Origin of the sequence: Collinsella aerofaciens (assembly GCF_015546965.1) — a bacterium.
In the GTDB taxonomy this organism is placed as follows: domain Bacteria; phylum Actinomycetota; class Coriobacteriia; order Coriobacteriales; family Coriobacteriaceae; genus Collinsella; species Collinsella aerofaciens_X.
In genome coordinates this window covers 57,358-163,928 of record NZ_JADMUF010000003.1, presented here as the reverse complement: position 1 = coordinate 163,928, position 106,571 = coordinate 57,358, and the positions used below count along the sequence as shown (strand labels likewise).

The following is a 106,571-nucleotide window of genomic DNA, read 5'->3' as shown; positions in this document are numbered from 1 at the left end:
CCGGGCCCGCGCCTTTAGACGCGAGCCCGGGGCCCGTGGGTTATACCCTAAGAGCAAACCACCCTTTTTAAGGGTGGTTCTGATTTACATATGCGGACATGGCTCAGTTGGTAGAGCACAACCTTGCCAAGGTTGGGGTCGCGGGTTCGAGCCCCGTTGTCCGCTCCAAACGTAACAGCCCGGCTACTAAAGTAGTCGGGCTTTTTCGTACCCATTGCTTGGGCTCGAACCCGAGAGGGAGCGAGCGTTAAGCAAACGCGGAGCGTTTGTAGCGAGCTGGCGAGGACGCCGGCAGGCGGCCGAAGCCGGCGCGTATCCGCGAAGCGGATACGCGGACGCCCCGTTGTCCGCTCCAAGCGTAACAGCCCGGCTACCACGGTAGCCGGGCTTTTTCGTATCCATCGACTGGGCTCGAACCCGAGAGGGAACGAGCGTTTTGGGTCGTGGCTGTGGCGCTGTTTGCCGCGAATGTTCGCTTTGGGCGTATCATCGTGGGCATCTCGTATAACCTCGTTGTAAGGGAGATACGCCCCATGGCTACAGAAAAGTCTTCTTCGCGCTCATGGATGTCCGACGCCGCGATCTATCAGATCTACCCGCGCTCGTTTAAGGATTCGACTGGTTCGGGTCTGGGCGATATCGCGGGCATTACCCAGCAGATGGACTATCTTGAGCGGCTGGGTATCGAGGCCATCTGGCTGAGCCCGTTTTACCCATCGCCTCTTGTCGATGGTGGCTATGATGTGGCGGACTACTGCGATGTCGACCCACGTCTCGGCTCGCTTGACGACTTCGATGACATGATCGCTGCGGCTCACGCGCGCGGCATCAAGGTCATCATCGACATCGTGCCCAACCATTCATCCAACCAGCACCCCTGGTTCAAAGCCGCTCTTGCCGCCGGCCCCGGATCGCCCGAGCGCGCCCGTTATATCTTCCGCGATGGTCGCGGCGAGCACGGCGAGCTGCCTCCCACCAATTGGAATGCCAACTTTGGCGGCCCTGCCTGGACGCGTGTTGCTGACGGTCAGTGGTATCTGCACATGTTTACGCCCGAGCAGCCGGACTTTGACTGGACATGCCCCGAGGTTCACGTGTTCTTTTGCGACGTCCTGGCGTTTTGGAGCGATCGAGGCGTCGATGGCTTTCGCATTGATGTGGCGCACGGTCTCGCCAAGGATCTCGACCGCGATGACCTCGACCGGTGGCATCTCGCCGAGGGCGATGACATGGTTGACGACGGCACCCATCCGCTGTGGGACCGCAACGAGGTCCACGAGATCTATCGCGAGTGGCGCCGCGTGTTCGACCGCTATAATCCGCCGCGCAGCGCCGTTGCCGAGGCGTGGGTGCTGCCCGAGCGCCAGTATCTCTACGCGCGTCCCAGCGAGCTTGGCCAGACATTCAACTTTGAGTTCGCCAAGGCCACTTGGACCTATGATGACATGCACGCTGCAATCGAGGAGGGCATGAAGGCGGCCATCGAATCCGATTCCGCCTCGACCTGGGTACTCTCCAACCACGACGTGCCGCGCGTGGCGACACGCTATGCCCTGCCGCAAATCAAGGCAACGCGCTACCATCAGATCGCGCTCGACTGGCTCTTACGCGACGGGTCGTCTTATAACGAGGACCGTGAACTCGGCGAGCGCCGCGCGCGGGCGGCCCTTTTGCTTGAGCTGGCGCTTCCGGGCTCGGCATACGTGTATCAGGGTGAGGAACTCGGCCTTTTTGAGGTGGCTGACATTCCGTGGGCTGCACTCGAAGATCCCACTGCGACCAATACGCACGGACCGAAGCGCGAGAAGGGGCGCGACGGCTGTCGTGTGCCCCTGCCATGGGTAGCGGCGGACGATCCCACGCAGGGCGGATCGTTTGGGTTTTCGCCTGCGGACGCCGATGCGGCGCCCCATCTGCCGCAGCCTGCATGGTTTTCCGATTACGCTGCCGATAGAGAAGAAGCGGACCCGACATCGATGCTTGCGCTCTATCGTGACGCCCTCTGGCTGCGGCGCAGGCTGCACGGGTGCGCCAACGATCTTGCGTGGCTCGATCTTGACGGGCGCACCGGCCTTGCGGATGGTGCCGAGGGCGCTGAGGGTGGCGTCATCGCCTATCGCCGCGACAACGGATGGGCGTGTGTGACGAACTTCGGTGCAGCACCCGTGGAGCTGCCGGCGGGCAGGGTCCTGCTCACCTCATCACCGCTTGCAGACGGCAGGCTCGCGCAGGACAGCTCCGCCTGGATTATGCTCGGTGAGATATAGGAGCCTCTTGCGGCGAGTTTGCGTTTGCCTGCGCTTTCCGTGTTGGCTGATGTCTTCGCGAGGTTCGCGAGGGCGTCGCAAAACTTTTCAAAAAAAGTTCTTGCATAGGATGCGGGCATCACGTAAGATTAATCCTCGTAAGCGGACATGGCTCAGTTGGTAGAGCACAACCTTGCCAAGGTTGGGGTCGCGGGTTCGAGCCCCGTTGTCCGCTCCATTTGGGCGTTTAGCTCAGGGGGAGAGCGCTTCCCTGACACGGAAGAGGTCAGAAGTTCAAATCTTCTAACGCCCACCAAATGTTCGCAGCTCAGAGGCTATGTCCTCTGGGCTGTTTTGTTTTGCTACCAAGCACGCCGCCAAATAAGCCACCAAATATTGATCCAAGGTCCGTACGCGATGGCCTTCGCATCCCGTAGAGGTGCCGGCAGATTGCATACGTCCTGGCCGATCGTGACCGCAACATGTTGGTCAAGCATAATCTTTTGGATTCTTTTGGCGTGAGTGGCTTGGTTTTGGTAGGATTTGTCAGCGGCTTGACTAAGGGGGTTTTATAACTGCCATGCAGGTAGCCGTGTTGGTAACGTTTTACCGACTTGCCAAGAACCCCTCATAATTAATGCGTCTGCAAAATGACTAATTGCTTTGACCTGCTGAAACACTATATGTTGTGTTTGACCTAAAAAAAGAATACAGGATATAGATGCCTCTTTGTCGTATGATAGATGGCGGACAGAGAACGAGAACCTTATTCGCCCCATTTGGATAGATCTTTGAGCCCCTTGATTGGCTGCGAGGATTGTCCGCATGAGGGACTATGGTTATCGAGAACACAGATTGCGCGACGGCGCCGCAAGACAGGGGCACGCCCTGCCGGGCATCGTTTGGCTCTGAAGCGCAATGAGACTACGACGCGAAAGAGGCAAGAGGATGAAGATCATCAAGCGCAGCGGCACCGAGGTTGTCTTTGACATCGATAAGATCGTCAATGCCATCCGCGCCGCAAACTTGGAGGTCGAGGAGAGCTCTCGTCTTACCGACCGCCAGGTGGTTTACGCGGCACAAAACGTCGCCGAGGCATGCGAGAACGCGGGCCACACCGTGTCGGTCGAGGAGATTCAGGATCTGGTCGAGGACGAGATTATGCGTCTCGACTGCTACGAGGTCGCTCGCCATTACATCATCTATCGCTATGTTCAGAGCCTGAAGCGCCAGAAGAACACGACCGACGACAAGATTCTGTCGCTGATTGAGTGCAACAACGAAGAGGTCAAGCAGGAGAACTCCAACAAGAACCCGACCGTCAATTCCGTTCAGCGTGACTACATGGCCGGCGAGATCTCCAAGGACCTGACTCAGCGTGTGCTGCTGCCCCAAGAGATCGTGGATGCCCATAATGAGGGCCTGATCCATTTCCACGATTCGGATTACTTTGCCCAGCACATGCACAACTGCGATCTGGTGAACCTGGAGGATATGCTCCAGAATGGTACTGTTATCTCGGGTACGCTGATTGAGAAGCCGCACAGCTTCTCGACCGCCTGCAACATCGCGACGCAGATCATCGCCCAGGTTGCTTCCTCCCAGTACGGTGGCCAGTCGATTTCGCTGACCCATCTTGCCCCGTTCGTCGAGGTGAGCCGTCAGAAGATTCGCGGCGAGGTCGCCCGCGAGCTCGAGGAGCTCGGCGTTTCCGCATCTCCCGAAAAGGTCCGCGAGGTCGTTGAGGACCGTCTGCGTGACGAGATTCGTCGCGGCGTCCAGACGATCCAGTATCAGGTCGTGACGCTTATGACCACGAACGGCCAGGCGCCGTTCGTGACGGTCTTTATGTATCTTAACGAGGCCCGTACGCCTCAGGAGAAGCACGACCTTGCCATGATCGTGGAGGAGACGCTTCGCCAGCGCTACGAGGGCGTTAAGAACGAGGCCGGCGTGTGGATTACCCCGGCGTTCCCCAAGCTCATCTACGTGCTCGAGGACGATAACGTTCACGAGGATTCCCCGTACTTCTACCTGACTCAGCTGGCTGCGAAGTGCACCGCCAAGCGCATGGTGCCCGACTACATCTCCGAGAAGAAGATGCGCGAGCTCAAGCTGTCGAAGGGCGAGACCGCGGGCAACGGCGACTGCTATACCTGCATGGGTTGTCGCAGCTTCCTGACGCCCGACCGCTCCGGTAACGGATTTAACAACGTGGCCAACGCGCTGAACTATGACCCGAACAAGCCCAAGTACTACGGTCGCTTTAACCAGGGCGTTGTGACCATCAACCTGCCCGATGTCGCGCTGAGCTCGCATCAGGACATGGACAAGTTCTGGAAGATCTTCGACGAGCGCCTTGAGCTGTGCCACCGCGCCCTGCTGTGCCGTCATGAGCGTCTGATGGGTACGCTTTCGGATGCCGCACCGATTCTTTGGCAGTACGGTGCCCTGGCTCGCCTTAAGAAGGGCGAGACGATCGACAAGTTGCTCGTGGGCGGTTACTCCACCATTAGTCTGGGTTATGCCGGCCTGTATGAGTGCGTTAAGTACATGACGGGCCACAGCCACACCGAGAAGGAGGGTACGCCCTTTGCCATGGCCGTCATGCAGCGCATGAACGACAAGTGCGCGGAGTGGAAGGCCGAAAGCGATATTGACTTCTCGCTGTACGGTACCCCGCTTGAGTCGACGACCTACAAGTTCGCCAAGTGCCTGCAGCGTCGTTTTGGCATCATCCCGGGCGTGACGGACAAGGGCTACATCACCAACAGCTACCACGTCCACGTGTCCGAGGAGATCGATGCCTTCGACAAGCTCAAGTTTGAGGGCATGTTCCAGCAGCTTTCGCCGGGCGGTGCCATCTCCTACGTCGAGGTTCCCAACATGCAGGACAACCTCAAGGCTGTCATTCGCGTGATGCAGTACATCTACGACAACATCATGTACGCCGAGCTCAACACCAAGAGCGACTACTGCCAGGTGTGCGGCTACGACGGCGAGATCAAGATTGTCGAGGATGACGGCAAGCTGGTGTGGGAGTGCCCCAATTGCGGCAATCGTGACCAGGAGAAGATGAATGTCGCCCGTCGTACGTGCGGCTACATCGGTACCCAGTTCTGGAACCAGGGTCGAACCGAGGAGATCCGCGACCGCGTGCTGCACCTCTAATACCGCTTCGGGGCTGAACCGAGAGGGCCGCTTGGGCTTTTGCTCGCTATTTCGGACAGTCCTGCGCAAGACGAAGGCCACATTAAGTGGCCTTCTTTGCGTGCGGAACTCATATCGAGCAAAAGCCCAAGCGGCCCTCTCGGTTCAGCCAGGTCGACGTTTCTGAGGTGCAGCACGCGGTCTGCTCACTCCTCGAAGTTCTTAGCGGAAATGAGTTGACCGGCGGTAACGATTGACTTGCAATAACGGTTGAGCTGCAACTCATTTTTTATTGGACCTCGAACCCTATACTCGATGTTCGCTTCGTTCACCGAGTATCGCTCGCGAGGGGTCTGGAGTATATCGTCCCGCCCGCAGTTTCGCAGGCCAAAGGCCGAGAATGTTTGAGGACGGGATGATATACTCCAGACCCCCCAGGAAGGTTACCTATGAACTACGCGAACATTAAGTATTTCGACATTGCTGATGGAGAAGGCGTTCGTACTTCTCTGTTTGTGAGTGGGTGCCGTCGTGGGTGCAAGAACTGCTTTAACTCTGTCGCGTGGGACTTTGCTGCGGGCGAGCCGTTCGATCGCGCCGTCGAGGACAAGATCATCGAGAGCCTCGATCATCCCTTTATTGACGGCCTGACGATTCTGGGCGGCGAGCCTATGGAGCCCGAGAATCAGGCGGGGCTCGTTGAGTTTGTCGAGCGTGTTCGTGCCGCGTATCCTGCGGGGTCAGGAAAAACCATTTGGTGTTTTACCGGCGACGTGCTCGAGGAGCTTATGCCGGGTGGTCGTCACCATACCGAGGTCACGGACCGTATCCTTGCCTGCCTCGATATGTTGGTGGATGGCCCGTTTGTTCAGGATCTGTACGATATCTCATTGCGCTTTAGGGGCTCGAGTAACCAGCGTGTGATCGATATGAACGCTACGCGCGACCGTGCTGAGCGCGAGGGCGTTGTGCTTTGTGATGCGGTTGAACTTTGGCGTGATGATCCGGTCTATTCGACCCATACTATGTAGCTTGTGGCCGATGCCGAAGAGCGTGGTACCATAGCGCGAACACAAAATCGGAAAAGTGAGGCCCAGATGGTCGATCAGGAAAAAGTCGAGGCCGCCATTAAGCTGTTGCTTGAGGGCATAGGCGAGGACCCAACTCGTGAGGGCCTGCTGGAGACCCCGGCGCGCGTTGCCCGTATGTATGGTGAGATCGCCGGCGGTATGGACCAGAGTGCCGAAGAGCACCTGTCCAAAACCTTTGCCGTCGCCTCGAACGACTTGGTTATCGAGCGCGACATCACGTTTTACTCGCTGTGCGAGCATCATCTGCTGCCGTTTTATGGCAAGGCTGCGATCGGCTATATCCCTAACGGTCGCGTGGCGGGTCTGTCTAAGCTCGCTCGCACGGTTGAAGTCTATGCCCGTCGTCTGCAGCTGCAGGAGCAGCTGTGTGCGCAGGTTGCCGACGCTCTCATGGATTATCTCGCTCCCCAGGGAGCGATTGTGCTCATGGAGGCTGAGCATATGTGCATGACCATGCGCGGCGTGCAAAAGCCCGGCACCAAGACCGTGACGCTCGCTCGCCGCGGCGTCTTTGAGACCGATCCCGCGCTCGAGGAGCGGTTCTTTAGGATGCTGGGCCGATAGCATGAGGGTCGTCAACGACTTTACATCGAAGACCGATGAGGGGACGTCGCGTCGCGGCTTCATGGCTTCGGGCCTGGCCCCCTTTGGTGCCATGCCTCGCATTGATTACATTTGTGCCAACGGGCTGTTTCGGCGGCACCTGGGCAACATTGCGCAGTTGGAATCGGGGCGCATCTTCTGCCGCCACGGTATTGACCATCTGCTCGATGTCGCTCGCATTATGTGGATCAAGAATCTCGAGGAGCAGCTCGAATTTGACCGCGAGGTCATCTACGCCACGGCACTTCTTCACGATATCGGCAAAGATGAACAGTATGAATCGGGTATATCCCATGATGTTGCAAGCGAACGCGTCGCTGATGCGATTCTCGGCGGCATGCCCGATGATGTGGCGTTTGAGCCGGCCGATGCCGCAGCCATTAAGACGGCCATTCTGGGTCATCGAAAGCTGCGCGTGAACAGCCAACCGCTTGAGCGTCTGCTCTATGCAGCCGACAAAGCGTCGCGCGCCTGCTTTGCATGCCCCGCGCGCAATGCTTGCAACTGGAGCGATGATAAAAAGAACCTGTCGATTCGCGTATAGTTAGTTTGCGCGGTCGGGGCTCTAAACGAAGGAGACGATCGCGATGAGCAACAAGAAACTGCCCGAGAATGCAACCAAGACCGAAGGCGCCGAGCTCGCCCGCCGTGGAAGGGGCGAAATATCCACCGCAACGGCGGTGCCCCACGTGAGCTATGACGATCTGCGCCATGCCGATCGCATTACTATCGACGGTCTCGAGGTCTTTGCCAATCACGGCGTGTATCCCGAAGAGAACGCGCTGGGCCAGAAGTTCATCGTGTCCATGGTGCTCTATGCCGACCTGCGTGCAGCGGGGGAGCACGATAACCTGGACGCCTCGATTGACTACGGCTCGGTGTGCCACGATGTCGATGGCTATCTGCGTGAGCATACGTTTAAGCTTATCGAGGCTGCAGCCGAGGGTGTGGCCCAGATGTTGCTGCGCCGTTATCCCTCGCTGCTTGGTGTGCGCATCAAGCTCGATAAGCCTTGGGCGCCCGTCGGTCTTCCCCTGGCAAGCTGCGGTGTCGAGATCGAGCGCGTGCGCTAACCGGTTCTAATACGTCTCTATGGGTGGCTGCTTGAGCCGCTGGGACAGCGCTCTATTGTTGGGGCAGTACGCGTCGAGCAGGGCGTGAAACCGATGATTGTGGCTTGGCTCGAGCAAGTGGACGAGCTCGTGGGCGACAACCATGTCGAGGCATTCGACGGGGTAGGCGGCAAGTTCTCGTGCGATGCGAACGGCGCCGGATTTGGGAGTGCATGAGCCCCAACGCGTTTTCATGCTGCGTACGGAAACGCGAGAAACGGCGACACCCATTGCGATTTCGTATGCGTGCACCATATCGCGCAGCGCCGATGTGACTTCGGACGTATAGAGCTGGTCGATGTGGGCTTGGAGCTCATCGGACGTTAGGCCGTCGAGGATTGCGTGCCGCTTGGTCTGTGGGCCTTCGTCCGATTTATCGGTACCCATAAAACTTGCGAAGGTGGCCTGTTTGGGTCGCGGTGCGGGCGATGCAAAGTTGTGATCGAGCGCATCTTGTACCGTGATGGGCTTGCCCCAAAGTGCAATGATGGACGAGTGACTGAGCGGCTCTCGCGCCGTCGCCTGACGTTGCTCGCGCTGGGCAAGTCGGCTGATAATCCAGGCGCTGTTGCGTTTCACAAACGCTTCTATACGCTCGCGAGTGGCGCTGAGCGGTGCGCTTGCGTGGACCTCGCCGCTCGATGTGACGCGTAGGTTGAAGTTCTTGACGCGCTTTTTGGTAACGACGACGGGGATGGGCGTCCCATCCGGTCGGGATACGGAAATCGTAAACTGCTGCGTCAAAAGCGGTCCTTCAGATTGGGGACGGGCCGGCATGTCGACCGTTCGGCATGCCGGCCCGCTCAAGGGATGTGAAATTAATAACGCTCAAAGAAGGCAAGCGCGTTGTCGCTGCAGAGCTTCTGCATCACGGTCTTGCCAAAGTGCTTGGAGAGCATGTTCTGGAACTCGGGCATCTTGCTGGCGTCGGAGAGGAAAGCGGGCACAGTGGCGCCGTCCCAGTCGCCGCCGAGCGCGATGACGTCCTCGCCGTCCAGGTCGAGCCAGTGCTCGATATGTGCCGCCAGCTGGTCGAAGGTGACGTCTGCGGCGGTCTTGTCGGTTGCGTCGTTGGAAAGGAACTCGCTGCAGTAGTTGAGACCGACGATGCCACCCATGTCGCGAATGGTGCGGAACTGGTCGTCGGTGAGGTTGCGCTTGACGCCGCAAACCGCACGGGAGTTGGAGTGACTGGCGACGAAGGGGCGCGTGGCGTGGGCGACAACCTCGTCAAAGCACTCATCGTTGAGGTGGGAGACGTCAAGCACCATGCCGGCGTGCTCCATCTGCGTAAGTGCCTCGATGCCGGCGGCGGTGAGACCGGCGTGGGTATCGTGTCCGCTCGCGAGCGGCCCCTGCGCGTTCCAGCTGAGTGATGACATGAGCACGCCCAGGCTCTTGAGCACCTCGATCAGTGCGGGGTCCTCGGCAAAGAACGTGGCGTTTTCGATGGTGTGGATGCAAGCGACCTTGCCGTCCTTGAGCGCGGGACGAATGTCTGCGGCGCTGCGTACGTTGACCATGCGGTCGTGGTTGAGCATGGCCTGGCCGCTCATGTGCGCCATGATCTGCGCCTGGAAGCGCGCGGCGTGGGCGGTGGGAATCTCGTCGGGGACAAACGTGGCGAAGCACTGTGCCCACGGCGTGTTGCCGATCTTTGCGAGCGAGATGGCACAGGCGTTGCCTTCGATGAGGTCGAAATCTTGCGGATGCGTTTCGTCGCCGGGGAAATAACCGTCGGTGCCGGCGGTAAAGCGCAGGTCGAGATCGAGCGTGGCCCAGCCGATGCGGTCGGCGGTGTCGCAGTGTAGGTCAAATACGGGATATGCCATGGTTCCTCCGGTTGCAGCGTTTCTTTGCAAACTGTCTTTGAATTGTATGACTAGGGTATAGTTAGCGCCATATGTTCACGGCGGCCCGCGTTGTGCGCCGCCCTTATCACGGAGGTTACCATGTCCAACCAGGGCAAGAAGGTCAAGACCCATTATCGCGGCACGCTCGATGACGGCACGCAGTTCGATAGCTCCTACGATCGCGGCGAGCCGCTGGAGTTCACCTGCGGCGCCGGTCAGATGATCAAGGGCTTCGACGCCGCCGTTGTCGACATGCAGGTGGGCGAGAAGAAGACCGTGCACATCCCGGCTGCCGATGCCTATGGCGAGCACAATCCCGAGATGGTTTTGACCTTCCCGGCCGAACAGGTTCCCAACATCGAGCAGATCGAGAAGGGCATGAAGCTCTTCCTGTCCACGCCGAGCGGCATGCCCGTCCCCGCCGTGGTCATCGACGTAACGCCCGAGGCCGTGACGCTCGACGCCAACCACGAGCTGGCCGGCAAGGACCTCAACTTTGATATCGAGCTCGTCGAGGTCGAGGGTTAGAGTATGCCTGAACGCTTGGTTTCGACGACATGCTTGGGAAATCTCAACGATCCGTCCTATGAGCTTTTGCTTCGCCGGAAGTTGGGCGGCGTCTTTGAAGTTGACGAGCTGCTGCTCGATTGGGACCAGGCTGATGTATGCGCGCTTGTGGGCGTGACGGAGCTGGGGCGCACGGTCGATGTTCGGCTGGATACTGCCGACGGCGGTCGTCTTGCCGACGGTGACGTGCTCGCTATCGACCACACGGGTGCGGTGCCCGTGGTGGTTGTCGTACGTCTGCGCAGCGCCGAGGTTTATTTGGTCGAAGTTGACCGCATGGACCCGATTGCGCTCGCGCATGCGTGCTGGGAGATCGGCAATATGCATACGCCACTTTTCCGAGGCGATTCGGACGAGCATACCGTGCGCATGTATACGCCGGTGCAGCCTGTTTTGGGCCGCATGCTCCGGGGCGTCGAGGGCGTTCGGCTCTCGGTGGTTACCCGTGAACTCGATTCGGACCGGCGCTTTGCGTCGAGTGCGGCGGATGCCGTTGTGAGTATGGCTCCAGACTTTACGATCGTAAAGAAGGCGCGCGGTTAACGTGCGTATAAGTAAGACGGACTTTGAGAGGCAACTATTCAAAGTCCGTCTTTCTGTTGATGAGATGCTGTAGGGGAAAGCATATGGGTCTTGAAGGAATCAAGCTGATTGCATGCGATTTGGACGGTACGTTGCTGCATCCGGGGGAGCGCGAGCCGCGTTCCGAGGCCTTTGAGCTCATCGATGAGCTGCATCGTCGCGGTATCGTGTTTATGCCGGCGAGCGGCCGTCAATATGCAAGCTTGCGCTATCTGTTTGCCCCGGTGGCCGATGAGCTCGCCTATGTATGCGAAAACGGAGCTCTGGTGATGAGCGAGGGGCGTGCCGTTGTCAAGCGCTCCATGGAGCGTAGCCTTGCTATGGATATCGCGAATGCCGTGGTTGCGTATCCCCATGCCGACGTGACCCTTTCGTGTGAGGGGCACCTTTACACCATAAGCGGCAACGATGCGTTCGTCGACCATTTGCGTTACGAGGTCCATTGCGATGTGGCGGTGGTCGACCGCCCCGAGGACATCGACGAGGACGTCATTAAGATCGCCTTCCAGACGCCCGAGGTGGATCAGCCGGCGGCCCTGGAGTATTTCGAGCGCCTCTTTAGCGACCGTGTTGACGTGATGACGTCGGGAACCGAATGGACGGACTTTATCGGTTTCGGTTCGGGCAAGGGCTCCGCGCTTGCCGATTACGGTCGTGCCCTGGGTATTTCGCCCGATGAGATGATGGCGTTTGGCGATAACGAAAACGACCGCGACATGCTCAACGTAGTGGGCCATCCTTATCTCATGGAGAGCTGCAATCCCTCTATGCGCGGCATCAACGACCACGTCCGTTACGTGCGCACGGTCGAAGAAGAACTGCGCCGTCTGCTTGCCGAGTAGGTTTTCGCGACATGCCTAGAAATGTACTGTTTGCTGTAGCGGATGGGCAAGTAGATTTGCGGGCACGCCTCAAAGACTACCGGCAGTCGGGGCAGAGACCCTCGAAGATGGTGTAGTGCGACGTGACGTGCCAGCCGATTTGCTCGGACGCTTTGGCGTCGAGCTGGGCATCGAAGGGGAGCGGCACGTCGATGACGCGGCTGCACGAGGTACAGATGATATGTGCGTGCGGCTCGATCGTGCGATCGAAGCGGCTGCCGCCCGGCGTCTTGATGGAGAGGATCTCGCCGGCGTCGGCCAAGAGATTGAGATTGCGGTAGACCGTGCCGCGGCTGATCTTGTCATCCTGTTCGCGCACGGCGTTGTAGATTTCGTCGGCGGTGGGATGGTTATAGCTTTGGCGCACGGCGTCAAGAACCAGCTTTCGCTGCCTGGTATTCCTTCTTTGCACCGCCATGCGCCTCGCCTCTTTTCTATTAACGGTCGTAGGTAAATGATACCGTATTTAGCACACAATACTAATAACGAGGCGTGAAACCGTCTTCATTGGTAAGTGGGGTTCGGGCCTGGGCGTCTACGAGGCGAAAACGCGTTCCCATGCGCTCGTAGGAGGCATGAAGCGCCTCGAGATGAGATAGGATATTTGCCGGAGCTCCCTGTATCTCCATCTCGACTGAGCCGTCTTCCATGTTACGCACCCAGCCGGTGAGCGCGCGTGCCTGCGCGAGGTTGGTGTTGGTAAAGCGAAAGCCGACGCCCTGGACTTGGCCCTCCCACCGCAGAAAATAGCGCTGAGGAGCGTTTTGAGTGGCTGCGTCGCTTGCTAGCACGGTAAGCCTGCGTCGCAGCTCGAGCTCAATGCCAGACGGTTTTTGAGGCTCTCGATTGATGCCGGAGAAGAGCTTGTCAAAAAAGCCCATCGCTATGCCTGCTTGCCTGCGTCGGCCGGGAAGGTAATGCCGGCCTGCTGGCGCACGGCATCCATGATGCGCAGTGAGACGAGCGTGACATCGCGGTAGTGGCCAAGCTCGTGGCGTCCCGCCGGGGTCTCCCAAATCTCTTCCTTAACGTTATCGATGCCGCCGATGGCGGTGATAAAGTCTGTGAATTCGTATTCCATAGTGTTGCTCGATTTGGGCAGATCGAGCACGCGGCCGTTGTCGCCCTGTTCGCGCGGTGCCTCGGTCGCTGAGCCGCGTACGACATCGCCGCGATAGTCGATGCGGACGTTGCGGGGCGTGGACAGATGGTCGATCTGGATAGTGCCACGCTCGCCTTCGATCTGCGAGGGCAGCAGGTCATTCGTAATTTTGGAGTGCGCGAGCTCGACGGAGATGCGGCCTCCGCCATAGCTGGCGAGGATGGAACCGCAGCCGTCGATGGGGCCGTGCGTGAGCTGTCGCGTGGTGGGGTCGAGCAGAGTAGTCATGCTCGTAAGGCCGGAGGGCATGCCGAAAATCTCGACCATGGGCTCGACGGCGTAGACGCCAATGTCCATGAGGGAACCCGATGCCATATTGCAGTCGAAGATATTGGTGGCGCGTCCCGCGAGAATCTCGTTGTAGCGCGAGGAATATTTGCCAAAGCGCAATGAGGCGCGGCGGATGGGGGCGATCTCGCCCAGGGCGTCCTCGATGGCGTGGAAGGCGGGATCGTGGAGGGGACGCATGGCCTCGAGGGCCACGACACCTGCTGCCTCGGCAGCGCGGAAGACTTCCAGCGCCTGCGCTTCGGTGGCGCAGAAGGGTTTCTCGACGATGACGTGCTTGCCACCGGCGATGCAGGCAAGGGCCTGCTCGTAGTGAAGTGCGTTAGGGCTGCCGATATAGACGGCGTCGACGTCGACGGCTGCCGCAAGCTCATCGAGTGACGTAAAGTTTCGCTCGCCACCGCGCTCGGCGGTAAAGGCAGTACCGCGATTGGCGTCGCGTGAAAGCGTGCCCACAAACGCGGCTTGGTCGTTGGCGTTGACGACTTGGATAAAGTCGTCGGTGATCATGGATGTGCCGATGGTCGCTATACGCAGCATGTATCCCCCTCGTGCCGTTCGGTTTACAGGATGAGTGTAGCGCGAGGGGGCAGGAAATAGCGTGCGAAAACGCCGTTACAGGTCGCTCTCGTTAAAGCCGGTGTCGATATCGAGGTTGCTGCCGTCGGCCGCCGTGGTGGCGAGCTCATCGCAGCGCTCGTTGAGCTCGTGGCCGGCGTGACCCTTAACCCAGATGAACTCAACCTTGTGCTTGCTTTTGGCGGTGAGCAGGCGCTCCCACAGGTCGCGGTTCTTGACGGGCTGCTTGTTGGCGGTTTTCCATCCGCGCTTTTTCCAGCCGTCGATCCAGTGCTTGTTAAAGGCGTTGACGACGTACTGCGAATCGGAATGGACCTCGACCTCGCAGGGGCGGTTGAGCGCCTCGAGCGCCACGATGACCGCCATGAGCTCCATGCGGTTGTTGGTGGTCTTGGCGTAGCCGCGCGAAAGCTCGGAGGTGAAGGTCTTGCCGGCGGGGTTGGTGTATTTGAGCACGGCGCCGTAGCCGCCGCGTCCCGGATTTGATCGGGCCGAGCCGTCGGTATAGATGATGACCTTCACGGGCTTCCTTTCGTTGGGTACGTTTCGTGTGAGTGACCATTGTAGCGCCATGCCCGCCGGGGGCTAGCATTCTACGATTTCTACCCCGTCTTCCGACAGTTAGTTGGCATGGATAATGCGGTTGAGCTCGTCGAGGTATTGCTGCAGGAGGGGAGAGGGCTTGCGCTCGTCGTGCATGATATAGCCTACGTGCATCGTTGGGGCGTCTGCTAACGGGATCGATGCCATACCCCATTGCATTTCATTGGAGAGGACACCGGTCGACAGGGTGTAGCCGTTCGACGTGATAAGTAAGTTAGTAAGTGTTCCGCGGTCCGAGATTCGTATGTTGCGGTCGCAAGGGATATAGCTAAAAGGTTCCTCGGCGTAATAGAAGGAGTTTGAGGTTCCCTGCTCAAAGCTATAACGCGTATAGGGTGTGAGGTCGGCAAGGGACAGCTGCGGGCGGCGGGCAAGCGGGTGGCGCTCGCTAACGAAGACGTGGACCGTCGCGTCGAATAGGGGATGGAAGCTCGCGCGCGCATCGGCAAAAGCCTTCTGCAGAACGCGGGCGTTAAAGTCATCCAGATACAGAATGCCGATGTCGCTGCGAAACGCGCGGACGTCATCGATGATCTGCGATGTGGTGGTCTCGCGCATGACGAACTCGAACTTGCTGTCGCGGCAGCGCTCGACCACGTTGACAAAGGCCTCGACCGAAAAGGCGTAGTGCTGGGCGGAAATGGCGAGGCGGGCTTGCGGGGTGCCGCCGTCCTCGTAGCGCGCCTCGAGCATGTCGGCCTGCTCTACGACCTGGCGCGCATAGCCCAAAAGCTCGGTGCCGTCGTTAGTGAGCGTGACGCCGCGGCTGGAGCGCGTAAAGATCTCCAGGTGGAGCTCCTGTTCCAGGCTTTTGACGGCGTTTGAGATGTTGGACTGAGCGGTATAGAGGCGCTGAGCTGCGGCGTTGATTGAGCCGGACTCTGCCACGGCAATCAGAAAACGAAGCTGCTGAAGGGTCATCGACGCCATCCTTTCGATTGCTATCTACAAAACCGATAACAGGTTAGCGCTTTTAAGTGATTGACCGAGCGAAACAATGCTCGTACTATTCAAAACACACAAAGGCGGTAGGTAATTAAACCGACCACGGAACCGGGATGCGAAAGGAGGCCCGCATATGAATTGCTTACCAAGACGAATGCCGGGCTCCTGTTTGCGCCCGTCGGCGTGATCAGGAGACAGCGACTTACTTCTCTCTAATTTATTTACTTTTGTTCGATCAAGGAGATCATCATGAGCCAGTTCATCAACAACCCCGAGCACACCTTTGGTTTCGATACCCTGCAGCTTCACGTTGGCCAGGAGAGCGCCGATCCCGCATCCGACTCCCGCGCCGTGCCTATCTACCAGACCACGAGCTATGTGTTCCGTAATTCCCAGCACGCCGCCGACCGCTTTGGTCTTGCCGACGCCGGCAACATCTACGGCCGTCTGACCAACTCCACCCAGGGCGTCTTCGAGGACCGTATCGCCGCACTCGAGGGTGGCGTGGCAGGTCTTGCCGTCGCCTCCGGTGCCGCTGCCATCACCTATACCCTGCAGGCTCTCGCCCAGGCCGGTGACCACGTGGTCGCCCAGAAGACCATCTACGGCGGTTCCTACAACCTGCTGGAGCATACGCTCTCCCAGTTTGGCGTCGAGACCACGTTTGTCGATGCCCATAACCTGGAAGAGGTTGAGGGTGCCATCAGGGACAACACCACGGTCATCTATCTCGAGACGCTCGGCAACCCCAACTCCGACATCCCCAACATCGACGCCATCTCCGAGATCGCCAAGAAGCACGGTCTGCCGGTTGTCGTCGACAACACCTTCGGCACCCCGTATCTGTTCCGTCCGCTGGAGCATGGTGCCAACATCGTCGTTCACTCCGCAACCAAGTTCATCGGCGGCCACGGCACCTCGCTGGGCGGTGTGATCGTCGACGGCGGTAACTTCGATTGGAAGGCGAGCGGCAAGTATGCGCAGATCGCCGAGCCCAACCCCTCCTACCATGGCGTCTCGTTTGCCGAGGCTGCCGGTCCCGCCGCCTTCGCAACCTATGTCCGCGCTATCTTGCTGCGTGACGAGGGCGCCTGCATCAGCCCGTTCAACGCCTGGATCCTGCTCCAGGGCACCGAGACTCTGTCGCTGCGCGTTGACCGTCATGTCGAGAACACCAAGAAGGTCGTTGAGTTCCTGGCTGGTGACAGCCATGTCGCCAAGGTGAACCACCCGAGCCTGTCTGAGCACCCCGATCACGAGCTCTATCAGAAGTACTTCCCCAACGGCGGTGCCTCGATCTTTACCTTTGAGATTAAGGGTGGCCAGGAGGCCGCCTGGAAGTTCATCGATCATCTGCAGGTGTTCTCGCTGCTCGCCAACGTGGCCGACGTCAAGTCGCTCGTCGTGCACCCGGCTACCACCACGCACTCCCAGCTCTCTGCCGAGGAGCTCGCCGAGCAGAACATCACGCCCTCCACGATCCGTCTTTCCATCGGTACCGAGAACGCCGAGGATATCATTTGGGATCTGAAGCAGGCCTTCGCCGCGCTGGACGAGTAAGGCGACTTGTGCAAGGACCCCTTGCGACTCGATAGGTATAACTGCATAAAATGCCTGCTCAAGGCGCCTGTGCGAACAATGGTTGCACAGGCGCCTTTTTTGCATAGAGCGGGTGCAAAAACAGGGTTTTTGACACGCTTTATGCATTTGAGTTGTGGAAAACTCCTGTTGAGAGGATGTGAGTTTTACGCAATTGACGTGCGCCTTTTGAGTAAAACCGCAGGTCGCGATTTGCTCGGGGTACTATGCAGCGCGATCGAATCACACGCAGCTCAAACGCAGCAAAAACGCACTACGGAGGTTTCCAGCTACATGAGGATCGATTCACGAAAACCGAAAGCCGCCGCCCTTTCCGCCGCTCTGACCGTGGCACTTTTGGCGGGCGCCGGTGCAACTGATGCCCACGCCGCAACACTGTCCGATACGGTTGGATCTACGCCGTCCGAGACGACGCTGGTACAGCCCGTTGACTATCGCGGCGATGGTTATGGTTCCATGCAGGAGTGGAACGCCTCGATGGAGGCCAAGCGCGATTCCCTGGAGATGCGCGCTCAGATCATCATGAACATGTACGGTGACTATGCCACCGATGACGAGCGCGCTGTGCTGCAGGGTTGCATCGACGGCGCGGGTAGCCTGTTGACGATGGGGGAGGTCGACGCCAAGTCGACCGAGCTCGATGAGCTGCGCACTGCGCTTGAGGATGCCAAGCGCGAAGCGCTCGAGGCTGCCGCCGAGGCGGAGGCTGCCGAGGCCGTCCAAGCTTCGTACTACAACGCCGGTTACACTCCGTCCTACGCGTCTGCCGCGTCCTACGCGAACGGATCGGGCCTGACGCGCTCTGCGGGTGTCAATAACTACAACGGGCGCCGCGAGACCTATTACAGCAGCAATGTGCTTTATCACTATCGCACGGGCGAATGGACTCAGGATTCTGAGGGCTTCTGGCGCGATTCCGACGGTTATTACGTTGTTGCCGCGGGCGATAAGGCTCAGGGCTCCACGTTTACCGGTTCCAAGGGCGAGTGCAAGGTCTATGACTCCGGCTGCGCCGCCGGAACCACCGACTACTATACCGGTTGGTAATCTGCCTTAAGCCAATAGGACATGACGGGCGGGCGTCTTTACCGAGCCTTTGGGCAACGTAAAGGCGTCCGTTCTTTATGTGCGTTTGAGTTAACAGAGCCCTTACCGTGGCGGTACGCTGGGCGTATGGATGCGGGGCACACTAGTTCATGAGAAATAAGGTCTTTCTCTTGGAGGAAGTGGTCTTGTGAATGCTCGATATATCGCCGTTGCCGTCGTCGCGTTGATGCTTGGCTGCCTTGGTCCCACGGCCGCGCTCGTCGCGGGCATGCAGGGGACATGCGGGGCTGCTCCTATCGTGGTCGGCGCGCTGATCGCGGCCGCGCTGCTGGGAAGCGTGGGCGTGGTTCTTTGCCGCGATGACGAGGACGAGGTGCCGGAGTCGCAACGCTAACTGTTGCGAGATCGACCGCCGGTCATAGACGAAGATGAAGGCCGCCGCAGGGGAAAGGTTCCCTTGCGGCGGTTTTGCTGTTAAGGCTGTTGAATGCGGTGCGTTGGCGCTACCAGCTTTTCTCGATATCGCGGATGCGCCGATAGAGCCACTCGTTTTGTGGTGCCTGGATATCGTGTTTGGCTGCGAGGCGGCAGATGGTGCCCGCGAACTCATCAACCTCGGTTTTGCGCCTTGCGATGCGGTCTTGAGCCATCGAGGGCATACCGGCGGGGTCGATTCCCTCGATGAGGTGCACCATTTGCGTCAGGTCTGCCTCGGTCAGCTCAACGCCCTCGGCGTTGGCGACCGCAAGCGTTTCGCGCATGGCGGAAACAAAGCAGCGACGCTGCTCGGAGCCCGGCTCCGTGGCGCTTCCGTAGGTCCCGCCGTAGGCCATGCAGGTCTGGTTGATGCCGTCGTTGAGCATGAGTTTGGCCCACATGCGGTGCGCAATGTTGCTCTCGACGGTATGGGCGATGCCGCAGCGCGTGTAGAGCTCGTCGATAGCGGCGACGGTCGCGGGGTCGGTGCCGGCGGCTGCGCCAAAGCGGATTTCGCCCGCATTGGTAAAGGTGAGCGCGCCGTTGAGGAACACGGCGTCCATGCCCTGGCAGATACCAAGAACGGTATGCTCCCAGCCAAAGCGTTCGGCAATCTTTTGCTCGCTCGTAATGCCGTTGCACAGCGAGGCGATGAGCGTGTTGGGTTCCACGACACGCTCCATAGTCTTGAGTGCTTGGTCGAGACCGGTGGTCTTGACTGTCAGGATGACCAGATCGGCGGGCGTCGCCTCGCTGGCGCGGACGGACGTGAGACCGCAAGGCTTTCCGTTGACGGTGAGCGCATCGCCCGCGTGACGCTCAAAACGGGCGTCATCCATAACGTATTCGACGGCGTCATTGCCGAGGGCCTTGGCAATCATGCTGCCGTAGAGCAGGCCGACGCCGCCCTTGCCGATAAAGGCGACCTTGTTGATCTGCATGTGAATCATCTCCTCACAAAAAGGCGCCCGCGTGCGGGGCGCCTGGTGGATTGTATGCCGCTGGAGCATGTAGCGTGCACCGGAGGCGGAATTTAGAAGAACAAACGCATGGGAACTTATGCCGCGGGGCAGATGGCAAAAACGCGTGCAGGATATCCAACACCATCACGGACCTTAGGGAAGGTGCAGAAGATGACGGCGCCTGTGGCGGAAGCTCGTCCAGATGGTTCATGACCTCGATCTGATAGCGGTCGACCGAGAGGATGTATTGCTCGCCGGGATAGGGGTAGGCGTCCTCGCGTGTGGTGATGGTCGCCGGATCGGTATCTGCGGGCTCGTGTCCGATGGCGCCGATATTGCGTTCCTCTACAAGCCATTTGATAGCATCGAGGTCCCAGCCGGGGTAGTGGGGCTGGCCGTCCTCGTCCTTGTTTTCCAGATCGGCGAGCTTGGACCAGTCGGAGCGGAAGGCGACGAAAGCGTCCTCGGGAATGCGACCGTGCTCGTCCTCCCAGGCTTTGAGGTCCTCGACGGTCAGGATAAAGTCGGGGTTTGCGGCGCATTCCTCGTGCTTGTCGATCACGCAGAGCGGATGCATAAACTCGATGGGCTCGATCTCGCCAAGGGAGCGGCCGTCGACATGGAAGTGGCGCGGTGCATCGACATGCGTGCCGTACTGCGAAGCGACCGAATACTGGAAGCAGCGCATGGGCGCGAGCATGTCCTCGGGCGTGTTTGGCAGATAGTCGAAGAGCTTGGTGGACTCAAACGGCTTAAAGCCAAACCAGTGCGGGGTGTCGCACGAGAGCGTATGGGTGAGGTCGACCCAGCGATAATCGGTGCTTTTGAGCTGGAAAGCAAGGTTCCAAAGGTCGAGCGCGGGCATGGCGGGCTCCTTTCATCGGGCTTTTTGCTGATGTTAAAGCGGTGCCGTGACGGCTCGATTTCTGCTGCGTTACGATACGTTCTCAATTGCGATTCCGATGTGTTTCGATGACGTGACGGGTTTGTTTCGCCTTGTCAGGGCTTCGGTGGGAGGGGAGGGGCCGTGCAATATCGCGTTGACCCCAAAAGCGGCAACCGTATCTCGGCGTTGGGGCTGGGCTGCATGAGGTTTCCCGGTGCGCCGGGGCGCCCGGATGCGAAGGCAGCCGACGCCATCATTTCCCGTGCGGTGGAGCAGGGGATTAATTATCTGGACACCGCGTATCTCTATCCCGGCAACGAGGCTTGTGTGGGCACTTCGCTTGAGCGCCTAGGCCTACGCGACCAGGTTTTGCTCGCGACCAAGCTGCCACATGCTTCGTGCAAATGCGCGGAGGATTTCGATCGGTTCTTCGACGAGCAGCTGCGTCGCCTGCGGACCGACCATATCGACTATTACCTTACGCACAACATTACCTCGCCCGCCCAGTGGGGGCGCGTGGTGGCACTGGGCATCGAGGACTGGATTGCGCGCCAAAAGGCTTCGGGGCGCATTCGCCAGATCGGTTTTTCGTACCACGGCAGCGCGGCGGACTTTCTCACGATGCTCGATGCGTATGAGTGGGACTTTTGCCAGATCCAGTACAATTACGCTGGAGAGCGATATCAGGCGGGAACAGCGGGGCTCATGGCCGCCGCCGAGCGAGGCCTCGCGGTGTTTGTGATGGAGCCGCTTTTGGGCGGACGCTTGGCAGGCAAATTGCCTCCGCGGGCGCGCGCTGTTCTCGACGGTGCATGCGACCGGCATTTGCATACGCCTGCCGCTTGGGGGCTCTCGTGGGTGTGGAATCATCCCCAGGTGACCATGTTGCTTTCTGGTATGACCGATACCGCGCAGGTGGATGAGAATTCGTCACTGGCAGACCTCGCGTTGCCGAATTCGATGACTGCCAACCAGCTCGACACGATCGCGCACGTGCTGGATGAGTTTGAAAAATCGAATCGCGTGCCCTGCACGGGATGCGGCTACTGCATGCCATGTCCCAAGGGTATCAACATTCCCGGCTGCTTTGCCGCCTACAACGCGAGCTATGCGCACAGCTGGTTTACGGGGCTGTCGCAATACTTTACGGCGAGTGCGGTGCGCACGAGCGAGCCCAAGCTGGTGAGCAATTGCGTCAAGTGCGGCAAATGCGCGCGCCACTGCCCGCAGCATATCGATATCCCCGAGCGTCTCGATGACGTGCGCCGACGTTTCCAGCCGGGCCCCGTAACGGCAGTGCTTAAGGCCTTCGGCAAAACGCGCTCCTCGTGACCCTTTTATAACTTGCGGTGGAATAGTTCCTGTTTGCGGCAGAATAGGGCTTAAACAGGGACTATTCCACCGCAACTGAAAGGGGCTGTCGTGGGCCATTGGGATTCATGTGATGATTCGCGTGAGGTCCGTTGGGGCATTTTGGGCGCTGGGCACATTTCTCATCGATTTGCTTCGTCGCTCAAGAAGGTCGACGGGGCACGGCTGGTGGCTGCGGCCGGCCGCACTCCTGCACATGTCGAGGAATTTTGCCGAGCGTTTTCGATCGATGCTGCGCATGGCCATGCCTCGGTCGACGATAACGGCGATGCGGCTTATGACGCGCTGATTGCCGACTCCGATGTCGACGCAATCTACTTGGCTCTTCCGCATGGCATGCATACGCGTTGGGCCTGTTGCGCGCTGCGTGCCGGAAAGGCCGTGCTGTGCGAAAAGCCGGCCGTTTTGAGTGAGGAAGAGGCTCTCTCGATTGCCTCCACCTCTCGCGAGCGCGGCGTGCTGTTTATGGAGGCGATGAAGAATCGGTTTTGCCCGATGCGCACTCGCGTGAAGGACTTGTTTGCGTCGGGTGAGCTTGGCCGTATTGTCTCGATTGAAAGCGTGCAAAAGCTCGATTACGGCGAGTCTCCTTCGGGCTATCTGTTTGATCCGTTGCAGGGCGGCTGTCTATATGACATGGGCTGCTATGCGGTCGGTTGGTTTGAGGATTTGCTCGCGGGCGCTTGTGAGGTTTCGTCCCGTGAAGTTCGCTGGCGTGACGTATCGGGCGGTCGCGTCGATTGGGCCGACGAGATCCATATGAGCGTCGGCGGTATACCCATTCATATGGTGTGCGACGGCGAAGCAACATATGAAAGCCGCTTAACGATTGCCTGTGAGCGGGGCTCGTTGGAAATCGAGCGGCTCCATCGCCCCGAGCTCGCTCATGTGAAGTATTCCGACGGTCGAGTACTCGAAATCGATGCACCATTTGAAGTCGATGATTTTTACGGTGAGGCGTCGCATGCGACGCAGCTCATTCAGGCGGGGAAACTCGAAAGCCCCATCATGTGCCTAGCCGCCACGCAGCGCTGTGCACACATCATCGATGCGATTCGCTTGAAACTTTAGGGCGTGGGGGCATGGCGCCAGCGCTTGGAATGCCTGGAGGCCTTTGTCCCTGATGCCCCTTTTATAACTTGCGGTGGAATACGGTCTGTTTGCGCCAAAATAGGGCACCAATAGACCGTATTTCACCGCAACTGATGAGGAGGGAGCTGGAGATGCTGACGATCGGGTGCCATCTTTCGACGACGAAGGGCTATCGGGCAATGGGGGAGACAGCGTTGTCCATTGGCGCCAATACCTTTGCATTCTTTACGCGCAACCCGCGCGGCGGCAAGGCGAAAGACCTTGACATGGATGACGTGGCGGCCCTGCGCGAGCTTATGGAGCAAAACGACTTTGGCCCGCTCGTGGCTCATGCCCCGTATACCTATAACCCCTGCTCAGCCAAAGAGCGGGCGCGCGAGTTTGCCCTGGAGGCCATGGCAGAGGACCTGCGGCGCATGGAGGCGCTGCCCGGCAACTACTACAACTTCCATCCCGGTGCGCATGTGGGGCAGGGCTCCGACGCCGGCATTCAGATGATTGTCGACACCCTGTGCCAGGTGATGTTTGAGGGCCAGCAGACGACGGTGCTGCTCGAGACCATGGCCGGCAAGGGTACCGAGGTGGGCCGCAGCTTTGAGGAGCTGGCGTGCATTATCGAGGGCGTTGCCGCCAAGTGCCCAGAGCTGTCCGATAAGCTGGGCGTTTGTTTGGACACCTGCCATGTGAGCGATGCCGGCTACGACATCATCCATGATCTGGACGGCGTACTCGACGAGTTCGACCGCGTGGTGGGTATCGATCGCTTGCATGCCGTACACATCAACGATTCGAAGAACCCTTGTGGCGCCCATAAAGATCGTCACGAGTGCATCGGCAAGGGATACCTTGGCAGCGAGGAATTTGGTGGCGGTATGCAGGTTATGCAGAATATTGTATCGAATGGCCACTTGCGTTCGCTGCCGTTTATTTTGGAGACTCCGAACGAACTTGCAGGTTATGCAGCTGAAATTAGACTATTAAGGTCATTGCAGCAGTAATGACTGTCACAAAGTAGAGTATTCCATTCACGTTATGGGTTTGTTTCAATCAGTTTTCTCATTGCAGATTCGTAATTCCGGGTGCATAATAGCCAACAGTTTTTGCAGACCTCTGAATCAAACGAGGTCACCGGAAGGAGACTGATTATGAAGCTGAAGAAGCTTGGCGCATTTGCCGCCACGGGTGCTATGGCACTCGCCCTTGCTCTGACGGGCTGCGGTTCGTCCAACGCCACCTCTGGTTCTGATGCCGGTTCCAGCAGCTCTGACGACGCTAAGGTCGAGAAGGTCGACGGCTCCAAGGAGTACGCGCTCGTCAAGGACGGCACGCTGACCGTCGGCACCTCTGCCGAGTACGCGCCGTTTGAGTACAAGGATGACAACGGCGACTACCAGGGCTTTGACCTTGAGCTCATCAAGGCTATCGGTGACAAGCTGGGTCTGGATGTCGAGTACGTCAACAATGACTTTGACACGCTGGTTCCGGGCGTCGCTTCGGGCGCCAAGTATGACGTTTCCATCGCGGCTATCACCGACACGCCCGAGCGTGAGAAGGAAGTCACTTTCTCTGATTCCTACTACATGGACGATCAGGCTATCGTGACCAAGGTCGATAACACCGACATCACGGCCGACAACTACAGCGAGAAGCTCAACAACGCCGACGCTACCATCATCGTCCAGTCTGGCTCGACCGCCGAGGCCTTTGCCCAGGAGAACTTCCCCAAGGCCAAGATCGTCCCCTACAAGGACGCCACCGAGTGCTTCAGCGCCCTGCAGTCCGATAAGGGCGACGCCGTAGTCACCAACCGCTCCGTTGCCAGCCAGCTGACCGCCGAGCAGTTCAACACCTGCCAGACCATCAAGCAGATCAGCACCGGCGAGGAGTACGCCATCGCCATCAACCAGGGCAACACCAAGCTCAAGGACGACACCAACCAGGCTATCAAGGACCTGACCGACGACGGTACCGTCGACGCCCTCATGGCTAAGTACAATATCAAGTAAAATAACTACTTGATTGCGCGCGGGCCCTTTCCGTTTTGGCGGAAAGGGCCTTTGCGCTTCTCTTGACGGAGAGCGTTTCCGTCTCGTTTTGCCGGCAACTTCTACGATAGGAGCCACCTTGTCTCGACTGAACAAAGGGGCCGCGGAGCAGCGTTTTCCACTGCCCTCGATGCTCCAAAAGCTGGCCTGTGCCCTGGCTGTGGCGCTCGCCCTGGTATGCGCGGGGGCCTGCGTGCCCACGACCGCCCAGGCGCTTGAGACCGCAAAGATTACCGCCCGACCCAACACCGGTTCGGGCAGCGCCGTGGTCGGCGGTACCGAGACGCGCATCACTTGGGAAGTTCAGGCCGATGCCGACGAGGAGCTGAGCGGTCTTTCGCTGACGTTTGTCGACGGCACGACGTTTGGTACCGATGACACGCGATTGACGATGCTCTCGGGCGAGGACCTCATGGATCGTACGCCCATGAAGCCCACGTGCAAGGCTGACGGCCAGACGCTCAAGATTGACTTTGGCGAGACGGCGCCTGCCGGCGGCTATTTCCGCGTCGAGGTTTACGGTGTGACGTTTCCCGTCGAGGGCGGCGATGAGGCCTTTAGCGGCACCTATACGCTCGCCGACGGTTCGACCAAGAAGATCTCCAAGATTCCGTCGGTGGAGATCAAGGGCGTGACGGCCTTCGATAACTTCCTGGCCGACCTTAAGGAGCAGCCGTGGGTCGAGGCGTGGAACTCCAATATGTTTCTGCGCCTGTTCTTAAACCCGGTCATTTTGGTCCAAAGCCTGCCGATCGTCTTTAAGGGCTTCCTCATGTCGCTCTCGATCGTGCTCGTGGCGTTTCCGCTGGCAATCCCCTTTGGCTTTGCCTTGTCGCTCATGCGCATCTCCAAGTCGCGCATCCTGCGTTGCCTTGCCGGCATCTATGTGAATATCATTCGCGGTACGCCGGCGTTCCTGCAGATCTATATCGCGTTCTTCGGTCTGCCGTTGGCCGGCGTCAAGGTGGACGACTATGTCTTGGGCGTCATCGTCATGGCCATGAACTCGTCTGCGTACCTGTGCGAGATCTTTCGTGCCGGTATTCAATCGATCCCCAAGGGCCAAAACGAGGCTGCTCGCTCTCTGGGCATGAATGCCTTCCAGACGCTGCTCTACGTTATGATTCCGCAGACGTTCCGCAATGTTTTGCCTACGCTGACCAGCGAGTTTATCTTGCTTTACAAGGATACGTCGCTGCTTGCCGCCGTGGGTGTGGTCGAGATCGTCATGAACGCCCGTACCATCGTGGCCACGACGGGCTCCATTACACCGTACGTGGTTGCCGCCCTGTTCTATCTGGTCATCACCCTGCCGCTCGCTCGCTTGGTGAGCGGTCTTGAGGCAAGGCTTTTGGGCACGACCGAGACCAAGAAGAAGCGTCCCGCCAAGAGCGCCGGACAGGTTGTCGCGACGCCTGCCGATCACATCGCCGGTCTGTAAGGAGGTCCTATCATGAGCGAAACCAATAACTCGAACGAGGTCGTCGTCAGCATCAAGAACCTCCAGAAGGCCTTTGGCGATAACGTGGTCCTGCGCGATATCGATCTGGATGTGCACAAGGGCGAGGTCGTCGTTGTCCTGGGCCCCTCGGGCTCGGGCAAGTCGACGATGCTTCGCTGCATCAATCGTCTGGAGCATCCCACGAGCGGCTCGATTATCGTTGAGGGCGTGGATGTGTGCGCCAAGGGTGTCGACCTCAACAAAGTGCGCACGCATCTGGGTATGGTGTTCCAGCAGTTCAATTTGTTCCCGCACCTCTCAGTCAAAAAGAACGTCATGCTTGCGCAGCAAAAGGTGCTCAAGCGCAGCAAGGAAGAGGCCGAGAAGATCGCCGTCGAGGAACTCACCAAGGTCGGTCTGGCCGAGCGCATCGATTTTATGCCGAGCCAGCTCTCGGGCGGCCAGCAGCAGCGCGTGGCCATCGCCCGCGCCCTGTCGATGAACCCGCACGTCATGCTCTTTGACGAGGCGACCTCGGCGCTCGACCCTGAGCTTGTCCGTGACGTATTGGGCGTTATGCGCGACCTGGCACGTGACGGTATGACCATGATCGTCGTGACGCACGAAATGGGCTTTGCCCGCGACGTCGCCGACCGCGTTGTCTTTATGGACGGCGGCGTTATCGTGGAAGAGGGTACGCCGAGCGAGGTCTTCGACCACCCCAAGAGCGAGCGTACCAAGGCGTTCTTGGGCAATATCTCGTAGCGGCGCATCGAGGTTGTCGATATAACAAACGGGGACCGGATGGTATCCGGCCCCCGTTTTTGTTTGGGCATGAGCTACTGTTGTTGCGCGGTACTCGGCTGTCAGTTGCCTTGCGGCTTTCTGGCGGCTTCGTTAGGCCAGCTCTGCTCCCAGAGCCTTGCAGGCCGCCTCGCCCTCATCGTCGGGCGCATCGTAGCAAATGACGGAATCGACGACGTTGACGCCCGCCTCGTCGGCATCGGCCTTCCAATTGTCCATCCACTCGCCCTCGGCCCACGAGTAGGAGCCAAAGAGGACGACCTTCTTATCGCCGAGGGTCTCCTTGACCTCGTCCCACATAGGCTGGAACTCGTCATACTCAAGCTCCTCGGAACCCATGGCGGGGCAGCCGAAGGCAATGGCGTCATAGCCGGCGGCCTTGTCTGCGGAGAAGTCGGCGCAGGAGATGACCTCTGCCTCGGCGCCGGCACCGGTTGCGCCCTCGGCAACGAAGTTTGCCATGGCCTCGGTGTTGCCTGTACCACTCCAGTAGACGACTGCGATCTTGCTCATGTGTTTTCCTTTCGGTTGTGCGGCGTGCGGCCGCGTTTTGTATGCTCTATCGGGTTGCCTGGACAAGTTGTTTCAGGGTGCAGCCCTGTTGATAGATGTAGGTAAGGTATTGCGTGCATGCGCGATAGGAATCGAAGGTCGTGAGTGCCTGCTCAACGTTTGTGTATACCTTCCATGCGCCAAAGACCTTATAGTTTTCGCCGTGCTGGACGATAAACTGATGGACATCTTCGTAGGGATAGCCCAAAAAATAGCCAATTTCGTGGGGGAACTCGCACGTGCAGCCCGTATCGCAGTGCCTATTTCGCGCGAGTGCGCAGACGCTGCCGTCATAGGCGCTTTCTGCGGCATTGCTGCTTGCCAGCGTGATGCGCGCGGCGAGATGCACCAGGGATGCGGGCAGGTTGTGGACATCGTAACCTTCGGCGGCTAGCGCCGTCGTGGCACGGGGGTCGGAGAGGTATCGCATGAGGTCCGCAGGGCGATACACATAGATGAGCGCTCCGCAGGGGCGCCAGACCAAAACGCTCATATGGATTCCGAGTGGCTGGAGCTCGCGGTTGCATTGGGCTATGACGGCGAGCAGGCGAGAGCGTCGCTCTTCGATATGGGCGGCGCCGGGTTTTCCGTTTTGGTTAGCGTAAACGCCGGGATAGGTAAAGAGCGAAGCCGGCTTGATACCTGCGAGCGTAGGGGAGCAGTTGCGCACGACAGCCGTTTGGTATGTTGGGATGTCAATGGTTCGAGTCACGATGCTCCTTTCGGGTCCTCAGTTGTTAGCCTAGGAAAACTTATACACGAAAGTAAGCCATGGTCAACAAAAAAGTTTGAAGAGGGAAACTAATTGACCGAACGGACACGATTTTGGGTTAAGATGGGGACACCCCATGGGGGTATCTAGATAGTGCTACTTGAAAGGGGAACGCATGAGCGACTTGCTCAACCCTGCGAATCTCATCGTGTTGGCCGTCATTGCCGTCGGCATGTTTTTTGGACTGCGTCGCATTGTCGCTTCGACACACGGAAAGAGCTGCTGCAGCGATGGCGCGAGCGGTAAGAAGGCCAAAAAGGTTGTTGTGGTGGATACCGATGCATCGCACTATCCCTATAGCGATGAGCTGCTCATCGGCGGCATGAGCTGTGACGGCTGCGCTCAGAACGTAGCCAATGCTCTCAATGCGCTGGATGGCGTGTGGGCAACGGTGACGTATGCGGACCACACAGCGCGCGTGCGCTCCAAGCGGCCGATCGATCGCGGTGTCCTTGAGGCTGCCGTGAGAGATGCGGGTTACTACGTCATGACGCTGTAGGCCTTGCCTTGGATGCGCGTCCTTGCCTAGGCTCGTCCGCGTAGCTCGATGTCCTGGATGTCGTCGAAGTCGATGGCGATATCTTTGAGCTTGAGGAGTTTGAAAGCAGGGAGCGCCTCGTCGAGGATGCCGGTGCGGCTGCGATAGCCGTATGTATCGTAATAGGTGACACGAACCAAGTCGCCGCGCTTGAGGCCCTCGAGCTTTTTCGAAAGTTCGAGGGCTTTTTCTTCTGTGAGTTCGCATTTTGGCTCGGCGGTGATCTCTTGTTTACGCACGAGCTCGTAGTATCCCGTGAGGGCGGCAAAGGGCATAAACTGCGCGGCACGGCCGGCACGGACGGTGCCGTTGGCGGTGAGCTTTGGGTCGGCGGAGCGACGTCTTCCCTCGGGGTCCGCTAGGCGTTCAAAAGGTGTCGGTGGCCGCATCGGCTGTTGTTGGGACTTAGGCACGATGTCCTCCTACCTGATCGTTGCGTTCGCGCGCGGTGGCGCCGGCGGTAAAGCTCAGCCCCTTAACCAGCGCGTTCTTGCCGTATTTGCCTTTCACGGCCAGCACGGCGCGTGCCAGGTCGCGCTCGCGCTCATCGGCCTCGATATCGCTGAACAGATCGATGGTGGCAAATTCCTCGGGCATGAGGTTGCCAAATCCCAGATTGATGCGCTTGACCGGTCGTTTGGGATCGACAGTCTGCGCCCAGAGCTCATCGAAATAGCCCATGATCTTCTTGAACGAATTGGTACGCTCGGGCAGCTTTCGCGAGGCGTTAGAGTGCGCAAAGAGTGCGGCATAGCCACCGCGCGGTTTGCCGCCATGCTCTCCCACAAAGATGCCATCGATTGCCTGCGCTTCGCGCACCAGGCGACGCCGTTCGTCATCGCGCTGGACGGGCTTGGGCGCACGGGGCGCGAGCTCGGGGCCGGCGGTTGCGGTGGGTTCGATACTCGATGTGCTCGAGCGCAGGTGCCCGCATCCGTCCACATACTGCGCTGTACCGCTGGCGTCGAGGCGGCGTATGTCGGCGCGTTCGCTCGCGTAGCCCACAAAGAGCGAGATACTGTCGCAGACCACGTGCTTATCGACCAAATCTAAAACGGCGTTGTCGACCATCTCGCGCAAGACGGTATAGGCCTGTTCGTAGGCATAACCCTTCGAGAGCACCTGTCCTGTGGTGGTCGAAGTTGCCTGCGGGCGATAGGCTTGGATATCGGCGATGGTTGTCGGCTCGCGCCCGAAGGCGTGGTCGATAAGATATTCGGCATTGACGCCGAGTTCGTCGTAGAGCAGGTTCTCGTCGAGTGCGGCGACGCCCATCAGGTCGTAGACGCCATACTTTTCGAGTCGGGCTGCCACGCCGGGGCCGATGCCCCAGATGTCGGTGATGGGGCGATGGGGCCAGATCTCCTTGCGAAAGGTCTCGTCGTCGAGTTTGCCGATGCGACTGGGCACGTGCTTGGCGGTGATATCGAGCGCCACCTTGGCCTGGAATAGGTTGGGGCCGATGCCGACCGTCGCCGTGATGCCGGTGCGCGCGAGGACCTCGTCGCGCAGCGTGCAGGCGAACCCTTCCGCATCTGTGTGATAGAGGTCCAGATAGGGCGTCACGTCGATAAAGCACTCATCGATGGAGTAGACGTGCACGTCCTGGGGGCTGACGTATTCCAGATAGATACCGTAGATTTTCGCCGACACCTCCATGTAATGATGCATGCGCGGTACGGCCGTGATGTAGTCGATGCCATCGGGAATCTCAAATAGGCGGCAGCGGTTGTGAATCCCTAAGTCCTTCATAGCCTGTGTGATGGCGAGGCAGATGGTCGTGCGCCCGCGCGATTCGTCGGCAACGACCAGGTTGGTGGTGAGCGGATCGAGCCCACGATCGACGCACTCGACGCTGGCATAAAACGTCTTGAGGTCGATGCAGATATAGGTGTGCTGCTCGTGCGCCATCCGTGCCCTTTCATCAAACACATGTTCTTATCGAATACATGTTCGATAATACCCGCTCATCCGGACATCGTCAAAACTTGTCAAAAAGGGACTGGTTTGTTTTGGTAGGTATGGTCGTGCGGTTGGATCGGGTTTTAACGCAGCTCTAAAGAGTGCGAAACAGCTCGGAAAACCTCGCTTCGTAGCATGAGCCTAACGATTGATACCGCCTATACGCACGGAAGGGTTGTGGAAAAGATGGTCAATTATGGGTTTGGTATGCCGACGCGCCTTGTTGCGGATGGAGACGTGGCTCGCTGGTGCGGACGATTGGTCGCTCACTACGGTGGCACCAAGGCGCTGGTCGTGTTGGGCGGTGACAAACATACGCACGATGAGCTCGTCTCGGCGGCGCTCGCCTCGCTTGATCGAGCTCTGCTCGAACGCGTGCTTTTTCGCTGCGGCTTGGTCGGGGGCGATGGGGGAGACGAACTGATCGACGAAGCCGTGGCCCTGGCGACCGACGAAGGCGTGGACTTTGTCCTGGCGATCGGCGATGCCGATACGGCGGGCTTTGCGCGCGAGCTCGCGCGTCGCATGGCGGCGCTCGATGCCGGCGAAGACGGCTTTGTGCCTTATGGATGCATTGTCTCGGAGGGCAAGGTGCCTGCTGTCGTGGGCACCGGCGAGGTTCCCGTTTTTGCCATTATCGCGCCCGAACTGCTGGAGGGCATCGGGTCTCCTCTGCGTGAGTTACTCGGTAGCGTCTGCGCCGCGGCCTAATATTTGCCATAAAAGGACGGGTTATTTTTGGTTGGTAAAGCGTTTGACCTGCCAAAATAAGCCTGTCCCTTTTTGATCGGTTGCCGTTTAGGGGCCGATTGGCAACGCTCGCTGATTGCAGTCTTGACCTGCGCTAGAATAGTGGCATCTGAATGTCCGGGCGCATGGAGGCGTGCGCCCGTATGCTGAGGAGGACTCTATGGCAACTGTTGCCGCACCTATCGATGCTACGTCGACTGCCGCTTGGAAGGCACTCGAGGCTCATCAGGAGAAGCTCGAGGCCGATGGTATCGACCTCAAGGCCTGGTTCGCCGCCGATGCCGAGCGCGTGAACAAGCTGAGCTTTGACGCCGGTGACCTGCACTTTGATCTGTCGAAGAACCTGGTGACCGATGAGACCGTCAAGCTGCTGTGCGATCTTGCCCGCGAGGTGAAGCTCGAGGAGCGCCGCGACGCCATGTTCTCCGGCGAGCACATTAACACCACCGAGGACCGCGCCGTCCTGCACACCGCGCTTCGCCGCCCCGCAACCGAGAAGGGCCAGCTCATCGTCGACGGCCAGGACGTCGTCGCCGACGTGCACGAGGTCCTCGATCGCATGTATGCCTTCGCCGAGCGCGTGCGCTCCGGTGAGTGGAAGGGCGTTACCGGCAAGAAGATCGAGCACCTGGTGTCCATCGGCATCGGCGGCTCCGATCTGGGCCCGGTCATGGCTTACGAGGCTCTGCGTCCCTATGCCGACGCCGGTATCGACTGCCGCTACATCTCCAACATCGACCCCAACGACCAGGCCGAGAAGCTCAAGGGCCTGGATCCCGAGACCACGCTCGTGATCATCGTCTCCAAGACCTTCACCACGCTCGAGACCCTCACCAACGCCCGCGAGGTCAAGACCTGGATGCTCGAGCAGCTCAAGGCTCAGGGCGCCATCGACGGCTCCGATGAGCAGAACGCCGAGGCCGTGGCAAAGCACTTCGTCGCCGTTTCCACCGCACTCGAGAAGGTCGAGGCCTTCGGTATCGACCCCGCCAACGCCTTCGGCTTCTGGAACTGGGTCGGCGGCCGCTACTCCGTCGACTCCGCCGTGGGTCTGTCGCTGATCGTTGTGCTCGGTCCCGAGCGCTTCCAGCAGTTCCTCGAGGGCTTCCACGCTATCGACGAGTACTTCTGCAACACGCCGCTCGAGAACAATGCCGTCGCGCTGATGGGCCTGTTCAACGTCTGGTACGTCAACTTCTTCGGTTCCAAGAGCCACGCCGTGCTGCCGTACTGCCAGTACCTGCATCGTTTCCCGGCCTACCTGCAGCAGCTCACCATGGAGTCCAACGGCAAGCATGTCCGCTGGGATGGCAACGCCGTGACCTCCGATACCGGTGAGATCTTCTGGGGCGAGCCCGGCACCAACGGCCAGCATGCCTTCTACCAGCTGCTGCATCAGGGCACCGTGGTGGTTCCGGCCGACTTCATCGCCTTTGCCAATACCGCCAACCCTGCGACCGACAGCGGTCAGGACGTGCACGAGCTGTTCCTGGGCAACTTCCTTGCCCAGACCAAGGCGCTTGCCTTTGGGAAGACGGCCGACGAGGTTCGTGCCGAGGGCACGCCCGAGCAGATCGTCCCGGCTCGCTGCTTTGAGGGCAACCGCCCGACGACCTCGATCTTCGGCGACACGCTGACCCCGTTCGCGCTCGGCGAGCTCATCGCCCTGTACGAGCACATCACGTTTGTCGAGGGCACGGTCTGGGGTATCGACTCCTACGACCAGTGGGGCGTTGAGCTTGGCAAGCAGCTTGCCAAGCAGATCACCCCTGCCTTCCACGATGACGCCGCCAAGGCCGAGCAGGACGCTTCGACCCAGGCGCTCATCGAGTTCTACCGCGCGCATCGCAAGTAGTCGCTGCTGTTAACGCATCGCGTCTTATAGCCAGGGGCCCGTATCCCATCGGATGCGGGCCCCTTTGCTTTGCCGTGGCCCCGGGGCGCACGGCCTTTAAGGATCTTCGCCGGAGCGTCGCGTGCTGCGAGGGCCCTGCGTCTAGAGCTCGGCCTCCGCATGACCTCGCTGCGCCTCGGGCAGCTCCCCGTAGAGCGGATGGTCTTCGAGCCTAAAGCGCTCGACCTGTTCGGGAGTGCGACCGCGTACAAAGAGCCACGAGCGATCAATCGGCGTTGCCATGAGCGTGCTGGGCAGCGCGTCGGCGCGGTCGGAAAACACCCGGGCACTCTCGGGATCCTGGAACGCCAGTACCAGATGCGTGTCGCAGTTGCCCATGATGGAGCGTGCGCGTGCCTCGCCATAGAGCGCATCGAGCTGGTTGGTCGACTGCAGCAGCAGCGTTGCCCAGATGTTGCGGCTTCGGATAATCGAGAGCACGTTGTCGATCTGGGGGATCTGCAGATTTGCGAAGTCATCGAGCATAAAGCGCACGGGCACGGGCAGGCTGCCGTCGGGCTGCTTATCGGCTTCGCGAATGAGGCCCATAAACGCCTGCGTAATAAAGAGGCCGGTCAGCGGATCGAGATTGCGGTCAATATCGCTTACGGTTACAAACAGGGCGCAGGGGGTGTGTCCCATGGAAGCAAAGTCCACCTGATGGCACTCACGATAGAGCTGTGCCGCACCGTCGAATCCCAGACACATGACCTTTTCGGCAAGGATACCGACGATGCTCGCGTGCATGCGCTCGGCATTTTGCGTAATGGCGTAGCGCCGCCATAGCGAGAGGGCATAGCTTTGGGGGTCAGTCGTGATCAGGTCGTCAAACAATCGGCCCGTGGCACCGTCCTGCAGGTGCTCGATCAGCTTGATGACCGAGCTGATCGTCTGCTCGTCGTCGGGTAGCTGTTCGGTGACGTAGGCGATAAGACACGACAGCAGGTTTGCCGCCGCATGATCCCAAAAAGGCTGGTTGTTATCCTCGATGGGGCAGATGGCCTTTGCCACCGAGAGGATGTCCTGCTGGTTGGGCCTGCCGTCCGCCTTGCGGCGAATGTGCCTCAGGGGGTTGTAGCCGCAGCGCTCGATGCCGGGCGCAAGGGCCGGGACGGTGTTGAGGTCGGCGAAGTTGAGACATTGCACGCGGTAACCGTGGGCTGCCAGCACGGGTCCCACTTCGCGACAGAGCGTCCCTTTGGTGTCGAGCACGATATAGCTCGCATTCATCTGAAGCAGGTTGGGCTTAAGGACGTTTCGGGTCTTGCCGGCTCCCGAGGGGCCGATCACAAGTGCGTTGTTGTTGAGTCCCGTTTGGCGGGTGTCGCAGGAAAGCGTTCGATCCTTGGCGAGGATGGTGGACGATGCGGACTCAGATGCGGCGAGGCGGCTGGCGAGGTTAGACATGGGCGACCTCCTTGGTGGTCGAGAGGATTTCGTGGGCAAAGCCGAGCTCGACGGCGCGCTCGGCCGAAAGGTAGGTGTCTTTTGCAGTGAGGGACTGGATGCGCTTGGGCGTGAGGCCGCTGCGGTCCGAGAGGATTTGTGTGAGGGTCTTGCGGGTCTGCATGAGACGCCGGCTGGTTTCCTGCAGCGCAAGTGCCGAGCCGCCTGCCCCCTGGGGGATCAGTGGGTCGTGAATCATGAGCTCTGCATGGGGCGCCATACGGCGATCGTCGCCGCCCATAAAGATCACGGCGCCCATGGACGCGGCGAATTCCAGGCAGACGGTGCGGATGGGGCACGATGCGAGGCGCATGGCGTCATAGATCGCAAGACCCGATCGCACGCTTCCGCCGGCGCTGGCGACAAATATGGTGATGGGGCGGCTGGGGTCGGTGGCATCGAGCAGGCGGATCTGCTGGCATAGGTCATGGGCCATCGGGGTTTCGATGTTTCCCATGACGGAGAGCTCGCGACGGGCGAGCATCTCATCGTAAATGCTGGTGAGCGTGATACCTCGGGCGGATTCACGCATGGTGAGGGGGCTGATGATGGGGGAATGATTGGTGTCCATGAGGACTCCTTTCTGTTGGTTGTGTTGTGGAATAGGATTGTTGCCCGCGGAGGGGCTGGCGGGCTACAGGGTTCGTCCGAGCCTGAGATCGAGCTCGGTTGTGGGGCAGGCTGCCTGTTCGTGCGGCTCGCAAGCGCCAAGGGCTCCAAAGCGATGGAGCGTTGCGACGGGCGTGGTGTAGGCGAGCCGCAACTGATGCTCGACAGGGGCGCATCCGTCATTTTTGTAATGAGCCGCGTAGTACTGCGCGATGCTGGCGTTCATCTCGCTGCCATTGCGGTGGCGCTCAAACTGGCGTCTGCAGGTTTCGATGATCTTTGCTACCGACTTGGGTGCCGTCGCGGGAACAAGGGCGAGATAGCCCTCAAATAGCTCGTTGATGCTCAGGAGGCACAGCAGGTCGATCAGCGTCCTTATGGCTACTCCCTCGGCAGAAAAGTGCGCGGTCATGCGGTTATATCGGTTGCGGTCGACAATGGCCGCATGGGGTCTTGGAGTTTTCTGCCCCGTGGTCCCGGGCTTTTGCCGCGCCTGTGTATTGAGCTCGACGTTGCAGCGCTTGAGGCCGTCCAACGGAAGGAACAGTGCGGTGCGCAGGGTGTTCCGCTTGCTTTCGAGTTCATGACGCTCGTCGGGTTCCCATTCGAGCTTGAGTTTCGTGTCGAGCGCCGTAAGCATATGGGCTAGGCAGCCTACGGTAAGAACGTACGAATCGTTGTCGCGTTTTGGGGCATAGGGGTCTGTCAGCTTGCGAATGTCGGGGTCGCCCATGATCTTTGTGCAGCGCTTCAGCAGTTGAGGGTGGTCGGCCAAGATCGTCGCGAGCGGTAGCGACGCGTAGTTCTTGATGGTCGCGGCGGCAAAGGCGGCGTCATATTCGTTTGCATATGCTCGCTCAATGCGGGCATCCAGAATGCTTTTCTTATCGCCGTCTTCAGCGTGGTGGTTTGTCATAGCTTCTCCAATCGGTTGATGTTCGTGCTGTTTGTTGATGTGTTGGTTGTCGTGAGTGATGTGCTTGCCGTGGGTGATGTGCTGACGTTGGGGTGCTATGCGGTTTTCAATGAGCCCGTGAGGCAGTTGCTGCAGGGGCGGGATGGAACGGCCCATGCAAGGCGGAAGGCATCGTGCTCAAAATCGAGACAGCAATGCCCTGGGTGCCTCACATGTGGCAGTTACCTCATTAAGTTGTCATTGCGTTTGGGGTTGTACTTTGCCGATCTTCCTTCTCTTACACGCTAAAACTCAAACTTCATATGCTCGATCTACTTAAAACCGCAACGGCGGTCTTTTATCAACTTATATGTCGGAACGCGTCTTTGCAAGTACTTTTTTTCCTTTGTTTCAAATGGAGTGGTTTTGCAACCGTCACGCGCCACGCTATGCGAACGTGCCCCGGCTCGGATAAGATGGTGCGATCGAGTTCTACCGCGCTCACCGCAAGTAGCCTTTGTTGCTGAGATGGGTCATGGCCGAAAGGGGCCCGTATCCCAACAGATACGGGCCCCTTGCTATTTAAATGGGCATGAGGGTGTATTGAGGGGGGGGATGTCTTGCTGTCGGCATCCGCGTGCGGTGCCATTCGCTGTCCGTAAATAAACGTTTACGGCTAATTTCATACCACTTGTCGGAATGCGGACGCTGTCCTTGCATGTCGGGCGTACATTGAACGTGGTTTTTCGCGTGAAACCACGAATCGGTTGTCAGCCCCGAACAAGGAGGCCCAGTATGACGCTTGCCAAACCCATCAATAAATACATCGACTATATCGATGCCCCCGAGGACAAGTTTGAGCAGTATGTCGAGAAGGCGTTAAAGTACAACTTTCGCTGCGTATTTGCGAACCTTCAGGAGTACGAGACGGGCCGCGCCATGCTCGAGGGCTCTGACATCATCCTTGCCGGCGCCATCGACTTTCCCCAGGGCACTATGACGCTTGAGGAGAAGCTTGCGAGGTTTGAGGAATACGCTGCGTGTGGCTTTACCGAGATTGACTACGTTTTGAATCAGGAGTCGGTCGAGAACCGCGATTTTGATGCCATCGAGCGCGAGATGACTACCATTGCTGATTTTTGTCGCGCGCATGGCATCACTGACAAGGTGATCGTCGAGATGTGCAAACTGGACGGCGACGACGCCGCCAAGCGCCGTGTATGCGAGATCGCGCTGGAGGCTAAGCCGGGATTCCTTAAGACATCGACTGGCAGAAGCTTTGGCGGTGCTAAGCTCGAGGACGTGCGGCTGATGCACGAGGTGCTCGGCGATGCCGTGGCAATCAAGGCGGCGGGCGGTATCCATAATTACGAAGAGGCTTGCGCATTCATCGAGGCCGGCGCCAGCGCGTTGGGTGCCTCGGCGGGCATCGCGATCGTCGACGGCGCACCGACGGATGAGCGTCGCTAGCAGACGTATTTGACCTGAGCGATAAAGCTTCACGACCACATGCCGTTCATGTTCGGGACAATATGACTTTTTGCCCGTTGTAAACGGAGTCGCGATGGGTGTTCTGTATGATGGCTCAGACAAGGTTGTTCAATGACAGGGAGGCATATATGGCAATCAAAGCCATCGCGATGGATATCGACGGTACGCTCACCAACGACCAAAAGGTCATCAGCCCGCGCACGCGCGAAAAGCTGCTCGCGGCGCAGGAGTCGGGCATTAAGCTCATTTTGGCTTCGGGCCGTCCCGCATGGGGACTACATGCTCTGGCGCAGGAGCTCGACCTTCAAAACCATGACGGTCTGCTGGTTGCCTTTAATGGCGCGCATGTGGTCGACGCTCAGACCGATGAGGTTCTTTTTGACCAGGCCATGCCGGCTGACGAGCTGCACCGTCTGATTGATCACCTGCGTAATTTTGACGTGATCCCTATGATTTCGCTTGGTCGCGATCTGCACGTCGAGGATTCGTACCGCTGCATGATCACGCTGCTGGATGGCTCGCAGAAAAACATCGTCAAATACGAGCGCGATGCCTGCGACCTTAAGATCCGCGAGGTCGAGAGCCTGCATGAGGTCGCTGATGCTTATCCCGTGGACAAGCTGCTGACGGCGGGCGATCCGGCCTACCTGCAGGCGCATTACGAGGAGATGTATGCGCCCTTTAAGCAGACGCTTTCGGGCATGTTTACGGCCGACTGGTACTTTGAGTACACGGCGCCCGGTATCGACAAAGCCCGTGCGCTCGAGGGTGCCCTGCCCAAGCTCGGCATCGATGCCAGCGAGGTCGTATCGTTTGGCGACGGCCAGAACGACAAGTCCATGATTGAGTGGGCGGGTACCGGTGTTGCCATGGGTAACGCCGTCGATGAGGTTAAGGCGGTAGCCCAGATGGTGACCGCCAATAACAACGAAGACGGTATTGCGGTGGCGCTGGATAAGCTGCTGGGTTAGAATCGCCGATAATGCATGGTTCAGGCGCCTGCTTACAGGCGCCCTTTTGTTAGGGAGGGTGCCGTGTCCGCATTTCCGTTCGACGCCGTTATCTTTGACATGGACGGCGTCATTGTCGATACCGAGTATTACTACCTGGGCGAGACTGCCGCGTTTGCCAAGGAGCTTGGGCTTAACCTGACTCAAGAGGAGTTGAATGGGCAGGTCGGTACCTCGCATCAGTTCTTCCTGCATATGTTGGTCGATTGGTTTGAGCGCGCCGGTAAGGGGCATTTCACTGGCGAGGAAGCGTTGGCCCGTTGGGACGAGTGGGCGCATGAGCGTCCGCGCGACTATCAGGCTTTGATTAACCCAGGCGCCGTGGATACGATTCGAGAGCTGCCGCGCCGCGGCGTTCGCGTGGCGCTTGCCAGCTCGTCTCCCATGGATAGCATCGAGGAAGTGCTCAACGCATGCGGGCTGTCGGATGCCTTTGAGTATGTGGTGAGCGGCGAGCAGTTTAAGGAGAGCAAGCCCGAGCCCGACATCTACCTGCATGCGCTGGACCTGCTGGGGCTGCCCGCGAATCGCTGCTGCTGCGTTGAGGATTCGGTGCCTGGCATCACTGCCGGCAAGCGAGCCGGCCTGACAGTCATTGCCAAGCGCGAGGAGCGCTTTGGCTTTAGCCAGGATGCCGCGGACAAGATTATCGACCAGCTGCCGGAGCTACTGGAACTCGCGTAGATCCTGGGCGGTACTGCTGTCACAACAGTGGTTCCGTTGGCATAAGAGAGGGGCGCGCTATGGCATTTAACGTGAGCGCACTGGGGTTTGGCGACAACGTCGTCGACCGCTACGAGCATATTCGCACGATGTATCCGGGTGGCAATGCGGTGAACTTTGCCGTGTATGCCAAGAAATGCGGAGCCGCGCGCTCCGCGTATATGGGCATCTTTGGTAATGACGCTGCTGCCGAGCACGTGATTGCGAGTCTTGAAGATGAGGACGTTGAACTAGCCAAATGCAAGCAGCTCATCGGTGAGAATGGTGCTGCGCGCGTGACCGTCGTTAACGGCGACCGTGTTTTCCTTGGCTCCAATGAGGGTGGCATCCGTGGTGATGCTCGCTATGTGCTCGATCGCTTTGACCTTGCGTACATGAAGCAGTTCGACGTAGTCCACTCGGGCAACTATTGCTTTACCGAGCGCGAACTTCCCAAGTTGAAGGCCGCGGGCATCACGGTTTCGTTTGACTTCTCGGACGATTCGACCGACGAGTACTACGAGCAGATTGCTCCCTACGTTGACTTCGCATTCTTTAGCGCGGCAGACGCCGCGAGCGAGGATGAGATTCGCGAGCGTCTGGCATGGGTGAAGAGCCTAGGTCCGCGTTTTGTATCGGCAACGGCTGGCGCTGAGGGCTGCATTGCCTATGATGGCGATCGTTATTACCGCCAACTGGCTAAACCGGTAACGGAAATGAAGGACACCATGGGTGCGGGTGACTCGTTCCTGACTTCGTTCTTGATGTGCTATCTCGATTCTGTCAAGCGTGGCGAGGATGGCGCCGAGGCCATCGAGCGCGCACTCGACTTTGCGGCGGGGTTTGCTTCGACCGTATGCGGCATGGAAGGCTCTTGGGGCCATGGGGCGCCGATTTCCGAATAGGCGAGCAGCCCCGGGGAGTCGAATTGTCGCCTCCCCGGGACTCCGTGGACAAAAAATGCTAAATATGAGTACTGTCACTAATTTAGTAACAGCGAAATTTAGCTTTTGAGGGCCTAGTTGGGTGTCTGCGAGCGATTAAAACCTGCTAAAAATGACTTTAACCACCTTAAAGTGCCTTGATAATGGATAGCTGTACATTATCAAGGCACTATTTTGCCGTAAAATAATGTGACTGGATTTGCAACAGTACTCATATTTGGCATTTTTTGTCCACCGGGGCTAGCGAAGGTCAAAAACAGAGTGCGCATTTGTTAAAACTGCCGACTCGATGCGCTTTGCGTCACAATTTTTGAGCGAGGCGATGCGTTCTGAGGTCCTTGTGAGCGATTTGATGAGCGACTGCGCGCTTGTTTCTGTGTTTGCCTCCGCTGGTGCATCGGTCTCGAGCAGTAAACGACCGAGTGGAATCTGTCGTGCGTATTCGCGTCCTCGTTTAGACGCGAGCATGCGTTCGCTGACGGAAAAATAACAGCCCGCATCACGCGCGCGGACGAGTTCGTCCGAAGTGCCGCTAAACCAGTGGAAGATGATAACGGGGGAGTCGGGGTTTGGGATGAGTAGTCCATGCGATTCGAGGACGTCCAGTACGGCTCCTGCCGAACGAACGGCGTGAATTGATATCACGCGCCCGGTAAGAGGATGCTGCACGAGTGTATCGCAGAGCCGGTCAAATGCCTGTATTTGTAGCGGCTCACTTCCGGCAAAGCGTGCGGAAAAGTCGAGTCCCACCTCGCCGATGTAGCGCTCTTGGGCAGCAACTTCGCAAAGCAGATCGACTTCGGCAGGACCGCAGCGGCCGTCGGCGAGCCACCAGGGGTGGAGCCCAACGCCAGCGATGATGCCTGGTAGGCGACGGGCGCGCTCGTTTGCGGCCGAAAAGTCGCGTGGGTCGACCCCGCAGTCGAAGAGCCCCAGACCCAACGCCGCCGACTCACTGGCTGCAGCATCGGGGCCGAGCATCAAATCAAGATGACAATGCGTGTCAAAGAATTGCGGTTCCATCGCAGGACATCCTGCTAGTCCAGGCGTTGGCCGTCGGCGCGTACGCGCTCGGTGCCGCGCCCGCTGATCTGGCGGATAACCTCGCCGGCGATCATCTGACCCATGATGGGCGGCATAAAACTGGCGGTGCCCAACTCGGTGCGCTCGTGGATATTGGAAGGGTCGCGGGGCTGTGTCTTAACCGATTCCTCGCAGCTAAACAGTACATGTAGGCTCTTGATGCCGCGCTTCTTACATTCTTTGCGCATGATGCGGCTCATGGGGTCACGTACCGTATCGAAAATGTCGGCAAAGCGGAGGCACTCGGGATGGAGCTTGTTGGCCCCGCCCATGGAGCTAACCAAACGAATGCCGTGGTCCTGAGCATATTTGGCAATGGTAAGCTTGGCCGAGATGGTGTCGATGGCGTCGACGACGTAGTCGAGCTTGCCACCCGTCTGCTCCAAAACGCTCGCGAAGAACTCGTCGATGTTGTCGCTCAGCAGGTATTCGATGCGCTTGATAACGGTGGCGGCGGGATTGATATCGCGAATCATGGCATCCATCACGTCCACTTTGCGCTTGCCGATGGTGCTGTGAAAGGCGATGGCCTGGCGATTGATATTGCTGGGCGCGATGATGTCCTTGTCCAGAATGACGAAATGACCGATGCCGCCGCGGGCGAGTGCCTCGCAGCAGTTGGAGCCCACGCCTCCGCAGCCGAGCACCAGCACCGTAGCATCGGCGAGCTTATCGAGTGCCTCGCGGCCCATGATGATCTCGAGCTTGATGTCGCGTGTCTCGACGAGAGCGGCAGCGGTTTCGGTCATAGACATCCTCCGATGGGGAAGCGAATCGTGTTTTAGCTATTGCCATTATAGGTGTTATCGCGATTCCATTTGAGCCCTAGGTGATTGTTGAAATGGGGCAGGGATTCGCATAAGATGAAGCAGATGGCACCCGTTGCCGCGGGTTAGCCAACTCCGAAACACGTTTTTGGCGTGAGAAGTGGCCGTCTTCGCATTACGCGGGGGCGGCTATTTCATTCGACCTCCAATGTGGATGCCGAGCTCCACAGCCGCGATTACAAGCAATAACAACGTCAGGACATCGTCAATACTCATAGTCCATCTCCTTCTCGGATAGAGGGAGCTGGCCCATCTGCTTCAACTTCCATTGTAGCTCAATACGAACGAATGTTCTATAGATGTTCCTGTATTAGATAGTTAGACAAACATCTAAATATCGAGTATAGTGTGCGCGTCATGAGAGATGATGAGAGGAGGTCTTATGCCGGGAGAGGGTTTTAAGGCGCTTGCCGATCCAACGCGACGGCGCATTTTGGAGTTGCTGCGCGAGGGCAATTGCACGGCGGGGGAGCTTGCCGAGCATTTCGATATCAGTAAGCCGTCGCTGAGCCATCACTTGGCGACGCTCAAAAACGCCGGGTTGGTGACCGACGAGCGCCATGGCCAAAACATCGTATACAGCTTAAACACCACCGTCATGCAGGATTTGATTGGCTGGTTTATGGGTTTTACAAACACGGAAGGTGATAAGGATGAATAACGAAAACAAGGGCATTCACCCCACGGGGGTATCGTCGCGCGTGTGGATTGCGCTGGTCGCTCTGTGCGTCGCCAATGTCGTAGCGCACCTCATGGTGATGCCGAGCTTGCCTGCGCAGATTCCCACGCACTGGGGCGCGAACGGCGCCGTCGACGGTTGGGGTCCTAGCTGGATGGCCTCCGCGCTCGGCGTGCTGCCTCTGGCGCTTCTCGCAATGTTCTGCGTGGTGCCGCGCATCGACCCCAAAGGTGAGGCATATCGAACTTCGGGCAAGTTCTACCAGGGCTTCGTAATCGCCTTCACCTTGTTCATGTGCGCCATAAGCTGGCTGGGAGAGCTTACGGTCTGGGGCGTGGTGCCGGCGGTCGGTTCGGTTAACGTGCTGATTTCCGGTGTTGTCGGTTTGCTGTTCATCGGCGTAGGCAACTACTTGCCGCGTGTGAAGCAGAACTATACGCTCGGTATCAAGACACCCTGGGCGCTTGCCGATCCCGAGAACTGGCGCCGTACGCAGCGTTTTGGCGGCGCCTGCTTTATGGTGCTGGGTATTGGCCTGATTGTGATGGGCGTGGCAGGCAGCGTGCTTTCGAGTGAAGTCGTCGCCGCGGTGATTGCGGCTCTGGCGTTTGGTTCGGTTGGAGCCGTCTACGTCTACTCGTATCTGCTGTGGCGCAAATCGCAGCGAGCCGCTCGTTAAGGTTGCGGAAAACTAGCGTACGCAGTTCATAGTATGTTCCGGGGGACTTTTCCCAGGTAGTATTAGGGGGTGTGGGCAACCATGCCCCTTTTTCGTTAAGTTTCAGAGCTGGTTCCCTCATTTCGTTTCCACTAAAGCGAATCAAGAATAGGGAAACAGCAGGTAGAAAGGATAGAACAGACATATGGCGGAGTTTATCTACCAGATGTATCAGGCTCGCAAGGCCCATGGCGACAAGGTGATCCTTGACGACGTGACCCTGAGCTTCTACCCCGGTGCCAAGATCGGCGTCGTGGGTCCCAACGGCATGGGCAAGTCGACCCTGCTCAAGATCATGGCCGGCATCGAGGAAGTTTCCAACGGCGATGCCAGGCTCACCCCCGGCTACACCGTGGGTATCCTGCAGCAGGAGCCGCCGCTCGACGACGACAAGACCGTCATCGAGAACGTGCGCATGGCGTTTGGCGACATGATTGCCAAGGTCGATCGCTTCAACAAGATCGGCGAGGAGATGTGCGACCCGGACTGCGACATGGACGCCCTCATGGCCGAGATGGGCAAGCTCCAGGACGAGATCGACGCCGCTGATGGCTGGGATATCGATTCCAAGCTCGGCCAGGCCATGGACGCCCTGCAGCTGCCCGATTCCGACATGCCGGTCATCGTGCTTTCCGGCGGCGAGCGCCGTCGCGTGGCCCTGTGCAAGCTGCTGCTCGAGGCTCCCGACCTGCTGCTGCTTGACGAGCCCACAAACCACCTAGACGCTGAGTCGATCCTGTGGCTCGAGCACTTCCTTCACAACTACCAGGGCGCGGTGCTTGCCGTCACGCACGATCGCTACTTCCTGGATAACGTTGCCGAGTGGATCTGCGAGGTCGACCGCGGTCACCTTTATCCCTACAAGGGCAACTACTCCACGTATCTGGAGACCAAGGCCGCCCGTATCGAGGCGCAGGGCAACCGCGACGCCAAGCTCGCCAAGCGCATGGAGGCCGAGCTCGAGTGGGTACGCAGCTCGCCCAAGGCTCGCCAGGCAAAGAACAAGGCCCGTCTGGCTCGCTACGAGGAGATGGAGGCCGAGGCCCGCGCAAGCCAGAAGCTCGACTGGACCGATATCCGCATTCCCGTTGGACCGCGTTTGGGTAACAAGGTGCTCGAGGCCCATCACCTGCACAAGGAATTCGACGGTCGCGTGCTCATCGACGACCTTTCTTTCACCCTGCCGCGTAACGGCATCGTGGGCGTCATCGGCCCCAACGGTGTGGGCAAGACTACGCTCTTCAAGACCATCATGGGCCTGGAGCCGCTGACTTCGGGCGAGCTCGAGGTGGGCGAGACCGTCAAGATCTCCTACGTCGACCAGAACCGTTCTGGCATCGACCCCGACAAGAACCTGTGGGAGGTCGTCTCGGATGGCCTGGACCACATGATGGTGGGCGAGACCGAGGTCCCCAGCCGCGCGTACGTGGCGAGCTTTGGCTTTAAGGGCCAGGACCAGCAGAAGCGCGCTGGCGTGCTCTCCGGTGGCGAGCGCAACCGTCTGAACCTGGCGCTCACGCTCAAGCAGGGCGGCAACCTGCTGCTCCTTGACGAGCCCACGAACGACCTCGACGTCGAGACGCTGTCCTCGCTCGAAGCGGCGCTGCTCGAGTTCCCGGGCTGCTCGGTGGTCATTAGCCACGACCGTATGTTCCTGGACCGTGTCGCCACGCACATTCTGGCGTGGGAGGGCACCGATGAGAACCCGGGCAACTGGTATTGGTTCGAGGGCAACTTCGAGGCCTATCAGGCCAACCGCATCGAGCGCCTGGGCGAGGATGCAGCCCAGCCGCATCGTATTCACCGCAAGCTGACGCGCGACTAGATCGTTACGCGGTTTTCCAAACCGCGTAACTGCTCGACGCTGCGCGGGTCGCAAGCACCCCATCTTGCCGTTCAGGCCGTCGCTCGCGTACCGAAGTACGCGTCGCTCCTCTTTCACGGCAACCTGGGGCACTTGCGGCCCGCTCGCTGTTGGTTACGCAACATCAACAAATAAAAACGGCTCAAATCCTGATTTGGATTTGAGCCGTTTGTCGTTACTGCTCGGGTTCTTCGACTTTATCGATGGCCCAGGTGGATCCGAGGCCACCGGTGGTGTTGCGGCGGATGCGCACGGTAACCTCGCGGCGCTCGCCGGCCTGCGTGTAGCGCAGGGGGAAGTCTGCGCGGTTTCGCGCGGCCTCGATGGTACCGCGCTCGCGGGCGATCCAGTAGTACTCGCCGACGATGCCGAGGGTATCGGCGCCGTAGGGGAGATAGGTCGACAACTGGTGCAGAAGCGGGCCGGGGCAGAAGACCTCGGTTGCGAAATCGACGGGGAAGTCCTCGGGGATGGCGGGCGCTGCAGGTGCGGGGGTTGGGGCCGCTGCGGGTGCCGGAGCCGGTGCCGGTGCGGGAATTTGGTCGCAAGCAGAGGTGGGCACGGATTCGATGACGGGTGCGGGCTCCGGCGTCGCTTCCGGCTTGATTGTGGAATCTGCGGGCTTCACGGTGACGGGCGCGTCTGCAGCTGCAGTTTCAATCTCAACCTGCGTTGCGTTCTCGTTCTCGATGCTCGGCTTTGTCTCGACCGGCGTGGAAGCCATGGTGGTGATGCCGGCGTTGGCGTTCTCGGGGTCATAGACGACCGTGAGCGAGATGGCGGGCTGCGGCGTCTCGGGCTCCGGCGCCGACTCGGTAACGCCTTGATCGGCGGGCTCGTCGGACTGATCGTCCTCGGCCTCGTCGCCAAAGACATCGCTGTTTTGGAACGCAGGCGTCTCGGATTGGTTAGCGGCTTCTTCGGTTGTCGACTTGGGAGCCTCGTTGGGATCCGCAGTGGCTTCCTGCTCGGATATGACTTTGGGATCGGTCGTGACGGCGATTTCGGTTTCGGCTTCTGCTGTTACCTCAATAGCGACTTCGATCTCTGTCTCGGGCTCGGACTTCGGAGCGACTTCGGCCACGGGCTCGGGCTCGGCGCGCTTAACGCGCTTGGGGCGCACGGCCTTGAGGTCCTTCTCGCCGCGTTTTTTTCTTTTTGTAGGACTGCTTGGCTCCCTTGGCTGCCTTGGGCTTGTCCTCGCCCTTGGCAAGGGCGGCATCCCAGGCCTCGTTGGCGATGACGGTGGCATACAGGCGACCGCCCTTAAAGACGGTCAGCTTAATGCAGTCGTCGAGCTCCTCGAGCAGCTCGCGCGTGGACTCGAAGCCCAGGTCATAAGCGGCCATGTCGCCTGCGGCGAGCGCCTCCTCGACCTGCGTCATAAACGTTTGCTTGCCGCATCCGATTGCATCGCGCAGTAGGCGATACAGATAGATGTGGTTGCCCAGCGATAGCGTGGGCCTAACTATTGTCTTGCTCATGGCAAATCTCCTCTTTACACACCAAAGCATCTTACCATCGCACGGGGCTTGCCATCTCGGCGCCCAAGGCAAACGGGCGCGACCGTTTGCCGGTTCGCGCCCGTTATGCAGGTCGGTTATCTATGAGAGGCAAACGTGCTTAGTTGCCCGATGCCGTGCCTTGGCTCGAGCTGTCAGATGCCGCGCCGGACGCGGTTCCGCCCGAGCTGTTCGAGCTGTTCGAGCTGTTGGTGTTGCCGTTGTCGGTAGATTCCGTGCCCGATGTATTGCCACTCGTCTGGTCGCCCGTGCTCGGCTGAGAGCCGTCAGTCGTTTGGCTTGAGTCGGTCGTGCCGGATTGCGTGCCGCCGCTGTTCGCAGAAGAATCAGCGCTCTGCGACTGATCGGGGGCGTTCGAGGACGAGTCGGTGGATGCGGAGGTGCCCTGCGGGTCGTCCTGCCGGCTTTGCGATTGACCGGAGCTATCCGCGTCGTGCTCGGTCGTGCGCGATGAAAGGATTGGCTCGGGGCGCTCGCCCAGACCCTCACCGGCGGTGGTGATAAGGATGGCGCCGGTGCAGGCGATGACCGCGACGATGGCGATGGCGATCGAGAAGATGATGACCTGCTTTTGCGTCTGGCTGCGCTCTGCCGCCGCCTTGGCGCGCAAGCTGTTGGGGGCAACGCGCGCCGTGGTCGCGCGCCCCGCAATCTGGCGCATCTCTTGCGTAGTCGCGGCGCCGCCCAGGTGCTCCTCGGCATCAAACTCAACAGGCTCATAGGCGCCGGCGGGGTAGTCGACGTCGGCGTGCGTACCTTTGAGGGCTTTGGCGCTGGCAGAGATAAAGTGGCGGTAGACCTGCGAGGACACAACGGTGATGACCGAGCTCACGGCGGCGCCAATTACTGAACCTGCGATACCAATCTTGGAAGCAAGTGCGACGCTTGTGGCGGCGGCTGCGGCGCCGGCGATGATCTGGGGAATGGAAATGTCGTCGAACAGGCCCTTTTTGGGCGCGATGGCCATGGTCTGGCCGATGGAATGGTTCTCGTGAACGCCGTTGTTGAGTGCGGCGGGAGTCATGACGCGCGTGCGCGGCGCGTCGGTGTACTTGGTTGTCATACGGGGTCCTCCCGGTGTAAATCTGCTTCGTTTCGTGTAGCCATCAGGGTACCCACCAGATGTGAATCGTACGTGACATTTAACAGATACCATCAACTCATCAATAGCTCACCAAGTTGGTGGGATACGGTTGGACCCGGCGGTTGAACTACAATAGGGCTTGCTAATTGTTGTGAATGGTGTCTACGCACGGGAGCATTCTTATGAATCTTCACCTTTCTCAGTCTGATGGCTTTTTGCGTGTGGCGGCGGCGTCGCCGCGGATTCGCGTGGCCGATGTCGAGGGCAATGCCGAGGTTGCGCTGGCGGCTGTTCGCGAGGCTACCGAGCGCGGCGTTCGCGCACTGGTGCTGCCCGAGCTTAACCTGACCGGCTATACCGCGGCCGATCTGTTCCATAACCGCACGCTGCTGCATGCCTGCGAGGCTGCTCTGGTGCATATCCTCGATGAGACTCGTGAGCTGCCGATTGTCTTTACCATCGGTCTTCCTGTGGCGGTGGCCGAGAACATCTACAACTGTGCCGCCGTGTGCTGCGCGGGTGAGCTTTTGGGTCTTACGGCCAAGAAGTATCTGCCCAACTATGGCGAGTTCTATGAGCGCCGCTGGTTTGCTCCGGCGCCCGTCGATCCCATGTGGATTGAATTTGCCGGTCAGGGTCCGGTACCGCTTGGTTCGGGGCTTATCTATCGTTGCTGTGACGAGGGTGCCGAGGACATGGTGCTTGGCATCGAGATCTGCGAGGACCTGTGGGTGCCCGCGCCCCCTTCGACCGAGATGGCGCTTGCCGGCGCTACGGTGATCCTCAACCCCTCGGCTTCGGACGAGATCATCGGCAAGGCAGATTACCGCCGTAGCCTTATCTCCAACCAGAGCGCGCGTCTGTACTGCGCCTATGCCTATGCGGACGCGAGCGAGGGCGAATCCACGACCGACATGGTCTTTGCGGGGGAGAACCTCGTCTACGAAAATGGTTCTAAGTTGGCTGCGACGAAGCTCCTCACCTGCGACATGGCAGTGGCCGACGTTGACCTTGATCGTTTGGTGGCCGAACGTCGCCGCTCGACGACGTGGACGCGCCCGGACGATGCGCCGGAGGCCACGACCGTTGAGTTTTCGTTTGAGGGAACGCTCACCGAAGAGCCCGCCTTGCGCGATGCCTGTGATATTGACCGCGTCTTCCCGCGCGCGCCTTTTGTTCCGGCAGACCACGGCGACCTGGCCGAGCGCTGTGAGACCATTCTCGACCTACAGACCGCGGGCCTCAAGACCCGCCTTGCCCATACGGGCACCAAGGCTGCCGTCATCGGCCTTTCGGGCGGCCTCGATTCCACGCTGGCGCTGCTCGTGACCGTGCGTGCGTTCGATGCCTTGGGCCTGCCGCGCACGGGCATCACGGCCGTCTCCATGCCGGGCTTTGGCACGACGCATCGTACCAAGTCGAATGCCGAGTCACTCGCCCGCGACCTGGGCGTGAGCTTCCGGGAGGTCTCGATCCATGCTGCCGTGGAGCAGCACTTTAAGGATATCGAGCATGATCCGGCCGTGCAGGACGTGACCTACGAGAACAGCCAGGCGCGCGAGCGCACGCAGATTCTGATGGATCTGGCCAACCAGGCTGGCGGTTTTGTCATTGGCACGGGCGACCTGTCGGAGCTGGCGCTCGGCTGGGCTACCTATAACGGCGACCATATGAGCATGTATGCCGTCAACGCGAGCGTGCCCAAGACGCTTGTGCGCCATCTGGTGCGCTATGCCGCCGATGTCTTTGGCGGGCGCATTGCCGAGGTCTTGCTCGATATCCTCGATACGCCGGTGTCCCCCGAGCTTCTGCCGCCCACGGGCGACGGCGAGATTGCGCAGAAGACCGAGGATTTGGTGGGCCCGTACGAGCTGCACGACTACTTCCTCTACTACCTGCTGCGTTTTGGCTTTGAGCCTGGCAAGATCTACCGCATGGCGCTCAAGAGCTTCGAGGGCGTCTACGACGCCAAGACCGTCCACACGTGGCTACGTACGTTCTACCGTCGCTTCTTTGCCCAGCAGTTTAAGCGCAGCTGCCTGCCCGATGGTCCCAAGGTGGGCTCGGTGACGCTTAGCCCGCGCGGCGATTGGCGTATGCCGAGTGACGCTAGCTCGCGTCTGTGGCTTGCGCAGATCGACGCGCTCAATCCAGTTGACTAAGGTTGGCTAAATTGAACCAATACGGGGGTTGCAAGCGTTACACTTTTGCAATCTGATGGCCCGTATCGCGCGGCGCTCTTGTCGGAGCGCCGCGTTTTTTATATCGAAAGGTGGCACCATGCAGGCATCGCAGCGTCTCGACCGCTTTGGCGCGGAGGTCTTCGCCTCGCTCAACAACAAGCTTCTCGCGCTGAAGGCCCAGGGCAAGACCATTTACAACATGAGCGTGGGCACGCCCGACTTTAAGCCGTACGACCACGTGGTCGAGGCGCTCACGCAGGCAGCCCAAGATCCCGAGATGTGGAAGTATGCCCTGCGCGACCTGCCCGAACTCAAGCAGGCCGTGTGCGATTACTATGAGCGCCGCTTTGGCGTTTCGGGCATTACGCCGTCTATGGTGCAGTCGTGCAACGGCACGCAGGAGGGGGTGGGCCATTTAGGCCTTGCCCTGCTCGATCCGGGTGACACCATTTTGGTTCCCGATCCGTGCTACCCGGTCTTTGAGGCGGGTGCCAAGATCGCCGATGCCAAGCTCGAATACTATCCGCTGGTTGCCGAGCACAATTACCTGCCCTATGTGGCGGGTATCGATCCCGAGGTGGCCGATCGTGCCAAATATATGATCGTGTCGCTGCCCGCGAACCCGGTCGGCTCGGTGGGCACTCCCGAGGTCTACGAGGAGATCATCGCTTTCGCCCGCGAGCACGACCTGCTCATCGTCCATGACAACGCGTACTCCGACATCGTGTTCGACGGCGAGCCGGGCGGCAGCTTCTTGCAGTATCCCGGCGCGCTCGAGGTGGGCGTTGAGTTCTTCTCGCTCTCCAAGTCGTTTAACGTCACCGGTGCGCGTATCGGCTTTTTGGTCGGCCGCGAGGATGTGGTCTCGGCCTTTGCCAAGCTGCGCGGCCAGATCGACTTTGGTATGTTCTTCCCGATCCAGAAGGCCGCCATCGCTTGCTTGAATGGTCCGCGCGATGAGGTCGAGGCGCAGCGTCTGAAGTACCAGGAACGCCGCGATGCCCTGTGTGACGGTCTTGAGGGCCTGGGCTGGGAGCGTCCCAACGCGCATGGCTCTATGTTTGTGTGGGCCAAGCTTCCCGGTGGTCGCACCGATTCCATGGCGTTTTGCGAGGAGCTTATGGAGAAGGCCGGCGTTGTGGTGACGCCGGGCGCGAGCTTTGGCCCTTCGGGCGAGGGGCACGTGCGTATGGCACTGGTCTTGCCGCCCGATCAGATCGCTTTGGCTGTCGAGGCCATTCGCGAGGCGGGCCTGTATTAGAAACCTATTTCGACTCGTCAATAGCTCGAAACCGATTTCGTGCAGTTATTTTACGAATTCTGCAAACAATTTCGGTAAACGGTCGATTTTTGGCTGCGAATAGGAGCATAATCAAAGTCCCGATTGGATGTATTGGGATTACGGCAAGCCGCTCGGGTCGTTCCCGAGCGGCTTGTTTGTGGAGAGAGATGGGAGTTTGTAATGGTTAACGAGAAGAAGGTCGCTATTGTCGGCTGCGGTTTCGTCGGTTCGTCTTCGGCGTTCGCACTGATGCAGAGCGGTCTGTTCTCCGAGATGGTCCTCATCGACGTGGACAAGAATCGCGCCGAGGGCGAGGCTCTGGATATCGCGCACGGCATGACGTTTGCCGAGCCGATGAAGATCTACGCCGGCGATTATTCCGATGTCGCGGACGCCGCCATGATCGTCGTCACCGCTGGCGCTGCCCAGAAGCCCGGTGAGACCCGCCTGGACCTGGTCAACAAGAACGTAAACATCTTTAAGTCCATTATCCCCGAGATTAAGAAGTCCGGCTTCGACGGCATTCTGCTAATCGTCTCCAACCCGGTTGATGTTCTGACCTATGCTGCCATCAAGATGTCCGGCCTGCCCGAGGGCCATGTCATCGGCTCCGGCACCGTGCTCGACACTGGCCGTCTGCAGCAGATGCTTGGTGCTCACGTCGAGGTTGACCCGCGCGATGTCCAGGCCTATGTCATGGGTGAGCACGGCGACTCCGAGTTTGTCGCTTGGTCCAGCGCTCAGGTTGCCGGCGTGCCGCTGAACACCTTCTGCGAGCTTCACGGTCATCTGGAGCATGAGACCGCCGAGAAGCGCATCGCCGAGGACGTCAAGAACTCCGCCTACACCATCATCGAGAAGAAGCACGCCACCTACTACGGCGTCGCCATGGCTGTCAAGCGCATCTGCACCGCTGTTATGCGTGACGAGCAGACCGTTCTGCCCGTTTCCTCGCTCATGGTGGGCGAGTATGGCCTGTCCGATCTTGCCATCTCCATGCCGACGGTCGTTGGCCGTGACGGCGTCGTCTGCCGCGTTCCCGTGCCGTTGAACGATGACGAGCAGCATGAGCTCACCGCCTCCGCCAAGGCCCTCAAGGACATCATCGACAGCGTCGACTTCTCCTGCTAAATCAAGCTCTTTTGGGCAACAGGCTACAATGAAAGGCGTCCGGGCCACACGGTCCGGGCGCCTTTTTGGTGCGAGGGGGTCAGGTTACTTTGCACCACCCCAATGCACCATAGTTGATGGGAGGGCCATGTCGGATTCGCCTAATTTTTTGACCTATGCCCAGACGGCGTTTGATCCGTTTGAGGAACGGCCGTTCTGCGCGGTGGATAGCCTGGTCTTTGCGTGGTTGTCCTATTTGCGTTTGCCGGGTGATATGGCGGAGCTGACGAACTGGCAGGGCCTAGACGTACGCGAGCTGCTGCGCGCCGAGTGCTACCAAGACATGATTGGCGACCTGTGGGATCCGGAGGGGAGCCGTGCCCTGTTGGAGGCTGTGGCAGCAAGCCCCCGCTACCGTGGCGTTCGTGTTTGCGGCTATCGTAGCGTGAGTGATGCCGAGACAACGGAGCAGTTTGCGGCCATGACGTTCCGATTTCCGGCGGGGTTTAGCTATCTTGCCTTCCGGGGGACCGACAGCACGATTGTGGGCTGGAAAGAGGACTTTAACATGGCGTTCCGGCGTCCTGTGCCGGCCCAGGAATCCGCGGCGCGTTATGTGGACGAGGCAGCTGCCGCGATTGACGGTCCGTTGCTGTGTGGAGGACATTCCAAGGGCGGCAACTTGGCGGTGTATGGCGCGGCGATGTGCTCTGAAGCTGCTGGTGACCGAATCGAGAGGGCCTTCTCGCATGATGGTCCCGGCTTTGTCGAGGAGTTCCTGAGTGGCGACGCCTTTGCGGGCCTGTCCGGTCGCATCGATAAAACCCTGCCGCAGTCGTCGATTTTCGGCATGATGTTCGAGGCGCAGGAGGATTACGCCATTGTCGAGAGCACCGAGTTCAGCCTGCTGCAGCACAATCCCTTTAGCTGGGTCGTTGACGGCTGCGACTTTGTGTATTGCGAGCGCCTGTCTGCCGGCGCACGATACGTCGATGGCTCTATTCGCGAGATGTTGCTCGCAGTGGAGCCTGCCGAGCGCGAGCGCTTCGTAGATGCGCTGTTCTCCGTGTTTGAGGCCACGGGCGCCGAACGATTTGCGGATATCGCAGGGAATCTTCGCGAGAGCCTGCCGGTGATGCTCCAGGCTGCGCAAGGTTTCGACAAGGATACGCGCCGTTTTATCTCGCAGACGATTGCAGCAATTCTTAAATGCGCGCTGCTGCCCAAGCGCCCTGAGCTCAATGTTCCTGCTGCTGGTAAGAGCCTGGCGGAGCAGCTTGAGGCGTGGCAGTCCGAGCTTCTGCGCTAGCCACTGGTGCATTGGGGTGGGCTCGACCGCTATACTGATTCGTGCTCAATTCGATCTAGAACGGAATGCCGTATATGAAAATCAATCACGCGATTCTGCATATCCTGGACTTTGACTCTGCCGTCAACGTCATGAGCCAGCGCGAGCTCGATATCGAGAGCCGTACCGTGCGCAACTTCGTGACCACGCACCTGCGTCGCGCCCGTACGTCTGCCGATAACAAGCGCGCCACGTTTGCCGAAAACTCCGCATTCGGCGGCGAGCTCAAGGGCTATTTCTTTGGTGAGCGTGAGTTCGTGGACCTGTCTCAGCAGATTGCGGAGTTCATCTCTTCCGAACTCGCCAAGGCCGAGAAAGCCGAGTCCACCGACGTACTCGTGGCTGATTTTGACGACGATGAGGATGCCCGCTGGTTTGCCGTGATGCTGCTGGGCTCCAAGCAGGCCTTTATGCACGAAGTGGGCCGCGAGGAGGGGGAGGTGCGCAATGACATCGCGCGCCATTACGCTATTCTGCCAAACCCCTCGCAAAAGGTGCCAAGCTATGCCATCGTGCGCGCGAGCACCATGGAGATTGGGTACGTGGACAAGAAACGCAAGATTGCCGGCGAGGACCGTATGCTTATTCCCGATGGCCTGCTGCAGTGCGACACGGGCGTGTCGGGTAAGGAGGTCATCGACACCGTGACACGCGTGGTCGAGGAGGTCGCCGAGGAGCACGGCGCCAACACGGCCGTGGCGCTCGCCAAGGTCAAAGCCGCTGTTGCCGAGAAGGTCGAAGACGACGAGGAACTGCCGCCCTGGGATATCGTCGACGAGGTCTTTGAGGACGAGCCGGTCATCAAAGAGAGCGTGCGTGCGGCGCTGACCGAGGAAAAGGTGCCCGAGCGTGTGCCTGTGGAGCGCAAGCAGGTCGAGCGCGCGGCCGTGCGCAATCACAAGATTCGTACCGATACGGGTATCGAGATCAGCTTCCCGGCCGAGATGGGCTCGAACTCCGAGTACATCGAGTTCGTCAACGAGCCCAACGGCCTCATCTCCATCGAGCTCAAGAACATCGGAAGCATCGAGAACCGATAGCGCAATAGTTTCTTCCAAAGAGAAATCTGGATTATATTTTGAAGTATACTTTGAAATATAATCCAGATTATTTTTGGAGGTACAAATGTCCCCACTTGTTCTGGAAAAGCCGGTGTTTACAAAAGATCAGGTAGTTTCTGCCACCGAAGCGAGCAAGTCCTTATCTGCCGTTCGCAAGCGCGCTAAGCGCGCGCCGCAGTTTATCGCCGATCATAACGATATCGATACCGTGATTATCGACTACGCTGCCTATGAGGAAATGTACGGCGCCCTACAGTACCTTCGCGAACTTGAGCTTGATCGCATTGCGGCAGATCGAATCAAAAACGGACCACATGAGTTTATTCCGTTTGAAGATGCCCTGACTCCTGAGGAGCTCGCGGAGTTCGAATCGATGGACTCCGACGCGATTTCGGATGAGGATCTTTTCGAATGAGCGGGCACTTTGTCGTCGGCTTTTTGAATCGAGACGTCGAAAAGGAATATCAAAAACTAGATGGTTCTCAGCGAAGGCTCGTCCGCATTGCAGTGGCGAAATTAAAGACGCGCGCCGATGAAATCGGAACGCCGCTTCACGGTGAGCTTGCCGGCTGCAAAAAGATTAAATGGCGAAAGGCGGGACTCCGAATGGTATTTCGAATCCGAGAGGACGGAACGGTTGAGATTGCCGAGATCGTTGCAATAGGTCGGCGCGACCGTTCCGAAGTCTATAAGACGGCTGCCGATCGTTTGTCGAAGCATTCAGCCATGGTCGAATACGACGGAACCTTAAGATAGCGAAGGCCGAAGCCCCGGATTGGGCTTCGGCCTTTTTGCTTTGGATGAATTGCGCTATGCGTCGATATGCCGTTTGATACCCGCGTAACTCTACAGCTGGCGCAGGCCTTCCTCGAGGCCGGTCTTGCTGTCGGTTTTCTCGTCGCGCATCTTGATGACGCGGGCGGGAACGCCGGCCACGACGGCGCCGGCAGGGACATCCTCGACGCATACGGCGCCTGCAGCCACGACGGCGCCCTTGCCCACGCGCACGCCTTCCAGGACCACGGCGTTGGCGCCAATCATGACATCGTCCTCGATGATGACGGGCGTGGCGCTCGCAGGCTCAACGACGCCTGCAAGTACGGTGCCGGCGCCGATGTGGCAGTTCTTGCCCACGGTGGCACGGCCGCCCAGCACGGCGCCCATATCGATCATGGAACCCTCGCCGATAACGGAGCCGATGTTGATGATGGCGCCCATCATGATGACGGCACGATCACCGATCTCAACGCGGTCGCGGATGATCGCGCCCGGCTCGATGCGGGCGTTGATGCCCTTAAGGTCGAGCATAGGGACGGCGGAGTTGCGGCAGTCATTCTCCACGTCGTAGTAGTCGATGGAGTCGGCGTTGGCGTCGAGGATGGCCTTGAGCTCATCCCAGTCGCCAAAGACGGTCTTTCCGCGACGACCGCCGTAGACGTGTACATCGCCCCACTGGACTTTCATGCCGGGCTTCTCGCGCACATACAGCTTGACGGGCGTCTTCTTGGGCGCGGTGGCGATGTAGTTGATAATCTCCTGTGCATCCATCTCGGCTGCGTTGCTCATATCTTGTTTCTCCTTTACGCGGGCTTGGTTAATGATTGGCTAGGCGAACATGACCTGGTCGAAGGTGTAGAAGCCGGGGTCGCGGACGACGAGCTTCTGGGCGGCGGCCAGGGCGCCGTTGACAAAAATCTGGCGGCTCGTGGCGCGGTGCGTGAGCGTGACCTCCTCGTCCTGGCCAAAGAAACTCACCTCGTGCACGCCGGCGACGGTGCCGCCACGCAGCGAGTGCATGCCTATCTCCTTGGGATCGCGCGCGCCGCACATGCCCTCGCGACCGTAGACGGGGTGGTAGCCGGCCTCGGGCTCGGCCTCGACCACGGCGTCGAGCAGCAGCTTGGCGGTGCCGCTGGGGGCATCGACCTTTTGGTTGTGGTGCGTCTCGACAATCTCGCAGTCAAAGCCGGGCAGCTCGCGCGTGGCCTGGGCCACCAGGTGGCGCAGGGCGGCGATACCGATGGAGTAGTTGCCGGAGTGCATGACGCGGGCGCCCTGGCCCAGCTCGCGCAGGCGGTCCATCTGATCAGGCGTGTAGCCCGTGGTGCCGGAAACGAGTGCAGCGCCCGTACGCTCGACATAGGCAACGACGGCGTCAAAGGTCACGACGTTCGAGAAGTCGATGATCACATCGGCAGCCGGTGCGCTCTCAAGCTCGGCCAGGTCAAAGCCGATCTGGGCGACGATGTCGAAAACGGGTTGACCGGCGGCATCAACGATGCTTTCGGCGGTGGTGCGGATGAGCGAGCCCATGCGGCCCGTTCCCATAATGACGGTCTTAATCAAGCAGGCCAGCTCCCTTCAGAGCATCGGTAAGTACGGCGCGCGTGTCGTCTGCCATGGGGCACAGCGGCATGCGATAGTTGGCCTCGATCATGCCCATCTGGGCGAGCGCTTCCTTAACGGGGATGGGGTTGACCTCGCTAAAGAGGGCGTTGACGAGCAGCTGGCCGGCAATCTGGATCTCGCGGGCGCGCTCCACGTCACCGTCCAGGTAGGCACGGCACATGTCGTGCACGAGTTGCGGCTGCACGTCGGCCCACACGCTGATGGTGCCCGAGGCACCCAGGCTCATGAGCGGCACGGTGAGCGCGTCCTCGCCCGAGTACATGCGAAAGTCGTCGGACAGCAGGTGCGCGATCTTGGCGGCGAAGGCGACGTTGCCCGAGGCTTCCTTGATGCCCATGATGTTGGGGTGTGCAGCCAGGCGCTCCACGTTGCGCTCGCTGATGCCGCAGCCGCAGCGACCAGGGATGTTGTACAGGATGCAGGGGATGTCCACGGCATCGGCAACGGTCTTAAAGTGCCGGTAGATACCCTCTTCGTTGGACTTGTTGTAGTAGGGGGTAATGAGCAGCAGGCCGTCGGCTCCCAAGCCCTGGTAGGTGAGCGACTTGGTGAGCATGGTCTGCGTGGAGTTGGAGCCCGAGCCAGCGATGACGGGGATGCGGCCGGCTACCTGCTTAACGATGGCGGCGACAACGGAGTTGTCCTCGTCGTCGGTCATCGTGGCGCTTTCGCCCGTGGTGCCGAGGGCGAGAATGGCATCGGTGCCGTTTTGCAGATGGAAATCGACCAGGCCCTCGAGTGCATCGAAGTCGACACTGCCGTCCTTCTTGTAAGGCGTAACGAGGGCGACAATCGAGCCCTCGAGGTTGCGGATATCCATATTCTTTTCCTTTGCTTGTGCAATCTGGATGCGTTTGTTCCACTGGGCGGCAACGGCGATGCGCTCGTCCTGAGCACGGCGTCGGGCGGCATCGGCGCGCGATTTGGCCAACAGCTCACGGCCGCATGGCAACACGTCAAGTGTGGCAAAGTAGTCGCCCGGGCGCTCGGCACGACGGATGAGGTCGGCAGAGCCATCGGGGCGCAGCAATACTTCGGCAGAGCGCAGGCGTCCGTTGTAGTTGTAGCCCATGGAATAGCCATGCGCGCCTGTGTCGTGGATTACCAGCACGTCGCCCATATCGATATGCGGCAGCTGACGGTCGATGGCGAACTTGTCGTTGTTCTCGCACAGATTGCCGGTGATGTCATACGTGTCTGTGACAGGGGCAGCGGTCTTGTCGGTGCCACCTGCCTGACCCATGACGGTGATGTGGTGGTAGGCGCCATACATGGCGGGGCGGATCAGGTCGACCGCGCTGGCATCGACGCCGATATAGTCCTTATAGATCTGCTTCTCGTGAATGGCCTTGGTGACCAGGCAGCCATAGGGGCCCATCATAAAGCGGCCCATCTCGGTGCAGATGGAAACGTCTCCCATGCCTGCGGGGACCAAAATCTCGTCGTATGCCGCATGCACGCCCTCGCCGATGGCGTGGATGTCGTTTGCCTGCTGCTCGGGCAGATAGGGGATACCTACGCCGCCAGAGAGGTTGATGAAGGCGACATGCGCGCCGGTCTCACGCTCCAGGCGCACGGCAAGCTCAAAGAGGATGCGCGCAAGCTTGGGATAGTAGTCATTGGTGACGGTGTTGCTGGCGAGGAATGCATGGATGCCATAGTTTTCGGCGCCCTTGGCCTTGAGCATGCGGAAGGCCTCGAAGAGCTGCTCGGTGGTCATACCATATTTGGAATCGCCCGGGTTGTCCATGATGCCGTTGGAAAGCTGGAACAGGCCACCTGGGTTAAAACGGCAGCTGACCGTTTTGGGAATCGGGCCGGCGACGCGCTCATAGAACTCAATATGGCTGATGTCGTCAAAGTTGACGATGGCGCCCAGCTGGTCGGCGAGCGCAAAGTCGGCCGCCGGCGTGTCGTTGGACGAGAACATGATGTCATGCCCCGTGATGCCCAGCGAACGGGCGATCATGAGCTCGGTGTAGCTCGAGCAATCACAGCCGCAGCCGTATTCGTTAAGGATGGAAATGAGCGCCGGGTTGGGATTGGCCTTGACGGCGAAGTACTCCTTAAAGCCCGGGTTCCACGCAAAGGCGTCGCGCACCTCTTGCATATTGCGACGGATGCCCGCCTCGTCGTATAGATGAAACGGCGTGGGGAACTGCTCGACGATGTGTTCGAGCGTCTCCTTGTCCACAAACGGCCGCTTTGCCGCATATGCTTCGTTGGGGGTCAGTGCCATGTCCCGTAAACCTCGCTATCCAGACGGCGCCATCGGCGCATCGAATCCGCATAGCGTGGACCCAATGTCCGGATAGCGCTCCCGCATTGCTGCAGACAGTCCTGCGGGTGTTTCCCGCAGGCCCACCAGGCTGTTCGTGCCCGAAAAACCCAGTTCGGCGGGTTTCGCCTCCCCGCGGGGTCAAAGTCTGCCGACTCGCCCGCGGATCTTCGTGCCCGCGCCTCTATCAAGTGGTAAAGACCCTACCACGTTGCACTTTACCAAACAAGAGTATTCGTATATAACGTTTAAAAAATGCAGCATGATGCTAGAAACAAGGGCGCCACAATCCTGCGTCACAATAGGGGACAACTAGTTGTCCCATGAAAGGAATCCTCATGACCGAGCTCCAAGAACTCCGTCGTTATCGTCGCGACCTGCATCGCATTCCGGAGCTCGATTTCGATCTTCCGCAGACTATCGCCTATATCGAGGGCGCGCTCGCTCCGCTTGCCTGCGAGGTGACCCATCCGTGTCCGAGCTGCGTCTGTGCCTTCTTCGATGCCGGTGTGGGCGCTACGCACGCCACGGCGATTCGCGCCGATATGGACGCCCTGCCCATCGTGGAAGCAACGGGCGTGGCCTTCTCCTCGACGCAGCCCGGCAAGATGCATGCGTGCGGTCACGACGGCCACATGGCCATGGCGCTCGCGGCGGCGACTTTTGTCGACCGTACGATTCGTGAGCAGCCGGGCGCCATCAAGCGTAACGTGCTCTTTGTGTTCCAGCCGGCCGAGGAGACGACCGGTGGCGCTAAGACGGTATGCGAGAGCGGCGTGTTTGAGCGTTACGGGGCGAACCGCATCTTCGGCTTCCATGTGTGGCCCGATCTGCCCGCCGGCACGTTGGCGAGCTGTTCCGGTCCGCTGCTGGCGCGCTCGAGCGAGACGCACATTCATATCCATGGCGCGAGTATCCATATCGCCAAGACCTATGGCGTTCCGGTCGAGGAATCGCACGATGCCGCACTGGCGGCGGCCAAGTTCTTGGTTGCCGAGCGCGAGCTGATGGACGAGCTAGGTGCCGACGAGCCCTGCATCGGCAAGTTTGGTCTGCTGCAGGCAGGCACCGTCTGCAACGCGGTGGCGGGGGAGGCCCATGTCGCCGGTAGCCTGCGCGTGTTTACGGACGACATGTTCGATCGTGCGCGCGAGGGTGTGCGCCGCGTGCTGGACGAGGCCTGCGTCGCAACGGGCTGCATGTACGATCTCGACTTTGCCGAGGGCTATCCGCCGGTTGATAACGATCCCGAGCTGTTCGCCCATATCATGCCGGCTTTGCCTGAGCTGCAACTTGTGGACGAGCCGCTGCTGATTGCCGAGGACTTCGCCTTTTACCAGCGCCATCTGCCGGGCGTGTTCTTCCTGTTGGGCACGGGCGTGCCGGAGGGCCAAGACAATCCGAGTGACGCCGAGGGCTGCCCCGCCTATGCCACGAGTGCCCTGCATACCGATACCATGCTCTTTGACGAGCAAACCCTGCTCAAAGGCCTCGATGTCTACAAGCGACTGCTAATGATGGAGTGACGATGAAGCGACGTTGGCAACCTGCCGTATATAGTCCGGGTGGTTGCGGGTGTGGTTTGCTACTGCTCCCGGTTGTTGTGCTGAGCATTGGCATGATGTTTGCGCTTGCCGGTTTGGCTGCAGCGGCGCTCGTGCTGCTGATTGTCGCCATTGGCGTGACGATCTGGCTCTATCGTTTTCGCGAACAACGCCGTGCCGACGGCAAGACCAATGTGGGATGGATTGTCTTTTTGGTTATCGCATACCCGCTGAGCGTTAGCTACCTTATGTTCTTTGTCCTGTTGATGATCAGTGCCTTTACCGGGAAATCCGTCACGGTGGGTTGATGCGCTGCCAGCAGACGGTCGCGCAAAGTGCGTTTGCTCGGCGTTTGGATAACTGCATTGGCCGTTTACTGCAGCCTTAGCTCTCAGCTAATGAATTCAAGTTCAATCCTTTCTACGATGCGCTGTGTGCCGGCGCGGTAGCCGGATCGTAGGAAGGATGAATAATGGCAAAAGAGGGAAAGAAGCCGATCGGCAAGATTGTCCTAGGCGTCATCGTGGTGCTGGTTATCGTCGGTGCCGTGGGCTCTATGGGTGGCAATTCAACCGATTCGTCTGCGGGCGATGCGGCTAAACCGGCTGAGGCGACGCAGCAGGCCGAAGAGCAAAAAGAACCGCAGGAACCGTACACCATTGCCGATGAGGTCGAGGACACATCCAACCAGTTTGCCTATAAGATCACGGGTACGCTGACCAATAACACGGACAAGGAAAAGAGCTACATTCAGATTGAGTATGTTCTGTATGATGCTGATGGCAACCAGGTTGGAACGGCTCTTGCAAACACCAATCATCTGAAGGCGGGCGGCTCCTGGAAGTTCGAGGCGTTAGGTACGGTGTCTCCCGATCAGGTCGCCAGTTGGGAGCGCTCGGATGTGAGCGGTTTCTAGCATGTTGCATGCACTGGGGGAGGTGAGGCCGTATGCCCGATAAAAAGTTGACGGAGGAACTGCTCAATGAGTTGCTCGATGCGCCGAGTATCGACGGCTATATCAGGGAGCACGACTTTGCCGCCCCGTCGCTTTCGGACTACCTTAAGCAACTGCTGCAGGAAAAGGGCTTGGAGCGTTCGCGCGTGGTGCGTATGGCCGACCTCAACGAAACGTTTGGCTATCAGATTTTTACGGGTGCGCGCCACCCGAGTCGAAATAAAGTGCTGCAGATTGCATTCGCGATGGCGTTATCGATGAAGGAGACCAACCGCGCACTTACGGCTGCCGGGGCAAACGCCCTCAACTGCAAGGACCGTCGTGATGCGATTATCATCTTCTGCATCGATCGTGGCTGCAGCCTGCAAAAGGTCAATGAGGAGCTGTATCGCTTTGGCGAGGAGACGGTGAGTTAACGGCTGACTGTTGGTGGCAGGGCCGTCCGCTATATTTCGAACGTGCAGGGCACGGGTGCTACAGGGCGTCTGTGCCCTGCGCTATGATGGACGCTATGGATACTCAGAACCCAACATATTCCGATGATGAGCTGACTGCCGCGCTCGCCGAGCACCTGGCGTCGTTTGACCGCGATGACAGCTATCGCGTGGAACGCGTGCTAAAGCGCTCGGACGTTGAGACAACCGAACTCGTGTGCTTTGAGGGTTCTGGTGGAGGGTCGCTCGGCCCCTTTGTCCGCAAACGCATCGATGCTTCGGCCCAGATTGGCGGAGCATATGAGCGCCTGTTTGCGGCCCAGCGTGCCGGACGGCGTTTTGAGCACCTGCCCCGGATTGTCGATTGCCGCCGTGCGGGCGACGAGCTCAACGTGGTGATGGAATACATTGAAGGCGAGACGCTCGAGGCCTTGGTGGGACGTTTGGGTGCGACCCCCGATTATGCGCGCGGGTTGTTTCCGGCCCTGTGTGATGCGGTGGCAGAGCTCCATGCTGGATTTGGCGAGGTGGGGAAAGCGCCGGCTCCGATTATCCATCGCGACCTTAAACCTTCGAACATCATCGTGTCGGGCGTGAGATATGCCGCCGATGCCGGCATGACCTTCTCGTCGCTGGTGATTATTGACCTGGGAATCGCGCGCGCTTGGCGCGAAGGCGCCGATGCCGATACCGTCAAGTTTGGCACACGGCCCTACGCGCCACCCGAGCAGTATGGGTTTGGGCAGACGAGCGTGCGAAGCGATGTGTACGCGCTGGGCGCCCTGCTGTTCTTCTGCTTGACGGGGCTCGATCCAAAACCGGGGCTCGACATGCGCGAACAATGCGAGATGCGCGGCGTTCCCGCTCCACTGGCCGATGTCATTTGCATGGCGATGGCGCTCGACCCGGCCAAGCGTTTTGCGAGCGCGGGGGCGTTGGGACGGGCGACGCGCGCGGCATATGACCTGAGTTGCCCTGTGCGGCCTCCTGCGCCTGCGCCTCTCTGCACCCCGGCCTCAGAGACGGTATTAACGCCCCAAGGGCCCCAGGGCTCCGCAGGGCTTCCTAAGCCTGCCGCCTCCGCCGCACTCGGTCTGCTTTCTCGCACTCCGGAGCCTCTGGGGCGCATTTGGAATACGCTTGTCTGCCTCTCGCTGCTTGTATTCTTTGCCGGAAGCCACTTTGCCGTCTTTCACCCCACCGGAGCAAACCAAAGCTATCCGACCTGGCTTCTTATAATCGAGTACTTTTTCTTTGTCGATGGCCTTATGGTGCTTATGCATTTTGCGCTGCTCGACAAGCGCCGCCTTCGTCGGCGATTCACGCTGCTTGACAGCTATCGCGGCAAGAAGCTCGCGAAGCTCTGGCTCAAGGCATTGGGCGTGCTGCTCCTATGCATGATCGTCATAGTTGCGGTTGCCAATGCGACCGGTGTCGTTGACACCTCCACTGCCTAAAAGAAAAGGGCCCGTCGGGGCCCTTTACAGTTGCGCTTAGATGCGATTCATCTGAGCGGCGACCTTGTTGTACCAGTCCTGCCACGTGGGCGGGCAGTACTTTTTGGCCGCTGCCGGGGTAAGGGTGGAGCCGTAGTTGGCGCCCAGGTAGGCAACATGAGCGGAGATGCCCTCGCTCCAGCTGCCAAAGCTGCGCCAACCGCCGCCACGAGCGCTCCAGCCCCAGGCGTTGTAGGAATTGGCGCAATAAGTGCCCTTGGTGCTCTCGATGCAGGCGATGGCGGGGGACCAACGGGGGTCGACACCGGTATTCCAAGCGGCGACGGCAAAGTTATAGCCCTGGCCTGCCATGGGGGACCCGGCAAGATAATTATCGATGCGGCTCGTCCACTCATTAATGAACGAATCGTAATCGGAATTACCGGTATTGGCGTTGTTCACCGTGGTGTCGATGGTGGTGTTGGTGTTGGTGGCCTGGCTGCTGGAATTGCTGCCGCTTACGCCCTCGCCCGAGAGCTTCTCGGCGGCAGCGGCCTTATCGGCCTCGAGCTTGGCGAGCTCGGCTGCATTTTCCTGCTCGGCTTTTGCCTGCGCTTCGCTGCGGAGCTGCTGGGCCTGCGCCAGCGCATCCTCGGCGTTTTTCTGCTCTGCCTCAAGCTGGGACTTGGCCTGCTGAAGCTCGGCCTTGTTCTGCTCGAGTTCGGTTTGCATGCTGTTGAGCGCTTCGATCTCGTCGACGCTCGAGCTCGTGATCTGGTTGGTGTATTTGCAGGTGGTGATGAACTCACCCAAGCTCTGCGCGTTGACCAGGAAGCTCACGATGGGATTGGTGCCCTTCTGGTACTTGTACAGATCGCGCATGGCGGAGCTTGCCTTGGCCTGCTGCTCGGGAAGCTTGGCCTCGATTTCCTCGATGCTCGCCTCATTGGAGTCGATCTGCTTTTGCAGGTCGTCGAGTTTGGTGCGGGCATCGTTGTAGGCGCTTGTGGCAGCTTCGATTTTTTGCTGCGCGGCGGAAAGCTGATCCTGCGTTGCCTGCGAGGCGGCATATGCCGCAACGGGGGAGAGCATCGGCGTGGCAGTCAGTGCGACAGCGAGTGCGGCGCTCGTGATGATACGAGCCGGCTGCGACGCGATGAGCGCTGCGACGCGATGATTCGAATGCTGCATCCAATCCCTCTGCAATCAATCGTAGGTTATGGTTCGAACGGTATTCTACTACTGCTTTCGACCTCAACTTGAACCTTAAAGGTTCCAAAGGGTCAAGTTGAACTTGAGGCTTTGGCTTTGACCTGCAGTTATGATGAATTGTTGAGAAACCATAGAGTTCAACTTTAACGTTACGGGGGCCTGTTTGAGAGGAGTTTAGGGCTGTAAAAGCTATCTCAACGTGGGGTTTTACAGCTACAGCGCGCCCTCCTGACGAGCCTGCTCAATCTCTTCGAGGGCTTCGGCAGGGGTGAACGAACAGGTGCCGTCGCCGAGTTTGACTACCTGGATATCGTCGCCGGTGTGAACCTCTCCGCCTTGTAGCACCACGCCGAAAATGCCTTCGTGGGGAAAGATGCAGTCGCCGGCGAGATAGTAGATGGCACAGCGGGTGTGGCAGACCTTGCCGATCTGGCTGATCTCGACCAGAACGTCGTTGCCGATCTTGAGCTGTGTGCCCAGGGGGAGCGAAAGCAGGTTAATACCTTGTGTGGTGAAGTTCTCCCCAAAGTCGCCTTCGTGTACATCGAGTCCGCGATGCTGCGCCGTCTGGATTGATTCTGCGGCCAAAAACGAGACTTGGCGGTGCCAGTGCCCGGCGTGTGCATCGGAAGCGAGGCCAAACTGCTCAATGACGGTGTCGTGCCCATCGGAGACGGGTGACTTGCGTGTGCCTTTGTGCGCCGACGTGTTAATCGAAACGATGCGGGCGGGTCCTTCGTAGGCGTTGCTGGCGGTGCGTAGGGGAGTGGCCGTTTGAGAACGTTCCGCTAGCTCGCGTTTTGCAGCGTCAAGGATGGGGTTGTCGGTCAGATGTTCTTGGGGCACGCGTGCGCCTTTCGCTTATGAGATTGACAATATGTTGAATCCTACAACAACGGTAGGTTCATTGCCCGTTGTCGTACAGCGGTGAGCGCCGTCTTTGCTCGAGTTTGATCCTCCGATTGCCATAGATACGGTGGAACTTTGGGTGCTGGCGGTTTGGCACGCTAGAATAAATCGGTTGCACTAAGACCGCCCGTTGTGCGGGCAGTTCATGATAGGAAGTTTCCATGGCATTGCAATTTACAGAGCGCGAGTTCATTCCCGTGCTGCTCGGTGGCGACATCAACGCCTATTCGGTGGCGCGCGCCTTCTATGAAGAGTATCAGGTCAAGAGTCTGGTCTTTGGCAAGTACCAGACGGGCCCTGCGTATCGAAGCCAGATTATCGACTACACGCCCAATGTCGACATCGATACCATGCCCGTGATGCTCGAGACCGTCAACGGCATTGCCCAGGCTCATGCCGATAAGACGATCGTCCTGATGGGCTGCGGCGATAACTATGTTGCCCTGGTGGCCCAGGCAAAGGATGCCGATGAGCTGGCGGATAACATCGTTGCGCCCTATGCACCCTACAGCATGCTCGAGCAGTGCCAGAAGAAGGAGATCTTCTACGAGCTGTGCGAGAAGCACGGCGTGCCGTATCCGCACACCTTTACCTTTACTGCGCAGATGCTCAATGCGCAAGGCGAGGCGCCGGCCGAAGTGCTCGACCAGATCGACTTCCCGTTCCCGATGATCCTGAAGCCGTCCGACGGCATCATGTGGTGGCAGCATGAGTTCGAGGGCCAGAAGAAGGCTTATGAGATTGCCGATCGCGCCGAGCTGGAGCAGGTTATCCGTGACTCCTATGCCAGCGGCTACACCGACGACCTGATCTTGCAGGACCGCGTGCCCGGCAACGACGAGTACATGCGTGTGCTCACCAGCTATTCCGATCGCAACGGTAAGGTACGCATGATGTGCCTGGGCCACGTGCTGCTCGAGGAGCATCAGCCCCATGGCGTTGGCAACCATGCCTGTATCATCACCGAGCCCAATGACGAGCTTATGGGTGGCGTGCGCAAGCTGCTCGAGGACCTTCACTTTGTGGGCTATTCCAACTTTGACGTGAAGTATGACGAGCGCGATGGCTCGTTTAAGTTCTTCGACTTCAATACCCGCCAGGGCCGCAGCAACTACTATGTCACCAACAGCGGCTTTAACGTTGCCAAGTACGTGGTAGACGAGTATGTGTTCAACCGCCCGTTTGAGCCGGAGTTTGTGACGGCGCAGGACGAGGCGCTGTGGATGGTCGTTCCCATGGGTGTCGTCGACAAGTATGTCAAGGATCCCGAGCTGCGCGCTAAGGTGCATCGCCTAGAAAGGGAAGGCAAGGGCGCCGACCCTTCGTTTATGAAGGGCGATTTTGTCTTTAACCGCTGGCTGCGCATGTGGCACACCAAACTGCGTCACTTTAAGCTGTTCAAGACGTATTACAAGTAGATGAGTGAGGCGCCCGTCCGGTTTACATCGGGCGGGCGCGGGTATGATACGCGCAATTGCGCAAGCGTCACCAAGGAGGCGGCGATGGAAAAGCTGGGAGTTATCGGCGGCATGGGCGCCGAGGCCACGTCGTATTACTACGACCAGGTGGTGCGCCATACGGCGGCTACGTGCGACCAGGAGCATATCGACATGGTGGTGCTTTCCAAGTCGACCATGCCCGACCGCACGCTGGCCATCAAGACCGGTGAGCATGCCGAGCTGCTGGCGACCATGAAGGAGTGCGCCCAGGCGCTCGAGTCGCTGGGCTGTGCGCACATTGCCATTCCCTGCAATACGTCACACTACTTCTACGACCAGATCCAGTCGTTTACGAAGGTGCCGATTATCCACATGCCGCGCGAGTCGGTGCGCTATGCTCTGGCCGGTGCGGTGATGGGGGAGTGCGAGTTCGATCCCAACCTGAGCATTCCGGCAGAGCCGGTGCGCAAGATCGGCATCATGGGCACCGACGGAACTGTGGGCGCGGGCGTCTATGGGCGCGAATGCGAGGCTGCGGGCGTCGAGGTCGTCTACCCCAGCGAGAAGCGTCAGGCCGACGTGATGTCGCTTATCTACGACGACGTGAAGGCCGGACGCGAGCCCGATATGGACAAGTTCGACCGCGTGATGTGGGAGTTCGCCCGTAGCGGCTGCGACCGCGTCATCCTGGCCTGCACGGAGCTCTCGGTGCTGCAGAAGTACCGCGAGATGCCCGAGATTACCCTCGACGCCATGGACGTCCTGGTGCGTGAATCCATCATTCGCAGCGGCGCCTCTTACCGCCTCTAGCCCCCTACCTACCAAAAAGGGACAGGTTTATTTTGGTAGGTTTTATCTGGGGAAACAGTAAAGGCCTCGGCTCGTTTGGTGCGAGCCGAGGCCTTTTGCGTTAGGCGGTTGGTGCTGGCGATGAGCTAGAACAGGAATCCCAGGACAATGAGGGCGGCGCTGATGGCGAGCACGGCGATATCCAGACCCTTGATGGGATAGCGCTTGTACGAGCTGGCACGCGTGCGCAGGTAGAAGCCGCGCTGCTCGGCGGCAAGCGCGGTGGCGTCGGTCTTGCCCACGCTCGAGATAAGCAGCGGCACGCACAGCGGCAGCATGAGTTTGAGCTTCTTGATGGGATTCTTGGTGTCGTACTCGACGCCGCGCGCGGTCTGCGCCTCCATGATGGCATTCATCTCTTGGCCAAACACCGGCACAAAACGCAGTGCCGTGGTAAAGGTGAAGGCGTAGCGATACGGTACGTGCAGTACCTCGACGCAGGCGTTGGCAAGGTCGTTGAGCTTGGTCACCATGAGCATGAGTATGAGTGGCAACGCTACGCCCAGCAGGCGCAGGCAGGCCTTAGATCCGGTGATGAGGCCGGTATCGGTAACGAAACCCCACACCACATTGCCATCGCGCATAAATGCCAACTGCAGCACTAGCATGATGAGCGCGAGCGGAATCAGCAGCTTGAGCAACGAGAACAGGCGGTCGACGACGCCAGCGTAGGCGCCCAGCGCAAGGGTGAGTGCCAAAAAGCCCAACAGCGCAACATAGGTGTCGGACAAAAAGATGCCGATGATGATGGCGGCGGCAAGGCCCAGTTTGACGACCGGGTTCAGGCGATGCAGCAGCGTATCGCCCGGCATATAGTCGATGACGTTAACCACGGCGGACCATCTCCTTGGTAATGCGAACGATATCGGTGACCTCGCTCACCTGCGCAAAAGCGGGGGAGACGGAGGATGCCAAGCGGCGCGAGAGTTCAATGACCTGGGGCGGCTCCACGTAGGCACGCTGCATGAGCTCAATATTCGAGAACAGCTCGTGCGTGCGTCCGCGGTCGAGGATACGGCCGTCGGCCATCACAACGATACGTTCGGCAAAGTCGGAAACGACTTCCATATCGTGGCAGACCATGATTACGGCGCAGCCGCGCTCGGCCATGGTGCGTACCGTTTCCATGACGGTCATGCACTCGCGGTAGTCAAGGCCACTCGTGGGTTCGTCGAGTACTACGATCTTGGGCTCTACGACCACGACGGAGGCGAGCGCCACCATTTGTCGCTGGCCGCGCGAAAGCGAGAAGGGCGCCTCGTCGGCGGGCAGGCCAAAGCGGCCGATGACGAGCTGAGCACGACGCAGGGCCTCGGCGCGGTCGATGCCGGCAAGCTCCAGTCCAAAAGCGACCTCGTCGAGCACGGTATCCTTGCAGATCTGGCGGTCGGGGTTTTGGAAGAGCGTTGCGACCTCGCGGGCGATGCGACTTGTGGGGACCGCGGCGGTGTCCAGGCCCGTAACGCGCACGCTGCCCGAGGCAGGCTTAAGCAGGCCCGTGAGCAGTTTGGTAAGCGTAGTCTTGCCGGCGCCGTTTTGGCCGACGATGCCCACGAGCTCGCCGGGGTAGAGGGTCAGGTTGAGGTCGTGGACGGCAGCGCCGCCGTTGGGGTAGGCAAACTCAACGTGATCGAAGGTGAGCACGGGCTCGGCGTCCTTGGCGTGCGGGCGCAGCGACGGTGCGTGCGGTGAGCCGGCGGGCGCTTGGGCGTCGCTAGCAGCGCGTGCGGGGTCGACGATGCCCGAAATCAGACGCTCTGCTTCGTCGACATCCAAGCAAGGGGTTCCGTTTGCCAGGCCATCGGCCTCGAGACTATTGAAGATGCGTGTGACGCGGGGGCAGTCGACGCCGATGGTGCGGAGCTCATCGGTATGCGCAAAGACCTCGTGCGGCTCGCCCTGCAGCGCGATTTCGCCATGGTTGAGCACGAGCACGCGGTTGCAGTACTCCGAGAGCAGGGCGACCTTTTGCTCAACGACGACGATGGTGATGCCGAGTGCGCGGTTTGCCTCACGCAGGGTCTCGAAGACCAGCGTGGAGCTGGCTGGGTCGAGTGCTGCGGTGGGCTCGTCGAGCACCAGTACGCGGGGGCGCATGGCGAGGATGGCGGCGATGGCCACCTTTTGCTTCTGTCCGCCCGAGAGGGTGGCGATCTCGCGGTCGCGCAGGTCGCTGATGCCGACCGTCTCGAGTGTCTCGCTTACGCGCTGTTCAATCTGATCATGGGGGACGCCAAAGTTTTCCAGACCAAAGAGCATCTCGTCCTCGACAACCGAGGCGACCATCTGCGTGTCGATGTCCTGCAACACGCTGCCGACGATCTGTGACACATCGGTGAGCGAGACCTCGCAGGTGTCGTGGCCGTCAACCATGACGGAGCCAAAGAACGTGCCGGTGTAGTGGTGGGGCACGGCGCCCGATAGGCAGGCGGCAAGCGTAGATTTGCCGGCGCCCGAAGGCCCGATGATGCCGATAAAGTCTCCCTTGTTCACGCCGAGCGAGATGTGCTTAAGCGCCTGCTCGGTCTGCGTACCATAGGAGAACGAGACATCGTCGACGTTGATGATCGTTTTCATGGATACCTTTCATGGTCATTGGGGACGTTCTTAAATGACGAGTCGTTTAAGAACGTCCCCAAATGCTAGCTGTTTGGGACAGTCTTTGGTGATGGGGCCGCTAACGCGCGGCCCGTCCATCATATCAGGCTAATTGTTGAGCACCTTGCGCAGGGGGAAGAAGAGAGCCTGGACCACGACGGCGTTGAAGATGGCGGTGCCGAGCACGATGGGCACCTTGGCGAGCGCGGTGGGCAGCGCGGTACCCATGATGACGGTGCCCAGGACGGCGAAGAGGGCACCCGAGACCAGGGTGGTGAGCAGGCCGGCGATGAAGGGGTTGACCTTGTTGCCGCCGATGTTGGACTTGACGAGCGCCGCCATCGTCAGCGCGCCAGCAAGCTCGGTCACAAAGTTGAGGCCGGGGATGGACGTGGTGATCTGGATGACTGCTGCCGACAGGATGCCAAAGATGGCTGCCTGGGCAAAGCTCGCCTGCGTGAGTGCGATGGCCAGGGCATAGGCGGCAATGATGAACTGCGGCTTGATGCCCGTCGCGGCAAGCGCGTTGCCCACGGTCATGTTGAGGATAAAGCCGGCGGCAAGGAGGACGGCGAGCAGGACGAGCGAGGTGATATCGAGGATGCCTTTGTCGGAAGCGGCGTTGGCAGAAATGGTACGAGCCTGAGTGTTGGTGGCCATGATGTTCTCCTTAAGGTGGGATTTGAGATAAGAGTGTCCTAGACCCCCACGAAAGGGGTTAAATCGAAAAGGGGGTTAATTTTGAATAATGGAGCACGGAGACGGCTTTACGAGGGGGCCAGGTTGGCACGAAAGAGGAGCGAAGCGTACTTGGGTACGCGAGCGACGAATGAACGCCAAGATGGGGTGGCTCGTAAAGCCGAGCGGGTTAGTTGAGCCTAAGGGCCTTCTGGATGGGCAAGTAGAGGGCACCGACCAGAATGGCGTTAAAGACGGCGGTCATGGCGACCACAGGCAGCATAGCGGCAGCGAGCTCGCCCACCACGCCGAGCATAGCCATCTTGATAACCATGAAGATGACGCCCGAGACAAAGGTGGTCACGAAGGTGGCGACAATGGCGACGACAGGTTTCACTTGACCGTTCTTGCCGGCAGCGTTGACGATGGCGGCCATGAGCATGGCGGCGATGCCCTCGGCGGCAAAATCGATGAACGGCGAGGTGGTGGTGATCTGGATCACGGCGGCCGAGATAAGGCCGATGACGAGCGCCTGACCGATGTTGGGGCGTACGACCAAGATGGTGAGGCAGAAGGCCGAGATGATGAACTCGGGGCTGATCATGCCGCCCGAGATGCCCGAGATGGCCTTGCCGACGGTGAAGTTGAGGATAAAGCCGGCGGCAAGCAGGATGGCGAGCAGGACGAGGGCACGGACGTCAAGTTTGCCGCGGTCGGCGGCCTGGACGGTGCGGGGCTGGGTGGCGGTGGTGTTCTGAGACATGGTGAAAATCCTTTCGGAAGGGGAATGCAAGAGAAAAGCGGAGGCGCGTGATGCGAATGCGATCGGGCTCGAGATAGAAAAAGGCCCCCGGTCGAAACCGGAGGCCTTCCAATCACCTAGAGCGCAAGTGCAGGCGTGAGGGACTCACTGTCGACCGATCGTATTCGCATCACGCCACCACCAGTTGTTGAGAGACTTCATCGTGTTCTTCATGTTGGTGGCTCCTTTCGTGATGCCGTGGCGCGGTCGCACCTAGTTGCTGTTGCGCTGCACTATAGCACAGCGAAGTGTGTACTGGGAAATCTTTTTTGAAAAGATTTCAGCGGTGTTTCCCACCGGTCAAAAAGGCGGGCTGAGCGGGTGGGGCAACCCGTGTCGTCCCACCCGCACCAGCGAGGGATTACTCCTTGTTGCGGCGATAGAGGATATAACCGCCTGCGGAGATGACGGCAACGCCAGCGATGGCGAATACGGCCACCATGCGGCCATCAAAACGATCGCCAGTGGTGGGCAGGCCGCCCTTGGTGTTCGTCTTGTTGGTGGTTACCGTGGTCGTGGTGTTGTCCGACTTGCCGGGCTTCTCAGGCTTGGTGGTGGGCTGCTCAGGCTTCTCGGGGGTACCAGGCTGCTCGGGCTTGCCGGGCTGCTCGGGCTTGCCGGGCTGCTCGGGCTTGCCGGGCTGCTCGGGGGTGCCGGGCTGATCCGGGGTGACCGGGTCGGTGACAAGAGCGTCCTGGGCGTAGGTAATGGACACCTTGAGGCCCTTGGTCTCGGTGTTCAGATCGCTTGGGGTGAAGGGCTGTTCGAAGTTTCCGGCCTTCTGATAGGCGCGCATCTCCTGGAGCAGGGCCTTGCACTTCTTGTAGGTGTTCTCGGTGGCAGCCTTGCCGGCCTTGTTGGCTAGGGCAGTGCGGCCCTCGGTGGTCGTTTCGGCCAGCATGGCGGCGTCAACTTCCTTGTTCTGCTCGATGAGCTCATTCTGGAGGGCGTCAAGATAGGCATGGACGCCAGCACCGAGGGTGGCACGATTCTCGAAGGCAAGCGAGCTGATGTCCATAAAGACGTAGTTAATGGAGTTCTCAGGCTCTTCGTTGTTTACGACGTCTGTTTCGTCGCAGTGGTCGAAAGATACGGTCTGGTCGCTGAAGTAGGGGCTGACCTCGGTCATCAGGGCGGAGTACAGCGGGATGGCGATGGAGAATTCAGCTCGAGAGAGCATCTCCCATTGGATGGTCGCAATTTCAGGGTTGAGGCCGTTGCGAATCTGGAAGAGATGGGCCTCACCGTTGCGCTCGGTGCCGATGCAATAGGTACCATCGGTGTTGGCGCTGAGGCCGGGAACGTTTTCGCCACGATTGCCAAAGGCGCGAATAAGTTCAAAAGTATTCCAACCGGACTTTTCGGGTTGGAAGAACAGCGGCTGCATTTCATTTACCATGGCGCCAACCTTAGCGCGCGGTTTTTCGCTAGTGTCCTGGACGATTTCATAGTCGGTGCCCTCAGTAAGCGGAGCCCCAAGGTAATCGCGGCCCTGGACGTAGCGCGACCAAGCGTGAACGGAAGTTTTGTCGATGGGCGAACCGTAGGTCTGGGCAACATCGAACTGTCCGTCGTCGAAATACTTGGCGAAACCCTTTTCTTCAGGTAGGGACTTAATGCCTTCGGAGTGAATGCAGTTTACGGTGTCATCGAGGTTAACCTTGAAGTTGAGATTGCTGATATTGGGATTGAGCGACGCGATATCATCGGTCAACTTCATGGCAATCCACTGATGGCCGGAAAGCGCGGCGAACAGCCAGGTCTCATTGTTGTCGGCAATGATGAGCTGGTCGTTGGCGTTGGCGCCCTGTTCGTTAATGAGCCTGCCGATGAGCTCGACTCCCTCGCGGGCCGTGCCGCTCTCGCCAAGGATGACGCCGGCGTAGACGTATTCGCTGATGCCTGTTTTGGTCAGGGGATCTGCGGCCTTTGCTTCGTCATTCATGCTCGTGCTCAGCGTGGCAGAGCAAGAAACGCCCTTCTCGTTAATTCCCGCTTCGGAGTAGGCGTCCCAGCGTCCGTGCCACTGCGAAGGGTGGTCGCGCACGTAGCTATAACGATATGTGGTCTTGGTCGAGGTGTATGCGAAGTCGGACTCGTCTGAGCCGTAGATATGGCCGGGACCATGCGAGGGTTCAATGCCATAGTGCTTGAGGTAACGTGTGCCAACGTCCTCGGTGCGGCCGTAGTACGTGTTGCCATCGGCCGTTAGGTTTTTGCCCATGTAGATCTGCGTGCAGGCGAGCGCAGAGGTCGGCATGGACATGATGGCTGCGACTCCAAAAGCAAGGCCAATGCCAAGCTTTTTGAGCGCGTTGACGGGGTGAGTTTTCCTCATAATCCCTCCCAGCGTGCGAAAGCCCTCTGTCACCAGAGGGCTTCAGCCAATAAAGACACTCCATTAGCGTAACGAACTGGAAACAATATTCATCTATGAAAATAACTTACTCGATAAGCGTGATGAAATATGCGATGAGCGGCTAAATATACTCAGTTTGTAGCTTTACTTTAATAAAGACTCCCTGCAATTACTGCATCTGAATAAAGCGTCTGAAAATACCGAAATGAAAAATCCCCCGCTGTTTGGCAAATGCATAAACAGCAGGGGAGACGATAATTGGATGAATATCATACCAATGTGGAATTACTTCTTCCGACGGTGGATCACGTTGATCGCATAGCCTACGAGCATGGCCAGAACAATGACGATAAAGCCGAGCAGGGGATTGTCGTTCATGGGGTCCTCCTATTTACCAAGCGGTGAGAATTCGTCGACGATGAGGTCGAGACATTGCGGAAGCGCGCGGGCGCCAAAGACGCCGGAGTTGCTGGAGATAATCTCGCCATCGAACTGCATGCCCAGCGACGGCGTGCAGGTGATCTTGGCTTCCTTGGTCTGGATGATCTTGAACTGCGGGCGCCCGAGTACCTTGCCGGCGGGGTCGAGTGCGGCGGTGATCACAGTAGGCAACAGCTGCACGGTGCGCACGGGTTCGATGACCGCAATGTCGACCATGCCATCGTTCATGCGGCAGTCGGGGAACAGGTTGATGTCGTTTTGGATGACCGAGGTGTTGCCGGCCATGCAGCAGATGCCGTCGAGCTCCTCGACAATGCCGTCGTGCTCAATAGTAAAGTGCGCCACCGTGGGGTTGGGCGTGGCGAGCGCGGAGAGGAAGTAGGCGATCTCGCCGATGTCGTTTTTGGTGGGGGCGGCCTTCATCATGATCTCGGCGTCGAAGCCCGAGCCGGCGATGATGATAAAGCCGTGGCGCTTCTCGTTGCCGTTCTCGTCGAGCCAAAAGAGCTCGCCCATGTCCACTTTGACCGTGCGACCGGCGCGGCAAGCCTTGGCAAGAGCCGCTGCCTCGGGGGCATTGCCGATGTTGTTGAAGAACAGGCAGGCCGTACCGGAGGGGAAGACGAGCGTGGGGACACCGCACCCGCGCATCTGGTCGAGCACGTTGGAGACGGTGCCGTCGCCGCCCGAAACGACCACGCGATCGAATTCGCGCACGTCCGCCACGGCGTCCTCGGGTTCCATACCATCGCCGATAAAACGCATCACGACCTCGTCGCCGCCCTGCGCGAGGGCGTGCGTGAATGCGTAGATTTCATCTGAGCTGGGGCCCGATGCCGGGTTGTGGATGATAAGGCAGCGCATACTTACGTTCCCGTTCTGTGACTAACCGAGTATAGTTGTAAGGCAATGCCGATATCCTACCCGTGTTTTTCGGGCCTAACCTTATTCGATGGGTTGATATGTACATTTCCACACATCAGGCTCTACTCGACTTTTGCCAGCGCGCCCGTGAGTTCGACGCGATTGCCGTCGATACCGAGTTTTTGCGCGAGCGCACGTTCCATCCGCGTCTGTGCCTGGTCCAGATTGCCACCCCTGCCGAGAGCGTCGCGGTCGACCCCCTGGTGATTGGCGACCTGTCACCGCTCGCCGAGCTTATGGCCGACGAGAGCGTGACCAAGGTGTTCCACGCTTGCTCGCAGGATATGGAGGTCATGCTCCATACCGTGGGCGTGCTGCCGCGTCCTATTTTTGACACGCAGGTGGCTGCCGCCTTTTTGGGCGAACGCCAGCAGATTTCGTACGGCGCGCTCGTGCAGACGTTTTGTGGCGTCTCTCTGCCCAAGACCGAGTCACTGACCGACTGGTCGCGCCGTCCGCTGACCGACAAGCAAATCGAGTACGCGATCGATGACGTCAAGTACCTGATCGTCGCCTATACCGAGATGATGAGCCGCCTGCGCGAGCTGGGCCGCGTGGACTGGGTGCTCGACGAGCTACGCCCACTGGCCGACGAGTCGCACTATCGCGCTGATCGTCACGAGGCGTTCCGCAAGGTCAAGCGCATCAACTCCTGCAGCCGCCATCAGCTGGGCATCGCGCGCGAGCTTGCCGCTTGGCGCGAGGACCGTGCCGAGCGCCGCAACATCCCGCGCAAGTGGGTCATGTCCGACGATACGCTGCTGGCGCTCGTCAAGCGCAATCCCGTGCGCGTCGAGGAGTTCCGCAGTATCCGCGGTACCGACCAGCTGGGGGAGCGCGATGTGGACGGCGCACTCATGGCCATCAAGCGCGGCGCGAGTTGCCCGCACGATCGCCTGCCGCTCATGGTGCGCGGACACCGCCAGATCTCGCCGGAGCTGGAGAGCGTGACGGATCTGATGTATGCGCTTATTCGACTGGTTGCCGAGCGCTCGGGCGTGGCGACCTCGGTCATTGCCTCGCGCGACGACCTGGCCGACTACATTGAGCATCCCGAGCAGAGCCCCCTGCGCGAAGGCTGGCGCTTTGAGCTTGTGGGCTCACGCCTGGACGATCTGCTTTCGGGCAACATGGGGCTCACCGTGAAAGATGGAAAGATTGAGCTGCTGTAGGTATATAGTTACGCGGTTTTACCAAACCGCGTAACAGCCCGACGCTGCAAACGGCCGAGAGCGGCAATCTGACGTTCAATCGTCGCTCGCGTACCGAAGTACGCGTCGCTTCTCTTTCACGTCACCTTGCTCGCTCTCAGCCGTTTTCGCTGACAATGCCAACACATCGATGTTGTCTCGTTAGTTGAGCGAGTGGGTAGAATGCCTCCAACGTGTAACTCGATTCGGAGGAATTCGTATGCCTTATTACTATGGATACGGCTTTGGTATCGACCCGCTGTACCTACTGGTTGTTCTTGTCTGCACGGTGCTCGGTCTTGCTGCACAGAGCTATATCAACTCGACGTACAAGACGTGGTCCAAGGTTCGCTCGGACGGCGACACGGGTGCTGCGGTTGCTCGCCGTATGCTCGATGCCAACGGTTGCAACGCCGTGGGCATTAAGGGCGTCGCCGGCGAGCTCACCGACCATTACAACCCGCAGGACAACAACCTGTATCTCTCGGACGCCAATCGCTCGGGCGGGTCGGTCGCAAGCGTTGCCGTCGCCTGCCACGAGGCGGGTCATGCCGCCCAGCGTCAAAGCGGCTACGCCATGATGAAGGTGCGCAGCGCCCTCGTGCCGGTCGTCAACTTTACCCAGAACACCTGGACGATCGTGCTACTCATGGGCCTGTTCATGAACATCGCGGGGCTCACGACTCTCGCGTTGGTCTTCTTCTCGTTTAGCGTGCTGTTCCAGCTGGTTACGCTGCCGGTCGAGATCGATGCCAGCCGCCGCGCCGTGGCGTACATCGAGCAGTCGGGCATGAGCTCCAAGCAGGTCAATGGTGCCAAGAAGGTCCTGACGGCAGCCGCGCTTACTTACGTGGCAGCGGCACTCACCTCGATTATCCAGCTGCTCTACCTTATGGCTCGCTACAACAGAAACTCCAACCGATAACAAATTGGACTGGCAGGCGCCGCGGGGATTTGTGTCCCCGCGGCGCTGTACTATGTGTGGGACTTGAATTTGCACAGGGCTGGAGCCCGTGTGCACAATGACGAAAGGAGGCTGCGTGGCAGGCTGGAATCTAACCGGCAATAGTGTTTCTGCCGAGTTCGACGGCTCGGACGAGCAGGAGCGCAAGGAGCTCAGCGTGAGCCAGGCGGTGGAGATCGCCGCCGGCGCGCTCGATGCGATTCCGCAGCTGAACGTCCTGGGCGAGGTCACCGGCTTTCGTGGCCCCAATGCCCGAAGCGGCCACTGTTACTTCCAGATTAAAGACGACTCGGCCGCCGTCGACTGCATCATCTGGAAGGGTGCCTATCTTAAGCGCACCTTCGATTTGCGCGATGGTATGCAGGTGAGCTTTAAGGGCAGCTTCAATCTCTATAAGCCCACGGGCCGTATGAGCTTTGTCGCCCGTTCGTTCTCGCTGGCGGGGGAGGGCCTGCTGCGTCAACAGGTGGCACAGTTAGCCGAAAAGCTGCGCCGCGAGGGGCTGATGGACGAGTCCCGCAAACGTCGCATTCCGGTGTTTTGCTCGCGCGTGGCGGTCGTCACCTCGCTTTCGGGTGCCGTGATCGACGACGTCAAGCGTACGCTGCGCCGTCGAAACCCACTTGTCGAGCTCGTTTGCGTGGGTGCCAAGGTCCAGGGCGAGGGTGCGCCAGCAGAGCTTATTGAAGGCTTGCGCCGCGCCGCCACCATTACGCCGGCGCCCGATTGCATTTTGCTCGTGCGTGGCGGCGGTTCCTTCGAGGATCTTATGACCTTTAACGACGAAGAGCTTGCTCGCGCGGTGGCGGCCTGTCCCGTGCCTGTGGTGACCGGTATCGGCCACGAGCCCGATACCTCGATCTGCGATATGGTGAGCGACCGTCGCGCCTCAACGCCAACGGCGGCGGCAGAATCCGTGGCACCGGCTATGACAGAGCTGGAGGATGTGCTCGAGACGCGCCATCAGCGCCTAGGTGCTGCGATGGCTTCGATGATCGGGTCGGATCAGGTCGATCTGGAGATGCTCGATCAGCGTGGTCGACGTGCCTGGGATACCTATACGGCGCGCTTGGGCGATGCGCTCGATGCGGCCGCGTGCCGCCCGTGCCTGATCGATCCAACGTTTATGGTTGAGCGTCGCGAGTCGGAGCTTGCCCTGACCGCTGACCGCCTGTCGGGCGCCATTGCGCGCTCGGTCGGGGTGTTCCGTTCGAACTATGAGCGCCTGCCCGAGCACTTGGTCGCAAGCACCTCGGGGCTCGATGGCAAGCACCATGCGCTCACGCTCGCGAGCTCCCGTCTGGAGCATCAAGGGCGCACGATGTTGAGCAAGCCTGCGTCTGACTTAGGCCGTGCAGCGGCCTCGCTCGACGCCCTGTCGCCGCTCAAGGTGCTCGCCCGTGGTTACTCCATCGCGTACAGCGATGACGGCGTGGCTACGAGTGCTAAGACGTTTAAGCCTGGTGACGCTATCCGCGTGCGCATGGCGGACGGCAACGTGGCGGCAACCGTCGATGCGGTTGAGTAGGCCGCGTTTCACAGTGACAGACCTTTAGGAAAGGAAACAGATATGGCAGAGAAGACCCCGGTCGAGCAGCTTACGTACAAGCAGGCCTCGCAGGAGCTGGAGCTCATCATCCGCAGCTTGGAGTCGGGCGACATGGAGCTCGAGGAGTCGCTCGAGAGCTACACCCGCGGCGTCGAGCTTCTTAAGAGCCTGCGTACCCGCCTGACTGATGCCGAGCAGAAGGTCTCGGTGCTCCTTAAGGACGTCGACGGCAACGACGTGCTCGCCGACGGCGAAGCCGCCAACACCGACGACAACCTCTCGTTCTAACCATCTCGCAGTCCACTTTGGGGTAGTCTTTTTGGGACGGGGCTTTTTTGACTACCTCTTGTCGGCTGCCTCGCCGAGCACTTGCGTTTGCGAAAAAGTAGTCAAAAAAGCCCCGTCGCAAAAAGACTACCCTGGTGGCTTGGCCATTGGAGGTGAATGTTGCTTGCCTTTTGGCGTGTTAGGTGAGTTGAGGCGCTATCGCTGGTCGATTTCACCGGGTTCAACCATTATTTCTAGCGTGTGTAAATATTCATCTTGATTGTCAGATATGTATTCGCTTACATACCAGAATTCTAGAAGAGGCCCTGCGGCAATGAGATGATTCTGGTCCATGAATTCATTCATTTCCCTCCATATTGTCGGCGTTATTTCTGCAGGTCCGGTGGTTGTCCTGCAAAGATAGTCGCCTTCTGGGAAAATCTCGCACCCTTTATCGTCGATTGATTCGAGTGAAAGCAGCGTCTTCTCTGCTACCAGGCAACCGTCGGCGCTTCTGCGCGATGGGTCAAGGATGAAGCATGGAACCGTGTGTATCGAATCGATTTCCATCCCGAGTTCTTTCATGCGCTTAATGGTGGCGTAGGGAATTATGTCGCCGCTTAGCTCATCCTCGCTTACGATGACATATCCTCGGGGTCCCTTATGAACCACCCTCGACTGTTTTTCCTCGCGTGCTCTTAACGACATGGATATGTTCTGCATGCAATGCTCGATCTTTCGGCGCCGTTGCGATAGTTTTGCTATGGCTGCGTCGATGCTATCAAGTTCGTTGCTGAACAGTTCAAAGCTCGTTTCGAGTGAATGGTTATCTAGGAAAGAACTGATTTCGCTAAGCGTGTAGTTCATATTGAGCATTGACATGATGATGTTGAGTCTGCCGAAATCGTCCTTCCTGTATTCACGGTAGGCATTCGCCCCGTGCTTTGGGGCAACTAAACCAATTGCCTCGTAATAGCGAAGAGTGTCTGCGCTTACGCCGTAGAGGCCGGCCGTCTGCTTGATATTAAGGGAAAACTCGCGTTCCATGTCACACCTTCCGACTGCCCTAGGGCCACTCAAAACCTTGGAGCTATTCTAATGTTTGTTACTCCGTCATTGTCGGGCAAGCGGTCGTTTTGACGAGGTGAACGGTCTTAAGCGCTTGGTATCCAGCTGGTATTCCATCGAAACACGTCGTTGACCTTTGACTTTCTCCAAATTCTAAGATGGTTTCAAGCCAGCTAGCTTAAATCATATCGATCTAGCATCTTAATTGTGAGGAAGGACAAGCAATGAAGGTCAAGACTAGGACGGGTATAGTTTCGGGCAAGACGCTCGAAAACGGGGTTGAAGCTTTTTTGGGCATTCCCTATGCAAAGCAGCCGGTAGGTGATCTTCGTTGGCGTGCCCCTGAGCGCCTTGATGATTCCGATGAGGAAATTGAATGCGTGGAATTCGGGCATTCTGCCAGGCAATTTATCGATGAAGTTGAACTCGCTTCGCTTCATGAGCAAGGGGAGGATTGCCTGAGCCTTAACGTGTGGGTCAGGGGACACGCACGCAAGAACCTTCCTGTCATGGTATATATCCATGGTGGTGCCTACTTCTCAGGTGGATCTGCCGACCCGCTATATAACGGCTCCAATTTTGCGGCAGCGAAGGATGTCGTTATTGTTTCGATTAACTACCGTCTGAACTTGTTTGGGTCGCTGCTGCTCGATTGTCTGCCGGGCGGAGAGGACTACAAAGACGCCGGCTATCTTGCCATTCTTGATCAAATCCGTGCGCTCGAGTGGGTGCATGAGAATATTTCGGCCTTCGGCGGTGACCCCAATTGTGTCACGCTTTTCGGTGAGTCGGCAGGCTCTTCCAGCCAGGCTCTTCTTTCCATATTGCCAGAGGCAAATAAGTATTTCCAACGTGCGATTTTGGAGTCCGGCCCTATCCAGCTTTATAAGACCCGCGAGCGCGGCGAGTACTTTGCTCGGGAGTTCGCCGAAATCATGGGATGCAAAACCGCCCAAGAGCTCTTAGCGAAGTCGGCAGACGAGCTCATTGAGGGCATGCAGGTGTGGTGCGATCGTCATACCTACGAAGTGTCGCTAATTTTCTCGCCGGTTTGCGACGGGTCTTTTCTTCCCAAGAAGCCGATGAAGGCCTGGGCGGAGGGCGCAGCCAAGGATATCGATATCATGATTGGATGTACCGAGGACGAGTTTACTTATTTCCATTTCTATTTCGATGACCTTCCCGGATTCTGGCACGGCCAATTCCCGATTCATTTTGATGATCAGATTGATATCGATTACTGGGAGCAAGCATATCGAAAGGCATGGCCTGAGCGCGATTTTGCCGAGAATTACACCAATTTTATGAACACAACCGGTTTCTTTGTCGGCACCGACCTTATGGCTGAAGAGCAGTCGGCGTTTAAGCCCGTGTACAACTATTTGTTCCGTTATAAATCTCGTGTCGAGGGAATGGGTTCTTGCCACGCAATCGAGGTGCCGTTCGTTTTCAAGAATCTTGATACCGCGAGTGGTCTGATGTTTACGGGTGACAATCCTCCAGTGCATCTCGCGGATGAAATGAACGATGCGTGGTTCAGCTTTGCGAAGACGGGCAAACCGTTTGTTGAGGGCAAGGCACCATGGGACCCCTATACCGCTGAGAACCACATTCATATGGTAATTGACGAAAACGAGTGGAAGCCGGTGCATTCGCTGCATGCCAAAGAAGATTCGGTGTTCCGTCCTATGTACGAGGTGCTACTCAACGATTAGTGAAAGAAGCCGCAATGGAGTGGGCTAATTAGCCCCATTGAATTCAGCTTGAACTATCCCTGCGTAAGGAGAAAGAAATGGCTCAAGAAGAAAAGCTATCGGGTTATCGGTGGATGATCTTATTCGTAGTTTGCCTCATTTGCTTCATGGCAAACTTCATGCAATATCAGGTTTCAGCATGGGGTGTCGTCGTGATGACGACTCTCGGCATCGATGCCGGTGGGCTTACCAATCTCATGTTGATGCCGATGCTCACCGCTGTGTTTTTGTCGATTCCTGCAGGATCTCTTGCTGATCGCTACGGCGTTAAGCTTGTCGTGTCAATTGGCATGGTGCTTTCTGCTGTAGGCGGCTTTCTGCGTTATTTCATGATTAATGACTTTACCGTGCAGATCGTTTCGATGTTTATGATCGGCTTTGGCATTGCGGCGCTCAATGCCAATCTGGCAAAGGTGCTGGGTTCCTGGTTTAAACAGCAGACCTCCCTTGCCGTGGGAGTTTTCTATGCTGCTTCATGTGTGTCCATCGTGATAGCCCAGGCATTCAGCACTTATTTTCCTACGCTTGACGTGTCTTATCTGGTCGCTGCTATTGCCGAAGCTGTAACTGCTGCGCTGTGGATCTTCTTTATGAGGAACGTCCCGGAGGGCGAGCCCATGCCCGAGCCCGAGCCGGTTATGAAGTACATTAAGATTGCCGCTAAGTCGCGCGGCGTTTGGTGCATTGCCTTGGCTTATGGTCTTACCCTCGCTTCAACCACGGCATATTGCGCAATTCTGCCGTCTGCGCTTGAGCTCGTTCGCGGCGTTGATACTGCCACCGCTGGATCTATGGCAGCAATTATTACAGTTGGTAGCTTCTTTGCTTGTTTTGCGGGACCGGCTGCCGTCCTCAAGCTCGGTAAGAATAAACCGTTTCTCATTGTAACCACGGTGATTGCCGCCGTTGTAATGGTTGCAAACTGGTTTTTGCCGCTTGGCACTGTCATGTGGGTTGCTCTCGTCCTCAATGGTTTTATGACCGCTCTTTCTGGCCCCATTATTCAGGCAATGACTCCTGATCTTCCTGAGATTGGCGCGAAATATGCCGGTAGCGCTGGTGGAATAATCGGTACTGCCGGCCTTCTCTGCTCCTATTTTGTTCCCGTTATTGTTTCGTCTATTTCTGGTGACAATTGGACGTTGAACTTTACGATCGAATCGATTCTTTTCCTTGCGAGCGTTTTGCCTATTGCGATGTTGCCCGAGACTGGTGCGGCGGCAAAAGCCGAGATGCCTGAGACTTCTGAATTATAATTAATCGGTGTTTTGCCTGGTCGCGACCTCCAGTTGATATGGGGGTCGCGACCATTTTTAATGTGAGGTTGGTGCAATGGATGGTGAAGCGTGCGAAGTTGCGCACAAAGTTGAGCAAAAGCGGGCTTCGAGTGGTTACCGCTGGTTAATATTGCTGTTGACGTGTGGTCTCTGTTTTTTGGGCAACTTCATGCAGTATCAGGTCGCTGCCTATGCTACGGTCATCATGCCTCAGATGAATATCGACCCTGTCGGATTCTCATCTCTCTTTCTGGCGCCAATGCTTGCGGCGGTTTTCTTTAGTCTCCCGTTCGGATTACTTGGAGATAGGCTTGGGCCCAAAGTAGTGATACTTGGCGGGTTCTGTGTTTCTTTAGTCGGCGGCGCTATCAGAATTTTCACCCTATCGAACTATCCTGCTCAACTTGTCTCGATGTTTTGCATCGGCGTGGGGATGGCGGCATTGACTGCCAATAATGCAAAGACGCTTGGACTTTGGTTTGCAGATAAGACGGATGTTGCGATGGGCATTTACTATGCGGCGACTTGCTTTGGCATTGCGGCGGCGCAAGCGTCATCGGCGTTTATGTCTTCCGTGCTAATGGGCTATACAGTTGCAGAAGCGTTGTTGGTCGTTCTGACTATCTTCTGGGGTTTATTTGGTAAGAACGTACAGCATGACTCACTTATTCCTGATGGCGTTGAGCACGACCAAGCCCTTCTGACTGCTTTTCGTTCGCGTAACGTTTGGCTTTGCGCGATTTGCGCCGCTTTCTCACTTGCCGCCACGACCGCCTTTTCCGGTGTGCTACCTCAGGCTCTTGAGCTTGTGCGAGGCACCGATGCTTCGACGGCCGGCGAAATGGCGGCGCTGACAACCGCTGCTGGGATTATCGGCTGCTTGATTGCTCCGATGCTTTACGGTAAATGCCGCCTTGCGCGACCGTATCTTGTGATTGTCGGGCTTCTTGGCTCTATTTCATTTGCAGTTGCGTGGTTTGCCTCGGGCTTGAAGTCCATGGGGGTATTGCTTGCAGTGTGCGGCATCGTTACGAGCATGATGGGTCCAGTTGTTCAAGCTCTGCCAGTTTCATTTGTTGAAATCGGCACTCGTTATGCTGGCAGCGCTGGCGGCATTATGGCCGAAGTTAGCCTTTTGGGCTCTTATATGCTTCCTATTGGGATTGCGGCTATTTCCGGTTCAGATTACGACAAACAAATGATGCTTATTTCTCTGCTTTACGGTCTATCCGTCCTTCCGGTGTTGATCGTTCCCGAGGTCAAACACTTTAAATAGGCGCGAGCATATGGATGGATAAAGCCCTCTGGCCATTGCGATTGCCGAGGAATGGATTTCGCTCAATTCGGATCTTTGAAGTGGGCTAAACTGTCTTGGTGTTTCACTGAACAACGCCACCTTCTGTTGCGTTGTCGTTAGAAAGGAACCAGCCATGTGTGATTGCATCTTCTGTAAAATCGCCAACCACGAGATCCCCTCGACTGTTGTCTACGAGGACGACCAGGTCATCGCGTTCGATGACCTCAATCCCCAGGCACCGGTTCATACGCTCGTGATCCCCAAGAAGCACTACAGCGACATCGCTGATAACGTGCCTGCCGAGACCATGGGCGCCATGGCCCATGCCATCCAGGAGGTTGCTAAGGCCAAGGGCCTGGAGGACGGTTTCCGCGTCATCTCCAACAAGGGCGTTAACGCCGGCCAGACCGTCATGCACTTCCACATGCACGTCCTCGGCGGCAAGAACTTGGGCGAGAACCTTATCTGAGATCGTATGGCCCGTCGTCTTGATTGCCTTTGGAGAAACCTGTGCAGTTGTCTCAACTCGAATATCTTCAAGCGGTAGCGAATTATGGCGGCGTGCGCAAGGCGGCTCGCGCCGTTCATGTGAGTCCGCAGGCTGTTTCGTCGGCAATAAAAAAGTTGGAATCTGAGTATCAGATTGTTTTGCTCGACCGATCGGCGGGGGAGGCTGTTTTGTCTCCGGCGGGCAGAGAATTTGCGCGTCGTGTACGCGTGATCCTGGCACAAGTCGACGATCTCAAAAAGTACGCTCAATCGAGGGACGACGGCGTCTCGCCTGACGGCCACTTTCGTCTTTACGCCCCCTGCCTTCACGGGCGGGGGCGCCTTTTTGCCGAAAACTGGTATGACTCGTTTGAAAGCTCGCACCCTCAGATTCACCTTGATGTGTGGCATCAGCCAACGGCTACATGCTTTGAATCACTTGTGCTTGGCATTTCGGATGCGGCCATCTCGTTTGAGGAACCACGGGACAGCGTCCTTTCTTCAAAATATATGGGTGAAAAGGAGCTCAGGGTTCTTTCATGTCCAGCTGGTCATCAATCTGTTGACGCTATGACCATTCGTGAGTTACTGGGCGGCAGGCTCGCTGTTCCCATTAATTTGTCACCCTGTCTCAATGCAATCAATCAATGTCCCGAAGCTCAGCTGGTTAATTTCCGCTTTCGCGATGTCGAATACGGAAACAGGGCGCAGGCTGAGTTTCTTCAAGCCGGGGGATTGATATTGAGTTTTTCTGGCTCTTCTCTCACATCGGATGGATCGGAAGTGAGCGAGTGCTCCATTGAAGCCTCACATGACGTAGCCTTGCCCATCTACTTTTGCTATCGACAAAATGCCTGGACCGATCGACACCAGACGGTATTTCTTCACCTATTGCGTCATCTCGCTTCGTGAGGCCATTTGGCCTCGTGTCGTCAAGTGAATGTTGACGCCCTGCAACACATAGCTGACAGCTTTGCCCTCATGCTTTTCCAAGATTTCGATTTAGATTGCTGACTCTTGGAGGGCGGAGCATGAAAAACCGTACGGTTTTGCTTTATATGACGTTCGTTTTTCTGTCGAACTTCAGCACTATTTTGTATTTTCTGACGGTTTACCTTGAATTCGTCGGATTCTCGATAGTGGCGATTTCTAGCATGATGATTGCATATCAAGTGAGCAAGTTCATCCTCGAAGTTCCCACTGGCTATATTGCTGATAGGTTTGGACGAAAGGCAAGCGGTCTCGTTGGCGTCGTGGGGATGCTTGGATACTACGCCGCCCTGCTTCTCGTCCGTTCCCCTCTGCTTTTAATCGGTGCGTTCGCTCTCAAAGGTTTTGCCGTTGCATGTCTGAGCGGATCCATAGAAGCGATTTACATTGACAGCGTCTCTCAGGACCAGCTCGTAAGACTTAATGTCGTTGAGCGATTTGTTTTCTATGCCTCTTATGCCATCTCCGCTTGCGTGGGCGGTTTCATTTCGTCTGTCGGTGCATATCTCATTGGTCTCTCGGCAGATATCATCGCAATGGTGTTGACGTTGGTTGTCGCTGTCTGCATTCCTGAGATGCGAAGAGGGGGCACTGCGGGGGCACTTGAGCGTGGAATTAGCCCGAAGATGATCGGTGCCGCTATTGCTCGTAATGGCATTCTTCGTTCAGCGTTCATCATGGACTGTTCTCAGGCATTTGCTTTTGTCGCCCTGGAAGACTTTTTCTCATTGCTGCTTGCTGGTCGCGGAATGAATGCCGTCGCTTCGGGTGTGACCATTGCGGTCCAGCTCCTTGCCTCGGCCTCCATGGGGCTTATTGTGCCCAGTGTGATTGCTCATGTCGACAAGGGCCGTTTTGCGCGTATTTGCGGCATCGTGCGCCTTTCCCTGACTGCTCTATTTTTGATTCCCTTTACTCCGGTCTATTTGCTGCCCGTGTTCTATGTGTTGCAGACGGTTGCCTACTCGTTATTTGCTCCAATTAAATACTCAATTTTTCAAAATGCCGCCGATTCTTCGATGCGCTGTTCGCTGATTTCGGTTCAAAGCCAGATGGTGGCGGTGGGTGCCATCCTTTTCTATCTGTTCAATGCTGCGTTGAGCAGCATCGCGGACATTCGAGTCATATTGCTTGTTGCGCTCGGGATTTCTTCTCTGGTGTATATCCCCGCGCTCTTTCGTCTTACAAGCCAAAGGCCATGAGTATTTAGGCACCGATAACTTATATATCAACGCAATAAACCCGAGCGCGAGGGCGTTTGGGTTTATTATTGAAGCGTATGTAACCTGGCGGCGCCACACCGCCTGTTAGTAGGGAGACACATGAACGTTCTGGTCGTCAACGCAGGATCTTCGACCCTTAAGTATCAGGTCATCGATACCAAGTCCCACAAGGTGTCCGCAAAGGGCTCCTGCGAGCGCGTCTGCTTTACCGGCGGTACCTTCACCCATGCTGCCAACGGCTCCAAGAAGGTGACCGAGAACATCGAGTTCCCCGACCACAAGGTCGCCATCGAGGTCGTTCTGAAGGACCTCGAGGCCAACGGCGTCAAGATCGAGGGCATCGGCCATCGCATCGTTCAGGGCGGTTGGTACTTTGGCGACTCCTCCCTCGTCGACGAGGACGTTCTCGCCAAGATCCGCGAGGTCGCCCCGCTGGCGCCGCTGCACAACAACCCCGAGGCCAACGTTATCGAGTACTGCCTCGAGCAGTATCCCGACCTGCCCAACGTCACGGTCTACGACACCGCTTTCCACTTCAACATGCCCGAGGTCGCCAAGACTTACGCCCTGCCCAAGGACGTCTGCGACAAGCTGCACATCCGTAAGTACGGCGCCCACGGCACCAGCTACCGTTACATCTCCAAGAAGGTCGCCGAGATGACCAACGGCGAGGCCCGCAAGGTCGTCGTGTGCCACATCGGTTCCGGCGCTTCCCTGTGCGCTATCGAGGACGGCAAGTGCATGGACACCACCATGGGCCTCACCCCGCTCGACGGCGTCATGATGGGCACCCGCTGCGGCTCCATCGACCCGGCTACCGTGTGTTACCTGCAGCGCGAGGGCGGCTACACCTTCGACGAGGTCGATGAGATGATGAACAAGAAGTCCGGCCTTTTGGCTGTGACCGGTGGCAAGACCAATGACTGCCGCAACGTCGAGGAGCTCGCCGCCGCTGGTGACCCCGAGGCTCAGCTCGCTTTCGACATGTTTGCCTACAAGATTGCCGCCAAGGCTGCCGAGATGGCTACTTCCATGTGCGGCATGGACACCCTGGTCTTTACCGCCGGCATCGGCGAGCACGCTCCGGCTGTCCGCGCTGGCGTGGCCGACCGTCTGGCCTTTATGGGCGTCAAGATGGACCATGCCCGCAACGCCCTGCGCGGCGACGGCGCTTGGTGCCTGTCCGCCAAGGATTCCAAGGTCAAGATCTTCGTCATCCCCACGGACGAGGAGTTCATGATCGCTTCCGACGTCGAGCGCATCGTCAACGGCAAGTAATTGCAAGAGGGGAGGGGCTGGACGACCGAGCGCCGTTCGGCCCCTCTTTTGCGCTCGTTGGGCGATATGCTGATAGCTATTTATCAAGATATGATAACTTCTTATTAAAATGCGGCCGCCTTAAGGGGTCTGCGTCGACCGTATTGCACTGCAAAGGAGTCTCATGAACGTACTTGTTGTCAACGCCGGCAGCTCAAGCCTTAAATATCAGCTTTTGGATACCGATACCCGCGAGGTTTTCGCCAAGGGCAACTGCGAACGTATCGGTTCGGACATGGGCATCTTTGGCCACTCCGAGAACGGTGGCGCCAAGCAGACCGAGGAGGTCCCTTTCCCCGATCATCGCTCTGCTATCGCTCGTGTGCTCGAGGAGCTCGAGAAGACCGACTTTACGATTGATGGCATTGGTCATCGTATCGTTCAGGGCGGCTGGCACTTCGATGATTCCGCAGTTGTCGACGACGAGGTTATGGCCAAGATTCTCGAGGTGGCCCCGCTCGCCCCGCTGCACAACTACGGCGAGGCCGCGGCGATTGAGTATTGCCGTGAGAAGTATCCGGAGCTGCCCAACGTGGCGGTCTTCGACACCTCGTTCCACATGACCATGCCCGAGGTCGCCTATACCTACGCGCTGCCCAAGGACGTGTGCGACAAGTACCACGTGCGCAAGTACGGCGCCCACGGCACGAGCCACCGCTATGAGTGGATGATGGCCAAGGAGATCCTGGGTTCGCGCTGCCACCGTCTGCTTTCGTGCCATTTGGGTAACGGTGCTTCGCTCGCCGCTATCGAGGACGGCGTGTGCCGCGACACCACGATGGGCCTCACGCCGCTTGACGGTCTGATGATGGGTACCCGCTGTGGTTCCATTGACCCGGCCACCGTGTGCTACCTCCAGCGCGAGGGCGGCTACAGCTATCAGGAAGTCGATGACATGATGAACAAGCAGTCTGGTCTGCTTGCCATCTCGGGCATCTCCAACGACGCCCGCGACATCCGTACACGCGCCTCCGAGGGCGACGAGCGCTGCCTGCTCGCCTTCGATATGTTCGCCTACAAAGCCATGCAGCAGGCTGGCTCCATGATCGCTTCTATGGCGGGCGTGGACACCATCACCTTTACCGCCGGTATCGGCGAGAACGACTGGTCGATCCGCAAGGCCTTCTGCGACTGCTTTGAGTGGCTGGGCGTACGCATCGACAATAACAAGAACCGCGAGGCCGTGGGCAACGGCCCGCAGGTCATCAGTGCCGCCGGTTCCGCCGTCACGGTCATGGTCATCCCCACCGACGAGGAATACATGATCGCCCACGACGTCGAGCGCCTGACCAAGAACAACTAACGCGCGTATTTGCAAGTAAACGAAAGGCCTCCAGAGCAACAGCTCCGGAGGCCTTTTTGCTAGCAAGCGGAAATACCTGTCCCGAGGGGATATGTCTGCTACTCAGCCATCTGAGCCTGGACGGCGGTGATGGCTACGACACCCACGATGTCGTCGGCAGAGCAGCCGCGCGACAGGTCGTTGACCGGCTTGGCGATGCCCTGCAGGATGGGGCCGTAGGCGTCAGCACCGGCGAAGCGCTGGACCAGCTTGTAGCCGATGTTGCCGGCCTCGAGGTCGGGGAACACGAGCACGTTGGCCTTGCCGGCAACGGAGGAGCCGGGAGCCTTGAGCTGGGCGACGGTGGGGACAATGGCAGCGTCGAGCTGCAGGTCACCATCGATGGCGAGCTCGGGAGCCTTCTCCTTGCAGAACTTCACGGCCTCCTGGACCTTCTTGGCGACCTCGCCGCCGGCGGAGCCCATGGTGGAGTAGGAGAGCATGGCCACGTGCGGCTCAACGTTGCCCATGAAGGTGGACCAGGAGTGAGCGGAGGCGATGGCGATCTCGGAGAGCTCGTCGGAGGACGGGTTGATGTTGAGGCCGCAGTCGGCGAAGATCAGCGTGCCGTCGGTGCCGAACTGCGGGGTGTCGGTGCACATCACGAAGAAGGCCGAGACCAGCTTGGTGCCCGGGGCGGTCTTGAGGATCTGAAGCGCAGGGCGCAGGGTGTCGGCGGTGGAGTGGCAGGCGCCGGAGACCAGGCCGTCGGCGTCGCCCATCTTGACCATCATGGTGCCAAAGTAGGTGGCGTCCATCACCTGGGCGCGAGCCTGCTCGATGGTAACGCCCTTCTTGGCGCGGAGCTCGGCAAACTTCTGCGCGTACTCCTCGTGCTTCCCGGCATTGCGCGGGTCGATGACGGTGGCGCCGGGGACGTTGATCTCGTCGGGGTTGCCCAGGATGACGATCTTTGCCAGGCCCTCCTCGATGATCTTGGTGGCCGCGACGATGGTGCGCGGATCCTCGCCCTCGGGCAGGACGATCGTCTTAAGGTCGGCCTTGGCGGCAGACTTCATACGGTTAAGGAAATCGCTCATGTTACTCCTTACAAGCGTTTCGCTAAGCTCCAGGCGCCCGGCTGTTCACGAATAAACCCGCTGCTAGCGGGTTTACCTTTCAATTATGTACGCCGCGGTGCTTGAGCTTTCCTTGTGTGGCAAGCTCATTATAGGACGCATTAGCGCTATAATCGCTCTGATAAATATGTCTCGAAGAATGTTCGAGAAAAGCCCAGCTAACGAGCCCGTGGCTTTTGACAAGGAGTATCGATGCAGATTACCTCAGGCCTGCCTGAAGGCTTTAACGCCGGCGCGTACGACATGATTGTCGTCGGTGCCGGATATGCCGGTGCCGTTTGTGCCCGCCGTCTTGCCGAGACCATCGGCTATCGTGTTGCCGTTTTGGAGCGCCGTAGCCACATTGCGGGCAATGCCTATGACTGCACTGACGAGGCCGGAATCCTGATCCACGAGTACGGTCCGCATATCTATCACACCTTTAACGAGCGCGTGCACAATTTCCTGTCGCGCTTTACCAAGTGGACGGATTATCAGCACAAGGTGCTCGCCAACATCAACGGTACCCTTATGCCCGTGCCCTTCAACCATGCGAGTCTCAAGCTCGCCTTTGGTGACGAGCGCGGCGAGGAGCTGTATCAGAAGCTCGTGGAGACCTTTGGCAAGGATGTCAAGGTGCCCATTATGGAGCTGCGTAAGAAGAACGACCCCGACTTGGCCGAGGTCGCCGATTACGTCTACGAGAACGTCTTTTTGCATTACACCATGAAGCAGTGGGGCCAGACGCCCGATCAGATCGACCCCTCGATCACCGGCCGCGTTCCCGTCTTTGTGGGCGATGATGACCGCTACTTCCCGCAAGCTCCCTTCCAGGGCATGCCGCAGGAGGGCTATACGGCGCTCTTTGAGCACATGCTCGACCACGACCTGATTGACGTGTTCTGCGACGTGGACGCCCGCGATCTTTTTGAAATCGACGAGACCACCGTCAAGGTCGACGGCAAGGTCTACGGCGGCGAGATTGTCTATACCGGTCCGCTCGATGAGCTGTTCAACCTCGACTTGGGCGCGTTGCCGTACCGCACGCTCGATATGAAGTTCGAGACGCTCGATATGGACCAGTTCCAGCCCGTGGGCACCGTCAACTACACCACGAGCGAGGACTACACGCGTATCACCGAGTTCAAGAACATGACCGGTCAGGCCCTGCCCGGCAAGACCACCATCATGAAGGAGTACTCCAAGGCCTATACGCCCGGCTCGGGCGAGACGCCGTACTACGCCATTCTTGAGCCCGAGAACCGTGAGCTCTATGAGCGCTATCTTGAGCGCGTCCAGAACCTGACGAACTTCCACCCGGTGGGTCGTCTGGCCGAGTATCGTTACTACGATATGGACGCCGTGACCAATTCCGCCCTCGATCTTTCGGATGAGATTATCGCCTGCCATGCATAAAGTCATAACATTCGGTATTCCCTCGTATAACGCCGCCAAGGACATGGACCATTGCATCACCTCCATCTTGGAGGGGAGCAATTTCGCCACCGATATCGAGATTATCGTGGTGGACGACGGCTCCAAGGACGAGACGGCCGCCAAGGCCGACGAGTGGGAGGCCCGTTATCCTGGAATCATCCGTGCGGTGCACCAGGAGAACGGCGGCCACGGTATTGCCGTCCTTTCGGGTCTGCGCGAGGCGCAGGGCACCTACTACAAGGTCGTCGACTCGGACGACTGGCTCGACGGTGCGGCGCTTTCGACCATGCTGTCGATTCTGCGTGGCTTTGAGGAGCGCGACCAGCGCGTCGACCTGTTTATCTCGAACTACGTGTACGAGAAGGTTTACGAGGGCACGCATACCGCTATTGGCTACAAGTTTGCCCTGCCGCGCAAAAAGATTTTCTCTTGGGACCAGATCGGACACTTCCGTCCCGATCAGAACCTGCTCATGCACAGCCTGTGCTATCGCACCGATGTACTGCGCGAGTCCAATCTGCCTATGCCGGCACACACGTTCTACGTGGATAATATCTACGCATACGTTCCGCTGCCGCGCTGCAAGACCATGTACTACGCCGACATCGACCTCTATCGCTACTTTATCGGTCGCGAGGGCCAGAGCGTCAATGAGGCCACGATGGTCAAGCGTCTGGGTCAGCAGTTCCGTGTAACGCGCATCATGATGGAATCGTTCCACCTGTACCAGGACGTTGAGTCCTCGCGTCTGCGTTCGTACATGATGGGCTACTTCACCATGATGATGGCGATTTGCTCGGTGCTCACCAAGCTTTCCGAGGAAGATTGTGCCGATGAGCGTCTGAAGACGCTGTGGAAGGACCTGAAGGAGTACGACGAGCGCATGTATCGTCGCGCTCGCTACGGCGTGTTCGGATTCTTTACCAACCTGCGTGGACGGGCCGGAGACAAAACCACACTCGGCCTATACCGTCTTGCCTCAAAGATCTTCAAATTCAACTAGTGCATAAACGCTCGGGTAACGGGGACCCCTGGTCCTTAACTTGCTACTTCGAACAGTCCTGCGCAAGACGGAGGCGCCACTGGCGCCTCCTTTGCGTGCGGAACTCGTATCAAGTTAAGGACCAGGGGTCCTCTGCTATGTCCCGCTTTATGTCAGCAAGCTGAATTTGAAGATCTTCGACGCGCGGTACACAGGGGCCTGGGCTGAAAAGAATCTGGTTGGTAGGTTGCCCGGTGGGGCTTGGTTATGTTTGTCGCGAGTTCCGCACGAGTCGAAGAGCGCTTAATGTGCTCTTCGTGCGAGCCAGGACTGTAGAGCAGCAAGCATAACCAAGACCCACTGGACAACCGGACGAGCTAGTTTACTTCGCGGCGCCGGGGATGCCGTGGGAGGTTTTGGCGGTTTTGGCTCCGTTTACGATGGCGGTTTGTAGGGCCCTTACGGCAAGCATACCCAGCAGGTCTAGGGGTACGGCGGAGCTTGCCTGGGTGCCTAGTTTGCCGCTGGCGAGGGTGTAGATGGTGTCGCCGTCGTTGGTGGTGTGCGTGGGGCGGATGGCGTGTGCGTAGGCGTCTGCGGCCATCTGGGAGACCTTGGTGGCTTGCGCCTTAGTGAGTTCCACGTTGGTGACGATGCAGCTGATGGTGGTGTTGGTGCGGTCGAGCGGCATTTGCATGGAGCCGGCAGCGGCAAAGGCTGCGAGCTCCATGTCGACGATCTGGTCGCTATCGGCTGCGGCGCGCATGCCGGCGACCCACTCGCCGGTGAGGGGATCGACGACGTTGCCGCAGGCGTTGACCGAGACCACGGCGCCCACCTTGACGGGGCCGAGTGACACGGCGGCGGCGCCAAGGCCTGCTTTCATGCAGGTGGCAGGTCCCATGAGCTTGCCCACCGTGGCGCCGGTGCCGGCTCCAACGTTGCCCTGCTCAAGCGTGGTGGGGGTGTTATCGAGCGCCTCGCGCACGGCGGCGATGCCGGACTCGATATCGGGACGCACGGTGGGGTCGCCGTAGGCGAGGTCGAAGATGCAGCTGGAGCATACGATGGGCACCTGCGTGGGGCCGACGGGCAGGCCGATGCCGCGGCTCTCGAGCTCACGGGCGACGCCGCTTGCGGCCTCGAGGCCAAAGGCCGATCCACCCGAGAGGCAGACAGCGTGGACCTTATCGACAGTGTTCTCGGGGCGCAGCAGGTCGGTCTCGCGCGATGCCGGGGCACCGCCGCGAACGTCAACGCCGCCCGTTGCGCCTTCGGTTGCCACAATTACGGTGCAACCGGTGCCGGCCTTCTCGTCCGTATAGTTGCCAAAGCAAAAGCCATCGACATCGCAAACGTCAATGGCTTCAAGCAGTGTGTCCATGTTTTCTCCTATCGGTTTTCCGCCGGGCCTTATGCCCGGTCGGGATCCGTACGGTACGGCAAAATTGTAGGCGCTGGGGGATACCCAGCGCCAGATGCAATTACGAGAGTTTTTGAATCGCGCGTGCGACGCGTGCGATGGGCAGGCCCACCACGTTGTAGAAGTCGCCCGAAATATCGTGCACGAGCATGCGTCCGCCGACACCCTGAATACCGTAGGCGCCGGCCTTATCCATGGGCTCGCCCGAGGCGACGTAGTGTTCGATCTGCTCGTCAGTGAGCTCATAGAACGTCACGTCGGTCACATCGACAAAGGATAGGCTCTCGGCGGCATGCGGGGCGGCAGCGTCGCCGGCCTTAACGATGCAGACGCCGGTCGCGACCTGGTGCGTGCGGCCCGAAAGCTCACGGAGCATAGTGCAGGCCTCGTCCTCGTTTGCCGGCTTGCCTAAAATCTTGCCATCGAAGGTGACGATCGTGTCGGCCGCGACGGTCAGTTCGCTGGGCTCGGCATGCTCGGCGGCGACAGCAGCGGCCTTGGCTCGTGCCAGGCGCTCCACAAGCGTAAGTGGCGCCTCGCCATCAAAAGGGGTCTCGTCGATGTCCGCAGGAATGATGCGGATGTCATAGCCCGCCTCGCGCATCAGCTCGATGCGCGAGGCGATTGCGAAGCCAAAATCATAGCTGGATGCCCTCTGCGACCTTCTCGACAGCCTTATCGCCGGCGAGGGTGCGAAGCAGCTCAAGCGCAAAGGGGAGCGACTGGGCCATGCCACTGGCGGTGATGATGTTGCCGTCCTGCGTGACCTTCTCGCCGGTATAGGCTCCCTCGGGGAAGCTCTTCTCAAAGCCGGGGAAGCACGTGGCGTGGCGCCCCTCGAGCAGGTCGAGCTCGCCCAAGATAAACGGGGCGGCGCAGATGGCGGCAACGTGCTTGGTCGCGGCGAACTCGCAGACCACATCGCAGACGCGCTGATCGGCGCGCAGATTGGTGGCGCCGGGCAGACCGCCGGGCAGCACAACGCAGTCGTACTCGTCAAAGTTGATCTCATCAAAGAGCGCATCGCAGGTCACGGGGATCTGCAGCGAGCTGACGACCTCACGCGTGGGCATGATAGAGACAAGCGTGGCACGCACGCCGCCGCGACGCATGACATCGACCATGGTCAAGCATTCAATAGTTTCAAAGCCATCGGCGGCGAGAACGGCAACGCTGGGCATGAGGATTCCTTTCGTAAGGCGGCATACAATTAGCCGTCTTATACCCCGAAGGCGCCGATTTGCCACGCTCAATCGCCGAATGATTTTTCTGAGCAATGATAGGGCGCTAGTTGCGCTTGAGGTGGACGACGGTTTCGCAGTGGAAGGTTTGCGGGAACAGGTCGACTGGCGTGATCTTGACGGGGGAGAAGGTGCCCTCCTCGACAAAGCGTTTGAGATCGCGCGCCAGGGTGGCCGGGTCGCAGCTCACGTAGGCGACATCGCGGGCGCTTGTGCTGGCGATGAGGTCGACGGCCTCGGGTGCCAAGCCCGCGCGCGGCGGGTCGACCACTAAAACGTCGGCATCCTGATCGGGGAACTCGCGCACGGCGTCGCCGCCAATGACGTCGACATTATCAAGCTTGTTGATCTCCAGGTTACGGCGCAGGTCGCGCACGGCAGGGCCATAGGCCTCAACGGCGGCGACAAAATCGCAGCGGCGGGCGAGCGGCAGGGTAAAGGTGCCGGCGCCGCAGTATAGGTCCACAGCCAGTTCGTCTTCCTGAGGGTCGAGCGCGTCCATGACAAGTTCGATCAGAATCTCGGCACCCTTGGTGTTGACCTGGAAGAACGACGGGGCCGAAAGGCGCATTTGGCCCTCGGCGATATTCTCGGTCCACGAGCCCTCGCCGGCGAGCATCTCGACCTTGGAGACGCGGCGGGCCTTCTTCTCGCCCTTGCTCATCACGCGCACGATGCTCGTGGGATGAGCGGCGTCTGCCAGTACGCGCGAGACCTGCGAGCGTGGGAAAGAGCCCGTGGGCGTCCAGAGTGCGACCTCGAGCGCCTTGGTGCGGCGCGAGGCGCGAATGCCCACGCGCTCAAGGCCTAAGTCGTGGCTACCGCTCAGATAGTTGAGTGCGCCGACGACAGATTTGAGTGCCTTAGGGAAGCGTTTGTCGAACAGCGGGCACGAATCAACAGTCACGATCTTGCTGGGATCGACGCCGTGCATGCCAAGGCGAACGCGACCGTTGACGACGGTCGGTTCGAGCTCGATTTTATTGCGGTAGCCCCAGTCGTCCTTGGTGCGGCGGATGGGCTGCACCAGCTCATCGACCTGATTGGGGCTGAACTTGCCGATGCGCTCGAGCGTGGAGCGCAGGTTTTGCTCCTTGGCGGCAAGCTGCGCGGTGCGCGAGAGATTGCCCCACGAGCAGCCGCCGCAAATACCCACGAAGGGGCAGGGAGGCTGGATGCGGTCGGGGCTCGGCTCCAGAATCTCGGTGGTGCGGGCGCGCATAAACGACTTGCCGTCCTGCACGATCTCGGCCTCGACGGTGTCACCCGCCACGGCGCCCTGCACAAAAACGGCCTTGCCGTTGTCGGCGTGCGCCAGCCCGTCGGCGCCGTACGTCATCGATTCTATGGTGAGCTTCATATTCCTGCCTGTCATTCGCGTTGTTGTCCGCACCATGGTAGCAGGGAAAAGCGCCCCGCATCCGAGGCTTTCCTCAAATACGGGGCGCTTCTACAAACGTCTATTTGGTCTTGCCGGTAATGAGCGTCTTTAGGCCTAAGCCAATCAGGCCCAGACCCATGCGCACGCGACCGGGGCGATGGCGCTCGATGGCCTTGGTCTTGCCAGCGGGCTTCTCGCGACGGGCGCTCGTCTCGGACGAGGGCTTGGCGACCTGCGGCTCGGGCTGAGGCTCAGGTGCAGGCTCGGGCTCAATGACGGTCGCCTGGACCTCTTGGACCTTGGGTGCTATCGGCTGCGGCTCGGGCTCGGGCGCGGCCTCGGCGTTGCGATAGGCACGCTCCAGCAGGGCTTCCTGCGAGTTGAAGGGTTTCTCACCCTCTGCACGCTCCACGGGGACCCAGGTGCCGTCGCTCGTGAGGCTGCGGGCCTTCACGTTGTCCCGCAGCTGCATGCCCATGTACTCGTGTACCAGGGCGCGGCAGGTGGGGTCGAGCACGGGGAAGGCGATCTCCACGCGGTGCTCGGTGTTGCGTGTCATCATGTCTGCCGAGCTCAGGTAAATCATGTCCGAGTCCACGCCAAAAGCGTAAACACGGGCGTGCTCCAAAAAGCGTCCGACGATGGAGCGGACATGCACGTTCTCGGTCTTGCCCGGAACACCGGGCTTGAGGCACGAGATGCCTCGGATGATCATGTCCACGCGGACTCCAGCGCACGATGCCTCGGCGATCTTGTCGATGACCTCGCGGTCGGTAAGCGAGTTGAGTTTAAAGAACACGCGGGCGGGCTCGCCAGCGAGAGCGCGCTGAATCTCGCGATCCAGACCGCGCATGATGAGCGGCTTGAGGCCTACGGGCGCCACGCCCAGGAAGCGGTAATCGCCGCGCAGATTGCCCAGCGACAGGTTGCGGAAGAACAGGTTGGCGTCCTCGCCGATGCCGGGGTGGGCGGTCATGAGCATAAAGTCGCTGTAGAGTTTGGCCGTCTTCTCGTTAAAGTTGCCGGTGCCCAGCAACGTCAGGCGCGTTAGCGCCATGCCCTCGCGATAGGTGAGCTGGCAGATCTTGGAGTGGCACTTAAAGCCCTCGGAGCCGTAGATGACGGTGCAGCCGGCCTCTTCCAGGCGCTCGGCCCACTCGATGTTGTTTTGCTCGTCAAAGCGGGCACGGAGCTCCATGAGCACCGTGACCTCTTTGCCGTTCTCGGCAGCATCGATCAACGACTCGCACAGACGGCTCTGCTTTGCCACGCGGTAGAGCGTGATGCGCAGCGAGATGCACTCGGGGTCATAGGCGGCCTCGTGCACCAGGTCCAAGAACGGGTTCATGGCCTCGTAGGGATAAAAGAGCAGCTTGTCGTGCTGCAGCACCTGCTCGCGGATGGAGCGGGTCATGTCGATGTTGGGATTGGGCTGCGGCCTAAACGGCGTAAAGAGCAGCTCGTTGCGCAGGTGCTCGGGAATCTTGCCCTCAATGCCAAAGACGTAGCCTAGGTCGAGCGGGATATCGCAGGTAAAGACCGAGCGGCGCGAAAGCTCGAGCGCCTTGCGGATGGTCTTGAGCGTCGCCTTCTCGAGCGACCCCGAGACCGCGAGCACTACCGGCTGCAGACGCAGGCGCTTCTTGAGGATGCGCTTCATGTGCTGGCGGTAGTCCTCTTCCTCTTCGACGCCCTCGCCGTCTGGATCGATGTCGGCGTTGCGGGTGACGCGGATCAGTGCACGATCCAGCGGCCTATAGGAGCCAAAGCAGCTGTCCAGGCAGGCGAGGATGACGTCCTCGAGCAAGATGTAGGAGTAGGTGCCGGTGGGCGAGGGAATCTCGACCACGCGGTTCATCGAGGCGGGGATCTCGATAAGGCCCAGCAGGCTCTCCTCGTCGGTGGCGCCGTCCAGACCACAGGCCAGATAGAGCGCGCCGTTGCGCAGGTTGGGGAAGGGGTGGCGCGGATCGATGACCAGCGGCGAGATGACCGGCGACACGTAGGCCTGGAAGTAGCGGGTTACGAAGGTGCGCTCCTCGGGCGTAAGCGAATCGATGCGGGCGCGGTGAACGCCCAAGGTGTCGAGCTTGCCCTCGATGCTCTTAAAGATGGACTCCCAACGGGTAAGGAGCCCGGGCATTTCGGCCATGACAGCATCGACCTGTTCGGAGGCGGTCATATTGCTCTTGTTGTCGACAGGCTGTTTTTTGAGCTCTGCCAGATCGGACAGGCCGCCCACGCGCACCATGAGAAACTCGTCGAGGTTAGACTCGAAAATCGACACGAACTTTAGACGCTCGAACAGCGGAACGGTCTCGTCGAAGGCTTCGTCAAGCACACGGTTGTCAAAGCGCAGCCAGCTAAGCTCTCGGTTTTGCGTATATGAAAAATCACGCGGCGGCTTGCGCAGCTTTGCGGCGGCTTGCTTCTTTTCGATTTTGCTCGGCATATGCATCTGTCCGTTCAGTCCCCACAAGGGACGGTAGCCTAACACTAATCACTATTGTCTCAATTTAGTCGACCTGTGGCACGGACGCATCGCGCGAACGGTATCTTTACCTACTTCTTACGCTGCCAAGGCATGCAACTAACTGCCCAACTCGTTTGGAAACAATCTATATCCATACTCAACTGGTGAAGATGTATGAATAAGAATGATTGCGAGCTGAATATAATCGAATCCAAATTGAATCATGGACAAACGACATATATATGCAGAAAACCGTTTTAGCTATGCAATTCCTAAACATGAAAATATTTGTGCAATCTAGCTTAATTCCTTAGAAAAAAGAACATTTACCTTTGAAAACCTGCTTTAGAGAACCGAAGTGCATCATGGGGGAATCATATGCGATATACCGTTCATCGCACTTTGCTGACCGTTCGGGGGCGAGGTGGAATTGCAGGTGGTTTTTGGATATAACTAGAGCTGTCAGCAAGCAGCGTCCCATACGGAGGGGCGCTGATACATTCGGCCAGTAAGGCCCGAAAGAAAGGTAGGAGGCCATGACGAAAGGTCTGCACGTGCCTTCCGAGATCGGCAAGCTCAGGAAGGTCTGCCTGCACCGTCCCGGCGACGAGCTCCTCAACCTGCCGCCCGACGAGCTCGAGCGACTCCTGTTCGACGACGTCCCGTTCCTGGAGGTCGCACAGCAGGAGCACGACACCTTCGCCCAGATCCTGAGGGACCAGGGCGTGGAGGTCCTCTACCTCGAGAACCTCGTCGCTGAGGTGTTCGACCAGGTCCCCGGCGCCCGCGCCGAGTTCACCGACCAGTACATCGCCGAGGCCGGCATCCGCGGCCAGCACATGCCGCAGATCGTCCGCGAGAAGCTGGACTCCATCGAGGACAACCTCGAGTTCGTCAAGAAGACCATGGCCGGCATGACCAAGTCCGAGATCGACATGCCCCTCACGGCGTCCACGACCCTCGACTCCCTGGTCAACTCCGAGTCCGAGTCCGACCTGATCATCGACCCGATGCCCAACCTCTACTTCACCCGCGACCCGTTCGCGGTCGTCGGCGAGGGCGTCAACCTCAACCGCATGTACTCGGTCACCCGCAACCGCGAGACCCTGTACGGCAAGTACATCTTCAAGTACCACCCCGACTACAAGGACGTCTCGCTGTACTTCCGCCGCGACTGCCAGTTCCACACCGAGGGCGGCGACGTGCTGAACATCAACGAGCAGACCCTCGCCGTCGGCATCTCCCAGCGCACCCAGGCCGCCGCGATCGACGTCATGGCCCCGAACATCTTCTGGAACTCCGACTCCAAGGTCGAGCGCATCCTGGCCTTCGACATCCCGGTCTCGCGCGCCTTCATGCACCTCGACACGGTCTTCACCCAGATCGACGTCGATAAGTTCACGATCCACCCCGCCATCATGGGCACCCTGCGCGTCTACGAGCTGACCGCCGGCAAGAACCCGGGCGACGTGAACATCCGCCTGATCGAGGACACCCTCGAGCACGTCCTGGAGGACGCCGCCGGCGTCGACCAGGTCAAGCTGATCCCCTGCGGCGGCGGCGACCCGATCGCGGCCTCCCGCGAGCAGTGGAACGACGGCTCCAACACCCTGTGCGTCGAGCCCGGCAAGATCTGCGTCTACGCCCGCAACACCGTCACCAACGACGTGCTGTACAAGGAGGGCCTGGACCTTCTCGTCGTGCCCTCCGCCGAGCTCTCCCGCGGCCGCGGCGGCCCGCGCTGCATGAGCATGCCCTTCTGGCGCGAGGACCTCTAAGGTCTTCAAGGACCCGTACAGGTCATAATACATACATCTAGCTGCCATTAGATGTCTCCCATTGGGGCGGTGCGGGTTTTCGCACCGCCCCAATCTTGTATGAGGAACGTCAACACGAATGGATGACTGCTTTTGTAAGGAGCTTGGCCATGGATATCAAGACAATCGGCGTCGAGGAGTGGCTTAACGTTTGGGAGAAGAGCGCCACGTGGGATATCGCCCAGTCGACGATTTCGTCGCTTACCATGGGCGAGCTGCGCGCGCTCGACGAGCAGGACGGCGCCACGTTCTATGAGCGCCTGGATCGCGAGAAGATGAACTACGGCTGGATCGAGGGTTCGCCTGAGTTTAAGGCCGAGGTTGCCAAGCTGTATCGTCGCGAGGTCAATCCCGATCACATTCTGCAGACCAATGGCTGCACGGGCGCGAACCTCAACGCCATCATGGCCGTAGTCGAGCCCGGCGACCACGTTATCGCCGAGTGGCCCACCTATGCGCCGCTCTATGAGATCCCGCGTACGCTCGGCGCCGAGGTCGAGTATTGGGAGCTTCGCGAGGAACTCGGCTGGAAGCCCGATATCGAGGAACTCAAGCGCTTGGTGCGCCCCAACACCAAGCTCATCTGCATCAATAACGCATCGAACCCCATCGGAACGGTGCTTGATGCCGATACGCTCGGCCAGATTGCCGAGATCGCCCGCTCGGTTGGCGCCTATGTGCTGTGCGACGAGGTGTACCTGCCGCTTGAGAACACCGAGGACTTTTTGTCGATGGCCGATGTGTACGAGAAGGCCATCGTCACCAACTCGGTGTCCAAGACCTATTCGACGCCTGCGGCCCGCGTGGGCTGGGTTGTGGCAGACGAAGAGGTATCCAACCGCATTCGCACCTACCGCGACTACACCATGATTTGCGGCGGCGTGTTCAACGACGCCCTGGCGACCTATGTGCTCAAGCACAAGGACAAGATTCTCGAGCGCAACCGCAAGATCGTGTTTGGCAACCGCGATATCGCGCAGGCTTGGATCGACACGCAGCATCGTGTCTCCTGGACGGCCCCGCAGGGTGTGTCCACCTCGTTTATCCAGCTGGACATTCCCGAGAATGACGAGGAGTTCTGCAAGCGCCTGCTGGCCGAGAGGGGAGTGCTGTTGGTTCCCGGTAGCCGTTTTGAGCTTCCCTGCGGCGCGCGCCTAGGTTACTGCGCGAGCGAGGGCGTTCTTCGTGAGGGCCTGAGGCTTTTGGGCGAGGTACTGGCGGAGTTTGATCGCTAGGATTCCGATGATCTTCGAGGGCCTTATCCAAATTGGCCGAAGATAATCGAAAACGGATCCGTTTCCCTAGGGGAAGCGGGTCCGTTTTTCTATACCGAGAAGTCAAGTTGTTACAAATGGGGCCGTAAAGCGAGCCGGTATCCGCTGGGCCTTATACTGAGCTTCCGGTGAACGGTATCAAGCGTCTGGTAAACGGTAATTTGTTTACCAGAAATGAATAGGACAAACTTTTTTCTGAATAAAAATGAAAATGGTTGAGACGCAGTATGAATCGCTAATTCTATTCATAGCTTTATTGGAAATATGCAATATGAGGGTGGTTTAACAAAGTTTAGTTCCAATTGATTTTTGGATTGAAAACGCGTTTAAGCACGTAAATACACTTTATTAAATCAAAGTGTGCCATGCGTGAAGTATATGTGTATGCCGTTCACCCCTCATATAAAACCGTTCGGGGGCGAGGTGGAAGTATGAACTGATTTTGGATATAAATATGTCGTCAGCAATAACGCCTCACACGGAGGGGCGCTAACGAATCGGCCCTGACAGGGGCCCGAAAGAAAGGTAGGAGGCCATGACGAAAGGTCTGCACGTGCCTTCCGAGATCGGCAAGCTCAGGAAGGTCTGCCTGCACCGTCCCGGCGACGAGCTCCTCAACCTGCCGCCCGACGAGCTCGAGCGACTCCTGTTCGACGACGTCCCGTTCCTGGAGGTCGCACAGCAGGAGCACGACACCTTCGCCCAGATCCTGAGGGACCAGGGCGTGGAGGTCCTCTACCTCGAGAACCTCGTCGCTGAGGTGTTCGACCAGGTCCCCGGCGCCCGCGCCGAGTTCACCGACCAGTACATCGCCGAGGCCGGCATCCGCGGCCAGCACATGCCGCAGATCGTCCGCGAGAAGCTGGACTCCATCGAGGACAACCTCGAGTTCGTCAAGAAGACCATGGCCGGCATGACCAAGTCCGAGATCGACATGCCCCTCACGGCGTCCACGACCCTCGACTCCCTGGTCAACTCCGAGTCCGAGTCCGACCTGATCATCGACCCGATGCCCAACCTCTACTTCACCCGCGACCCGTTCGCGGTCGTCGGCGAGGGCGTCAACCTCAACCGCATGTACTCGGTCACCCGCAACCGCGAGACCCTGTACGGCAAGTACATCTTCAAGTACCACCCCGACTACAAGGACGTCTCGCTGTACTTCCGCCGCGACTGCCAGTTCCACACCGAGGGCGGCGACGTGCTGAACATCAACGAGAAGACCCTCGCCGTCGGCATCTCCCAGCGCACCCAGGCCGCCGCGATCGACGTCATGGCCCAGAACATCTTCTGGAACTCCGACTCCAAGGTCGAGCGCATCCTGGCCTTCGACATCCCGGTCTCGCGCGCCTTCATGCACCTCGACACGGTCTTCACCCAGATCGACGTCGATAAGTTCACGATCCACCCCGCCATCATGGGCACCCTGCGCGTCTACGAGCTGACCGCCGGCAAGAACCCGGGCGACGTGAACATCCGCCTGATCGAGGACACCCTCGAGCACGTCCTGGAGGACGCCGCCGGCGTCGACCAGGTCAAGCTGATCCCCTGCGGCGGCGGCGACCCGATCGCGGCCTCCCGCGAGCAGTGGAACGACGGCTCCAACACCCTGTGCGTCGAGCCCGGCAAGATCTGCGTCTACGCCCGCAACACCGTCACCAACGACGTGCTGTACAAGGAGGGCCTGGACCTTCTCGTCGTGCCCTCCGCCGAGCTCTCCCGCGGCCGCGGCGGCCCGCGCTGCATGAGCATGCCCTTCTGGCGCGAGGACCTCTAAG

Annotated in this window: 98 protein-coding genes, 3 tRNA genes and 1 riboswitch; of the genes, 62 read left to right on the top strand and 39 right to left on the bottom strand. The window is 58.9% G+C overall.

The features are described 5' to 3' along the window. Nucleotides 1-92: 92 nt before the first annotated feature. From I1M21_RS04070 to folB, 9 genes are all read left to right on the top strand, one after another. A tRNA-Gly gene (locus tag I1M21_RS04070) sits at nt 93-168 on the top strand. Between the two features lie 365 nt (nt 169-533). Next, nucleotides 534-2,267, top strand: coding sequence for a glycoside hydrolase family 13 protein (locus I1M21_RS04065; RefSeq protein ID WP_229025573.1), 1,734 nt, complete (start codon nt 534-536; stop codon nt 2,265-2,267). A 141-nt stretch (nt 2,268-2,408) separates the two neighbouring features. Beyond that, nucleotides 2,409-2,484 (top strand) — tRNA-Gly (locus tag I1M21_RS04060). 3 nt (nt 2,485-2,487) lie between these two features. Further along, a tRNA-Val gene (locus I1M21_RS04055) sits at nt 2,488-2,562 on the top strand. A gap of 632 nt (nt 2,563-3,194) precedes the next feature. Then, nucleotides 3,195-5,417 carry an anaerobic ribonucleoside-triphosphate reductase gene (gene nrdD / locus I1M21_RS04050; protein WP_055309732.1) on the top strand — a complete coding sequence of 741 codons (2,223 nt, stop codon included), beginning with the start codon at nt 3,195-3,197 and terminating at the stop codon, nt 5,415-5,417. Between the two features lie 428 nt (nt 5,418-5,845). Beyond that, the gene (gene nrdG, locus I1M21_RS04045) at nt 5,846-6,427 is read left to right on the top strand and encodes an anaerobic ribonucleoside-triphosphate reductase activating protein (protein ID WP_195192532.1); all 582 of its coding nucleotides are present in this window, start codon (nt 5,846-5,848) and stop codon (nt 6,425-6,427) included. Nucleotides 6,428-6,493: 66 nt separating this feature from the next. Continuing rightward, nucleotides 6,494-7,051 carry a GTP cyclohydrolase I FolE gene (gene folE, locus I1M21_RS04040; RefSeq protein ID WP_022094399.1) on the top strand — a complete coding sequence of 186 codons (558 nt, stop codon included), beginning with the start codon at nt 6,494-6,496 and terminating at the stop codon, nt 7,049-7,051. A gap of 1 nt (nt 7,052) precedes the next feature. Then, entirely contained in the window at nt 7,053-7,634 is a 582-nt protein-coding gene (locus tag I1M21_RS04035; protein WP_171021502.1) for an HD domain-containing protein, read from the top strand. A gap of 43 nt (nt 7,635-7,677) precedes the next feature. Beyond that, on the top strand, nt 7,678-8,163 hold the full coding sequence (gene folB / locus I1M21_RS04030) for a dihydroneopterin aldolase (protein WP_195192531.1): 486 nt from the start codon (nt 7,678-7,680) through the stop codon (nt 8,161-8,163). A 6-nt stretch (nt 8,164-8,169) separates the two neighbouring features. Here folB and I1M21_RS04025 read toward each other — a convergent pair whose 3' ends face one another. Together I1M21_RS04025 and I1M21_RS04020 are read right to left on the bottom strand one after the other, a co-directional pair. Continuing rightward, a complete protein-coding gene (locus I1M21_RS04025) occupies nt 8,170-8,946 on the bottom strand; it encodes a M48 family metallopeptidase (RefSeq protein WP_195192530.1) in 777 nt (258 codons plus the stop codon). Nucleotides 8,947-9,020: 74 nt separating this feature from the next. Continuing rightward, complete coding sequence (locus I1M21_RS04020; RefSeq protein WP_117766076.1) at nt 9,021-10,034, bottom strand: dipeptidase; 1,014 nt, start codon at nt 10,032-10,034, stop codon at nt 9,021-9,023. 120 nt (nt 10,035-10,154) lie between these two features. Between I1M21_RS04020 and I1M21_RS04015 the strand changes: the two genes are divergently transcribed. From I1M21_RS04015 to I1M21_RS04005, 3 genes are all read left to right on the top strand, one after another. Beyond that, a complete protein-coding gene (locus I1M21_RS04015; protein ID WP_035138874.1) occupies nt 10,155-10,583 on the top strand; it encodes an FKBP-type peptidyl-prolyl cis-trans isomerase in 429 nt (142 codons plus the stop codon). 3 nt (nt 10,584-10,586) lie between these two features. After that, entirely contained in the window at nt 10,587-11,165 is a 579-nt protein-coding gene (locus tag I1M21_RS04010) for an urease accessory protein UreE (protein WP_195192529.1), read from the top strand. A gap of 83 nt (nt 11,166-11,248) precedes the next feature. Beyond that, nucleotides 11,249-12,046: an HAD-IIB family hydrolase gene (locus tag I1M21_RS04005; RefSeq protein ID WP_195192528.1), complete on the top strand. Its 798-nt coding sequence runs from the start codon at nt 11,249-11,251 to the stop codon at nt 12,044-12,046. Nucleotides 12,047-12,122: 76 nt separating this feature from the next. Here the strand turns inward: I1M21_RS04005 and I1M21_RS04000 are convergent, their stop codons facing one another. From I1M21_RS04000 to I1M21_RS03980, 5 genes are all read right to left on the bottom strand, one after another. Continuing rightward, nucleotides 12,123-12,503: a Fur family transcriptional regulator gene (locus I1M21_RS04000; RefSeq protein WP_171025146.1), complete on the bottom strand. Its 381-nt coding sequence runs from the start codon at nt 12,501-12,503 to the stop codon at nt 12,123-12,125. Between the two features lie 61 nt (nt 12,504-12,564). Beyond that, nucleotides 12,565-12,966: an acylphosphatase gene (locus I1M21_RS03995; RefSeq protein WP_195192527.1), complete on the bottom strand. Its 402-nt coding sequence runs from the start codon at nt 12,964-12,966 to the stop codon at nt 12,565-12,567. A 2-nt stretch (nt 12,967-12,968) separates the two neighbouring features. Further along, nucleotides 12,969-14,075: a Gfo/Idh/MocA family protein gene (locus I1M21_RS03990; protein WP_195192526.1), complete on the bottom strand. Its 1,107-nt coding sequence runs from the start codon at nt 14,073-14,075 to the stop codon at nt 12,969-12,971. A 75-nt stretch (nt 14,076-14,150) separates the two neighbouring features. Then, a complete protein-coding gene (gene rnhA, locus I1M21_RS03985) occupies nt 14,151-14,687 on the bottom strand; it encodes a ribonuclease HI (protein ID WP_117637459.1) in 537 nt (178 codons plus the stop codon). Between the two features lie 48 nt (nt 14,688-14,735). Next, complete coding sequence (locus tag I1M21_RS03980; RefSeq protein ID WP_195192525.1) at nt 14,736-15,638, bottom strand: LysR family transcriptional regulator; 903 nt, start codon at nt 15,636-15,638, stop codon at nt 14,736-14,738. Between the two features lie 273 nt (nt 15,639-15,911). Here I1M21_RS03980 and I1M21_RS03975 point away from each other — a divergent pair, with 273 nt between their 5' ends. The 3 genes from I1M21_RS03975 (at nt 15,912) to I1M21_RS03965 (ending at nt 18,702) form a co-directional block, all read left to right on the top strand. Beyond that, on the top strand, nt 15,912-17,222 hold the full coding sequence (locus I1M21_RS03975; protein ID WP_117770162.1) for an O-acetylhomoserine aminocarboxypropyltransferase/cysteine synthase family protein: 1,311 nt from the start codon (nt 15,912-15,914) through the stop codon (nt 17,220-17,222). Nucleotides 17,223-17,534: 312 nt separating this feature from the next. Continuing rightward, entirely contained in the window at nt 17,535-18,308 is a 774-nt protein-coding gene (locus I1M21_RS03970; RefSeq protein ID WP_195192524.1) for a hypothetical protein, read from the top strand. A gap of 187 nt (nt 18,309-18,495) precedes the next feature. Continuing rightward, a complete protein-coding gene (locus I1M21_RS03965; protein WP_195192523.1) occupies nt 18,496-18,702 on the top strand; it encodes a hypothetical protein in 207 nt (68 codons plus the stop codon). 109 nt (nt 18,703-18,811) lie between these two features. Here the strand turns inward: I1M21_RS03965 and I1M21_RS03960 are convergent, their stop codons facing one another. Then, entirely contained in the window at nt 18,812-19,726 is a 915-nt protein-coding gene (locus I1M21_RS03960) for a ketopantoate reductase family protein (RefSeq protein ID WP_229025572.1), read from the bottom strand. A gap of 13 nt (nt 19,727-19,739) precedes the next feature. Next, nucleotides 19,740-20,612: a cyclase family protein gene (locus I1M21_RS03955; protein WP_229025571.1), complete on the bottom strand. Its 873-nt coding sequence runs from the start codon at nt 20,610-20,612 to the stop codon at nt 19,740-19,742. Between the two features lie 162 nt (nt 20,613-20,774). Here I1M21_RS03955 and I1M21_RS03950 point away from each other — a divergent pair, with 162 nt between their 5' ends. From I1M21_RS03950 to I1M21_RS03925, 6 genes are all read left to right on the top strand, one after another. Further along, complete coding sequence (locus I1M21_RS03950; RefSeq protein ID WP_195192521.1) at nt 20,775-21,965, top strand: aldo/keto reductase; 1,191 nt, start codon at nt 20,775-20,777, stop codon at nt 21,963-21,965. Nucleotides 21,966-22,055: 90 nt separating this feature from the next. Beyond that, complete coding sequence (locus I1M21_RS03945; protein ID WP_195192520.1) at nt 22,056-23,075, top strand: Gfo/Idh/MocA family protein; 1,020 nt, start codon at nt 22,056-22,058, stop codon at nt 23,073-23,075. Nucleotides 23,076-23,227: 152 nt separating this feature from the next. Next, complete coding sequence (locus tag I1M21_RS03940) at nt 23,228-24,094, top strand: deoxyribonuclease IV (RefSeq protein WP_195192519.1); 867 nt, start codon at nt 23,228-23,230, stop codon at nt 24,092-24,094. 147 nt (nt 24,095-24,241) lie between these two features. After that, nucleotides 24,242-25,102 (top strand): ABC transporter substrate-binding protein, encoded by an 861-nt coding sequence (locus I1M21_RS03935; RefSeq protein ID WP_195192518.1) that lies wholly within the window; start codon nt 24,242-24,244, stop codon nt 25,100-25,102. A gap of 118 nt (nt 25,103-25,220) precedes the next feature. Continuing rightward, the gene (locus I1M21_RS03930; protein ID WP_229025570.1) at nt 25,221-26,582 is read left to right on the top strand and encodes an ABC transporter permease subunit; all 1,362 of its coding nucleotides are present in this window, start codon (nt 25,221-25,223) and stop codon (nt 26,580-26,582) included. A 12-nt stretch (nt 26,583-26,594) separates the two neighbouring features. Beyond that, on the top strand, nt 26,595-27,347 hold the full coding sequence (locus I1M21_RS03925) for an amino acid ABC transporter ATP-binding protein (RefSeq protein ID WP_055286888.1): 753 nt from the start codon (nt 26,595-26,597) through the stop codon (nt 27,345-27,347). Nucleotides 27,348-27,479: 132 nt separating this feature from the next. On the opposite strand, the gene I1M21_RS03920 is transcribed toward I1M21_RS03925, so the two are convergent. Both I1M21_RS03920 and I1M21_RS03915 read right to left on the bottom strand, forming a co-directional pair. Continuing rightward, nucleotides 27,480-27,899, bottom strand: a complete 420-nt coding sequence (locus tag I1M21_RS03920) for a flavodoxin (protein ID WP_195192517.1) — start codon at nt 27,897-27,899, stop codon at nt 27,480-27,482. A gap of 46 nt (nt 27,900-27,945) precedes the next feature. Beyond that, nucleotides 27,946-28,650 (bottom strand): DUF3793 family protein, encoded by a 705-nt coding sequence (locus I1M21_RS03915; protein WP_195192516.1) that lies wholly within the window; start codon nt 28,648-28,650, stop codon nt 27,946-27,948. Nucleotides 28,651-28,825: 175 nt separating this feature from the next. Here I1M21_RS03915 and I1M21_RS03910 point away from each other — a divergent pair, with 175 nt between their 5' ends. Beyond that, nucleotides 28,826-29,209, top strand: coding sequence for a heavy-metal-associated domain-containing protein (locus I1M21_RS03910; RefSeq protein WP_195192515.1), 384 nt, complete (start codon nt 28,826-28,828; stop codon nt 29,207-29,209). A gap of 26 nt (nt 29,210-29,235) precedes the next feature. Here I1M21_RS03910 and I1M21_RS03905 read toward each other — a convergent pair whose 3' ends face one another. Further along, nucleotides 29,236-29,661, bottom strand: a complete 426-nt coding sequence (locus I1M21_RS03905) for a hypothetical protein (protein ID WP_231500777.1) — start codon at nt 29,659-29,661, stop codon at nt 29,236-29,238. Next, on the bottom strand, nt 29,654-31,159 hold the full coding sequence (locus tag I1M21_RS03900) for a Y-family DNA polymerase (protein WP_195192514.1): 1,506 nt from the start codon (nt 31,157-31,159) through the stop codon (nt 29,654-29,656). The genes I1M21_RS03905 and I1M21_RS03900 overlap by 8 nt, the downstream gene beginning before the upstream one ends. A gap of 258 nt (nt 31,160-31,417) precedes the next feature. On the opposite strand from I1M21_RS03900, the gene I1M21_RS03895 reads away from it, so the two are divergent. Both I1M21_RS03895 and pgi read left to right on the top strand, forming a co-directional pair. Then, nucleotides 31,418-31,921, top strand: coding sequence for an iron-containing alcohol dehydrogenase (locus I1M21_RS03895; RefSeq protein WP_229025569.1), 504 nt, complete (start codon nt 31,418-31,420; stop codon nt 31,919-31,921). 199 nt (nt 31,922-32,120) lie between these two features. Beyond that, on the top strand, nt 32,121-33,815 hold the full coding sequence (gene pgi, locus I1M21_RS03890) for a glucose-6-phosphate isomerase (protein WP_195192512.1): 1,695 nt from the start codon (nt 32,121-32,123) through the stop codon (nt 33,813-33,815). A 141-nt stretch (nt 33,816-33,956) separates the two neighbouring features. Here the strand turns inward: pgi and I1M21_RS03885 are convergent, their stop codons facing one another. From I1M21_RS03885 to I1M21_RS03875, 3 genes are all read right to left on the bottom strand, one after another. After that, on the bottom strand, nt 33,957-35,261 hold the full coding sequence (locus tag I1M21_RS03885; RefSeq protein WP_195192511.1) for a VirD4-like conjugal transfer protein, CD1115 family: 1,305 nt from the start codon (nt 35,259-35,261) through the stop codon (nt 33,957-33,959). After that, on the bottom strand, nt 35,254-35,871 hold the full coding sequence (locus I1M21_RS03880; RefSeq protein ID WP_022094432.1) for an ATP-dependent Clp protease proteolytic subunit: 618 nt from the start codon (nt 35,869-35,871) through the stop codon (nt 35,254-35,256). The genes I1M21_RS03885 and I1M21_RS03880 overlap by 8 nt, the downstream gene beginning before the upstream one ends. Before the next feature lie 63 nt (nt 35,872-35,934). Further along, nucleotides 35,935-36,981, bottom strand: coding sequence for a hypothetical protein (locus I1M21_RS03875; protein WP_195192510.1), 1,047 nt, complete (start codon nt 36,979-36,981; stop codon nt 35,935-35,937). Nucleotides 36,982-37,599: 618 nt separating this feature from the next. Between I1M21_RS03875 and deoC the strand changes: the two genes are divergently transcribed. The 4 genes from deoC (at nt 37,600) to I1M21_RS03855 (ending at nt 40,912) form a co-directional block, all read left to right on the top strand. Continuing rightward, nucleotides 37,600-38,274 carry a deoxyribose-phosphate aldolase gene (gene deoC / locus I1M21_RS03870; RefSeq protein ID WP_195192509.1) on the top strand — a complete coding sequence of 225 codons (675 nt, stop codon included), beginning with the start codon at nt 37,600-37,602 and terminating at the stop codon, nt 38,272-38,274. Between the two features lie 149 nt (nt 38,275-38,423). Then, entirely contained in the window at nt 38,424-39,266 is an 843-nt protein-coding gene (locus I1M21_RS03865) for a Cof-type HAD-IIB family hydrolase (RefSeq protein ID WP_195192508.1), read from the top strand. Between the two features lie 63 nt (nt 39,267-39,329). Continuing rightward, nucleotides 39,330-39,989: an HAD family hydrolase gene (locus I1M21_RS03860; RefSeq protein ID WP_324248727.1), complete on the top strand. Its 660-nt coding sequence runs from the start codon at nt 39,330-39,332 to the stop codon at nt 39,987-39,989. A 59-nt stretch (nt 39,990-40,048) separates the two neighbouring features. Beyond that, a complete protein-coding gene (locus I1M21_RS03855) occupies nt 40,049-40,912 on the top strand; it encodes a PfkB family carbohydrate kinase (RefSeq protein ID WP_195192506.1) in 864 nt (287 codons plus the stop codon). Between the two features lie 279 nt (nt 40,913-41,191). Here the strand turns inward: I1M21_RS03855 and I1M21_RS03850 are convergent, their stop codons facing one another. Next, nucleotides 41,192-41,974: a TatD family hydrolase gene (locus I1M21_RS03850; RefSeq protein WP_195192505.1), complete on the bottom strand. Its 783-nt coding sequence runs from the start codon at nt 41,972-41,974 to the stop codon at nt 41,192-41,194. Nucleotides 41,975-41,988: 14 nt separating this feature from the next. Next, nucleotides 41,989-42,783 carry a tRNA threonylcarbamoyladenosine dehydratase gene (locus tag I1M21_RS03845; RefSeq protein WP_195192504.1) on the bottom strand — a complete coding sequence of 265 codons (795 nt, stop codon included), beginning with the start codon at nt 42,781-42,783 and terminating at the stop codon, nt 41,989-41,991. 460 nt (nt 42,784-43,243) lie between these two features. On the opposite strand from I1M21_RS03845, the gene I1M21_RS03840 reads away from it, so the two are divergent. The 3 genes from I1M21_RS03840 (at nt 43,244) to ettA (ending at nt 46,083) form a co-directional block, all read left to right on the top strand. Continuing rightward, nucleotides 43,244-43,522, top strand: coding sequence for an autorepressor SdpR family transcription factor (locus tag I1M21_RS03840; RefSeq protein WP_022094448.1), 279 nt, complete (start codon nt 43,244-43,246; stop codon nt 43,520-43,522). After that, the gene (locus I1M21_RS03835) at nt 43,515-44,219 is read left to right on the top strand and encodes an SdpI family protein (RefSeq protein WP_117745883.1); all 705 of its coding nucleotides are present in this window, start codon (nt 43,515-43,517) and stop codon (nt 44,217-44,219) included. The genes I1M21_RS03840 and I1M21_RS03835 overlap by 8 nt, the downstream gene beginning before the upstream one ends. A 184-nt stretch (nt 44,220-44,403) precedes the next feature. Then, nucleotides 44,404-46,083 carry an energy-dependent translational throttle protein EttA gene (ettA, locus tag I1M21_RS03830; RefSeq protein WP_195192503.1) on the top strand — a complete coding sequence of 560 codons (1,680 nt, stop codon included), beginning with the start codon at nt 44,404-44,406 and terminating at the stop codon, nt 46,081-46,083. Nucleotides 46,084-46,297: 214 nt separating this feature from the next. Here ettA and I1M21_RS09905 read toward each other — a convergent pair whose 3' ends face one another. The 3 genes from I1M21_RS09905 to I1M21_RS03815 all read right to left on the bottom strand — a co-directional run bounded on the left by I1M21_RS09905 (nt 46,298) and on the right by I1M21_RS03815 (nt 48,708). After that, on the bottom strand, nt 46,298-47,245 hold the full coding sequence (locus I1M21_RS09905; protein ID WP_195192502.1) for a hypothetical protein: 948 nt from the start codon (nt 47,243-47,245) through the stop codon (nt 46,298-46,300). Continuing rightward, the gene (locus I1M21_RS03820) at nt 47,226-47,606 is read right to left on the bottom strand and encodes a hypothetical protein (protein WP_195192501.1); all 381 of its coding nucleotides are present in this window, start codon (nt 47,604-47,606) and stop codon (nt 47,226-47,228) included. The genes I1M21_RS09905 and I1M21_RS03820 overlap by 20 nt, the downstream gene beginning before the upstream one ends. Before the next feature lie 139 nt (nt 47,607-47,745). Beyond that, the gene (locus I1M21_RS03815) at nt 47,746-48,708 is read right to left on the bottom strand and encodes a hypothetical protein (RefSeq protein ID WP_195192500.1); all 963 of its coding nucleotides are present in this window, start codon (nt 48,706-48,708) and stop codon (nt 47,746-47,748) included. Nucleotides 48,709-48,911: 203 nt separating this feature from the next. Between I1M21_RS03815 and I1M21_RS03810 the strand changes: the two genes are divergently transcribed. The 7 genes from I1M21_RS03810 (at nt 48,912) to I1M21_RS03780 (ending at nt 56,469) form a co-directional block, all read left to right on the top strand. Then, nucleotides 48,912-50,891, top strand: a complete 1,980-nt coding sequence (locus I1M21_RS03810; RefSeq protein WP_229025568.1) for an NAD(+) synthase — start codon at nt 48,912-48,914, stop codon at nt 50,889-50,891. Between the two features lie 118 nt (nt 50,892-51,009). Next, nucleotides 51,010-52,173 carry a pyridoxal phosphate-dependent aminotransferase gene (locus tag I1M21_RS03805; protein WP_006234344.1) on the top strand — a complete coding sequence of 388 codons (1,164 nt, stop codon included), beginning with the start codon at nt 51,010-51,012 and terminating at the stop codon, nt 52,171-52,173. A 201-nt stretch (nt 52,174-52,374) separates the two neighbouring features. Next, nucleotides 52,375-53,325 carry an L-lactate dehydrogenase gene (locus I1M21_RS03800; RefSeq protein WP_195192498.1) on the top strand — a complete coding sequence of 317 codons (951 nt, stop codon included), beginning with the start codon at nt 52,375-52,377 and terminating at the stop codon, nt 53,323-53,325. A gap of 127 nt (nt 53,326-53,452) precedes the next feature. Continuing rightward, complete coding sequence (locus tag I1M21_RS03795; RefSeq protein ID WP_195192497.1) at nt 53,453-54,613, top strand: DUF2974 domain-containing protein; 1,161 nt, start codon at nt 53,453-53,455, stop codon at nt 54,611-54,613. Between the two features lie 74 nt (nt 54,614-54,687). Continuing rightward, the gene (locus I1M21_RS03790; protein WP_195192496.1) at nt 54,688-55,692 is read left to right on the top strand and encodes a nucleoid-associated protein; all 1,005 of its coding nucleotides are present in this window, start codon (nt 54,688-54,690) and stop codon (nt 55,690-55,692) included. Between the two features lie 85 nt (nt 55,693-55,777). Then, the gene (locus I1M21_RS03785; protein WP_195192495.1) at nt 55,778-56,128 is read left to right on the top strand and encodes a hypothetical protein; all 351 of its coding nucleotides are present in this window, start codon (nt 55,778-55,780) and stop codon (nt 56,126-56,128) included. Continuing rightward, nucleotides 56,125-56,469, top strand: a complete 345-nt coding sequence (locus I1M21_RS03780) for a type II toxin-antitoxin system RelE family toxin (RefSeq protein ID WP_195192494.1) — start codon at nt 56,125-56,127, stop codon at nt 56,467-56,469. Before I1M21_RS03785 ends, I1M21_RS03780 begins: the two co-directional genes overlap by 4 nt. Nucleotides 56,470-56,559: 90 nt before the next feature. Here I1M21_RS03780 and dapD read toward each other — a convergent pair whose 3' ends face one another. The 3 genes from dapD to dapA are packed head-to-tail and all read right to left on the bottom strand — an operon-like array spanning nt 56,560 to nt 60,361. After that, the gene (gene dapD, locus I1M21_RS03775; RefSeq protein ID WP_267471382.1) at nt 56,560-57,279 is read right to left on the bottom strand and encodes a 2,3,4,5-tetrahydropyridine-2,6-dicarboxylate N-acetyltransferase; all 720 of its coding nucleotides are present in this window, start codon (nt 57,277-57,279) and stop codon (nt 56,560-56,562) included. 39 nt (nt 57,280-57,318) lie between these two features. Next, the gene (dapB, locus tag I1M21_RS03770) at nt 57,319-58,059 is read right to left on the bottom strand and encodes a 4-hydroxy-tetrahydrodipicolinate reductase (RefSeq protein ID WP_195192493.1); all 741 of its coding nucleotides are present in this window, start codon (nt 58,057-58,059) and stop codon (nt 57,319-57,321) included. Then, on the bottom strand, nt 58,052-60,361 hold the full coding sequence (gene dapA, locus I1M21_RS03765; RefSeq protein WP_195192492.1) for a 4-hydroxy-tetrahydrodipicolinate synthase: 2,310 nt from the start codon (nt 60,359-60,361) through the stop codon (nt 58,052-58,054). The genes dapB and dapA overlap by 8 nt, the downstream gene beginning before the upstream one ends. A 65-nt stretch (nt 60,362-60,426) precedes the next feature. After that, nucleotides 60,427-60,595: riboswitch (Lysine riboswitch) on the bottom strand. A 143-nt stretch (nt 60,596-60,738) separates the two neighbouring features. On the opposite strand from dapA, the gene I1M21_RS03760 reads away from it, so the two are divergent. The 5 genes from I1M21_RS03760 to I1M21_RS03740 all read left to right on the top strand — a co-directional run bounded on the left by I1M21_RS03760 (nt 60,739) and on the right by I1M21_RS03740 (nt 64,790). Then, the gene (locus I1M21_RS03760; protein ID WP_229025567.1) at nt 60,739-61,926 is read left to right on the top strand and encodes an amidohydrolase; all 1,188 of its coding nucleotides are present in this window, start codon (nt 60,739-60,741) and stop codon (nt 61,924-61,926) included. 2 nt (nt 61,927-61,928) lie between these two features. Continuing rightward, a complete protein-coding gene (locus tag I1M21_RS03755) occupies nt 61,929-62,252 on the top strand; it encodes a hypothetical protein (RefSeq protein ID WP_229025566.1) in 324 nt (107 codons plus the stop codon). A gap of 164 nt (nt 62,253-62,416) precedes the next feature. Further along, complete coding sequence (locus I1M21_RS03750; RefSeq protein ID WP_195192489.1) at nt 62,417-62,860, top strand: FxLYD domain-containing protein; 444 nt, start codon at nt 62,417-62,419, stop codon at nt 62,858-62,860. Nucleotides 62,861-62,892: 32 nt separating this feature from the next. Continuing rightward, nucleotides 62,893-63,315, top strand: coding sequence for an XRE family transcriptional regulator (locus tag I1M21_RS03745; RefSeq protein WP_195192488.1), 423 nt, complete (start codon nt 62,893-62,895; stop codon nt 63,313-63,315). A 95-nt stretch (nt 63,316-63,410) separates the two neighbouring features. Next, a complete protein-coding gene (locus I1M21_RS03740; RefSeq protein WP_195192487.1) occupies nt 63,411-64,790 on the top strand; it encodes a serine/threonine protein kinase in 1,380 nt (459 codons plus the stop codon). Between the two features lie 36 nt (nt 64,791-64,826). Here I1M21_RS03740 and I1M21_RS03735 read toward each other — a convergent pair whose 3' ends face one another. Further along, complete coding sequence (locus I1M21_RS03735; protein ID WP_195192486.1) at nt 64,827-65,960, bottom strand: coiled-coil domain-containing protein; 1,134 nt, start codon at nt 65,958-65,960, stop codon at nt 64,827-64,829. A gap of 234 nt (nt 65,961-66,194) precedes the next feature. Further along, a complete protein-coding gene (locus I1M21_RS03730; protein WP_195192485.1) occupies nt 66,195-66,827 on the bottom strand; it encodes an MOSC domain-containing protein in 633 nt (210 codons plus the stop codon). A gap of 224 nt (nt 66,828-67,051) precedes the next feature. Here I1M21_RS03730 and I1M21_RS03725 point away from each other — a divergent pair, with 224 nt between their 5' ends. Both I1M21_RS03725 and I1M21_RS03720 read left to right on the top strand, forming a co-directional pair. Beyond that, the gene (locus I1M21_RS03725; protein ID WP_195192484.1) at nt 67,052-68,308 is read left to right on the top strand and encodes a carboxylate--amine ligase; all 1,257 of its coding nucleotides are present in this window, start codon (nt 67,052-67,054) and stop codon (nt 68,306-68,308) included. 84 nt (nt 68,309-68,392) lie between these two features. Continuing rightward, nucleotides 68,393-69,139 (top strand): aspartate/glutamate racemase family protein, encoded by a 747-nt coding sequence (locus I1M21_RS03720; RefSeq protein WP_229025565.1) that lies wholly within the window; start codon nt 68,393-68,395, stop codon nt 69,137-69,139. 125 nt (nt 69,140-69,264) lie between these two features. Here I1M21_RS03720 and I1M21_RS03715 read toward each other — a convergent pair whose 3' ends face one another. From I1M21_RS03715 to I1M21_RS03690, 6 genes are all read right to left on the bottom strand, one after another. Next, on the bottom strand, nt 69,265-70,011 hold the full coding sequence (locus tag I1M21_RS03715; RefSeq protein ID WP_195192482.1) for an energy-coupling factor transporter transmembrane component T family protein: 747 nt from the start codon (nt 70,009-70,011) through the stop codon (nt 69,265-69,267). Beyond that, on the bottom strand, nt 70,004-71,755 hold the full coding sequence (locus I1M21_RS03710) for an ABC transporter ATP-binding protein (RefSeq protein ID WP_195192481.1): 1,752 nt from the start codon (nt 71,753-71,755) through the stop codon (nt 70,004-70,006). Before I1M21_RS03710 ends, I1M21_RS03715 begins: the two co-directional genes overlap by 8 nt. A 129-nt stretch (nt 71,756-71,884) precedes the next feature. Then, entirely contained in the window at nt 71,885-72,436 is a 552-nt protein-coding gene (locus I1M21_RS03705; protein WP_195192480.1) for a hypothetical protein, read from the bottom strand. Between the two features lie 208 nt (nt 72,437-72,644). After that, nucleotides 72,645-73,217 carry a hypothetical protein gene (locus I1M21_RS03700; protein WP_195192479.1) on the bottom strand — a complete coding sequence of 191 codons (573 nt, stop codon included), beginning with the start codon at nt 73,215-73,217 and terminating at the stop codon, nt 72,645-72,647. 400 nt (nt 73,218-73,617) lie between these two features. Beyond that, nucleotides 73,618-75,594 carry a C69 family dipeptidase gene (locus tag I1M21_RS09900; protein ID WP_195192478.1) on the bottom strand — a complete coding sequence of 659 codons (1,977 nt, stop codon included), beginning with the start codon at nt 75,592-75,594 and terminating at the stop codon, nt 73,618-73,620. A gap of 408 nt (nt 75,595-76,002) precedes the next feature. After that, a complete protein-coding gene (locus I1M21_RS03690; RefSeq protein ID WP_055309791.1) occupies nt 76,003-76,920 on the bottom strand; it encodes a diacylglycerol/lipid kinase family protein in 918 nt (305 codons plus the stop codon). Nucleotides 76,921-77,018: 98 nt separating this feature from the next. On the opposite strand from I1M21_RS03690, the gene rnd reads away from it, so the two are divergent. From rnd to xseB, 4 genes are all read left to right on the top strand, one after another. Further along, a complete protein-coding gene (gene rnd / locus I1M21_RS03685) occupies nt 77,019-78,152 on the top strand; it encodes a ribonuclease D (protein ID WP_195192477.1) in 1,134 nt (377 codons plus the stop codon). A gap of 238 nt (nt 78,153-78,390) precedes the next feature. After that, entirely contained in the window at nt 78,391-79,095 is a 705-nt protein-coding gene (locus tag I1M21_RS03680) for a zinc metallopeptidase (RefSeq protein WP_195192476.1), read from the top strand. 115 nt (nt 79,096-79,210) lie between these two features. After that, entirely contained in the window at nt 79,211-80,662 is a 1,452-nt protein-coding gene (gene xseA / locus I1M21_RS03675; protein WP_324248726.1) for an exodeoxyribonuclease VII large subunit, read from the top strand. A gap of 42 nt (nt 80,663-80,704) precedes the next feature. Further along, nucleotides 80,705-80,971 (top strand): exodeoxyribonuclease VII small subunit, encoded by a 267-nt coding sequence (xseB, locus tag I1M21_RS03670; RefSeq protein WP_195192475.1) that lies wholly within the window; start codon nt 80,705-80,707, stop codon nt 80,969-80,971. Between the two features lie 195 nt (nt 80,972-81,166). Here xseB and I1M21_RS03665 read toward each other — a convergent pair whose 3' ends face one another. Continuing rightward, the gene (locus I1M21_RS03665; protein ID WP_195192474.1) at nt 81,167-81,997 is read right to left on the bottom strand and encodes a MerR family transcriptional regulator; all 831 of its coding nucleotides are present in this window, start codon (nt 81,995-81,997) and stop codon (nt 81,167-81,169) included. Between the two features lie 245 nt (nt 81,998-82,242). Between I1M21_RS03665 and I1M21_RS03660 the strand changes: the two genes are divergently transcribed. From I1M21_RS03660 to I1M21_RS03625, 8 genes are all read left to right on the top strand, one after another. Next, entirely contained in the window at nt 82,243-83,733 is a 1,491-nt protein-coding gene (locus I1M21_RS03660) for a carboxylesterase/lipase family protein (protein ID WP_195192473.1), read from the top strand. Nucleotides 83,734-83,810: 77 nt separating this feature from the next. Further along, entirely contained in the window at nt 83,811-85,028 is a 1,218-nt protein-coding gene (locus I1M21_RS03655) for an MFS transporter (RefSeq protein ID WP_195192472.1), read from the top strand. Nucleotides 85,029-85,104: 76 nt separating this feature from the next. Continuing rightward, nucleotides 85,105-86,325 carry an MFS transporter gene (locus I1M21_RS03650; RefSeq protein ID WP_195192471.1) on the top strand — a complete coding sequence of 407 codons (1,221 nt, stop codon included), beginning with the start codon at nt 85,105-85,107 and terminating at the stop codon, nt 86,323-86,325. A gap of 154 nt (nt 86,326-86,479) precedes the next feature. Further along, on the top strand, nt 86,480-86,815 hold the full coding sequence (locus tag I1M21_RS03645) for a histidine triad nucleotide-binding protein (protein ID WP_035137921.1): 336 nt from the start codon (nt 86,480-86,482) through the stop codon (nt 86,813-86,815). Between the two features lie 41 nt (nt 86,816-86,856). Then, a complete protein-coding gene (locus I1M21_RS03640; RefSeq protein ID WP_195192470.1) occupies nt 86,857-87,747 on the top strand; it encodes a LysR family transcriptional regulator in 891 nt (296 codons plus the stop codon). 119 nt (nt 87,748-87,866) lie between these two features. Further along, nucleotides 87,867-89,027, top strand: coding sequence for an MFS transporter (locus I1M21_RS03635; RefSeq protein WP_195192469.1), 1,161 nt, complete (start codon nt 87,867-87,869; stop codon nt 89,025-89,027). Nucleotides 89,028-89,147: 120 nt separating this feature from the next. Continuing rightward, nucleotides 89,148-90,326 carry an acetate/propionate family kinase gene (locus I1M21_RS03630; RefSeq protein WP_195192468.1) on the top strand — a complete coding sequence of 393 codons (1,179 nt, stop codon included), beginning with the start codon at nt 89,148-89,150 and terminating at the stop codon, nt 90,324-90,326. Between the two features lie 163 nt (nt 90,327-90,489). Continuing rightward, nucleotides 90,490-91,668 (top strand): acetate/propionate family kinase, encoded by a 1,179-nt coding sequence (locus I1M21_RS03625; protein WP_117820680.1) that lies wholly within the window; start codon nt 90,490-90,492, stop codon nt 91,666-91,668. A gap of 98 nt (nt 91,669-91,766) precedes the next feature. Here I1M21_RS03625 and pta read toward each other — a convergent pair whose 3' ends face one another. After that, nucleotides 91,767-92,747 carry a phosphate acetyltransferase gene (pta, locus tag I1M21_RS03620; RefSeq protein WP_195192467.1) on the bottom strand — a complete coding sequence of 327 codons (981 nt, stop codon included), beginning with the start codon at nt 92,745-92,747 and terminating at the stop codon, nt 91,767-91,769. Nucleotides 92,748-92,978: 231 nt separating this feature from the next. On the opposite strand from pta, the gene glf reads away from it, so the two are divergent. Beyond that, nucleotides 92,979-94,181 carry a UDP-galactopyranose mutase gene (gene glf / locus I1M21_RS03615; protein WP_195192466.1) on the top strand — a complete coding sequence of 401 codons (1,203 nt, stop codon included), beginning with the start codon at nt 92,979-92,981 and terminating at the stop codon, nt 94,179-94,181. Then, nucleotides 94,174-95,205, top strand: a complete 1,032-nt coding sequence (locus I1M21_RS03610) for a glycosyltransferase family 2 protein (RefSeq protein WP_195192465.1) — start codon at nt 94,174-94,176, stop codon at nt 95,203-95,205. Before glf ends, I1M21_RS03610 begins: the two co-directional genes overlap by 8 nt. 361 nt (nt 95,206-95,566) lie before the next feature. Here I1M21_RS03610 and I1M21_RS03605 read toward each other — a convergent pair whose 3' ends face one another. The 5 genes from I1M21_RS03605 to ppk1 all read right to left on the bottom strand — a co-directional run bounded on the left by I1M21_RS03605 (nt 95,567) and on the right by ppk1 (nt 101,681). Continuing rightward, on the bottom strand, nt 95,567-96,568 hold the full coding sequence (locus tag I1M21_RS03605; RefSeq protein WP_195192464.1) for a P1 family peptidase: 1,002 nt from the start codon (nt 96,566-96,568) through the stop codon (nt 95,567-95,569). Between the two features lie 100 nt (nt 96,569-96,668). Next, nucleotides 96,669-97,211: a Maf family protein gene (locus tag I1M21_RS03600; protein ID WP_411160864.1), complete on the bottom strand. Its 543-nt coding sequence runs from the start codon at nt 97,209-97,211 to the stop codon at nt 96,669-96,671. Between the two features lie 34 nt (nt 97,212-97,245). Then, nucleotides 97,246-97,788: a DJ-1 family glyoxalase III gene (locus I1M21_RS03595; RefSeq protein WP_055287259.1), complete on the bottom strand. Its 543-nt coding sequence runs from the start codon at nt 97,786-97,788 to the stop codon at nt 97,246-97,248. Nucleotides 97,789-97,894: 106 nt separating this feature from the next. Next, nucleotides 97,895-99,223, bottom strand: a complete 1,329-nt coding sequence (gene rlmD / locus I1M21_RS03590) for a 23S rRNA (uracil(1939)-C(5))-methyltransferase RlmD (protein WP_195192463.1) — start codon at nt 99,221-99,223, stop codon at nt 97,895-97,897. An 85-nt stretch (nt 99,224-99,308) separates the two neighbouring features. Beyond that, nucleotides 99,309-101,681, bottom strand: a complete 2,373-nt coding sequence (gene ppk1, locus I1M21_RS03585; protein ID WP_229025563.1) for a polyphosphate kinase 1 — start codon at nt 101,679-101,681, stop codon at nt 99,309-99,311. 557 nt (nt 101,682-102,238) lie between these two features. Between ppk1 and arcA (I1M21_RS03580) the strand changes: the two genes are divergently transcribed. The 3 genes from arcA (I1M21_RS03580) to arcA (I1M21_RS03570) all read left to right on the top strand — a co-directional run bounded on the left by arcA (I1M21_RS03580) (nt 102,239) and on the right by arcA (I1M21_RS03570) (nt 106,570). Then, nucleotides 102,239-103,480 (top strand): arginine deiminase, encoded by a 1,242-nt coding sequence (gene arcA / locus I1M21_RS03580; protein WP_195192461.1) that lies wholly within the window; start codon nt 102,239-102,241, stop codon nt 103,478-103,480. A gap of 149 nt (nt 103,481-103,629) precedes the next feature. Beyond that, a complete protein-coding gene (locus tag I1M21_RS03575) occupies nt 103,630-104,754 on the top strand; it encodes an aminotransferase (RefSeq protein ID WP_195192460.1) in 1,125 nt (374 codons plus the stop codon). A gap of 574 nt (nt 104,755-105,328) precedes the next feature. Continuing rightward, the gene (arcA, locus tag I1M21_RS03570; RefSeq protein WP_195192459.1) at nt 105,329-106,570 is read left to right on the top strand and encodes an arginine deiminase; all 1,242 of its coding nucleotides are present in this window, start codon (nt 105,329-105,331) and stop codon (nt 106,568-106,570) included. The last annotated feature ends 1 nt before the right edge of the window (nt 106,571 follow it).

Excerpts from the sequence above, each read along its gene's own strand:
- I1M21_RS04065 (WP_229025573.1), top strand. The coding sequence starts at position 534 with ATGGCTACAGAAAAGTCTTCTTCGCGCTCATGGATGTCCGACGCCGCG.
- nrdD (WP_055309732.1), top strand. The coding sequence starts at position 3,195 with ATGAAGATCATCAAGCGCAGCGGCACCGAGGTTGTCTTTGACATCGAT.
- nrdG (WP_195192532.1), top strand. The coding sequence starts at position 5,846 with ATGAACTACGCGAACATTAAGTATTTCGACATTGCTGATGGAGAAGGC.
- folE (WP_022094399.1), top strand. The coding sequence starts at position 6,494 with ATGGTCGATCAGGAAAAAGTCGAGGCCGCCATTAAGCTGTTGCTTGAG.
- I1M21_RS04035 (WP_171021502.1), top strand. The coding sequence starts at position 7,053 with ATGAGGGTCGTCAACGACTTTACATCGAAGACCGATGAGGGGACGTCG.
- folB (WP_195192531.1), top strand. The coding sequence starts at position 7,678 with ATGAGCAACAAGAAACTGCCCGAGAATGCAACCAAGACCGAAGGCGCC.
- I1M21_RS04020 (WP_117766076.1), bottom strand. The coding sequence starts at position 10,034 with ATGGCATATCCCGTATTTGACCTACACTGCGACACCGCCGACCGCATC.
- I1M21_RS04015 (WP_035138874.1), top strand. The coding sequence starts at position 10,155 with ATGTCCAACCAGGGCAAGAAGGTCAAGACCCATTATCGCGGCACGCTC.
- I1M21_RS04010 (WP_195192529.1), top strand. The coding sequence starts at position 10,587 with ATGCCTGAACGCTTGGTTTCGACGACATGCTTGGGAAATCTCAACGAT.
- I1M21_RS04005 (WP_195192528.1), top strand. The coding sequence starts at position 11,249 with ATGGGTCTTGAAGGAATCAAGCTGATTGCATGCGATTTGGACGGTACG.
- I1M21_RS04000 (WP_171025146.1), bottom strand. The coding sequence starts at position 12,503 with ATGGCGGTGCAAAGAAGGAATACCAGGCAGCGAAAGCTGGTTCTTGAC.
- I1M21_RS03995 (WP_195192527.1), bottom strand. The coding sequence starts at position 12,966 with ATGGGCTTTTTTGACAAGCTCTTCTCCGGCATCAATCGAGAGCCTCAA.
- I1M21_RS03990 (WP_195192526.1), bottom strand. The coding sequence starts at position 14,075 with ATGCTGCGTATAGCGACCATCGGCACATCCATGATCACCGACGACTTT.
- rnhA (WP_117637459.1), bottom strand. The coding sequence starts at position 14,687 with ATGGCGCTACAATGGTCACTCACACGAAACGTACCCAACGAAAGGAAG.
- I1M21_RS03980 (WP_195192525.1), bottom strand. The coding sequence starts at position 15,638 with ATGACCCTTCAGCAGCTTCGTTTTCTGATTGCCGTGGCAGAGTCCGGC.
- I1M21_RS03975 (WP_117770162.1), top strand. The coding sequence starts at position 15,912 with ATGAGCCAGTTCATCAACAACCCCGAGCACACCTTTGGTTTCGATACC.
- I1M21_RS03970 (WP_195192524.1), top strand. The coding sequence starts at position 17,535 with ATGAGGATCGATTCACGAAAACCGAAAGCCGCCGCCCTTTCCGCCGCT.
- I1M21_RS03960 (WP_229025572.1), bottom strand. The coding sequence starts at position 19,726 with ATGCAGATCAACAAGGTCGCCTTTATCGGCAAGGGCGGCGTCGGCCTG.
- I1M21_RS03955 (WP_229025571.1), bottom strand. The coding sequence starts at position 20,612 with ATGCCCGCGCTCGACCTTTGGAACCTTGCTTTCCAGCTCAAAAGCACC.
- I1M21_RS03940 (WP_195192519.1), top strand. The coding sequence starts at position 23,228 with ATGCTGACGATCGGGTGCCATCTTTCGACGACGAAGGGCTATCGGGCA.
- I1M21_RS03935 (WP_195192518.1), top strand. The coding sequence starts at position 24,242 with ATGAAGCTGAAGAAGCTTGGCGCATTTGCCGCCACGGGTGCTATGGCA.
- I1M21_RS03925 (WP_055286888.1), top strand. The coding sequence starts at position 26,595 with ATGAGCGAAACCAATAACTCGAACGAGGTCGTCGTCAGCATCAAGAAC.
- I1M21_RS03920 (WP_195192517.1), bottom strand. The coding sequence starts at position 27,899 with ATGAGCAAGATCGCAGTCGTCTACTGGAGTGGTACAGGCAACACCGAG.
- I1M21_RS03910 (WP_195192515.1), top strand. The coding sequence starts at position 28,826 with ATGAGCGACTTGCTCAACCCTGCGAATCTCATCGTGTTGGCCGTCATT.
- I1M21_RS03900 (WP_195192514.1), bottom strand. The coding sequence starts at position 31,159 with ATGGCGCACGAGCAGCACACCTATATCTGCATCGACCTCAAGACGTTT.
- I1M21_RS03895 (WP_229025569.1), top strand. The coding sequence starts at position 31,418 with ATGCCGACGCGCCTTGTTGCGGATGGAGACGTGGCTCGCTGGTGCGGA.
- pgi (WP_195192512.1), top strand. The coding sequence starts at position 32,121 with ATGGCAACTGTTGCCGCACCTATCGATGCTACGTCGACTGCCGCTTGG.
- I1M21_RS03885 (WP_195192511.1), bottom strand. The coding sequence starts at position 35,261 with ATGTCTAACCTCGCCAGCCGCCTCGCCGCATCTGAGTCCGCATCGTCC.
- I1M21_RS03880 (WP_022094432.1), bottom strand. The coding sequence starts at position 35,871 with ATGGACACCAATCATTCCCCCATCATCAGCCCCCTCACCATGCGTGAA.
- I1M21_RS03875 (WP_195192510.1), bottom strand. The coding sequence starts at position 36,981 with ATGGGCCGTTCCATCCCGCCCCTGCAGCAACTGCCTCACGGGCTCATT.
- deoC (WP_195192509.1), top strand. The coding sequence starts at position 37,600 with ATGACGCTTGCCAAACCCATCAATAAATACATCGACTATATCGATGCC.
- I1M21_RS03865 (WP_195192508.1), top strand. The coding sequence starts at position 38,424 with ATGGCAATCAAAGCCATCGCGATGGATATCGACGGTACGCTCACCAAC.
- I1M21_RS03855 (WP_195192506.1), top strand. The coding sequence starts at position 40,049 with ATGGCATTTAACGTGAGCGCACTGGGGTTTGGCGACAACGTCGTCGAC.
- I1M21_RS03850 (WP_195192505.1), bottom strand. The coding sequence starts at position 41,974 with ATGGAACCGCAATTCTTTGACACGCATTGTCATCTTGATTTGATGCTC.
- I1M21_RS03845 (WP_195192504.1), bottom strand. The coding sequence starts at position 42,783 with ATGACCGAAACCGCTGCCGCTCTCGTCGAGACACGCGACATCAAGCTC.
- I1M21_RS03840 (WP_022094448.1), top strand. The coding sequence starts at position 43,244 with ATGCCGGGAGAGGGTTTTAAGGCGCTTGCCGATCCAACGCGACGGCGC.
- I1M21_RS03835 (WP_117745883.1), top strand. The coding sequence starts at position 43,515 with ATGAATAACGAAAACAAGGGCATTCACCCCACGGGGGTATCGTCGCGC.
- ettA (WP_195192503.1), top strand. The coding sequence starts at position 44,404 with ATGGCGGAGTTTATCTACCAGATGTATCAGGCTCGCAAGGCCCATGGC.
- I1M21_RS03820 (WP_195192501.1), bottom strand. The coding sequence starts at position 47,606 with ATGAGCAAGACAATAGTTAGGCCCACGCTATCGCTGGGCAACCACATC.
- I1M21_RS03815 (WP_195192500.1), bottom strand. The coding sequence starts at position 48,708 with ATGACAACCAAGTACACCGACGCGCCGCGCACGCGCGTCATGACTCCC.
- I1M21_RS03810 (WP_229025568.1), top strand. The coding sequence starts at position 48,912 with ATGAATCTTCACCTTTCTCAGTCTGATGGCTTTTTGCGTGTGGCGGCG.
- I1M21_RS03805 (WP_006234344.1), top strand. The coding sequence starts at position 51,010 with ATGCAGGCATCGCAGCGTCTCGACCGCTTTGGCGCGGAGGTCTTCGCC.
- I1M21_RS03800 (WP_195192498.1), top strand. The coding sequence starts at position 52,375 with ATGGTTAACGAGAAGAAGGTCGCTATTGTCGGCTGCGGTTTCGTCGGT.
- I1M21_RS03795 (WP_195192497.1), top strand. The coding sequence starts at position 53,453 with ATGTCGGATTCGCCTAATTTTTTGACCTATGCCCAGACGGCGTTTGAT.
- I1M21_RS03790 (WP_195192496.1), top strand. The coding sequence starts at position 54,688 with ATGAAAATCAATCACGCGATTCTGCATATCCTGGACTTTGACTCTGCC.
- I1M21_RS03785 (WP_195192495.1), top strand. The coding sequence starts at position 55,778 with ATGTCCCCACTTGTTCTGGAAAAGCCGGTGTTTACAAAAGATCAGGTA.
- I1M21_RS03780 (WP_195192494.1), top strand. The coding sequence starts at position 56,125 with ATGAGCGGGCACTTTGTCGTCGGCTTTTTGAATCGAGACGTCGAAAAG.
- dapD (WP_267471382.1), bottom strand. The coding sequence starts at position 57,279 with ATGAGCAACGCAGCCGAGATGGATGCACAGGAGATTATCAACTACATC.
- dapA (WP_195192492.1), bottom strand. The coding sequence starts at position 60,361 with ATGGCACTGACCCCCAACGAAGCATATGCGGCAAAGCGGCCGTTTGTG.
- I1M21_RS03760 (WP_229025567.1), top strand. The coding sequence starts at position 60,739 with ATGACCGAGCTCCAAGAACTCCGTCGTTATCGTCGCGACCTGCATCGC.
- I1M21_RS03755 (WP_229025566.1), top strand. The coding sequence starts at position 61,929 with ATGAAGCGACGTTGGCAACCTGCCGTATATAGTCCGGGTGGTTGCGGG.
- I1M21_RS03750 (WP_195192489.1), top strand. The coding sequence starts at position 62,417 with ATGGCAAAAGAGGGAAAGAAGCCGATCGGCAAGATTGTCCTAGGCGTC.
- I1M21_RS03745 (WP_195192488.1), top strand. The coding sequence starts at position 62,893 with ATGCCCGATAAAAAGTTGACGGAGGAACTGCTCAATGAGTTGCTCGAT.
- I1M21_RS03740 (WP_195192487.1), top strand. The coding sequence starts at position 63,411 with ATGGATACTCAGAACCCAACATATTCCGATGATGAGCTGACTGCCGCG.
- I1M21_RS03735 (WP_195192486.1), bottom strand. The coding sequence starts at position 65,960 with ATGCAGCATTCGAATCATCGCGTCGCAGCGCTCATCGCGTCGCAGCCG.
- I1M21_RS03725 (WP_195192484.1), top strand. The coding sequence starts at position 67,052 with ATGGCATTGCAATTTACAGAGCGCGAGTTCATTCCCGTGCTGCTCGGT.
- I1M21_RS03720 (WP_229025565.1), top strand. The coding sequence starts at position 68,393 with ATGGAAAAGCTGGGAGTTATCGGCGGCATGGGCGCCGAGGCCACGTCG.
- I1M21_RS03710 (WP_195192481.1), bottom strand. The coding sequence starts at position 71,755 with ATGAAAACGATCATCAACGTCGACGATGTCTCGTTCTCCTATGGTACG.
- I1M21_RS03705 (WP_195192480.1), bottom strand. The coding sequence starts at position 72,436 with ATGGCCACCAACACTCAGGCTCGTACCATTTCTGCCAACGCCGCTTCC.
- I1M21_RS03700 (WP_195192479.1), bottom strand. The coding sequence starts at position 73,217 with ATGTCTCAGAACACCACCGCCACCCAGCCCCGCACCGTCCAGGCCGCC.
- I1M21_RS09900 (WP_195192478.1), bottom strand. The coding sequence starts at position 75,594 with ATGAGGAAAACTCACCCCGTCAACGCGCTCAAAAAGCTTGGCATTGGC.
- I1M21_RS03690 (WP_055309791.1), bottom strand. The coding sequence starts at position 76,920 with ATGCGCTGCCTTATCATCCACAACCCGGCATCGGGCCCCAGCTCAGAT.
- rnd (WP_195192477.1), top strand. The coding sequence starts at position 77,019 with ATGTACATTTCCACACATCAGGCTCTACTCGACTTTTGCCAGCGCGCC.
- I1M21_RS03680 (WP_195192476.1), top strand. The coding sequence starts at position 78,391 with ATGCCTTATTACTATGGATACGGCTTTGGTATCGACCCGCTGTACCTA.
- xseB (WP_195192475.1), top strand. The coding sequence starts at position 80,705 with ATGGCAGAGAAGACCCCGGTCGAGCAGCTTACGTACAAGCAGGCCTCG.
- I1M21_RS03665 (WP_195192474.1), bottom strand. The coding sequence starts at position 81,997 with ATGGAACGCGAGTTTTCCCTTAATATCAAGCAGACGGCCGGCCTCTAC.
- I1M21_RS03660 (WP_195192473.1), top strand. The coding sequence starts at position 82,243 with ATGAAGGTCAAGACTAGGACGGGTATAGTTTCGGGCAAGACGCTCGAA.
- I1M21_RS03655 (WP_195192472.1), top strand. The coding sequence starts at position 83,811 with ATGGCTCAAGAAGAAAAGCTATCGGGTTATCGGTGGATGATCTTATTC.
- I1M21_RS03650 (WP_195192471.1), top strand. The coding sequence starts at position 85,105 with ATGGATGGTGAAGCGTGCGAAGTTGCGCACAAAGTTGAGCAAAAGCGG.
- I1M21_RS03645 (WP_035137921.1), top strand. The coding sequence starts at position 86,480 with ATGTGTGATTGCATCTTCTGTAAAATCGCCAACCACGAGATCCCCTCG.
- I1M21_RS03635 (WP_195192469.1), top strand. The coding sequence starts at position 87,867 with ATGAAAAACCGTACGGTTTTGCTTTATATGACGTTCGTTTTTCTGTCG.
- I1M21_RS03630 (WP_195192468.1), top strand. The coding sequence starts at position 89,148 with ATGAACGTTCTGGTCGTCAACGCAGGATCTTCGACCCTTAAGTATCAG.
- I1M21_RS03625 (WP_117820680.1), top strand. The coding sequence starts at position 90,490 with ATGAACGTACTTGTTGTCAACGCCGGCAGCTCAAGCCTTAAATATCAG.
- pta (WP_195192467.1), bottom strand. The coding sequence starts at position 92,747 with ATGAGCGATTTCCTTAACCGTATGAAGTCTGCCGCCAAGGCCGACCTT.
- glf (WP_195192466.1), top strand. The coding sequence starts at position 92,979 with ATGCAGATTACCTCAGGCCTGCCTGAAGGCTTTAACGCCGGCGCGTAC.
- I1M21_RS03610 (WP_195192465.1), top strand. The coding sequence starts at position 94,174 with ATGCATAAAGTCATAACATTCGGTATTCCCTCGTATAACGCCGCCAAG.
- I1M21_RS03605 (WP_195192464.1), bottom strand. The coding sequence starts at position 96,568 with ATGGACACACTGCTTGAAGCCATTGACGTTTGCGATGTCGATGGCTTT.
- I1M21_RS03600 (WP_411160864.1), bottom strand. The coding sequence starts at position 97,211 with ATGCGCGAGGCGGGCTATGACATCCGCATCATTCCTGCGGACATCGAC.
- I1M21_RS03595 (WP_055287259.1), bottom strand. The coding sequence starts at position 97,788 with ATGCCCAGCGTTGCCGTTCTCGCCGCCGATGGCTTTGAAACTATTGAA.
- rlmD (WP_195192463.1), bottom strand. The coding sequence starts at position 99,223 with ATGACAGGCAGGAATATGAAGCTCACCATAGAATCGATGACGTACGGC.
- ppk1 (WP_229025563.1), bottom strand. The coding sequence starts at position 101,681 with ATGCCGAGCAAAATCGAAAAGAAGCAAGCCGCCGCAAAGCTGCGCAAG.
- arcA (WP_195192461.1), top strand. The coding sequence starts at position 102,239 with ATGACGAAAGGTCTGCACGTGCCTTCCGAGATCGGCAAGCTCAGGAAG.
- I1M21_RS03575 (WP_195192460.1), top strand. The coding sequence starts at position 103,630 with ATGGATATCAAGACAATCGGCGTCGAGGAGTGGCTTAACGTTTGGGAG.
- arcA (WP_195192459.1), top strand. The coding sequence starts at position 105,329 with ATGACGAAAGGTCTGCACGTGCCTTCCGAGATCGGCAAGCTCAGGAAG.